This is a genomic window from Nonomuraea sp. NPDC049141 (assembly GCF_040648415.1).
Lineage (GTDB): Bacteria > Actinomycetota > Actinomycetes > Streptosporangiales > Streptosporangiaceae > Nonomuraea.
This window is the reverse complement of sequence record NZ_JBEZDR010000013.1, coordinates 225,954-341,296: the sequence shown is the minus strand read 5'-3', so window position 1 is coordinate 341,296 and position 115,343 is coordinate 225,954. Positions and strand designations below refer to the sequence as shown.

96 protein-coding genes and 1 pseudogene (1 of these 97 only partly in view) are annotated in these 115,343 nt (G+C 69.2%); 50 read left to right on the top strand and 47 right to left on the bottom strand.

Annotation, left to right across the window (positions count from 1 at the left end; genetic code table 11):
• Positions 1–79: 79 nt before the first annotated feature.
• Complete coding sequence (locus AB0B91_RS36790; RefSeq protein ID WP_358329784.1) at positions 80–925, top strand: methyltransferase domain-containing protein; 846 nt, start codon at positions 80–82, stop codon at positions 923–925.
• A gap of 37 nt (positions 926–962) precedes the next feature.
• Here the strand turns inward: AB0B91_RS36790 and AB0B91_RS36785 are convergent, their stop codons facing one another.
• Positions 963–1,700 (bottom strand): GNAT family N-acetyltransferase, encoded by a 738-nt coding sequence (locus tag AB0B91_RS36785; RefSeq protein ID WP_358329781.1) that lies wholly within the window; start codon positions 1,698–1,700, stop codon positions 963–965.
• Positions 1,701–1,761: 61 nt separating this feature from the next.
• Here AB0B91_RS36785 and AB0B91_RS36780 point away from each other — a divergent pair, with 61 nt between their 5' ends.
• Complete coding sequence (locus AB0B91_RS36780; RefSeq protein WP_358329778.1) at positions 1,762–2,289, top strand: carboxymuconolactone decarboxylase family protein; 528 nt, start codon at positions 1,762–1,764, stop codon at positions 2,287–2,289.
• Between the two features lie 81 nt (positions 2,290–2,370).
• Here AB0B91_RS36780 and AB0B91_RS36775 read toward each other — a convergent pair whose 3' ends face one another.
• Positions 2,371–2,604 (bottom strand): heavy metal-associated domain-containing protein, encoded by a 234-nt coding sequence (locus AB0B91_RS36775; RefSeq protein WP_358329775.1) that lies wholly within the window; start codon positions 2,602–2,604, stop codon positions 2,371–2,373.
• Positions 2,605–2,786: 182 nt separating this feature from the next.
• Here AB0B91_RS36775 and AB0B91_RS36770 point away from each other — a divergent pair, with 182 nt between their 5' ends.
• From AB0B91_RS36770 to AB0B91_RS36750, 5 genes are all read left to right on the top strand, one after another.
• A complete protein-coding gene (locus AB0B91_RS36770) occupies positions 2,787–3,764 on the top strand; it encodes a helix-turn-helix transcriptional regulator (protein WP_358329772.1) in 978 nt (325 codons plus the stop codon).
• Positions 3,765–3,981: 217 nt separating this feature from the next.
• Complete coding sequence (locus AB0B91_RS36765; RefSeq protein ID WP_358329770.1) at positions 3,982–4,806, top strand: transporter substrate-binding domain-containing protein; 825 nt, start codon at positions 3,982–3,984, stop codon at positions 4,804–4,806.
• 15 nt (positions 4,807–4,821) lie between these two features.
• Positions 4,822–5,472 (top strand): amino acid ABC transporter permease, encoded by a 651-nt coding sequence (locus AB0B91_RS36760; RefSeq protein ID WP_358329767.1) that lies wholly within the window; start codon positions 4,822–4,824, stop codon positions 5,470–5,472.
• Positions 5,469–6,272 carry an amino acid ABC transporter ATP-binding protein gene (locus tag AB0B91_RS36755; protein ID WP_358329764.1) on the top strand — a complete coding sequence of 268 codons (804 nt, stop codon included), beginning with the start codon at positions 5,469–5,471 and terminating at the stop codon, positions 6,270–6,272. Before AB0B91_RS36760 ends, AB0B91_RS36755 begins: the two co-directional genes overlap by 4 nt.
• Complete coding sequence (locus AB0B91_RS36750) at positions 6,269–7,444, top strand: aminotransferase class V-fold PLP-dependent enzyme (RefSeq protein WP_358329761.1); 1,176 nt, start codon at positions 6,269–6,271, stop codon at positions 7,442–7,444. The genes AB0B91_RS36755 and AB0B91_RS36750 overlap by 4 nt, the downstream gene beginning before the upstream one ends.
• Before the next feature lie 38 nt (positions 7,445–7,482).
• Here AB0B91_RS36750 and AB0B91_RS36745 read toward each other — a convergent pair whose 3' ends face one another.
• Positions 7,483–8,826, bottom strand: a complete 1,344-nt coding sequence (locus AB0B91_RS36745) for an MFS transporter (protein ID WP_358329758.1) — start codon at positions 8,824–8,826, stop codon at positions 7,483–7,485.
• Between the two features lie 196 nt (positions 8,827–9,022).
• Here AB0B91_RS36745 and AB0B91_RS36740 point away from each other — a divergent pair, with 196 nt between their 5' ends.
• Positions 9,023–10,123, top strand: a complete 1,101-nt coding sequence (locus tag AB0B91_RS36740; protein WP_358329755.1) for a HoxN/HupN/NixA family nickel/cobalt transporter — start codon at positions 9,023–9,025, stop codon at positions 10,121–10,123.
• Positions 10,124–10,604: 481 nt separating this feature from the next.
• Here the strand turns inward: AB0B91_RS36740 and AB0B91_RS36735 are convergent, their stop codons facing one another.
• Both AB0B91_RS36735 and AB0B91_RS36730 read right to left on the bottom strand, forming a co-directional pair.
• Positions 10,605–11,222 (bottom strand): DUF305 domain-containing protein, encoded by a 618-nt coding sequence (locus AB0B91_RS36735; RefSeq protein ID WP_358329753.1) that lies wholly within the window; start codon positions 11,220–11,222, stop codon positions 10,605–10,607.
• A 79-nt stretch (positions 11,223–11,301) separates the two neighbouring features.
• Complete coding sequence (locus tag AB0B91_RS36730; protein WP_358329750.1) at positions 11,302–11,697, bottom strand: DUF6153 family protein; 396 nt, start codon at positions 11,695–11,697, stop codon at positions 11,302–11,304.
• Positions 11,698–12,232: 535 nt separating this feature from the next.
• Between AB0B91_RS36730 and AB0B91_RS36725 the strand changes: the two genes are divergently transcribed.
• The 4 genes from AB0B91_RS36725 to AB0B91_RS36710 all read left to right on the top strand — a co-directional run bounded on the left by AB0B91_RS36725 (position 12,233) and on the right by AB0B91_RS36710 (position 14,647).
• Positions 12,233–12,358 carry a hypothetical protein gene (locus AB0B91_RS36725; protein ID WP_358329747.1) on the top strand — a complete coding sequence of 42 codons (126 nt, stop codon included), beginning with the start codon at positions 12,233–12,235 and terminating at the stop codon, positions 12,356–12,358.
• 64 nt (positions 12,359–12,422) lie between these two features.
• Positions 12,423–12,797, top strand: a complete 375-nt coding sequence (locus tag AB0B91_RS36720) for a BlaI/MecI/CopY family transcriptional regulator (protein WP_358329744.1) — start codon at positions 12,423–12,425, stop codon at positions 12,795–12,797.
• A complete protein-coding gene (locus tag AB0B91_RS36715) occupies positions 12,794–13,744 on the top strand; it encodes a M56 family metallopeptidase (RefSeq protein ID WP_358329742.1) in 951 nt (316 codons plus the stop codon). The genes AB0B91_RS36720 and AB0B91_RS36715 overlap by 4 nt, the downstream gene beginning before the upstream one ends.
• Before the next feature lie 33 nt (positions 13,745–13,777).
• The gene (locus tag AB0B91_RS36710; RefSeq protein ID WP_358329739.1) at positions 13,778–14,647 is read left to right on the top strand and encodes a F510_1955 family glycosylhydrolase; all 870 of its coding nucleotides are present in this window, start codon (positions 13,778–13,780) and stop codon (positions 14,645–14,647) included.
• 227 nt (positions 14,648–14,874) lie between these two features.
• On the opposite strand, the gene AB0B91_RS36705 is transcribed toward AB0B91_RS36710, so the two are convergent.
• Genes AB0B91_RS36705 through AB0B91_RS36690 form a run of 4 tightly spaced genes read right to left on the bottom strand, consistent with a single transcriptional unit; the run spans position 14,875 to position 18,551 of the window.
• Positions 14,875–17,118, bottom strand: a complete 2,244-nt coding sequence (locus AB0B91_RS36705) for a heavy metal translocating P-type ATPase (RefSeq protein ID WP_358329736.1) — start codon at positions 17,116–17,118, stop codon at positions 14,875–14,877.
• 23 nt (positions 17,119–17,141) lie between these two features.
• Positions 17,142–18,038 (bottom strand): hypothetical protein, encoded by an 897-nt coding sequence (locus AB0B91_RS36700; RefSeq protein WP_358329733.1) that lies wholly within the window; start codon positions 18,036–18,038, stop codon positions 17,142–17,144.
• Positions 18,035–18,247 carry a copper ion binding protein gene (locus tag AB0B91_RS36695; RefSeq protein WP_358329730.1) on the bottom strand — a complete coding sequence of 71 codons (213 nt, stop codon included), beginning with the start codon at positions 18,245–18,247 and terminating at the stop codon, positions 18,035–18,037. Before AB0B91_RS36695 ends, AB0B91_RS36700 begins: the two co-directional genes overlap by 4 nt.
• Positions 18,248–18,269: 22 nt before the next feature.
• Positions 18,270–18,551 (bottom strand): metal-sensitive transcriptional regulator, encoded by a 282-nt coding sequence (locus AB0B91_RS36690; protein ID WP_358329727.1) that lies wholly within the window; start codon positions 18,549–18,551, stop codon positions 18,270–18,272.
• A 279-nt stretch (positions 18,552–18,830) separates the two neighbouring features.
• On the opposite strand from AB0B91_RS36690, the gene AB0B91_RS36685 reads away from it, so the two are divergent.
• Together AB0B91_RS36685 and AB0B91_RS36680 are read left to right on the top strand one after the other, a co-directional pair.
• Positions 18,831–19,190 carry a hypothetical protein gene (locus AB0B91_RS36685; RefSeq protein WP_358329724.1) on the top strand — a complete coding sequence of 120 codons (360 nt, stop codon included), beginning with the start codon at positions 18,831–18,833 and terminating at the stop codon, positions 19,188–19,190.
• Positions 19,191–19,250: 60 nt separating this feature from the next.
• Positions 19,251–20,786 carry a multicopper oxidase family protein gene (locus AB0B91_RS36680; RefSeq protein ID WP_358329721.1) on the top strand — a complete coding sequence of 512 codons (1,536 nt, stop codon included), beginning with the start codon at positions 19,251–19,253 and terminating at the stop codon, positions 20,784–20,786.
• A gap of 270 nt (positions 20,787–21,056) precedes the next feature.
• Here AB0B91_RS36680 and AB0B91_RS36675 read toward each other — a convergent pair whose 3' ends face one another.
• Entirely contained in the window at positions 21,057–21,602 is a 546-nt protein-coding gene (locus AB0B91_RS36675) for a CGNR zinc finger domain-containing protein (protein WP_358329718.1), read from the bottom strand.
• Between the two features lie 81 nt (positions 21,603–21,683).
• Here AB0B91_RS36675 and AB0B91_RS36670 point away from each other — a divergent pair, with 81 nt between their 5' ends.
• Positions 21,684–22,916, top strand: coding sequence for an MFS transporter (locus AB0B91_RS36670; RefSeq protein WP_358329715.1), 1,233 nt, complete (start codon positions 21,684–21,686; stop codon positions 22,914–22,916).
• 68 nt (positions 22,917–22,984) lie between these two features.
• On the opposite strand, the gene AB0B91_RS36665 is transcribed toward AB0B91_RS36670, so the two are convergent.
• Positions 22,985–23,305 (bottom strand): hypothetical protein, encoded by a 321-nt coding sequence (locus AB0B91_RS36665; protein WP_358329713.1) that lies wholly within the window; start codon positions 23,303–23,305, stop codon positions 22,985–22,987.
• A 265-nt stretch (positions 23,306–23,570) separates the two neighbouring features.
• Between AB0B91_RS36665 and AB0B91_RS36660 the strand changes: the two genes are divergently transcribed.
• Entirely contained in the window at positions 23,571–23,756 is a 186-nt protein-coding gene (locus tag AB0B91_RS36660) for an alpha/beta fold hydrolase (RefSeq protein ID WP_358329710.1), read from the top strand.
• Between the two features lie 245 nt (positions 23,757–24,001).
• On the opposite strand, the gene AB0B91_RS36655 is transcribed toward AB0B91_RS36660, so the two are convergent.
• The 6 genes from AB0B91_RS36655 to AB0B91_RS36630 form a co-directional block, all read right to left on the bottom strand.
• A complete protein-coding gene (locus AB0B91_RS36655) occupies positions 24,002–27,478 on the bottom strand; it encodes a ThuA domain-containing protein (protein ID WP_358329707.1) in 3,477 nt (1,158 codons plus the stop codon).
• Between the two features lie 397 nt (positions 27,479–27,875).
• Entirely contained in the window at positions 27,876–28,709 is an 834-nt protein-coding gene (locus AB0B91_RS36650) for a sugar phosphate isomerase/epimerase family protein (RefSeq protein ID WP_358329704.1), read from the bottom strand.
• A 38-nt stretch (positions 28,710–28,747) separates the two neighbouring features.
• Positions 28,748–29,944 carry an ABC transporter substrate-binding protein gene (locus AB0B91_RS36645; RefSeq protein WP_358329701.1) on the bottom strand — a complete coding sequence of 399 codons (1,197 nt, stop codon included), beginning with the start codon at positions 29,942–29,944 and terminating at the stop codon, positions 28,748–28,750.
• Complete coding sequence (locus AB0B91_RS36640; protein ID WP_358329698.1) at positions 29,931–30,881, bottom strand: ABC transporter permease; 951 nt, start codon at positions 30,879–30,881, stop codon at positions 29,931–29,933. The genes AB0B91_RS36645 and AB0B91_RS36640 overlap by 14 nt, the downstream gene beginning before the upstream one ends.
• A complete protein-coding gene (locus tag AB0B91_RS36635; protein WP_358329695.1) occupies positions 30,878–31,891 on the bottom strand; it encodes an ABC transporter permease in 1,014 nt (337 codons plus the stop codon). The genes AB0B91_RS36640 and AB0B91_RS36635 overlap by 4 nt, the downstream gene beginning before the upstream one ends.
• Positions 31,892–33,322: a sugar ABC transporter ATP-binding protein gene (locus AB0B91_RS36630; protein ID WP_358329830.1), complete on the bottom strand. Its 1,431-nt coding sequence runs from the start codon at positions 33,320–33,322 to the stop codon at positions 31,892–31,894.
• A gap of 260 nt (positions 33,323–33,582) precedes the next feature.
• Between AB0B91_RS36630 and AB0B91_RS36625 the strand changes: the two genes are divergently transcribed.
• Genes AB0B91_RS36625 through AB0B91_RS36595 form a run of 7 tightly spaced genes read left to right on the top strand, consistent with a single transcriptional unit; the run spans position 33,583 to position 40,164 of the window.
• Positions 33,583–34,716, top strand: a complete 1,134-nt coding sequence (locus tag AB0B91_RS36625; RefSeq protein ID WP_358329692.1) for an inositol-3-phosphate synthase — start codon at positions 33,583–33,585, stop codon at positions 34,714–34,716.
• Positions 34,713–35,558, top strand: coding sequence for an SCO3242 family prenyltransferase (locus AB0B91_RS36620; RefSeq protein ID WP_358329689.1), 846 nt, complete (start codon positions 34,713–34,715; stop codon positions 35,556–35,558). Before AB0B91_RS36625 ends, AB0B91_RS36620 begins: the two co-directional genes overlap by 4 nt.
• Positions 35,555–36,421, top strand: a complete 867-nt coding sequence (locus tag AB0B91_RS36615; RefSeq protein WP_358329686.1) for a sugar phosphate isomerase/epimerase family protein — start codon at positions 35,555–35,557, stop codon at positions 36,419–36,421. The genes AB0B91_RS36620 and AB0B91_RS36615 overlap by 4 nt, the downstream gene beginning before the upstream one ends.
• Entirely contained in the window at positions 36,366–36,872 is a 507-nt protein-coding gene (locus tag AB0B91_RS36610; RefSeq protein WP_358329683.1) for an EboA domain-containing protein, read from the top strand. The genes AB0B91_RS36615 and AB0B91_RS36610 overlap by 56 nt, the downstream gene beginning before the upstream one ends.
• Entirely contained in the window at positions 36,873–37,718 is an 846-nt protein-coding gene (locus tag AB0B91_RS36605; RefSeq protein WP_358329680.1) for a TatD family hydrolase, read from the top strand.
• A 2-nt stretch (positions 37,719–37,720) separates the two neighbouring features.
• Positions 37,721–38,833 carry a metabolite traffic protein EboE gene (gene eboE, locus AB0B91_RS36600; RefSeq protein ID WP_358329677.1) on the top strand — a complete coding sequence of 371 codons (1,113 nt, stop codon included), beginning with the start codon at positions 37,721–37,723 and terminating at the stop codon, positions 38,831–38,833.
• A complete protein-coding gene (locus AB0B91_RS36595; protein WP_358329674.1) occupies positions 38,833–40,164 on the top strand; it encodes a nucleotide pyrophosphatase/phosphodiesterase family protein in 1,332 nt (443 codons plus the stop codon). The genes eboE and AB0B91_RS36595 overlap by 1 nt, the downstream gene beginning before the upstream one ends.
• A 30-nt stretch (positions 40,165–40,194) precedes the next feature.
• Here AB0B91_RS36595 and AB0B91_RS36590 read toward each other — a convergent pair whose 3' ends face one another.
• The 3 genes from AB0B91_RS36590 to AB0B91_RS36580 form a co-directional block, all read right to left on the bottom strand.
• On the bottom strand, positions 40,195–41,940 hold the full coding sequence (locus AB0B91_RS36590; RefSeq protein ID WP_358329670.1) for a ThuA domain-containing protein: 1,746 nt from the start codon (positions 41,938–41,940) through the stop codon (positions 40,195–40,197).
• Positions 41,941–41,950: 10 nt separating this feature from the next.
• Positions 41,951–44,770 (bottom strand): PQQ-dependent sugar dehydrogenase, encoded by a 2,820-nt coding sequence (locus AB0B91_RS36585; RefSeq protein ID WP_358329667.1) that lies wholly within the window; start codon positions 44,768–44,770, stop codon positions 41,951–41,953.
• A 69-nt stretch (positions 44,771–44,839) separates the two neighbouring features.
• Positions 44,840–47,200: an RICIN domain-containing protein gene (locus AB0B91_RS36580; protein ID WP_358329664.1), complete on the bottom strand. Its 2,361-nt coding sequence runs from the start codon at positions 47,198–47,200 to the stop codon at positions 44,840–44,842.
• A 328-nt stretch (positions 47,201–47,528) separates the two neighbouring features.
• Here AB0B91_RS36580 and AB0B91_RS36575 point away from each other — a divergent pair, with 328 nt between their 5' ends.
• Together AB0B91_RS36575 and AB0B91_RS36570 are read left to right on the top strand one after the other, a co-directional pair.
• Positions 47,529–48,266 (top strand): FadR/GntR family transcriptional regulator, encoded by a 738-nt coding sequence (locus AB0B91_RS36575; protein ID WP_358329661.1) that lies wholly within the window; start codon positions 47,529–47,531, stop codon positions 48,264–48,266.
• Positions 48,267–48,588: 322 nt separating this feature from the next.
• Positions 48,589–50,037: an arabinofuranosidase catalytic domain-containing protein gene (locus AB0B91_RS36570; protein WP_358329659.1), complete on the top strand. Its 1,449-nt coding sequence runs from the start codon at positions 48,589–48,591 to the stop codon at positions 50,035–50,037.
• A 54-nt stretch (positions 50,038–50,091) separates the two neighbouring features.
• Here AB0B91_RS36570 and AB0B91_RS36565 read toward each other — a convergent pair whose 3' ends face one another.
• The 4 genes from AB0B91_RS36565 to AB0B91_RS36550 form a co-directional block, all read right to left on the bottom strand.
• Positions 50,092–51,255 carry a mandelate racemase/muconate lactonizing enzyme family protein gene (locus AB0B91_RS36565; protein WP_358329656.1) on the bottom strand — a complete coding sequence of 388 codons (1,164 nt, stop codon included), beginning with the start codon at positions 51,253–51,255 and terminating at the stop codon, positions 50,092–50,094.
• Position 51,256: 1 nt separating this feature from the next.
• Positions 51,257–52,084 (bottom strand): carbohydrate ABC transporter permease, encoded by an 828-nt coding sequence (locus AB0B91_RS36560; protein WP_358329653.1) that lies wholly within the window; start codon positions 52,082–52,084, stop codon positions 51,257–51,259.
• Complete coding sequence (locus AB0B91_RS36555) at positions 52,084–52,887, bottom strand: sugar ABC transporter permease (protein WP_358329650.1); 804 nt, start codon at positions 52,885–52,887, stop codon at positions 52,084–52,086. Before AB0B91_RS36555 ends, AB0B91_RS36560 begins: the two co-directional genes overlap by 1 nt.
• Positions 52,888–53,062: 175 nt before the next feature.
• Positions 53,063–54,343 carry an extracellular solute-binding protein gene (locus AB0B91_RS36550; protein WP_358329648.1) on the bottom strand — a complete coding sequence of 427 codons (1,281 nt, stop codon included), beginning with the start codon at positions 54,341–54,343 and terminating at the stop codon, positions 53,063–53,065.
• 139 nt (positions 54,344–54,482) lie between these two features.
• Here AB0B91_RS36550 and AB0B91_RS36545 point away from each other — a divergent pair, with 139 nt between their 5' ends.
• The 3 genes from AB0B91_RS36545 (at position 54,483) to AB0B91_RS36535 (ending at position 59,971) form a co-directional block, all read left to right on the top strand.
• Complete coding sequence (locus AB0B91_RS36545; RefSeq protein WP_358329645.1) at positions 54,483–55,253, top strand: FadR/GntR family transcriptional regulator; 771 nt, start codon at positions 54,483–54,485, stop codon at positions 55,251–55,253.
• A 355-nt stretch (positions 55,254–55,608) separates the two neighbouring features.
• A complete protein-coding gene (locus AB0B91_RS36540; RefSeq protein ID WP_358329642.1) occupies positions 55,609–56,970 on the top strand; it encodes a ricin-type beta-trefoil lectin domain protein in 1,362 nt (453 codons plus the stop codon).
• A 178-nt stretch (positions 56,971–57,148) separates the two neighbouring features.
• Positions 57,149–59,971 carry a glycoside hydrolase N-terminal domain-containing protein gene (locus tag AB0B91_RS36535; RefSeq protein WP_358329639.1) on the top strand — a complete coding sequence of 941 codons (2,823 nt, stop codon included), beginning with the start codon at positions 57,149–57,151 and terminating at the stop codon, positions 59,969–59,971.
• Between the two features lie 84 nt (positions 59,972–60,055).
• On the opposite strand, the gene AB0B91_RS36530 is transcribed toward AB0B91_RS36535, so the two are convergent.
• The 3 genes from AB0B91_RS36530 to AB0B91_RS36520 form a co-directional block, all read right to left on the bottom strand.
• The gene (locus tag AB0B91_RS36530) at positions 60,056–61,486 is read right to left on the bottom strand and encodes an endo-1,4-beta-xylanase (RefSeq protein ID WP_358329636.1); all 1,431 of its coding nucleotides are present in this window, start codon (positions 61,484–61,486) and stop codon (positions 60,056–60,058) included.
• Positions 61,487–61,798: 312 nt separating this feature from the next.
• Complete coding sequence (locus tag AB0B91_RS36525) at positions 61,799–63,379, bottom strand: lectin (RefSeq protein ID WP_358329633.1); 1,581 nt, start codon at positions 63,377–63,379, stop codon at positions 61,799–61,801.
• Positions 63,380–63,438: 59 nt separating this feature from the next.
• Positions 63,439–64,641 carry a lectin gene (locus AB0B91_RS36520; protein ID WP_358329630.1) on the bottom strand — a complete coding sequence of 401 codons (1,203 nt, stop codon included), beginning with the start codon at positions 64,639–64,641 and terminating at the stop codon, positions 63,439–63,441.
• 638 nt (positions 64,642–65,279) lie between these two features.
• Here AB0B91_RS36520 and AB0B91_RS36515 point away from each other — a divergent pair.
• From AB0B91_RS36515 to AB0B91_RS36505, 3 genes are read left to right on the top strand one after another with little or no spacing between them, the layout of a single operon-like run.
• Positions 65,280–66,815: a non-reducing end alpha-L-arabinofuranosidase family hydrolase gene (locus tag AB0B91_RS36515; RefSeq protein ID WP_358329627.1), complete on the top strand. Its 1,536-nt coding sequence runs from the start codon at positions 65,280–65,282 to the stop codon at positions 66,813–66,815.
• A 58-nt stretch (positions 66,816–66,873) separates the two neighbouring features.
• Positions 66,874–68,658, top strand: coding sequence for a ricin-type beta-trefoil lectin domain protein (locus AB0B91_RS36510; RefSeq protein WP_358329624.1), 1,785 nt, complete (start codon positions 66,874–66,876; stop codon positions 68,656–68,658).
• Positions 68,659–68,683: 25 nt separating this feature from the next.
• A complete protein-coding gene (locus AB0B91_RS36505) occupies positions 68,684–69,553 on the top strand; it encodes a LacI family DNA-binding transcriptional regulator (protein WP_358329621.1) in 870 nt (289 codons plus the stop codon).
• Here AB0B91_RS36505 and AB0B91_RS36500 read toward each other — a convergent pair.
• Positions 69,488–69,688: pseudogene (locus AB0B91_RS36500) on the bottom strand (hypothetical protein); the annotation flags it as partial. The gene AB0B91_RS36505 and the pseudogene AB0B91_RS36500 sit on opposite strands and share 66 nt — an antisense overlap.
• A gap of 229 nt (positions 69,689–69,917) precedes the next feature.
• On the opposite strand from AB0B91_RS36500, the gene AB0B91_RS36495 reads away from it, so the two are divergent.
• A complete protein-coding gene (locus AB0B91_RS36495) occupies positions 69,918–70,763 on the top strand; it encodes a helix-turn-helix transcriptional regulator (RefSeq protein WP_358329618.1) in 846 nt (281 codons plus the stop codon).
• Positions 70,754–70,972, top strand: a complete 219-nt coding sequence (locus AB0B91_RS36490; RefSeq protein WP_358329615.1) for a DUF397 domain-containing protein — start codon at positions 70,754–70,756, stop codon at positions 70,970–70,972. Before AB0B91_RS36495 ends, AB0B91_RS36490 begins: the two co-directional genes overlap by 10 nt.
• A gap of 416 nt (positions 70,973–71,388) precedes the next feature.
• On the opposite strand, the gene AB0B91_RS36485 is transcribed toward AB0B91_RS36490, so the two are convergent.
• Positions 71,389–71,790, bottom strand: coding sequence for a helix-turn-helix domain-containing protein (locus tag AB0B91_RS36485; RefSeq protein ID WP_358329612.1), 402 nt, complete (start codon positions 71,788–71,790; stop codon positions 71,389–71,391).
• A gap of 67 nt (positions 71,791–71,857) precedes the next feature.
• On the opposite strand from AB0B91_RS36485, the gene AB0B91_RS36480 reads away from it, so the two are divergent.
• The 6 genes from AB0B91_RS36480 (at position 71,858) to AB0B91_RS36455 (ending at position 76,257) form a co-directional block, all read left to right on the top strand.
• Positions 71,858–72,346, top strand: a complete 489-nt coding sequence (locus AB0B91_RS36480) for a luciferase family protein (RefSeq protein WP_358329609.1) — start codon at positions 71,858–71,860, stop codon at positions 72,344–72,346.
• A gap of 5 nt (positions 72,347–72,351) precedes the next feature.
• Positions 72,352–73,275 (top strand): NADP-dependent oxidoreductase, encoded by a 924-nt coding sequence (locus tag AB0B91_RS36475; RefSeq protein ID WP_358329606.1) that lies wholly within the window; start codon positions 72,352–72,354, stop codon positions 73,273–73,275.
• A 264-nt stretch (positions 73,276–73,539) separates the two neighbouring features.
• Positions 73,540–73,707, top strand: a complete 168-nt coding sequence (locus AB0B91_RS36470) for a hypothetical protein (RefSeq protein WP_358329603.1) — start codon at positions 73,540–73,542, stop codon at positions 73,705–73,707.
• 295 nt (positions 73,708–74,002) lie between these two features.
• On the top strand, positions 74,003–74,389 hold the full coding sequence (locus AB0B91_RS36465; protein ID WP_358329600.1) for a hypothetical protein: 387 nt from the start codon (positions 74,003–74,005) through the stop codon (positions 74,387–74,389).
• On the top strand, positions 74,374–74,754 hold the full coding sequence (locus AB0B91_RS36460; RefSeq protein WP_358329598.1) for a hypothetical protein: 381 nt from the start codon (positions 74,374–74,376) through the stop codon (positions 74,752–74,754). Before AB0B91_RS36465 ends, AB0B91_RS36460 begins: the two co-directional genes overlap by 16 nt.
• Before the next feature lie 114 nt (positions 74,755–74,868).
• A complete protein-coding gene (locus tag AB0B91_RS36455) occupies positions 74,869–76,257 on the top strand; it encodes a cytochrome P450 (protein WP_358329595.1) in 1,389 nt (462 codons plus the stop codon).
• 79 nt (positions 76,258–76,336) lie between these two features.
• On the opposite strand, the gene AB0B91_RS36450 is transcribed toward AB0B91_RS36455, so the two are convergent.
• From AB0B91_RS36450 to AB0B91_RS36435, 4 genes are all read right to left on the bottom strand, one after another.
• Positions 76,337–77,146, bottom strand: a complete 810-nt coding sequence (locus AB0B91_RS36450; protein WP_358329592.1) for a methyltransferase domain-containing protein — start codon at positions 77,144–77,146, stop codon at positions 76,337–76,339.
• A 137-nt stretch (positions 77,147–77,283) separates the two neighbouring features.
• The gene (locus AB0B91_RS36445; RefSeq protein WP_358329590.1) at positions 77,284–80,157 is read right to left on the bottom strand and encodes a glycoside hydrolase family 2 TIM barrel-domain containing protein; all 2,874 of its coding nucleotides are present in this window, start codon (positions 80,155–80,157) and stop codon (positions 77,284–77,286) included.
• A gap of 33 nt (positions 80,158–80,190) precedes the next feature.
• On the bottom strand, positions 80,191–81,564 hold the full coding sequence (locus tag AB0B91_RS36440; RefSeq protein ID WP_358329588.1) for an FAD-dependent monooxygenase: 1,374 nt from the start codon (positions 81,562–81,564) through the stop codon (positions 80,191–80,193).
• Positions 81,565–81,626: 62 nt separating this feature from the next.
• A complete protein-coding gene (locus AB0B91_RS36435) occupies positions 81,627–83,321 on the bottom strand; it encodes an FAD-dependent oxidoreductase (protein WP_358329586.1) in 1,695 nt (564 codons plus the stop codon).
• Between the two features lie 110 nt (positions 83,322–83,431).
• Here AB0B91_RS36435 and AB0B91_RS36430 point away from each other — a divergent pair, with 110 nt between their 5' ends.
• Positions 83,432–84,022 (top strand): TetR/AcrR family transcriptional regulator, encoded by a 591-nt coding sequence (locus AB0B91_RS36430; RefSeq protein ID WP_358329826.1) that lies wholly within the window; start codon positions 83,432–83,434, stop codon positions 84,020–84,022.
• Here AB0B91_RS36430 and AB0B91_RS36425 read toward each other — a convergent pair.
• Genes AB0B91_RS36425 through AB0B91_RS36415 form a run of 3 tightly spaced genes read right to left on the bottom strand, consistent with a single transcriptional unit; the run spans position 83,988 to position 89,813 of the window.
• Complete coding sequence (locus AB0B91_RS36425) at positions 83,988–85,202, bottom strand: amidohydrolase (RefSeq protein ID WP_358329583.1); 1,215 nt, start codon at positions 85,200–85,202, stop codon at positions 83,988–83,990. The genes AB0B91_RS36430 and AB0B91_RS36425 overlap by 35 nt on opposite strands.
• Positions 85,203–85,256: 54 nt before the next feature.
• On the bottom strand, positions 85,257–86,378 hold the full coding sequence (locus tag AB0B91_RS36420) for an amidohydrolase family protein (protein WP_358329580.1): 1,122 nt from the start codon (positions 86,376–86,378) through the stop codon (positions 85,257–85,259).
• A gap of 48 nt (positions 86,379–86,426) precedes the next feature.
• A complete protein-coding gene (locus AB0B91_RS36415) occupies positions 86,427–89,813 on the bottom strand; it encodes a phosphodiester glycosidase family protein (RefSeq protein ID WP_358329577.1) in 3,387 nt (1,128 codons plus the stop codon).
• Between the two features lie 251 nt (positions 89,814–90,064).
• On the opposite strand from AB0B91_RS36415, the gene AB0B91_RS36410 reads away from it, so the two are divergent.
• A complete protein-coding gene (locus AB0B91_RS36410) occupies positions 90,065–90,724 on the top strand; it encodes a hypothetical protein (RefSeq protein WP_358329574.1) in 660 nt (219 codons plus the stop codon).
• Between the two features lie 346 nt (positions 90,725–91,070).
• Positions 91,071–91,793: a VIT1/CCC1 transporter family protein gene (locus tag AB0B91_RS36405; protein WP_358329571.1), complete on the top strand. Its 723-nt coding sequence runs from the start codon at positions 91,071–91,073 to the stop codon at positions 91,791–91,793.
• A gap of 77 nt (positions 91,794–91,870) precedes the next feature.
• On the opposite strand, the gene AB0B91_RS36400 is transcribed toward AB0B91_RS36405, so the two are convergent.
• The 8 genes from AB0B91_RS36400 to AB0B91_RS36365 all read right to left on the bottom strand — a co-directional run bounded on the left by AB0B91_RS36400 (position 91,871) and on the right by AB0B91_RS36365 (position 102,380).
• A complete protein-coding gene (locus tag AB0B91_RS36400; protein ID WP_358329568.1) occupies positions 91,871–92,458 on the bottom strand; it encodes a LysE family translocator in 588 nt (195 codons plus the stop codon).
• A gap of 24 nt (positions 92,459–92,482) precedes the next feature.
• Positions 92,483–92,857: a spore germination protein GerW family protein gene (locus tag AB0B91_RS36395; protein ID WP_358329565.1), complete on the bottom strand. Its 375-nt coding sequence runs from the start codon at positions 92,855–92,857 to the stop codon at positions 92,483–92,485.
• Between the two features lie 15 nt (positions 92,858–92,872).
• On the bottom strand, positions 92,873–94,969 hold the full coding sequence (locus AB0B91_RS36390; protein ID WP_358329563.1) for an alpha-galactosidase: 2,097 nt from the start codon (positions 94,967–94,969) through the stop codon (positions 92,873–92,875).
• A 66-nt stretch (positions 94,970–95,035) separates the two neighbouring features.
• A complete protein-coding gene (gene zwf, locus AB0B91_RS36385) occupies positions 95,036–96,409 on the bottom strand; it encodes a glucose-6-phosphate dehydrogenase (protein ID WP_358329560.1) in 1,374 nt (457 codons plus the stop codon).
• Position 96,410: 1 nt separating this feature from the next.
• Entirely contained in the window at positions 96,411–98,042 is a 1,632-nt protein-coding gene (gene pgi, locus AB0B91_RS36380; RefSeq protein ID WP_358329557.1) for a glucose-6-phosphate isomerase, read from the bottom strand.
• A gap of 71 nt (positions 98,043–98,113) precedes the next feature.
• Complete coding sequence (locus AB0B91_RS36375; RefSeq protein WP_358329554.1) at positions 98,114–99,820, bottom strand: IlvD/Edd family dehydratase; 1,707 nt, start codon at positions 99,818–99,820, stop codon at positions 98,114–98,116.
• A 160-nt stretch (positions 99,821–99,980) separates the two neighbouring features.
• On the bottom strand, positions 99,981–101,864 hold the full coding sequence (locus AB0B91_RS36370; protein ID WP_358329551.1) for a hypothetical protein: 1,884 nt from the start codon (positions 101,862–101,864) through the stop codon (positions 99,981–99,983).
• A 132-nt stretch (positions 101,865–101,996) separates the two neighbouring features.
• Positions 101,997–102,380, bottom strand: a complete 384-nt coding sequence (locus AB0B91_RS36365) for an ATP-binding protein (RefSeq protein ID WP_358329548.1) — start codon at positions 102,378–102,380, stop codon at positions 101,997–101,999.
• Between the two features lie 109 nt (positions 102,381–102,489).
• Here AB0B91_RS36365 and AB0B91_RS36360 point away from each other — a divergent pair, with 109 nt between their 5' ends.
• The 4 genes from AB0B91_RS36360 (at position 102,490) to AB0B91_RS36345 (ending at position 108,879) form a co-directional block, all read left to right on the top strand.
• Positions 102,490–104,793 carry a phosphoketolase family protein gene (locus AB0B91_RS36360; protein ID WP_358329545.1) on the top strand — a complete coding sequence of 768 codons (2,304 nt, stop codon included), beginning with the start codon at positions 102,490–102,492 and terminating at the stop codon, positions 104,791–104,793.
• Positions 104,769–105,956 (top strand): acetate kinase, encoded by a 1,188-nt coding sequence (locus AB0B91_RS36355; protein WP_358329541.1) that lies wholly within the window; start codon positions 104,769–104,771, stop codon positions 105,954–105,956. The genes AB0B91_RS36360 and AB0B91_RS36355 overlap by 25 nt, the downstream gene beginning before the upstream one ends.
• A 494-nt stretch (positions 105,957–106,450) precedes the next feature.
• Positions 106,451–107,395, top strand: a complete 945-nt coding sequence (locus AB0B91_RS36350; protein WP_358329823.1) for an acyl-CoA desaturase — start codon at positions 106,451–106,453, stop codon at positions 107,393–107,395.
• A gap of 467 nt (positions 107,396–107,862) precedes the next feature.
• The gene (locus AB0B91_RS36345; protein WP_358329538.1) at positions 107,863–108,879 is read left to right on the top strand and encodes a hypothetical protein; all 1,017 of its coding nucleotides are present in this window, start codon (positions 107,863–107,865) and stop codon (positions 108,877–108,879) included.
• Between the two features lie 28 nt (positions 108,880–108,907).
• Here AB0B91_RS36345 and AB0B91_RS36340 read toward each other — a convergent pair whose 3' ends face one another.
• The 3 genes from AB0B91_RS36340 to AB0B91_RS36330 form a co-directional block, all read right to left on the bottom strand.
• The gene (locus AB0B91_RS36340; protein WP_358329535.1) at positions 108,908–110,323 is read right to left on the bottom strand and encodes an NAD(P)/FAD-dependent oxidoreductase; all 1,416 of its coding nucleotides are present in this window, start codon (positions 110,321–110,323) and stop codon (positions 108,908–108,910) included.
• Between the two features lie 97 nt (positions 110,324–110,420).
• Positions 110,421–110,813 carry a hypothetical protein gene (locus AB0B91_RS36335; RefSeq protein WP_358329532.1) on the bottom strand — a complete coding sequence of 131 codons (393 nt, stop codon included), beginning with the start codon at positions 110,811–110,813 and terminating at the stop codon, positions 110,421–110,423.
• A gap of 15 nt (positions 110,814–110,828) precedes the next feature.
• Positions 110,829–111,878, bottom strand: coding sequence for a LacI family DNA-binding transcriptional regulator (locus AB0B91_RS36330; RefSeq protein WP_358329529.1), 1,050 nt, complete (start codon positions 111,876–111,878; stop codon positions 110,829–110,831).
• Positions 111,879–112,005: 127 nt separating this feature from the next.
• Here AB0B91_RS36330 and AB0B91_RS36325 point away from each other — a divergent pair, with 127 nt between their 5' ends.
• The 4 genes in view from AB0B91_RS36325 to AB0B91_RS36310 are tightly spaced (at most 3 nt apart) and all read left to right on the top strand, a layout consistent with a single transcriptional unit that may run on beyond the window.
• Positions 112,006–113,337 (top strand): ABC transporter substrate-binding protein, encoded by a 1,332-nt coding sequence (locus AB0B91_RS36325; RefSeq protein WP_358329526.1) that lies wholly within the window; start codon positions 112,006–112,008, stop codon positions 113,335–113,337.
• A complete protein-coding gene (locus tag AB0B91_RS36320) occupies positions 113,337–114,248 on the top strand; it encodes a sugar ABC transporter permease (protein ID WP_358329524.1) in 912 nt (303 codons plus the stop codon). The genes AB0B91_RS36325 and AB0B91_RS36320 overlap by 1 nt, the downstream gene beginning before the upstream one ends.
• Positions 114,245–115,054 (top strand): carbohydrate ABC transporter permease, encoded by an 810-nt coding sequence (locus AB0B91_RS36315; protein WP_358329521.1) that lies wholly within the window; start codon positions 114,245–114,247, stop codon positions 115,052–115,054. Before AB0B91_RS36320 ends, AB0B91_RS36315 begins: the two co-directional genes overlap by 4 nt.
• A gap of 3 nt (positions 115,055–115,057) precedes the next feature.
• Positions 115,058–115,343, top strand: the 5' portion of a protein-coding gene (locus AB0B91_RS36310) for a family 43 glycosylhydrolase (RefSeq protein ID WP_358329518.1). The gene runs 1,838 nt beyond the window's last position; only the first 286 of its 2,124 coding nucleotides appear in the window; the start codon lies at positions 115,058–115,060; the stop codon falls past the right edge of the window.

Genomic DNA, 115,343 nt, shown 5'->3' with positions numbered 1-115,343 from the left:
TCCAACATGAGTACTATCTATAGGTAGTAGATCGTCCAGGAGATTCTCGTACATCAATGTACGAGTTAAAGGAGCTTCTATGTCGCACTCTGTCGCCAACCCCGAACAGGCCAAGGCGTGGAACGAGGGCGACGGCCGACACTGGGTCGCTCACCGGGATCGCTACGACCAGATGATGCAAAGGATCAGTCCCCACCTGTTCGAGGCGGCCGCCATCACTCCCGGGGACCACGTGCTCGACATCGGGTGCGGAAGCGGCCAGACCACCTGCATGGCCGCTCGGAGCGCACAAGACGGCCAGGCACTCGGCATCGACCTGTCCGCTCCCTTGCTGGAGCAGGCCCGCCACCGAGCCGAGAGCGAGAACCTCGGCAACACGCGCTTCGAACAGGCCGACGCCCAGGTTCACCCCTTCGCCGCGGCGAGCGTCGATGCGGTGATCAGCCGTTTCGGGGTGATGTTCTTCAACGATCCCGTGGCGGCCTTCACCAACATTGGGCGGGCGACTCGCCCCGGTGGGCGTCTGGCGTTCCTGTGCTGGCGGAAACCGCTCGAAAACGAATGGATCGCCGAGCTGGGCGCGGTCCTGGCCTCGTTCGTCCCGTTGCCCGGTTCCCTTGCCGGCGACGGCCCGGGGCCCTTCTCCCTGGCGGCATCCAGTCGGATCACCGATCTCCTGCATACAGCCGGCTACACCCAGATCAGCGTGGACCCCGTAGACGAGCCCATGAGGCTCGGGGACAACGTGAACGACGTGCTCGGCTTCGTCGCCCAGATGGGCCCGGTGAGCAGCCTGCTCGACAAGGTCGACGAGACGACGAGAGCCAAGATGCTCGACGCGCTCCGCGAGCGCCTCGCCTCGCACGAGACGGCGCCCGGAGTCTTCCTCAGGAGCGCGGCCTGGCTGGTCACCGCTCGATGGTGAACGTGCTCGCCGCGGACGACCCCTCCCGGCCAGGGCGTCACGGAGGTTCTCGATCCAGACTGCCGGCGATGACGTCGAATCCGGGCGGCCTGGCCACTGTCGTTTCTTCCGTCAGGCCGTAGGAGGTCCATCCGCGGTCGGCAAAGCCCGCCCCCGTCGCCACGGCGGCCGAGGCATGGTTGTCGAGGGCATGCATGTACGTGGGTATCGCCCCTTCGTCGAGAACCCGCCGCGCGGCCTGCGCGATGAGCCCGCGCGCCAAGCCTCGCCCCCGCGCCTCGGGGACGGTCACGACGGCCAGCTCATGCCCGTACACGTCATGGCGCTTGACCCCCACACCCGCCAGGTGGGCACCCGTCTCCACATCCCGGGCGACCAGCACGTCCCCGCCGAAGACGCGCAACCACTCCGGAACCTCCGGATCGGCAGCCGAAACCCACGCTCCCGGCTCAGGAAGGACTGCGGGGTCGGCCGTCCACCGGTACACGGCGGTGAACCAGCCCCGCTTCGGATAACCGACCATCTCGGGAAGCCGCGGCCCCAACGCCGTGAGCGTCCCCACTCCGGCGTATCTCCGCGCGACCGGATCGGCATGCTCCGGTGGGACAGAGAGCACGCCGCGCTCCGGCGTCGCAACCCCGAGCACGGGATGAAACCTGCCATCCCAACCGGGCAGCGCCCGTCCCGGCTCGCCGACGATGTCAAGCTCGCGACGCGGCGGCCATGAGCCGAGCCAACGGGCGAGGTGTTCGGCGAGCCGGCATTCTGGCGACATGATCCACTCCTATACGGTGCAGGGGTATAGTATCCACACCATAAGTCTGAGGAGGGAACATATGCGACGCCTGACCGCACTCGACCCCGCTGATGCGCCCGGCAAGTCACGCGAACTGCTGAACGACATCATCAGCCGCAGGGGGAATGTCGGTGAGATGGTGTCCACCATGGCCCACTCGCCGGCGATGCTCCAGGGCTACCTCGACCTCTCAGGCGCCATGAAACGGAGCAAACTTCCCCGTAGCCTGAGCGAGAAGATCTCGCTCGCCTTGCAGGAATGGATCGGCTGCGGCCTCTGCATGGACGCGCACACGCAGGCAGCCCGGGCGGCGGGGCTGAGCGACGCCGACATCGCCCTTGCCCGGCAGGGCACCTCCGCCGACGCCCGTGAGGCCGCCCTCATCGCGGTCGCCGTCCGCGTCCTGGCCGAACCGTCCTCACTCACCGACCAGGACATCGCCGACCTACGCGGACACGGATGGAACGACCGGATCATCGCCGAGATCCCCGGTCTGGTCGCCCTGAACCTGCTGACCGGCTCCTTCAACCTCCTCGCCGGACTCGAACCCGCCGAGCAGACGGTATAGACGGACAGGCGCCGCCGGGCTCGTCACCCTGAATGAGCCCTTCCGGACGCGGGGCATGCCGGCGTCCGGAAGGGCACCTGGTCAGGAGCTCAGGATGTCGCAGCCGGCGGCATCGATGGCGTCCCTGATCCGGGCGTCGTCGACCGGGCCGTCGGTCAGGACGCTGATCTTCGACTCCTCGGCGTTCAGGTCGACGCCGACGATGCCGGGCACCAGGATGAGCTCGGAGCGAATGCTCGCCAGGCAGTGTTCGCAGCTCGCCTCGGAAAGGCCGTTAACGCGGTAGGTGGTCAGGCTGTAGGCGACAGTGATCATCCATCCTCCAAGTATCGAAACGGTGGAAATCGGCGCGCGCCTAGGTGGAAATCTTGCCGCACCGGGAGCCGAGTGGCGGGCCTTGGAGGGTTCGAGATCACGCCATGGCGCGAACAAGACACGCCGGTTTGGTGAATCACTTGGCGATATGTCATGTTTTTCGCGATGACGGGGACTGTGACGTGAGCGATGATCCCCCTGCCGAGGCCGACCGCCTCGCGCAGGCCCTGTACGAACGCGTCCACACCAGAGGCGAGAGCGTCGCCGACGCGTCGGCCGCTCTGGGCCTCACCGCACGGCAGCGGGCCGCCGCGCGCGACCGCCTGGTCCGTCTCGGCCTGCTCATCCCCGGGTCCGAGCTGAGCGTCGAGACGTCCACAGCGCTGGCGCTCAGCCTCGAACACGGTCATCGAGCCCTGGACAAGCTCGTGGAACAGCACGTTCTGACCGCCTCTCTGGCTCGGGACTACCTGGGGCTGGCACAGCGGCCGCACGACGACACCCAGGTGGAGTTCTATCCGCGGCAGGAGCGTGCCACCCGGCTCAACCAGCGCCTCAACGAACTGGCGGAGATGGCCCGGCACGAGATCGTGGGCATGCACCCGGCCGCCACCTGGTCCGCGCGGGGGCTGGACGGCGGCACCGAACGCACCAAGATCTCGCTGGGCAGAGGCGTCCGCATCCGCAGCATTCACGCGCAGATCACGCTGTCCGACCCGCTGATGCGCGATCATCTGCGCGACCGCGTGGCGGAGGGCGTCGAGGTCCGGGTCGCGCCGGTCGTACCGACGCGCATGCTGGTGTACGACCGGCGGGTCGCGGTCGTCCAGGCCGACCCCGAGGACGTCGGGGCGGGGGCCGTGCTGATCCGCGGCGCCAACGTGGTGAGGTCCCTGGCCGCGATCTACGACTACCTCTGGCTGACGGCGTCGGAGCCGCAGGACGTACCTCGCTCCGCTGACGGCACGGCGCTGACTGAGCAGCAACGCGCGGTTCTCCTCCTGCTCGCGGCCGGCACCAAGGACGACGTGATCGCCCGCAGGCTGGGTGTCTCCACGCGCACCGTGACCCGGCTGGTCGGCGAGCTGACAACGATGCTGGGCGCGAGCAGCCGCTTCCAGGCCGGCGTACGCGCGGCCCGCTTGGGCTGGCTGGACTAACCTCCCCAAGTCCGTAAATGTGACCCCCGTACCCGACAACCTTGGCTACTCACCCGTGATGAGCAGCACATACGACAAATTACCCCGTGGGGGTACTTGACGCTCCGGACATTTTGGCCCACCGTATGTGCCATGGACAGATAAGCCCTATCCAGGGGATGTCCACGGTTCACGGGGGTTCAGAGCCGGGCTACTACCGCGTCACAAGGAGCCCACGGTGGCAAACAACATACGTATCCGATCAAGCCTCGTGTCCGCCGCTCTACTGATCGCCCTGTCCGCGTGCGGCCATGGCTCCGCGGACGCCGCCGATCTCCTGCAGCGGGTCAAGGCGTCCGGCATCCTCCGGGTGGCCCAGACACAGGCGAACCCGCCGTGGAACTTCCTGGACGGCGGCAAGCCGGCGGGCTACGACGTCGACGTCGCCAACGAGCTCGCCAAGCGGCTCGGCATCGCCAAGGTCGAGTTCGTCGCCTCCAACTACCAGAGTTTCATCGCGGGCGTTCAGGCCGGCCGGTTCGACGCCGTCATCTCCGGCCAGACCATCACTCCGGAACGTGCCAAGCAGGTGGACTTCTCCCGCCCGTACCAGGTCAACGGGATCTCGATCTTCGTGGCCGACACCAATTCCGCCATCGGCGGGCTGACCGACCTCCAGGGCAAGAAGATCGCCGTGACGGCCGGGACCACGCAAGCGGCCTTCGCCAAGAAGAGCGTCGCCGACGCCGACATCAAGACCTACGACAACGCCACACTCGGGCTGACCGAGGTAGCGCGAGGGCGGGCCGACGCCGTGCTGGTGTCGCGGTTCCAAGGGGCGTTCCTGGCGGCGAAGAACAATCTGAAGGTCAAGACCGCAGGACCACTGCTCGAATCGGAGGTCAACGGGATCTCCTTCGCGAAAGGCTCGGCGAGCTTCAAGCAGGCCGTCGACAAGGCGCTGGGCGACATGATCGCCGACGGCACCCTGGCCGCCATCTCCCGCAAATGGCTGGGCGGCCTCGACCTGACCCAGGAACTGGCCAAGGTTCCGGCGAACTGAACAGGGAAGGCACTGATGGATCTGCTGGTCGACTCCTTTCCCGACCTCCTCACCGGCATGATGATCACGCTTCTCCTCGGTGTGATCTCCTTCATCCTCGGCAGCATCCTCGGGGCCGCGATCATGCTGGCGAAGATCTCCGGCAACCGCGTCCTCTCGGCCGTGGCGACCGCGTACGTGTCGGTCTTCCGCGGCACACCGCTGCTGATCCAGATCATGATCATCTACTTCGGGCTGCCACAGATCGGCCTGGAGATTCCCCCCATCCCGTCGGCGATCATCGCGTTCACCCTGTTCACCGCCGCCTACCTCAGCGAGAACTTCCGCGCCGGCGTCCTGAGCGTCGACAAGGGACAGTGGGAGGCGGCGGCCTCGATGGCGATGCCGTACTGGAAGACGCTGCGCCGCGTCATCTTCCCCCAGGCCATCAGGATCGCTCTGCCGCCCGTTGGGAGCCGGTTCATCGCGCTGATGAAAGACACCTCACTTGCGTCCGCGGTGACCGTGGTGGAGCTGACCAGGGTGGCTGAGGGCATCGGCACCTCGACGTTCCGCTACATGGACGCGTTGCTGATCGTCGGGCTCATGTACTGGCTGATCAACACTCTCCTACAGGTCGGCCAGCAGGCCCTCGAACGCCGGATGAGAAAGGCCTACGCCACATGACCACCCCAGAACCCATCGTCAGCGTGCGCGGGCTGCGTAAGCGCTTCGGCGACAACGAGGTGCTCAAGGGCATCGACCTGGACGTACGGCCCGGAGAGGTAGTCGTGGTCATGGGCCCGTCGGGCTCCGGCAAGACCACCCTGATCCGCTGCCTCAACTTTCTCGAAGAGCCCGACACCGGCACGGTGAGCATGTGCGGCAACCAGGTGGACTGCGGCGGGCGCGGGCGTTCCAGGGCCGCGCGGGTGCGCGAGATCCGGCGGCGTTCGGCGATGGTCTTCCAGCAGTTCAACCTGTTTCCGCACCTGACGGCACTGCAGAACGTCATGGAGGGTCCGATCTCCGTACGGGGCCTGCGCCGGACCGAGGCGGACGGCCTCGGACGGCGACTGCTCGCGCTCGTGGGCCTCGACGAGAAATGCGACTGCTATCCGGCCACCCTGTCCGGTGGGCAGAAGCAGCGCGTCGCCATCGCCCGGGCACTGGCGATGGAGCCTCAGGTCATCCTGTTCGACGAGCCCACCTCCGCGCTCGACCCCGAATTGCACGCCGAGGTCCTGCAGGTCATCCGAGACCTGGCCGGAAACGGCATGACCATGGTGATCGTGACGCACGAGACCGCCTTCGCCCGTGACGTGGCCGACCGGGTGGTGTTCATGGACGGTGGGAACGTCATCGAAGAGGCTCCCCCGCAGCGCTTCTTCACCGCGCCCGCCCACCCCCGCGTACAGGCTTTCCTGCGCCTCATCGGCCCTTCACACAACGGCCACCCCTCACCCCAGAACGTGGAGCGAACGTGATCGACCTCGCACGGGCCCGGGAGCTGACCCCGGGCACCGCGAACACCGTCCATCTCAACAACGCCGGAGCCTCGCTGCCCTCCACGCCCGTGTTGGAGGCGACCGTCGGGCATCTCCGGCTGGAAGCCGAAATCGGCGGATACGAGGCAGCTGCCCGCGCCGCCGAAAACGTCGAGGCGACGTACGGCTCCGCCGCCAGGCTGCTGAACTGCTCCCCCGACGAGATCGCCATCGTCGACAGCGCGACCCGCGCCTGGGACCTGGCCTTCTACGCCATCCCCTTCCGCCCCGGGGACCGGATCCTGACCAGCAAGGCCGAGTACGCCAGCAACTTCATCGCCTACCTGCAGGTCGCCCGCCGCCATGGCGTGCGGGTCGAGGTGGTGCCCAACGACGGGCTCGGCCAGCTCTCCGTGGACGCGCTGCGGGCGATGATGGACGAGCGCGTACGCCTCATCTCGGTCACTCACATCCCCACCAACGGCGGCCTGGTCAACCCGGCCGCGGAGATCGGCAAGATCGCGGCTGAGGCGGGCGTGCTGTACCTGCTCGACGCGTGCCAGTCGGTGGGCCAGATCCCCGTCGACGTCGAGCACATCCGCTGCGACATTCTCTCCACGACCGGCCGCAAATACCTGCGCGCGCCCCGCGGGACCGGGCTGCTGTACGTCCGGCGGTCCGTGCTCGACCAGCTCGATCCGCCCTTCCTCGACCTGCGTTCCGCCAGGTGGACGGCGCCCGACCGCTTCGAGATCCAGCCGGGCGCCCGCAGGTTCGAGAACTGGGAGTACGGCGTCGCAGGGCGGGTCGGCTTGGCGACCGCGATCGACGAGGCCCTGGCCTGGGGGCTTGAGGACATCCGGGACCGGGTCTACCTGCTCGGCGACACCCTCCGGGAACGACTGGCGGCCATCCCCGGCTGCACCGTGCGCGACGTCGGCGCCGAACGCTGCGGCATCGTCACCTTCACCCTCGACGGCGTCGCCGCCGAGACGATCAAGGAGTACTTGGCGGAGCGCCGGATCAACGTCAGCGTGTCGCGGGCCCCGTCAACGCTCCTGGACATGACCGATCGCGACATCTCCGAACTCGTGCGTGCATCGGTCCACTACTACAACTCCGAGGAAGAGTTGGCCCGCTTCTGCGAGGAACTGACCCGACTCCGTGCATGACGAAATCTCCCCGGGCACGGTGCCCGGGGAGATCGCGTTCAGTGGTGGTGTGCCACCGGTTCGTGGTGGTGGATGTCGGCGGGTTGGCGGCGGTCAAGGGCCGCCCAGGTGATCAGGGCTGTGAGCAGGCCCGCGGTGGTCAGCAGGCCGCCGACCCAGTTGACCGAGGCCAGTCCGAGGCCGCCGTCGATGGCCACGCCGCCGAGATAGATGCCGACGGCGCTGCCGAGGGTGAAGGCGGAGATGTTGGCCGCCGAGGCCACGTCAGGCGCGTGCCCCGCCGCGGTCATCACCCGCAACTGCAGCGGCGCCACCACGGCGAAGGCGGCGGTGCCGAACACCAGCATCATCACCACGGCCGTCGCCTGCGCCTCGATCGCGTACGTCATCACGAACAGCGCGATCGCCAAGGCGGCGAGCGTGCCGATCACGGCGGGCATGGTCCTCTTGTCGGCCAGCCGCCCACCGAGCGTGTTGCCCGCGAACAGGCCCACCCCGAACAGCAGGAGCAACGGCGTCACCCAGCCGGACCCGAACCCGGTCACCTCGGTGAGCTGCGGAGCGATGTAGACGTAACTGGTGAAGACACCGCCGTAGCCGAGCATCGTGGTCAACAGCGCGCCCCACACCGCCGGGCGGCGCAGCGCGGCCAGTTGCTCGCGCATCGACGGCCCCTGGCCACCGCCTCCCAGATGGGCCAGCGCGTGCGCGTCCAGCCCCTCGAACTCACTCCCGGCAACGTGCTGCTCATGACTGGCTGCGGGCCCGTGGTGCTCGTGCTGGTGCTCGGGCTGGTGTTCGTGCTGGTGGACGTGCTGGTGGACGGCGGTCTGCTGGGGCAAGGCGGCCAGCAGGCCGAGCAGCGCCAGCCCGCCGAAGGCCACCAGCGTCCAGAACGTGAACCGCCAGCCCAGCGCCTGCCCAACCGCCGCCCCGATGGGCGCGCCGAGGATCGTGGAGGCGGTCAGCCCGGAGAACACCACCGCCACCGCCCGCCCCTTACGGGCCGGATCCACGAGCTCTGCCGCGAAGACCGCCGCGATGCCCAGGAACGCCCCATGTGCCATCGCGGAGACGACCCGGCCGGACATGATGAACGCGTACGTGGGCCCAAGGGCCGAGATCAGGTTCCCGAGCAGGAAGACGCCGGTGGTCAGCAGCAGCATCGACCGCCGGCCGAACCGGGTGCCCAGCGCGGTGAACACAGGGGCGCCGACGGCCACGCCGAGCGCGTACACGCTCTCCAGATGACCGACCGCGCCGATCGAGACGTTGAGTGCCTGTGCTATCTCTCGTACGACTCCGGCGACGATGAACTCGTCGGCCCCCATGGCAAAGGCGCCGAGCACCATCGCCCAGATCGCGAGCGGCAACTTCCTCATCGCAAGCTCCTCTGAGGTTGGAAGACCGGCCTCCCGGAAGATCCGGCAGACCCTCACACCCGCCCGGAACCATATACCCCCTATGGGTATTCCAGATTACGATGTGGATTTCTCAGGCGACGCTTCATCTGCTATGCCATTTAGTAGCGAATAGTCCGCAGTTGCTAGCCTTGTGCAGAAGCTACGGAGGGCTCCCATGCAGACCAGCAGCCGACGATTCAGCCGGACCGACGTCCTACGTCTGATCCCCCTGTTCGGCGTCGTCGCCGCCCTGCACGTGGCAGGCTTCGGACTGTTCGCCTATTACAACGCCCAGCCCGCCTATCACAACCTGACCGACGGCCGCGGCCAGCTCGTCTTCGCCTCCGCCGCCGGGATCGTCTACCTGCTCGGCATGCGCCACGCCTTCGACGCCGACCACATCGCCGCCATCGACGACACCACCCGGCTCCTGCTGCAGAAGGGCCGGCCCTCGCAGGGCGTGGGGCTGTTCTTCTCGCTCGGCCACTCCACCGTCGTGCTGGCGTTGTCCGTGGCGGTCGCGTTCGCCACGCAGGCGGCCGTGCGGTTCCAGAGCTCGTTCGCCGACATCGGCGGCATCATCGGCACCACCGTCTCAGGCGCCTTCCTCTACCTGGTGGCCGGGCTGAACCTGGTCATCTTCGCCGGTATCTGGAAGATGTGGCGACAGGTACGCCACGGCGCCTACGAACCGGAGCGGCTCGAACGCCTGCTGGCCGAACGCGGCCTACTGAACCGCCTGCTCAAAGGCCGCTACACCCGGCTGATCAACGCCAGCTGGCACATCTACCCGGTCGGCCTGCTGTTCGGGCTCGGCTTCGACACCGCCACCCAGGTCGGCCTGATCGGCGTCTCCGCCGGAGCAGCCGCGGGCGGCCAGCTCCCTCCGCTGGCCATCATCTCGCTACCGTTGATCTTCGCCGCAGGCATGTCGCTGTGGGACACCCTCGACGGCGCGTTCATGTCCCACGCCTACAACTGGGCCTTCAGCAACCCGCTCCGCAAGATCTACTACAACCTCTCCACCACCGGCCTGTCCATCTTCGTCGCCTTCGCCGTCGGCACCGTCGAACTGCTCGGCATCCTCGCCGACCAACTCGGCCTGGCCGACCGCCAGCCCTGGGCCGCTCTCGCCGCCATCGACCTCAACACCATCGGCTACGTGATCGTCGGCGCCTTCCTGCTGACCTGGCTGGGCAGCGTCGCGTACTGGAAACTCGCCAAGCTCGAACAGCGCTACGCCCAAGCGGTGACCGCCGAAGCCGACTCCCGATGAACAGATCTACTATTCACGTGTAGTACTAATGTGGACACGGGGAACATCGCGCATACGGAAACCGGGACGGGGGAAGACGTCGTCCTCATCGGCGGGTCAGGCATGACCGCCGGTGTCTGAAACCTGCCGTTCAAGCCCTCGCGGAGCCGCTACGGACTGGCATCCGGCGAGCGCGAACACCGTATCGGACTTCAGCATCTGCGAACCGAACCTGTCCTTCTCTCTCGATGACCGGAACCGAGTCCACACCCAGTACAACGAGCCGACCGCCTACAACAGCTCGATGGGCATCATGGTGGCGTTCGGAGGTGGTTGAACGGGGTCGCGGGAGGCTCGGATCAGGGGGGTACACCCCGGCGACAAGAACTACCCCCACCGCCACGAGCGCGATGCGAAGGCGTCGTTCCCCGGACATTGTCGAACCCTCCATCGAGATGAGACCGCCCGGGCGCGGGAGCGCGCCCGGGCAGGTCTTCGGCTGTCAGAGCCTGTCGGCGATCTTCTGGAGTTGTTCCACCTCGGCCTGCTGCGCGGTCTCGATGGTCTTGGCCAGTTCCTTGGCCTCCGGGTCGGAACCGTTGGCCTGCTCGGTCTTGGCCATGTCGATCGCACCCTTGTGGTGTTCGATCATCTGCTGGACGAACAGCTTGTCGAACGCCTTACCCTTGGCGGCCTCCAGCTTCTTCATGTCCTCCTCCGACATGACGCCCGGCATCGCGTGGCCCATTCCGCCCTCGGGTAGAGGCTTGCCCCAGTCGGTCAGCCAGCCCTTCATGGTCTGGATCTCCGGGTCCTGAGCCGCCTTGATCTTGGTAGCCAGCTCCTTGACCTCCGAATCGCCGGCACCCGTGGCAGCCATGTCGGCCATCTCGACGGCCTGCTCGTGGTGCGGAATCATCATCTGCGCGAACATCACGTCCGCGTCGTTGAACGTCGCTGACACCGACGGCTGCGCGCTGGCCGAGGTGGCGGCCGGGGCGCTGCTGCTGGCCATTCCCCCATGTGTCGCCATGGAGTCGGCGTTGGAGTCGCCGCTGCTCCCGCAGGCGGTCAGCAGAGCGAGCGCGCCCCCGGCGACGATGTACGAAATCTTGTTCATGGTGGTGTGTTCTCTCGATGTGTTGGGACTGCCGGCCTGGTCGCGGACAGCCTCGGAGCCCGTCCGCGTGGGCGGCGGCCTATATGCGCAACATCGAAAGACGTGCCAGGCGCAAGGAGGTGGTCTTCGGCGGGGGTCTGGCGACCCGCTGGACAGATGAGGAGGACAGGGTGTTCGCGCTGGTACGGCGCCGGTCCTTGATCCAGGCGGCCAGCACCAGCACGATCACCAACGAGGTCAGGACGGCCAGGCACACGCTCGTCGGATCGAGCCCGGGCATACCCCCACCGGGCACGACCCCCTGGCTTCCCGAGGAAACAGACTCCCGCAGCATGACGGACGCATCGCCCGGCGAACCACCGTGCCTGCACTCGGCATGCCCCAGCGTGTGCATCCCGTATACGCCCAAGGCGAGGATGACGAGCAGGAAGCCGCGCACGACCCGCAACGCGAGACGCCGCTCCAGCACTCCCACCAGCCCTCTCCTCGGTGAACGGATACCTTCCGTGGCGCACCACTCTACTAACACACTTCGTAGTACGCCGATATGGAGAGGTACGGCGCGCAGCAGGCATCCGTTCACCGGAAGGAAGGTCAGACTGCGGTCAGTTCGTAGCCCGCCCCTTCGACGGCGTCGCGAACCAGGGCCTCCTCAGCGGTTCCAGCCCCGTGCCGCTGGTGAGTCAACTTCGACGCGGGTGACCACGTCCACCTTGGAAATCTCCGTCCGCCGCAGGTCATTCGCTCACCTTGTACGTGCCGCTCATGACGTCTGTCTCCTCTTGGTGCAGATAACTAACCCCCGAGGGGCGCCTCCCTGGCCGGCCTGCGTGCCGTGCAGACGCTCAGGCGAGAAGGCTTCACCGGCGACATCACCCTGATCGGCGCCGAGCGCCAAGCCGGATGCCGGCCTCCCCTCCTTCGCCACCCATATGCACGGCGCCCGCAGCCAGACCGCCGGACTGCCGCACCTGGCTGACGAGAGCTGCCTGGTAACCGGGGAACCGGACGTGAACCGATTCGCGATCGCCTTCGCCAGGAGCGGCGTGCTCGTCGGCGCCGTGAATACCCCCAAGGACCTGATCCGCCTCCAGCGCGCCACAGTCGCGGCCGACCGCCTGGACGCTGTCGCGTGACCCAAGGCCGCTATCTACGATCCCCGGTAGCATGGGACTGACCGAAGGTGGAGAGGACTGTCCGATGGTGCGTGGCCTGGGAGAGCTGGAGTCCACGATCATGGATCGGATGTGGGCCATCAAGGCGCCCGCGTCGGTCAGGGACGTCCTCGAGCACCTGTTGAATGACCGCACCATCGCCTACACGACCGTTATGACCGTGATGGACAAGCTCCACACCAAGGGCCTGCTCAAGCGAAAGCCGATTGGCCGGGCCTACATCTACGAGGCGGTGTCCTCGAAGGAGGCGTACACCGCCGACGTGATGCGCGAATCCCTGGGCAGGAGCGGCAACCAGGCGGCCACGCTGGTGCACTTCCTCGAAGGACTCAGCCCCGAGGAGGCGAGCGCGCTGGAGACGGCACTTCAGGTCTACCCGCGAGCAGGACGCCGCTCATGACGGTGGCGGTCATCCTCGCGCTGTACGCCGTCTTCGCGGCCGTGTTGCTGCCGAGGGTGCTGGGGCGGGTTGGCTGGACCGATCGCGCGCCGAGGCTGGCGATCGCGATGTGGCAGGCGGCGAGCGCATCAGTGGTCGCCTCGGCGTTGCTGGCCGCGTTCGCGGTGGCGGTGCCCGCCTCCGTGGTGGGGCACGGGCTGGCCGGGCTGTTCGAGGCGTGCGCCATGCTGCTCAACGACGGGGCCACGCTGAGCACCACCAGCACCCGGGTCGGCCTCACGGTGGGCGGGCTGCTGCTGGCGCGACTCGCGTACATGGGCGGCGCGGTCTTGTTCGGCGCCCGCCGGGAACGACGGCGACACGCCGACGCGCTGGCTCTGCTGGGACGGCACGACGTCGATCTCGGAGCGATGGTGGTCGACTACGAGCAGCGGCTGGCGTACTGCCTGCCCGGCCGGAACGGGCACGCGGTCATCACCACCGGGGCGCTGCGCTCGCTGGCACCCGAGCAGGTCGCGGCGGTGCTCGCACACGAGCAGGCGCACCTGAACGGACGCCACCATCTGGTGCTGGCCGCCGCCGACACCTTGACGCGAGCCTTCCCGAGGGTGCCGCTGTTCGCGCGGGCCCGAACCGAGATCATCCGGCTGGTCGAGCTGTTGGCCGACGACGTCGCGGCACGCCGCCACCCGCGCATCCACATCGCCGCCGCCCTCGTCCAGTTGGCGACGGGCAAGGTGCCCGCGTTCGCCCTCGGGGCCGGCGGTGCGACCGCCCTGGCTCGGGTACGTCGGATGCTCGGACCGCAAGCGCCGCTGGACCGGCGGGAACGCCTGGCCGGCCTGCTCGCGGTGACGCTGCTGCTCGCGGGTCCCGTGACCCTGGCCATGGTGCCGGGGGTGAGCGCGTTCCTCGCCCACCACTGCCATTCGCTCCTCGGTCTCTGACTTCACTACGATAGACCGTAGTAGTATCTGGCCATGCAACATGTGGGTCGGCGGCTGCTTTCGGCAGCCGCGCTGAGCTTCACCTTGGTCGCGTGCGGACAGGCACCTCCAGAGCACGGCGGAACGAGCAGGTCCGATCTTGGGGTGGGCCACGTCCACGGAGTGGGCGTCGATCCGGCCGATGGCGCCCTGTACGTCGCCGGGCACTATGGGCTGTTCAAGGTCACCTCCCCGACCACCATCGCCCGCGTCGCCGACCGGAACCAGGACCACATGGGCTTCACGATCACCGGCCCCAAGACCTTCCTGGCCAGCGGCCATCCCGCCGCCGAGGACGTCTCACCGGATCGTCCGCCGCACCTTGGACTGATCCGCTCCACCGACGCGGGGCTCACCTGGAAGACGATCTCGCAGGACGGCTCCGCCGACTTCCACTCCCTCCAGCTCGCGGGCGAGAACCTGTACGCCTTCGACAGCCAGACCTCGAAGGTCTGGCGCAGCGCGGACGGCGGCGCCACCTGGACCCAAGGCACCGAAGAGAAGGTCCTCGACCTGGGCGTGAGCGCCGAGAAGCCCACCCGCCTGTACGCCACCACCCCGCAAGGACTGAAGGTGAGCGAGGACGGCGGCGTGAACTTCGTCGAGGTGCCGAACGCCCCGCTGCTCAGCCATGTGGACGTCCTGGCGACCGGCCTGATGGTGGGCGCAGGGGCCGACGGCCGCATCCACACCAGCCAGGACGACGGCAAGACCTGGACGACCGTCGGCAAGCTACCCGGCCAGGCCACCGCGTTCACCGCCGTGGACCGCCGGCGACTCCTGGCCGCACTGGAAGACGGCACCGTCCTTGAGTCCAAGGACGGCGGCAAGACGTTCACCACAGCCTTCGCCCCCGCGAACTAACCTGCCAGCGCATACGCCACAAGCCGGCCTGCCGCCCGCTCATGCGGCCATGCCCGGATGCCTGCCGGGTTGCTGCGCCGCCGACGGTCGCGGATCGCCGTCCACGCAGCCTGCGGGAGCTCCCCCGTAGCGGCAGAACCTCGGATGGGCGATCGGCTGCGACTGCCCATCCGACGTGACATGCCGATGGCTCCGAGCGGTGCTGCTCGGAGCCATCGGATCAGGGGTTACTTGAAGCGGCGCAGCCGCAGGCTGTTGCTGACCACGAAGACGCTGGAGAACGCCATCGCGGCTCCGGCGATCATCGGGTTGAGCAGCCCGAGCGCGGCCAGCGGCAGGGCGGCCACGTTGTAGGCGAACGCCCAGAACAGGTTGCCCTTGATGGTGGCCAGCGTGCGGCGGGACAGGCGCAGAGCGTCAGCGGCCACCCGCAGGTCGCCGCGGACCAGGGTCAGGTCGGAGGCCTCGATGGCGGCGTCGGTGCCGGTGCCCATCGCCAGCCCCAGGTCGGCCTGGGCCAGCGCGGCGGCGTCGTTGACGCCGTCGCCGACCATGGCCACGACCTTGCCCTCGGTCTGCAGCCGCTTGACCACGTCCACCTTGTCGGCGGGTAGCACCTCGGCGATCACCTCGTCGATGCCCACCTCGGCGGCCACCGTCCGGGCCACGGCCTCGTTGTCACCGGTCAAGAGGACCGGTGTGAGGCCGAGGCCGCGAAGCTGCGCGATGGCTTCCTTGCTGGTCGGCTTGACCACATCTGCGACCACGAGCACGGCGCGGGCCTCGCCGTCCCAGCCCACCGCCACCGCGGTGCGCCCGGCGGCCTGCTCGTCGGCCAGCTTGCGTTCCAGCTCGACGGGCAGGTGCTGCGACCATTCGGCCAGCAGCCTGGGGCGGCCGACCAGCACCGCGTGCCCGTCCACGATGCCCTGGACGCCGAGGCCTTCGACGTTGGCGAAGTCCTCGGGGGTGGGCAGGTCACCGATGCGGGCGGCGGCGCCCTTGGCGATGGCCTGGGCGATCGGGTGCTCGGAGGCGTGCTCCAGCGCTCCCGCCAGCCGCAGCACCTCGCTCTCGTCCTGACCGTCGGCCAGGTGGACGCTCGTGAGGGTCATCTTGCCCTCGGTCACCGTGCCGGTCTTGTCCAGCACGATCGTGTCGATCCGGCGCGTGGACTCCAGCACCTCCGGTCCCTTGATCAGGATGCCCAGCTGGGCGCCGCGCCCGGTGCCGACCAGCAGCGCCGTCGGCGTGGCCAGGCCCAGCGCGCACGGGCAGGCGATGATCAGCACCGCCACCGCGGCGGTGAACGCCGCGCCCACGCCGTCACCGGTGCCCAGCCAGAACCCGAGGGTGCCGATGGCCAGGGCGATCACGATCGGCACGAAGATGCCGGAGATCCGATCGGCCAGCCGCTGGACCTGCGCCTTGCCCGTCTGCGCGTCCTCCACCAGCTTGGCCATCTGGGCCAGTTGGGTGTCGGCGCCGACCCTGGTCGCGCGGATGATCAGGCGGCCGCCCGCATTCACCGTGGCGCCGGTGACCGCGTCGCCGACCCCGACCTCGACCGGCACGGATTCGCCGGTCAGCATCGAGGCGTCAACCGCTGAGGTGCCCTCTTCGATCACCCCGTCGGTGGCGATCTTCTCGCCGGGCCGCACCACGAACCGGTCCCCGACCTGAAGCTGGTCGCTGGGGACGCGGGTCTCGACGCCGTCGCGCAGTACCGCGACGTCCTTGGCTCCCAGTTCCAGCAGGGCCCGCAACGCGGCGCCGGCGCGGCGCTTGGAACGGGCCTCGAAGTAGCGCCCGGCCAGGATGAACGCGGTGACCCCCGCTGCGGCTTCGAGGTAGATGTTGCCGGAGCCGTCGGTGCGCTCGATGGTGAAGGCGAACGGGTGCGTCATGCCGGGCGTGCCCGCGGTGCCGAAGAACAGCGCCCACAGCGACCAGCCCAGCGCAGCGATGGTGCCGATCGAGATCAGCGTGTCCATCGTGGCGGCGCCGTGCCGCAGGTTGGTCCAGGCGGCCTTGTGGAACGGCCAGCCCGCGTAGACCACCACCGGCGCGGCCAGCGTCAGCGACAGCCACTGCCAGTTGGTGAACTGCAGCGGCGGGATCATCGCCATCGCGATCACCGGCACCGCCAGCACCACCGAGGTGATGAGACGGCTGCGTAGCGGACGCAGTTCGTCCTGCGCCTCTTCCTCGGCCGTCGCCGTCTCGCTCCTGGGCGGCGCGGGCAGGGCGGCGCTGTAGCCGGCCTTCTCGACTTCGCTGATCAGCGTCTGAGGGTCGAGGTCGTCGGAAAAGGTGACCTTCGCCTTCTCCGTCGCGTAGTTGACCGTGGCCGTGACGCCGTCCAGCTTGTTCAGCTTGCGCTCGATCCGGTTGGCGCACGACGCGCAGGTCATGCCGCCGATCGAGAGTTCGACCGCGTTGAGCGGACGGTCATCAGTGATAGAAGACATCACCGTTCTCCTTCCTGTCTCGATCAGTGGCCGTGCGTGTCTTCGGCGGCCGGAGTGCCCGCCGTCGCGGGTGCCGCCTCGGCGGTGAAGTCGGCGGTACGGACCTTGTCCTGGTGCTGGAAGTCCAGGAACAGCCGGTAGTCACCACCGGAGGGCACCTCGGCGTAGAAGGTGATCTCCGGCCCCGCCTTCTCGCCGGCCTCGGGGTGTACGTGCAGGTAGGCCAGGTCCTTGGCGCGCAGTGCGACCAGATGGCCGTACGCGCCCAGGTACGGCTGCAGGTCGGTGACCGGCTTGCCGTCCTTGCCGACCTTGAGGGTGAGCTTGCTGGCCTTGCCCGGAAGCAGGTCCCCTTCGAGGGTGACCGTGTAGCCGTCGACCGTCGCCGTACGGCTGACCGGAGGCAACGCCTTCGGCTGGTAGGCGCCCGCGACGGACAGATCGGTGCCGAGGGTCAGCCCGCTGCCGCCGGTGGGGGCGAAATCGGCGAACGCACGGTAGGCGCCCGCCTCGGGCAGCGTCAGCTTGACCGACCAGACACCGCCCCCTGCCTCGACCGGGTGCAGGTGCTGGAAACTCGTCAGATCCCGGGACGCGACGATGAAGTGCAGCTTCTTGTCGTGCTCCACCTGGTAATCAGTCACCGGCCTGCCATCGGGACCGATCACGGTGAATTGGAAATCGGTGGGCTCGCCCGGCTTGATCGCCGTGGTGAGCGCGTTGAGGGTGTAGCCGTTTTCGGACACTTGGAGCCCCCCAGGGGTATCACTCTTCGCCTGCTCGGCAGGCATCGCCATTGCGGCGTGGTCCTCGGCCGGTGGGGCGCCGATCGGGCCCACCACCTTGCCCGCGCCCAGGGCGCCGCCGAAGACGACGGCGAGCCCGAGGACGTAGGAGCCGAGTTTGGCGGCGGTATTCATGACCCGCTCACCACCTCGTAGCCGGCCTCCTCGACAGCGGCGGCGATCTTCGCCGCGCCAACCGGGCCGTCACTGTCAACGGTCAGCAGGCCACTGGCCAGGTCCACCTCGACGTTCGTCACGCCGGGCACCTCGCCGACCTCTTCCTTGACCGAGCTGACGCAGTGTCCGCAGGTCATGCCCTTAACGGTGTAAGTAGCGGTGCTCATATCAATGTCTCCTTCAACGCGGTCAAGAACGGACGAGCCTGGCGATGGCATCGGAGGCTTCCTTGACCTTGGCGTCCGCCTCGGGGCCGCCCTTCAGAGTGGCCTCGGCAACACAGTGGGCCAGGTGCTCCTCCAGCAGCGACAGGGAGAACGACTTCAGCGCGCTGGTCGCCGCCGACACCTGGGTCAGGATGTCGATGCAGTACTTGTCCTCGTCGACCATCCGTTGCAGGCCGCGGATCTGCCCTTCGACGCGACGCAGCCGCGTCGCGTGATCCTGCTTGCTGTTGCTGTATCCGGCCATGTCCAGCCTCCCGTCGGGTGCGTCGCCGAGAACAACACCATACCCCCCTACCGTATTCCACCGAACCTCGGAATGTTGAAATGCCACACGTGATCCGCAAACCAGGCGTGCTCGAAGGGCCCGCCGAAGCCTCCCGGCGACACTCGAGGCGGCGCTGGGCAGCACGGGCAGCCCGCCCTCGACCGCGACCCGACGGCGCCGAGATGCGGTGCTCGACACGACGACAAGTCCTGGACCGGAAATACTATGCACAATAGGCGATGGCACTATTCTGGAGGCATGAGCCGAGCACATCGCATGGTCTTGCGACTAGTGTTGCTCGTAGCTTTGATGCTCGGCGTTGTGGCGATGCACTCGCTGGGCCATCTCAGCGAACCCGGCATGTCCATCGACACCCACCATTCCTCCATGCAGGCCACCAGCCTCTCCCACACCGGACAGCCTCCTGCCGGCGACCACGCCACCATGGCGGGCTGGGTGTGCTTGGCGATCATCGGCATGGGTGTGCTCCTGCTCTGCCTGGAGTCGCGCGGTCGCCGCACCTCCAGCGCACCCTCCCGTACCGGCCGCTGGTTGCGGCTCTGGTCACAGGTTCTGCGCGGCCCACCGCCGACTCGCACGGTCGTGTTGCGGATCTAGAGCGTCCCCGGACCAGCTCTCGATCCCTTCCCTGTACGACCTTCCAAGCGAGGCATCACCATGACCATCGATCGACGCACCCTGCTCAAAACCGGCCTCGGCCTGCTCGGCGGGGCCGCCCTCACAGCCTGCAGCGGCAATGAGAGCCGTATCTCCTCCCCCTCCTTCGTCACCCCGACCGGGACTCAGGTGCGCGCCGCCGAGCAGGCCCGCCGCCCGGGCGCTGTCAGGGATTTCCGCCTGGTCGCCGCCGAGACCCAGGCCGACCTCGGCGGCCTGACCGTACGGACCTGGGCGTACAACGGCCGCATCCCCGGCACCCCGATCCGGGTGAACACGGGCGAGACAGTACGCGCCAGCCTGGTCAACCGACTTCCCGCTGACACCAGCATCCACTGGCACGGCCTGGCGCTGCGCAACGACGCCGACGGCGTGCCCGGCGTCACCCAGCAGCCGGTCAAGACCGGTGCCGGGTACGTCTACGAGTTCACCGCACCCGACCCGGGCACGTACTGGTTCCACCCGCACTCCGGCACCCAGCTCGACCGTGGCCTGTACGCGCCGATGATCGTCGAGGACCCCCGCGAGCCGCTCGGCTACGACGAGGAGTGGGTCGTCGTCCTCGACGACTGGCTCGACGGCGTCACCGGAACTCCAGAGGACGTCCTGGCCGAGCTCTCCCGAGGCATGGGCGGCATGAACCACGGCGGCATGATGGGCGACGGCGCGTCCCCCAGCCCATCGCCCAGCTCATCGCCAGGCAAGGGCGGCCACATGCTGATGGGCGCGAGGAGCCCGCTGCTCGGCGGCGACGCGGGCGACGTCCGCTACCCGCACTTCCTGCTCAACGGCCGTCTCCCCACCCAACCGGAGACCTTCACCACCAAACCCGGCACCCGGCTGCGCATCCGCCTGATCAACGCCGGCGGCGACACCGCCTTCCGCGTCGCCCTGGCCGAACACCGCCTGACCGTCACCCACACCGACGGCTTCCCCGTACGGCACACCGACACGCAGGCACTGCTCATCGGCATGGGCGAGCGCTACGACGTGCTCGTCACCCTCAAGGACGGCGTCTTCCCCCTGGTCGCGCTGGCCGAAGGCAAGAACGCCACCGCCCGCGCCCTCATCCGTACCAGCGCACAGTCCCGGGCCCCACGCGCGGACCAGCGCCCTCGCGAACTCGACGGCACGGTGATCCGCTATGCCGACCTCCGGGCAGACGATTCCGCGCGGCTGCCGTCCAAGCAGCCGGACCGCACCGTCAAGCTGGAGCTCACCGGCGGCATGATGGCCTACGACTGGGCGATCAACGGCCGCAAGTACGACCCAAAGATCATCACACCGATTCGCTCCGGGGAACGGGTGCGCCTGTCCTTCGTCAATCGCACCACGATGTGGCACCCCATGCACCTGCACGGTCACACCTTCGCCCTGCAGAGCGGTGCCCGCAAGGACACCGCGATCGTCCTGCCGAACAGCACCCTCGACGTCGACTTCCAGGCCGGCAACCCGGGCATCTGGATGATCCATTGCCACAACGTCTACCACGCCGAGTCCGGCATGATGACGTTGCTCGGCTACGAGCAAACCTGACCGAGCTACCGTGCTGTCCCCTGGGCAGGCTTCAAGCGACAGACCGTCTCGTGGACCTGCCCCAGGCGGCGGCCGCCGGCCAATGGGACCGCGAAGGAGTGATCGGCGTACGGGAGTCGTCGCCGAGACCGATGGTCAAGATCCGCGCTAGAAGAGGACCACGCCGGACGGCTCCCTCTAGTGGACGTCAAGCCGCACCTGATCGAGTCCGCGCACACCGAACAGGTCTGGGAAGCGACCCGTCTCCTGCAGGAGCACCACAAAGCTTGATCAGGATTGGCGGCGGCTGCGGTAGGCGGCGGTCTTGGCGCGGGCCGTACACGCCGTGCTGCAGTAGCGGCGGGAGCCGTTGCGGGTCAGGTCGATATAGACCGCCTCGCACTGGTGCGCCTCGCATATCCCGAAGCGGTCGGGACCGTAGCCGTCCACGATGAGGGCCAGCGCCGTGGCGAACTCGCCGCCGAGGGCCTCCACCTGAGTACCGAACGAACCGTGGAAGTGCAGGTGGAACGGCTGGCCGACGTCCTCCACCAGGTACGGTTGCGCCCCGTACTTGCGGATCATCGCGTTGATGCGGGCGGCCTGGTCCGCCGGACGCTCGGCCAGCAGCGCATGCCGCAGCTCGATGGCCAGCTCGGCCAGACGCTCCCCCGCGTCCGGGACAGCGCACAGGGCCGCGCTCGTACGGTCGCCGAACTGGGCGGCGAACGCCGTCGCCAGGTCCTCTCCTGACAGCGGCTTCACCGAGCCGCCACCCCGCGAGCGCGTCGTGGCCAGATTGACCAGCTCAGCGATCAGCGGAGCCTGCCGAGTCACGTTACAGGCTATCTCCACTTGACCAGTAACACCTTTCCTTGTGTTATAGGCGTAATCGAGTTAGATAGTAACGGAGCCTCAATGTTCGCGCCCTATCGCCGTCTGCTAGCCCATCCGGGCGTCCTCAACTTGCTCATCGCCGGGCTCATCGTCAAGCTGGGCACGCCTGTACTCAGCCTCGCCCTGCTGCTGGCCGCTGTCGACCGGCTTGGCTCCTACTCCACCGCCGGACTCGTGCTCACCGGCCACGCGTTAGCCCTGGCCACGTGCGCGCCGCTCGGCGGACGTCTCGCCGACCGGTACGGCCCGCGACCGGTGCTGACTGGCTACCTGACCGCCCACGCCCTCGCCTACGCCCTGCTTCTGCTCGCCCCACCTGCCCTGATGATCAGCGCGGCGGTACTGCTCGGCGCCACCACCCCGCCCGCCGGATCCGTCATCAGAAGCGCTTGGCCACGCCTCGTCCCCGCCGCCTCCCTGTCCGTGGCCTACGCGGTCGACAACGCCGTCAACGAGTTGATGTTCATAGCCGGCCCCCTGTTCGTGCCGGTCCTGACCTGGGTCATCCCAGCCCACAGCGTGGTGACCACCGCCGGTGCCGCCGTACTGCTCGGCACCGCGCTACTTCTGACCTCCCCCGCGATACGGCAGGCCGCGCCCACCCCGCCAGGCAAGTTTCACCTGGCCGGGCCGCTCACCCACCGGCGCACCCTCCTGCTGCTGACCGTCGCCGCCTTCGGCACCTTCACCTTCGGCTGCCTGCGTATTGCCACGGTCGCCTCGGCCACCGCCTTCGGCTCGGCCGCCTCCGCCGGCGTGCTGATGGGCCTGCTGTCAGCCGGCGCCCTCCTCGGCACCCTCGGCTACGGCGCGCGAGCATGGCCCATCACCGGCAGTCGCCTGCTCGTCCTGCTCTCACTCGCCGAGGCAGCCGTCCTGCTCGGCGGGGCCTGGGCACCCGGCTTCGCGGCACTCGCCGTACTGATCACTCTCATCGGACTGGTGACCGGACCGCGTGACGCCGTTGTGCCAGCCCTGCTCGCCGACCATGCCCCCGCCCGCTACCGCACTGAGGTCTTCGCCTGGCTCAACACCTTCATGTGGACCGGCTACGGCCTGGGCACCGCCGTCGCCGGCCGGCTCACTGGTCCCCACGCCACCGGCGGCGCCGCGTTCGGCGCCGCCACGGCCGCGGCCCTGACGGGTGCGATTCTGGCAACCGTCGCCTGCCGGTTCGTCTCGCCCGTACCGACGCCCATGGCAGTGCCGACCGAGGGCCCTCACCGCGAATCTGATCACAAGGCTGACAACTGAGGCTCAACCGAGGGCCAGGTAGAGATTGCTCGTAGGCGCATTTGGACAGTAGGAAAGCGAGGCCCGGGTCAGTCCTCGCCTACGACGGTCAGGGCGTCGTCCAGCGCTACGGCGATCGCCGCGGCGCGGGAATGATCGTCCAGTCGTCGCGTCAGGTAGGCACAGCCGTGCCGGTGCTTGAGCGACCACCAGGCGGCCGAACCGCCGATCCCACCCTTGGCGATCTTGCCGCGGTCTCGTACGAACCCCAGCGTCCAGGTGATCCTGGTGCCGAAGACCTCATCGAAGTCGGTGACTTGGGAAGCCAGGAGGTCGGCGTGCAACTGCGGCCCGAGCAGCGCGCATACGGGGCCGTCCGCGCTGGTCAGCTCACTTCGCACACCCCGCACGGACGATCTTTTTCTCGAAAATACCCATGCTGGGTATATGGGACAACGGCCGGAGACCCGCGAGCTTGCCCTGGCCGGCCGCGATGACGGCGCTACACGGCTCCCATTTTTCGAGACACAATGACATTGACATATACATGATGTATCGCAAAACTGACCGCCATGGCTCACAACAGCTGGGCCGAGTTGGAGCCCCCTGAGTGAGCCGGTCACCGATGACAGCCGCCGGCCACGCTGACGCGGGCCCTCGCGCGAGGAGGAGCACATGAGCATCTGCGAAGTTCCTGGGGCAGGCCTTTATTACGAGACCTACGGCAACGGCCCTCTCCTGATCATGATCCCCGGGGCCAGTGGCACCGCCGACAGCTTCCGCATGGTGGCCGAGCATCTGGCGGCGCACCACACCACACTCATCTACAATCGACGCGGCTTCTCACGCAGCAGCCGTTGACGAGGCGAACCTACAGCGGCTTCAAGAGCTCATCGCCAGAGACCTCGAAAGGTTCGGCAAACGCGACCACCTGAAGGTGGACTGGCAACCCCGGGAACAGACCGCACCAGCCGATCCGCCGCCTCGCTCTTCGCCTGCCGACTCGGAACTGCTCTCTGACCTGTAAAAAATACCCCCGCCGCCCAGACCGCTGGAGCCGCCGCAGGAGGGCGGGCCGGCTCCAGGGTGCGGACGTCACATGGCGTTCAGACGCGGGTCCACTTCTGGTTGTTCTGGCTGTTGCACGCCCAGATCTGCACCTTGGTGCCGTTGGCGGTGCCGGCACCGGCGACGTCCAGGCACTTGTTCGCCCCCACTGCCGTGATCGTGCCGTCGGCGTTGAGGCGCCACTTCTGGTTGTTCTGCCCGTTGCAGTCCCAGATGATCGCGGCAGTGCCGTCCGCCGTCCCGGCCCCGTTCACGTCCAGGCACTTGTTGCCGTACACTCGCAGCTCACCCGCGGCAGTCGACGTCCACTGCTGGCTGGACTGCCCGTTGCAGTCCACGATCTGCATCTGTGTGCCGTTCGTCGGCGAGGCTCCGTTGAGGCACCGGTTCGACCCCACACCCCGCAGCGCGCTCGTGCTGCCGGGGGGCGGGCCGTCACCCTGCCCGACGCCCTTGCCGTTGAAGGTGAACGAGTCCACGTCGAACGAGTTCGCCGACGACGCCTTGAACACGACGTAGACATTGCGGGTGCCACCGGGGTCGGTGACCCGCACCGCGGGCAGGGACGCGTAGGTGTTCCATCCGCCGGTGGCCGTCACGGGACTGGAGGCGATGAGCGCCCCGGTCGGCGAGTCGGCGTGCAGTTCGATGGACGCCCCGGTGTTGGACGGCGCCGAGACCCGGAAGGACACCGTGTCGATCCCGGACAGGTTGATCGGGCTGAAGGAAGTCCAGTCGTTGTTGGAGATGTCGCCGATGCGCCTGCCGCCTTCGGCTCCGGGCTCGTCGACGATCCGGATTCCGGACGAGCCGGCGAAGTGCTCGGCCTGCTTGTGCTTGGGCTGCAGGGTGATGCCGGTGCTGCCCTTCAGGCCGCCCTTGTCGGTGTAGTCGGCGGACAGGGCGTAGTAGACGTTGGACGCCTCGTCATGGCCGGAGGCGGTGGTCGTGACCGTTCCGGAGCAACCGGTGTACTGGCCGGTGTCGTGGGCGTGCTGGTCGTGGCCGAGCGCCGTGATCACGTTGACCTTGGTGCAGTCGACGGCGCCGTCCTCGAGGTCGGTGACGTTGACCGTGTAGGCCACTCGGTCGCCGAAGTCGATGAACCCGCCGTCGGGCGGAGCCGAGAAGACGACCTTGGGACGGGTGTTGCCGACGACGATGGGCAACGTGACGCTGCCCGTCTTCCCGCCGGAGTCCCGTACGGTCAGTTTGACGGTGTAGGTCCCGTTGGCGCTGTAGGTGTGGGACGGGTTGGCGCTGGTGGAGGTCCCGCCGTCGCCGAAGTCCCACGCGTAGGTGATCGCGTCGCCGTCGGGGTCGGACGAGCCGGCCGAGGAGAACGCCACCGTAAGCGGCGCCGCGCCCGAGTCAGGGTTGGCGTTTGCCTTGGCCAGGGGTGCGCGGTTTCCGACCACGTAGTCGACCCGATAGACGCTGTCATCGGTGTTCTCGTGGCCGAAGCCGTTGCCCCAGTCGGCCATGTACAGGGCGCCGTCCGGACCGAACTTCATGTCGATCGGCGCATGCGGGGCGAGCTGTGCCACAAAGGGGTTGATCTTCAGGAGGTTGCCCGAGGAGTCCAGCCGGAACTCCTTGACGAAGTTGCGGCTCCATTCATACAGGAACGGCGTGCCGTCGAAATACTCGGGGAACTTGCGGTCAGAGCCACTGGCCGGGTCGTAGCGGTAGAAGGGGCCGCCCATCGGGGCGGCACCGCCGCAGCAGTTGATCTCGGGAAACTCGGCCGAGGCATGGTAGTTGTACCAGACGGTCGCGGGCTTGGCTGCGGGCAAACTGGTCACGCCGGTGTTGTTGGGCGAGTCGTTGACCGGTGCCGAGCAGTTGAACTTCGCGCCGGAGGTGTTGGTGGCGAAGTTGTAGTCGTTGAACGGGATGTTGTTACCGACGCAGTACGGCCAGCCGTAGAAGCCCGGCTGCTTGATCAGGTTCCACTCGACGGTGCCCTCGGGACCGCGACTGGGGTTCGCGGCGCCGGCGTCCGGGCCGTAGTCACCCAGCGAGATCCAGCCCGTCACCTTGTCGACCGAGAAGCGGAACGGGTTACGGAAGCCCATCGCGTAGATCTCCGGCCGCGTCTTGGCGGTGCCGGACGTGAACAGGTTGCCGGACGGAATCGTGTAGGTGCCGTCGGGCTCGGGGTGGATGCGCAGGATCTTGCCGCGCAGGTCGTTGGTGTTGGCCGCGGACCGCTGGGCGTCGTAATGCTCCCGGCCCGGCCGCTCGTCGATCGGGGCGTAGCCGCTGGACCCGTTGGGATTGGTGTCGTCACCCGGGCCGATGTACAGGTTCCCGCCCGGCCCGAAGGCGAGGTAGCCGCCGGTGTGGCCGGGTTCGTCGACGTTCCGGTACGCCGGAACCTCGATGATCTTCTTCTCACTCGCCAGGTCGAGGCTGGTGCCGTTGAAGGTGAACCTCGATACCCGGTTCACCTCACCGCCATTGGACGGCGAATAGTTGACGTAGATCCAGCCGTTGGTGGCGAAGTTCGGATCCAGCGCCAGCCCGATGCCACCGTCCTCACCGCCGTCGTACACCGGCAGGGTGGCGATGACGCGCGTGCCCCCGCCATTGGCGGGGATCAGATTCACCTTGCCCGAGCGCGAAACGTAGAAGACCCTGCCGTCGCCGGCCACGTCGAGTTCCATCGGCTGGTCCGGTGCGCCGTCGAGGGTCACCTTCTGGAACCGGGCCGCGACGGTGCCGCCGCAGTCACCCGGCGCCGCACCCGCCGCCCACTTCACCCCACCCAGCAGGTGCTGCTTGAACGGCGACTCCGAATAGGAGGACGCCTGGTGGCCCATCGCGGTGGCCCACACCCGGCCGCCCTCCGGATTGTGACACCAGGAGATCGGGTGATCGGCACCCATCTTGCTGGGCCCCGCGTCATAGGTGGTCTCGTCCGCGCTCACCAGCACGTGCACCGAGCCCCGCAGGTTCTTGTCGAAGTTGTACCACTCCTCCGAGCGCACCCACCGATCCGGCAGCCCCTTCGTGGAAGGGTGAACCTTGTCGGCCACCTTGGCGGTGCCCTGCAGGATCGCCGAATGCGCGGTCATGTGCGCGCCGGCCAGGGCGATCTGGTCCCACCAGGGGAACTGCGTCTCGATGTTCATGTCGGTGGCGTTGTGGATCGCGACGACGCCGTGGCCGCTGCGCACGTACGCCTGGAAAGCCTGACGCTGGGCGTCGTTGTCCCACACCATGCCACTGGTCTGCAGCATGATCACAGCGTCGTAGGTGTTCAGGGTCGCGGTCGTGAAGACGGCGGAGTCCTCGCTCTGGTCGAGCTGGAAGTTGTTGTCGGCCGCCAGCTGCTGGAACATCGCGACACCGGCGGGGATGGAGTCATGCCGGTAGGCGCCGCTCGCGGTCTTGCTGAACAGCAGCACCTTGAACTGCGGAGCGGCCGCGTGCGCCGCCAGCGGCACCGCGGACAGCCACAGCCCTAATAAGGCCGCGGCGAGGGCGGAAAGCAGGCGTGATCTTCGCATGAAGGATCTCCTGGGGGTTACCGGCAACGGTCGGAGCTGAAGGGCGGGAAGGCGTGGGTCGTCTCGGCCGATGCCGGTCGTCTTCAGCAGCGGCCCACCCATCGATCCGGGCGGCGGGGCCTGACCATGCGACAAGGTGTCGAATCGATTCGCAATGAAAATAGGTCGGGCCAAGGAACGTGTCAAGCATGCTTATCCGGCCAGCGGATCCACGACCATCTTTCCGCTTCTCCTGGCCAGGGCCTCGCTGCCTTTATCGGAAATCTGCAGGTGCAGGCGGTATCGCCAGTGCCGCGCTGTCCCACCGACATTCAATGGGGCAAGGAAAAGTCATTCAATAAGTATGAAACTTTCACGGCCGGCTGCCGCCGGCTCGCCCAATGAGTCACCGCCTTGATCAGAGGGTGCGCAGGTAGGCGAGGCCGTCCACGGCCAGCGCGTCCTGGCTTTTCGCGAGGGGCCGCCAGATGGAGGCCGCGGTGGCGATGGTCTGGTTGTAGGCGGTGAACGACTCGATGACGAGCGGCCCTCGATAGCCGACGTCGTGCAGGGCTCGGGTGAAGCCGGGCCAGTCGAAGCGGTCGGCCCCCGGCGTGCCGCGATCGGTGCCGCACACCTGCACGTGCGCGATCCGATCCGCCGCGACCCGCACCGCCTGGGCGGGGTCTTTCTCCTCGATGTTCATGTGGTAGGTGTCGAGCGCCAGGTGGCAGTCCTCAGGCAGCGCGTCGAGGGCCTGCTCGACGGTGTTGACGAGGCTGGTCTCATACCGGTTGAGCGGCTCGACCGCGAGCCTCACCCCATGCTCGGCCGCGTAGTCGAGGACAGGCCGCAGCCGCTCACGCAACTCGGCGTAGACCTCCCGGCGCTCGTCCGGTGACAGCCGCCACGTACGGCCGACCGAGGCGTACGCCGGCCCCCCGATCACCGGGGAGCCGACGGTCACCGCCACGTCGACGCAGTGCCGCAGATAGTCCTGGGTGTCGCGGACGGTCTCCGGGGAGGCGGCCACGAGCTCGCGCCCCGGCGGCATGACCAGCACCACGGACGCGGCCAGCCCGTGCTCGGCCAGCACCGCCGCGGCCTTGTCCGGATTCCAGTCGGCGGGTTGCTCGACGGGCAGCTCGACGACGTCGAAGCCCCACCCGGCGATGCGGGGCGCAAGCCGCGCCAGGTCGTCGTCGGTCAGCGAGGAGACCCAGACCCAGGTGTTCACACCGATGGAGAACATGGCGTCCCTCTTCGTCGTCGGTTCGCGGAAGGAGCCGATCAGCTCTTCTTCCCACCCCAGGCCTCCGGGAACCCGGGAAGGTCCTCACAACCGCACAGGGCGTAGTGCAGCGGCGGCATGTTGGGCTTGAGATAGGTCGACAGGTTCTCGCTGGTGACCTTCGGCTGCGGCAGGTTCCACATCTTGGGCACCTCCGCGCCCTTGAGGATCTTCAGCGCGGCGATGATCGGCGTGCGCCACTGGTAGGTGGGGTAGGTGGGTGCGACGGCGGTGAGGCCCGCGTCCTTCCACTTCTGCAGGAAGTCCTGCTGGTCCTCGCCGTTGATCGGCGGCACCGGCACGCCCGCGTCCTCGAACGCCTCGATCGCCGCCACCGCCGTGGCGCCCGAGTCCATCCAGACGCCGTCGATCTTGCCGTGCCGCTGGATGTAGTCACTGACGATGCTCTTGGTCTTGGCGGCGTCGCCGTCGGTGAACTCCACCCCCACCACCTGGAGCCGGCTCTTGTCGAAGGCCACCTTCGCCGCCGACCAGCGGGTCTCCAGCACGTCCACGCCCGGCAGGATGCGCAGCGCCAGCACCTTCCCGCCCGCCGGCACCTTCTCGACCAGGAACTCGGCGGCGTCGGCGCCGAAGGCGTAGCCGCCGATGGGCTTGATGAACGTCACCGGGCAGTCCGTCTCCACACCCCGGTCGAACACGATGACGGGCACCTTCCCGCAGGCGGCCGTCACGGCGGGGGTGAGCGTGGCCGTGGTGTTCGGCGAGACGATCAGCGCGTCGCAGCCCTTGGCCTGCAACTCGGCGATGTCGGAGATCTGCTTGTCGTCCTTGCCCTCGGCGTCGAGGGCCGTGAACTTCTCGATCTCCTTGTGCAGGCCGGCCTCTGCCTGCATCGTCTTCCAGCCGACCTGGCGCCAGGGGTTGTTGACCGCGGCGTTGGAGAAGCACAGGTGGTACGGCCCGTCCTTCTTGTACTTCGCCGTGTCGATTATCTTCGGGGCGATGGCCTGCTCCCAGGGCTTGTCCGTGGGCCCCTGCGGCGTCTGGGAGCGCATCGCCAGCTGGGCGTCGAATTCCGCCCGCACGAAGAACTTCGACTGCGCGCCCGTGCCCGAACCCCGAGCGCTCGCGGCGGGCGCCGCGGGTTGTGTGGTGGCCGCCGGCTTGTCGGTGGTGCAGCCGGCGAGGACGAGCGTGGCGACCACGGCGACCGCGGCCTTATGACGCGGCATGTGCGTCTCCTCTTCGGGGGGTGAACTTCCGGGGAAGCCGGATGGCTCCCGCCGCGACCGCGGCGATGATGATGACGCCCTGCACGGTGAACTCCAGCGCCCCCGAGATTCCGTACAGGTTGAGCAGGGTGAACAACGCCTCCAGCGTGAAGGCACCGGCCATGGCGGCGAGCACGGAGCCGCGGCCGCCGCCGAGCACCACGCCGCCGAGCACGACCGCGGTGATGGCCGAGAACTCCAGTCCCTGGCCCGCCTGGGCCGAGACGCCGGCGAAGCCGCCGAGCAGGATCGCCGCGACGGCCGCGGCCAGACCGGAGAGCAGGAAGGCGAAGATCTTGGCCCGGTCGACCCGGACCCCGGACAGTGCCGCGGCACGCTCGTTGTCACCGGTGGCGATGAGCGTCTTGCCGAAATCGGCGCGCGTGAGCCAGATCGCCGCCGCGCCCACGGCCAGCAGGATCAGCACCGACCACGGCACCGGCCCGAGCCCGCCGCGGCCGAACGTCCGGAAGCCCGCCGACAGCGCGCCACGCGGCGCGCCGCCGGTCCAGAGGAAGACCGCCCCGCTGAGGACGAGCAGCATGCCGAGCGTCACGATGAACGACGGCACCCGCAACTTGGTGGTGACCACGCCGTTGAGCAGTCCGACGAAGAGCCCGAGGACGATCAGCAGGGCGAGGACCGGCCAGGTGGCGGACTCGTCGCCGTCGATGAGCCGCGCGGCGATCACCACTTCGGCCGTCACCAGTGAGCCGACCGACAGGTCGAACTCGCCGGAGACGATGACGAAATACTGGCCCGCGGCGAGGATCACCAGCGGCGCGGCCCGTTTGAGGAACGCCAGGAACCCGGCGGGCTCCAGGAAGTAGGGGTTCACGACCGCGATCGCGGCCAGCAGCACCACGAGGACCGCGAGGATGGGAAGTGCCCGCTTCATGCCGACCGCCTTGTTCCGCGCCGGGCGTAGACGGCCACCGCGATGACGATGACCACGCCGCGGACCACGTCCTTGACGAAGGAGTTGACCTCGAGCTGGTTGAAGATGGTGTCCAGGACGGCCAGCAGCAGGACCCCGCCCACGGTTCCGGCGACACCGCCCTTGCCGCCGGCCAGTGCGGTCCCGCCGAGCACGACCGCGGCGATGGACTCCAGGTCGTAGCCCCCGTCGGTGCCGACTGTGGGCGCCCCCGCCCCGAGCCTGCCGGCCAGCAGCAGGCCCGCGACGCCGGCGCAGACGGAGCAGAGCATGTGGGTGATCACGATGACGCGGCCCGTACGGATCCCCGACAGGCGGGCGACCTCCTCGTTCCCGCCCACCGCGTAGATCCGGTATCCCAGCCGGGTCCTGCTCAGCAGGAACCAGGCCAAGACGGCCACGCCCGCCCAGAGCATGGCGGAGACGGGGATCGGCCCGAGGCGGGAGTAGCCGAGGAGCTGGAACGACTCGGGCACCTTGCCCGCCGGGCCGTCGTACAGGTGGTCCACGATGCCCTTGATGATCAGGGCGACGCCGAGCGTGGCGATGAAGGCGTGAACCTGGAGCCCGGTGATGACCAGCCCGTTCACCAGCCCCACCAGCGCGCTGATGGCCAGCACCGCGGCGACCGCGGGCACGATGTTCCCGTCCTGGCCCGCCATGATCTCCGCCGCGACGAGCGAGGCCAGGCTGATCAGGTAGGCCACGGACAGGTCGAGCGACCCGGCGAGGATCGCCAGCGTCTGCCCGATCGCCACGATGCCGAGCGCCGCCGAACGCTGCTGGATCCCGACGACGCTCTCCATGGTGAGGAACTGGTCGCCATGGAGCGCGACGAGGGCCCAGCCGACCGCGACCAGAGCGAGCAGCGCGAGGAACACCACCTGCGTGGGTTCGCGCAACCGCGCCGCCAGGCCGCCGCGCGCCTCACCGCGGCGGGCGGGACAGCGGACGCGCACGAGCAGGTTCATTCAGGCCACCTCTCCGGCGGCCAGGCGCATGATGGCCTCCTCGGAGGCCCCGGCCGGCAAGGTGCCCGCGACGCGGCCGTCGCGCAGGACGACGACGCGATCGCTCATGCCGATGAGCTCGGGCAGCTCGGAAGAGATCATCATGATGGCCATGCCGTCATTCGCCAGTTCGCGCATCAGATCGTGGATCGCGGCCTTGGCTCCGACGTCGACGCCCCGGGTCGGTTCGTCGAAGAGCAGCACCCGCGGCGCCATCGTCATCCATTTGGCGAGCACGACCTTCTGCTGGTTGCCTCCGGACAGGTAGCGGACCTCCTGTTCCTGGCGCGGAGGCGAGAGGCGTACCCGTTGGAGCAGGTCGCGGAGGCCGTTGCGGTGCCTGGCGCCAACCGCGCGGGCGACGAGCAGGACGTTGTCGCGCACGGACTGGCGCGATGCGAGCCCTTCGGCCTTGCGGTCCTCGGTCACCAGCCCGATGCCCATGGCAACGCCTTCCCGGACCGAGCGCGGGCGCGACGGGCTCATCTCGCCCGTGGTGAACGGCTCCGCGCCGAAGATCGCTCTGGCGAGTTCCGATCTGCCGGATCCCTGCAGGCCCGCGATGCCGACGATCTCCCCGGCACGCAGCTCCAGGTCGATGTCGCGGAGCTTGTGGTTGCCCGCTCCGCGGAGGCTGACCCGAACCTCGCCGGCGCCCGCCGAGCGGGGCGGGAAGTAGGTGGCGAGGTCGCGGCCCACCATCAGGCGGATCAGCTCGTCAGGGGTCACCTCGCCGATCGGGCACGTGGTGACGCGCGAGCCGTCCTTGAGCACGGTGACCCGGTCGGCGAGGTCGAACACCTCGCGTAATCGGTGGGAGATGTACACGACGGCGACGCCGCGTTCCCTCAGCCGCCCGATCAGCCGGTGAAGCAGCTCGACCTCGTGCTCGGCGAGCGCCGCGCTGGGCTCGTCCATGACGACGAGCCGGGCCTTCACCGACAACGCCTTGACGATCTCGACGAGCTGCTGCTGTGCCACCGACAGGCGTTTGACGGCGTCGCGGGGGCCGAAGGGGTCCTCACCCAGCTCGTCGAGGAGCCGTGCGGTCGCCGTCTCCATGGCGGTCCGGTCGACCAGGCCGCGCCTGACGGGCTCACGTCCGAGGAAGACGTTCTCGGCGACGGTGCGCTCGGGCAGCAGGTTGAACTCCTGGTGGATGATCGCGATGCCGGAGCGCTGCGCCTCGAGCGGGTGGCCGAAGGAGATGGGGCGACCGTCGATCTCGATCGTGCCCTCGTCCGGCGCGTGAATCCCGCAGATGATCTTCATCAGGGTGGACTTGCCGGCGCCGTTCTCGCCGACGACGGCGTGGACCTCACCGGCCGTCACGTCCAGGTCCACTCCGGACAGCACCCGCACGCCCAGGAAGCTCTTGCCGATGCCGCGCATGCTCAGCACGCGGCCCACCGGCTATCGGCAAGTTCCCGGCTTATATCTCTCATCCTGCGGGATGCTAAGCGGGCTTATATCGACGGTCAAGCAGAGCTCGCACCTGATACGAGCGGTGATGTCGGTAAGCGGCGGATGATTGGACAAACAATAAGCCTGCTTATGCTTGACCATTAACAAAATTAACTCATACCATCGCAGATACTTACATATCGGATGCCTTCCGCATCCAGGGCTAGTCCCGACACGATGGAGCTTTCATGGACAAGCTCGGTGTGTGGCTTATCGGGGCACGGGGATCCGTGGCGACCACTGCCATCGTCGGCGCCGCGGCCATCAGGGCGGGAGCAGCGACCCCGCAAGGATGCGTGAGCGAGTCCCCCGGCTTTCCCGGGCACCTGGTTCCGCTGACCGACCTGGCTTTCGGCGGCCATGACATCACCGAGACGTCCTTACGCAAGCGCGCCGAGCAACTGGGCAGAGCAGGGGTCATGTCACCGGACCTGCCGGGGCTGCTCGCGTCCGATCTGGACGCCGCCGACGCCGAGATCCGGCCCGGCTACGTCACCGGCGACGGCGGCCGGACCGCGACCCGGCTGATCGGCGACATCGCCGGCTTCCGCGCCCGGCACGGGCTGGCCCGGGTGGTCGTCGTCAACCTGTCGTCGACCGAGCCCCCGGTGGGTCCGCACCCCGGGTTCGAGAGGCTGGCCGACCTCGAGGAGCGGCTCGCCGCGGGGGACGACGTCCTGCCGCCGAGTTCGCTGTACGCCTATGCGGCCTTCCACGCCGGATGCGGCTATGTGGAGTTCACCCCCTCCACCGGGCCGACCCTGCCCGCCCTGGCGGAACTCGCCGCCCGGCGGGGCGTGCCTTACGCGGGACGCGACGGCAAGACCGGCGAGACCCTGGTCAAGAGCGCCCTGGCGCCCATGTTCGCCGACCGGGCGCTGCCGGTCCGCTCCTGGTCCGGGCTCAACCTCCTCGGCGGCGGCGACGGGGCGACACTCGCCGATCCGGCCGCCAGATCCAGCAAGCAGCTCTCCAAGGACCAGGTCGTCGCGAAGGTCCTGGGAGGACCCGTCGAGGGTGAGACGCACATCGACTATGTCCCGGATCTCGGAGAGTGGAAGACCGCCTGGGACCACGTGACCTTCGACGGCTTTCTCGGCGTGCGGATGACGCTGCAGTTCACCTGGCAGGGCTGCGATTCGGCGCTGGCCGCTCCGCTCGTCCTGGACCTGGCCCGGCTGGTCGCCCGTGCGCACGAGAAAGGGCGGCACGGCGTCCTGCCCGAGCTCGGCTACTTCTTCAAGAGCCCGCTGGGGACGGACGAGCACGCGCTGGCCGCCCAGTACGCCCGGCTGCGCGCCTTCGCCGAGGAGCTGTCATGAGGGCGATGCTCGAGCTGGTCCGTGCACCGGCCGCACTGTCGGTGCCGGGGGACAGCATGGCGGGGGCCGCCGCCGCGGGGCGGCGTCCGGCACCCGGCCTGGCCCTGGCGTCGGTGCTCATGTACTGGTCGGGAATGGCGCTCAACGACTGGGCAGACCGTGAGGCGGACGCCGTCGAGCGTCCTGAGCGCCCGATCCCGTCAGGCCGGGTCCGCCCGGGCGCCGCGCTCGGGCTCGCGGCCGCCCTGACCGGCGCGGGCCTCGCCACCGCCACCCTCGCCGGCGGCCGACGCGCTCTCACCGTCGCCGGCCTGCTGGCCGGTGCGGTGTGGGCCTACGACCTGGGCCTCAAACGGACGGCGGCCGGACCGGCGTCGATGGCGGCCTGTCGTGTGCTGGACGTGCTCCTGGGCGCGGGCGAGCAGGCCGGGGCCGCCGTGCCGGCGGCGCTGGCGATAGGCGCGCACACCTACGGGATCAGCGTCCTGGGCCGGGCCGAGGTGACGGGGGCGGCACGCGGGACCGCCGAGTGCGCGTTCGTGGCCAGCACCGCGGCGGCCGGGCTCGCGGCCATCTCCTGCGTGCGCAACGGAGCCGCCGCCCGGGCCGGAGCGGGCGTCCTCATCGCCGGCTATCTCGCCTCCACCCTCCAGGTCCAGGCCGGATTACGGGCCCGTCCCGACCCCGAGAGCGTGCGGCAGGCCGTCCGCCTGAGCATCCTCGGCCTGATCCCGCTCCAGGCGGCGGCGGTCGCCGGTGGCGGGCGGTTCGCGACGGCGGGCGCGTTGCTGTGTTCGCTGCCCCTCGGAAGGTGGCTCTCGTCCCGGCTGGCGACATCGTGAAGTGGGCCTACTGCACCAACGGCTTCGCCGGCCACCGGCTTCCCGAGGCGCTCGGGGTCTTGGCCGATCTGGGGTACACCGGTGCGGCGATCACGCTCGACCACGGTCATCTCGACCCCCACTCCCCCGGCCTGGCCGCGGAGGTGTCGCGAATCGCCGGGCTTCTCGAACGCCTCGGCCTCGATGCCGTCGTCGAGACGGGCGGGCGTTACACCCTCGATCCCCTGCGCAAACACCATCCGACCCTCATCAGCGACGACGCCGAGCGCAGAGTGGAGTTCCTGACCACCGCGATACGGGTCGCCGCCGATCTGGGCGCTCCCGTGGTGCATCTGTGGAGCGGGGTACGGCCCGGCGGCATGCCGGAGACGGAGGCGTACACGCGGCTGGCCCGCCAGTGCGCGCGGCTGCTCGACGCGGCCGACCAGGTGGGCGTCACGCTGGGATTCGAACCCGAACCCGGGATGCTCGTCGCCGATTTGGATGGGTTCGAGCGGCTGCGTGCGATGCTCGGCGCCCATCGTCGGTTCGGTCTCACCCTCGACATCGGGCACTGCCACTGCGTGGAGCGGGAGGACCTGGACACCTGTCTCCGCCGGGCGCTGCCGTACACCGTGCACGTGCAGATCGAGGACATGCGCCGGGGAGTCCACGAGCACCTGGAATTCGGCGAGGGGGAGATCGACTTCGTGCCGGTGCTCGCCGCTCTGCACGGTTACTCGGGTCTGGTGGCCGTGGAGCTGGCCCGGCACAGCCATGCGGCCCCGCAGGTCGCCCGCCGCTCGATCGACTTCTTGAGGAGAGCGCATGAACGAGCCGGCACAGGAGTGGCTGGCACGGGCCGTCCGGCAGGTCGAGGCTGACCCGTGCGCGATCCACCGGCTCTTCCCGCAGGCCGAACGGCGGGGCGGCCCCGGTGCCCGCCGCGCGCTGCTCGGCGCGCTGCACGGCGACCACGCGGTGATCCGCGGCCTGTACGAGGCCGGCGACAGCGGCGAGCGGCTGGCGATCCTGACCGTCCTGCATGAGCTCGACCTGGGAGGGACGGCGGTCGGGCTGGTGGAGGACGCGCTGCGCACCAATGACGCGCGACTGGTCGCCGCGGCCCTCGGCCCGTACGGCTCGACGTGGCTGGACGACCACTCCTTCCGGCAAGGGGTGCTCAAGTGCGTCTTCATGTCGATCCCGCTGGCGGCGGTGGCCGGGCTGGACCGCCGCTTCGACGCCGAACTGGCCCGGATGCTGTCGGACTACGCGGCGGAACTGCGGGCGGCCGACCGGCCCGTCCCGCGCGACGTCCTGGAGAGGAGCTGAATGCGCATCTTCGATCCCCACATCCACATGACCTCCCGGACCACCGACGACTACCAGCGCATGCACGCAGCGGGGGTCCGGGCCGTCGTCGAGCCCGCCTTCTGGCTGGGGCAGCCCCGTACCAACGTGGGCAGCTTCCTCGACTACTTCGACGCGCTGCTCGGCTGGGAGCCGTACCGCGCCGCGCAGCACGGCATCCACCACCGCTGCGCGCTCGCGCTCAACCCGAAGGAGGCGAACGATCCGCGGTGCGCGGGGGTGCTGGCCGAGTTGCCGCGATACCTGCTGAAGGGCTCCGTCGTCGCGGTCGGCGAGATCGGCTACGACTCGATGACCGCGGAGGAGGAACGGGCCTTCGAGGCCCAGCTCGCCTTGGCGCAGGAGAATGACCTTCCGGTGCTCGTGCACACTCCGCATCGGGACAAGGCCGCGGGCACCCGCCGGACGCTCGACGTGGTCCGGGCCGCTGGGATACCCCCCGTGCGGGTGCTCGTCGACCACCTCAACGAGCTGACCGTCGGCATGGTCGCGGACTCGGGTTGCTGGATGGGATTCTCGATCTACCCCGACACCAAGATGGACCCGGACCGGATGGTGGCCCTGCTCAAGGAATACGGCACGGACAGGATGCTGGTGAACTCGGCCGCCGACTGGGGTCGCAGCGACCCGCTCAAGACGCGCGAGGTAGCCGATGCCATGATCGCGGCCGGCTTCGGCGCGGACGATGTGGATCGGGTGCTGTGGCGCAATCCGGTCGCGTTCTACGGGCAGAGCTGCCGCCTCGACCTCGAGACCGGCTCGGAAGCCGGCCCGGACTATGCCGGCAACACGATCAAGCGGGGCTGACCATGCGGCTGCGCCATCCGGACGGCTCGACGGTGCACCTGTCCTACTGCACCAACGTCCATGCCGCCGAGGATCTCCCCGGCATCCACGCTCAGCTGTCCGGCGTCGCGGCGCGGGTCAGGCGTCTGCTCGGCGTCGAACGGCTCGGGCTCGGGCTGTGGCTGTCGCAGCACGCCGCCGCGGACCTCCTCGCCCGGCCCGAGGAGCTCGCCGGGCTGCGCCGGCGGCTGACCGTGCTCGGGCTGGAGGTGGTGACCCTCAACGGATTCCCCTACCGGGGCTTCCACGACGAGATCGTGAAGCACCGCGTCTACACCCCCGACTGGGCCGACGCGGAGCGGCTGCGCTACACGCTCGGGCTCGCCGAGATCCTCGCCGCGCTGCTGCCGGACGACGTCACCGAGGGCACGATCTCGACCCTCCCCCTCGCCTGGCGGACGGGGTGGACGAGAGAGAAGGCGGCGGCGGTCATGGCCAATCTCGACGCGGTCGCCCAGGGGCTGCGCGCGCTGGCCGGCCGTACCGGCAAGGTGATCCGGCTGGGCTTCGAGCCGGAGCCCGGCTGCATCGTCGAGACGACGCCTCAGGCGACCGCCCTGCTGGGCGACGTGGATCACCACCATCTCGGCCTCTGCCTGGACGCCTGTCATATGGCCGTGGGTTTCGAGGAGCCCGGTGCGGGCGCCCGCACCGGGCTGCCGATCGTGAAGCTCCAGGCGTCGTGCGCCTTGGTGGCCCCGCCGGGGGCGCAGCGGGCGCTGGCCGCGTTCGACGAGGCCCGTTTCCTCCACCAGACGCGCTCCGCCACCGGATACGCCGACGACCTGGGCGAGGCCCTGGCCGGCGGCCTGCCCGCGGACGAGAGCTGGCGCGTGCACTTCCACGTCCCACTGCACGACGCGCCGCCCCCTCCGCTCGCCACCAGCGCCCCCTACCTGCGTGACCTGCTGAACGTGCTCCTCGGCGGAAAACTGCCGCTGACCAGGCACGTCGAGGTGGAGACCTACACGTGGAACGTGCTTCCCGGCGCGCCGCCCGACCTCGCGGAAGGCATCGCCGCCGAGCTCGACTGGATGCGGGGGCAGCTCGCCGCCCTCGGGCTGAAGGAGACGTGATGGCACCGCTGATCGTGATCAATGTCGTCGGGCTCACTCCACGCCTGCTCGCGCACATGCCGAACGTGGCGAAGGCGGGCGCGGCCGCCGCGCTGCGGCCCGTGCTCCCGGCCGTCACCTGCTCGATGCAGGCCACCCTGCTGACCGGTTCGATGCCGCGCGACCACGGCATCGTCGGCAACGGCTGGTACTTCCGGGATCTCGGCGAGGTGCTGCTGTGGCGCCAGCACAACGCGCTCATCCAGGGCGACCAGCTGTGGACCGCCGCGCCCGGTCTGCGCACCGCCAATGTCTGCTGGTGGTATGCGATGGGCGCGCCGGCCGACCTGCTCGTCACCCCGCGCCCCGTCTACCACGCCGACGGCCGCAAGTCGCCCGACTGCTACACGCGCCCGCCCTCACTCCACGACGACCTCGAGGCCGCGCTGGGGCCGTTCCCCCTGTTCACCTACTGGGGCCCCAACGCGGGGATCGCCTCCTCCGAATGGATCATCGCCGCGGCCCGCCGCATCCTGGCCCGTGAACGGCCGGATCTGCTGCTGGTCTACGTGCCTCACCTCGACTACGACCTCCAGCGGTACGGCCCCACCGGTCCCGAGGCGATCGCGGCGGCGCGCGCCGTCGACGCCGCGCTGGCTCCGCTGCTGGCCGAGGACGCCGAGGTGGTCGTGCTCTCGGAATACGGCATCACCCCGGTGTCCCGCCCGGTGGGCATCAACCGGGCGCTGCGTACCGCGGGCCTCCTGGAGGTCTACACCCAGGCCGGGATGGAGTACCTCGACCCGTGGACGTCCCGGGCCTTCGCCGTCGCCGACCACCAGGTGGCCCACGTGTACGTCCGCGACCCCGCCGACCTCGACCGCACCCGCGCCGTCATCGCCGAGCTGCCCGGCGTGGACGAGGTGCTCGACCACGCGGGGAAGGCGAAGTACGGGCTCGACCACGAACGTGCCGGCGAGCTCGTCGCGGTGGCGGAACCCGACGCCTGGTTCGCCTACTATTACTGGCTCTCCGACGACCGCGCCCCGGATTTCGCCAGGCTCGTGGACATCCACCGCAAACCTGGCTACGACCCCGCCGAGCTGTTCATGGACCCGAGTGATCCGTTCGTCAAGCTCCGCGCGGCGGCGGCGCTGGCCAGGAAGAAACTGGGCTTCCGGTACACGATGCGGGTGGTGCCGCTCGACCCGGCGCCGGTGCGGGGCAGTCACGGCCGGCTGCCCGACCGCCCCGACGACGGCCCGCTGATCATCGGCCCGTTCGACCGTGACTCCTACGAGGCGACCGAGGTCAAGGACCTCCTGGCCGGCCTGGCCCGGGGAAGCCGCTGACCGCGGACACCCCGGGCCGCCATATCGGCCTCAGACGCGGGTCCAGCGCTGGTTGGTTCCTCCGTTACAGGTCCAGATGCGCGCCTTGGTGCCGTTGGCGGTGCCGCTGACGTCCAGGCACTTGTTCGCCCCCACCGCCGTGATCGTGCCGTCGGCGTTGAGGCGCCACTTCTGGTTGTTCTGCCCGTTACAGTCCCAGATGATCACCGCGGTGCCGTCCGCCGTCCCGGCCCCGTTCACGTCCAGGCACTTGCCGCCGTTCACCCGCAGCTCACCCACGGCGGTCGACGTCCACTGCTGGTTGGCCTGCCCGTTGCAGTCCAAGATCTGCGCCTGCGCGCCGTTGGCTTGCGAGCCGCTGACGTCCAGGCACCGCCCAGACCCCGCGCCCTTGAGCGCGCCCGGACCGCCCGGTGCGCTGGTCAGTTCCTTGACGCGGATGTTGCGGAACGACACCACGTCGCCGGACCCGTGGTTCTGGATGCCGATGTAGCCCTGCTGGAGCGAGCGGACCGGATCGGTGTTGGTGAAATCATTGATCTTGGTGCCGTTCAGGAACACCTGCAGCCGCTCACCTTCCACCAGCAGCTCATAGGTGTTCCACTGACCCGGCGGGTTCAGCGCCGCGTCGCGGGCGGCGATGTCGGCGGTCTTGAACCCGTAGATCGCCCCGGTCGTCTTGTCCGGGGTGTCGGTCGCGTCGATCTGCACCTCATATCCGGTGTTGAGCGCCGCGTCGGGGTTACTGGTGGCCGGGAAACCGACGATCACGCCGGAGTTGGAGTCGCCGGTCATCTTCCAGTCGAGCTTGACGGAGTAGGAGCGGAACTCCTTGGCGTTGTACCACAGCATGCCCATGCCGCCCTGGGAGGTCAGCGTGGCGTCGCTGTTGGCGAACGACCCCGGCCCGGCCTGCGACCAGCCCGTCGTCGAGCCGTTGTACAGCGTCGTGTACCCGGTCTCCGGGCGGCAGTCGGCGTTGGTGGCCTTGGCCGCGTACCGGATTCCGCCCAGCAGCAGCGTGCGGAAGTTCGGATCGGCGTACGACTCCTTGGTGTGGCCCAGGCCGGTGTAGAAGGCGCGGCCGGAGGACTGGGGGTGGCACCAGGTGATCGGGTGATCGCCCATGCCGCCGCCGCTGTAGCTGCCCTCGTCCAGGCTCTGCAGCACCCGGACGTTCGGGCGGGGGTTGGTGCGGTAGTTGTACCACTCGTCGGTACGTGACCAGGTCGCTCCGAGGTGGGCGGTCGCGGCGTGCGCCCGGTCCTCGGTCCGCACGGTGGCCTGCTGGATGGCCGGGTGGTTGTTGAACCAGGCCCCCATCAACTGCCCGTAGTACGCCCAGTTGTACTCGGTGTCGGCGGCCGAATGCACCCCCAGGTAACCTCCGCCGCCGTCCACGTACGTCTGGAAGGCGGCCTGCTGGTTGTCGTTCAGCACATCACCGGTGGTGCTGAGGAACACCACCGCCTTGTACTGGGCCAGGTTGGCCGTGCTGAAGGCGTTCGAGTCCTCGGTGGCGTCGACGGCGAAGTCGCCGGCGGCCCCTAAGTCGCGGATGGCCTGGATCCCGTTGGGGATCGAGTCGTGCCGGAACCCGGCCGTCTTGGAGAACACCAGTACCTTGAAGGCGGCGGCCTGGGCGGGGATGGCGGGGATCACCGTCGCGGCGGCGGTGATCGCCACCACCGTCATCGACAGGCGTCGCAGCACAGATGTCTTTCGGTCGCTCCCCGCGATGCGCCCGAGCGCGGCGGGGATGAGGTGTCGCAGCATGGGTGTCCTTTCAGACGCGGGTCCAGCGCTGGTTGGTTCCTCCGGTGCAGGTCCAGATGCGCATCTTGGTGCCGTTGGTGGTGCCGCTGACGTCCAGGCACTTGTTCGCCCCCACCGCCGTGATCGTGCCGTCGGCGTTGAGGCGCCACTTCTGGTTGTTCTGCCCGTTGCAGTCCCAGATGATCACGCTGGTGCCGTCCGCCGTCCCGGCCCCGTTCACGTCCAGGCACTTGTTGCCGTACACCCGCAGCTCACCCACGGCGGTCGACGTCCACTGCTGGCTGGACTGCCCGTTGCAGTCCAAGATCTGCGCCTGCGCGCCGTTGGCCTGCGAGGCTCCGCTGACGTCCAGACACCGCCCCGACCCCACGCCCTTGAACGCACTCGTGCTCCCCGAGGGCGGGGCGCCGGTGTCGAGAGTGAAGGCATCCACGTCGAACAGGTAGCCCTGTCCGGTCGGGCCGCGGAAGACCAGATAGAGCGTCGTGGCGCCGGTCGGCGCGCCGCTGAGGTTCGCCGAGACGTCGGTGAAGGTGTCCCAACTGCCGGTGCTCGCCACGTTCACCGTTCCCAGCAGTGTGCCCGTCGCCGAGCCCGCGCGCACCTCGATCCGGCCGCCCGCGCCGGCCGAGGACACCCGGGCGGTGATCCTCGTCGCGTTGCCCAGGTTGTACGGCTGGAAGGAGATCCAGTCGCCGTCATCGGTGAAGCCGACCGTCTTGCCGCCTTCCGCGGTGGCGTGGTCAGCCGTCTGGACGCCCTGCTGGACGCCGAAGTGCTCGGCCTGCCGGTGCCGCGGCTGGAGCGTACGGTCGCTTGTGGAGGTCAGACCGCCCTTGTCGGTGTAGGAGGCCACGAAGACGCCGTAGATGTTGGCCCCGGCGTCATGCTCACCGTCCACCGGCACTGAGATGGAGCCCGAGCACCCGGTCTTGGAGGTGATCTGGTGACGGTGGCTGTCGTGGCCGAGGAAGTAGGCGACGGTGACCGCGGCGCAGTCGATCGTGCCGTCCTCCGGGTCGGTGACGGCGACCTGGAAGGGCACGGTGTCACCGAAGGAGAACAGCTGCCCGGCGGCAGGGGTGGTGAGGACGACCGTCGGCGCGGTGTTGCCGACGTTCACGATCACACTCGCCGTGCCGGTGAGACCCTGCGGGTCCCGGACCGTGAGCGTCGCCGTGTAGGCGCCGTTCGTGGTGTAGGTCTTGCTCGGATTCGCCGCCGTGGAGGTGGTGCCGTCGCCGAAGTTCCACGAGTACGTCAGCGCGCCACCCTCCGGGTCGGAGCTGCCCGCCGAGGAGAAGTTCACCGTCAGCGGAGCCGGTCCCGACGTCTTGTCGGCGGACGCCTTCGCGATCGGATTGCGGTTGGCACTGCCGATGTACTCGACTCGATACAGCGCCTGGTTGTTGTTCCCGTCGCCGTAGTCGAGGACGTACAGGGCCCCGTCAGGACCGAAGGCCATGTCCATCACCTGCGTCCCCGACCAGGGGAACGCCGAGATCTCGCCATAGGCGCCGTCCGGCTTGACCTCGATCGCCTTGATCCAGCGCCGGCCGTACTCACCGGCGAAATACCGCCCGTCGAGCGCCTGGGGGAACTTGACGGCGGAGTTCAGGTTGGGGTCGTAACGGTAGACCGGACCACCCATCGGCGACTCCGACCCGGAGCCGAACTCCGGCGGACTTCCGGCGTCCCCCGCGTACCTGATCCACGCCGGCTTCGCCGGAGGCAGCGTGGTCAGGCCGGTGTTACGGAAGGAGTTGTTGGTCGGGCCGCCCGCGCAGTTGTACTTCGGACCGGTGCTGTTGGTGGCGAAGTTCCATTCGTTATAGGTCTCGCTGGTGGTGTTCGTGCCCGTGCAGTACGGCCATCCGTAGTTGCCCGCACCGGTGATGCGGTCGAACTCCACCTGCCCGCTCGGCCCCCGGTTGGAGTTGGTCACGCCCGCGTCCGGCCCGTAGTCGCCGAGGTAGACGATGCCGGTCGCCTTGTCCACGCTCATCCGGAACGGGTTGCGGAAGCCCATCGCGTAGATCTCCGGCCGGGTCTTCGCCGTCCCCGGCGGGAACAGGTTGCCGCTGGGAATCGTGTAGGTGCCGTCGGGCTGCGGCTTGATGCGCAGGAGCTTGCCGCGCAGGTCATTGGTGTTGCCGGCCGAGCGCTGGGCGTCGAACTGCGGGTTGCGGTCGCTCCGCTCGTCCAGCGGGGAGTAGCCGCTCGACTCAAAGGGGTTGCTGTCGTCGCCGGTGGTCAGATAGAGGTTTCCGGCGGCGTCGAAGTCGAGGTCCCCGCCCACGTGACAGCACAGGCCGCGGTCGTTCTGGACCCGCAGGACCACCTTCTCGCCGGCCAGGTCGAGAGTGTCGTCCGGCTTGAGGACGAACCGGGACACGTACAGCTCGCCCTTCCACTGGTCGAACTGCGCCTGCGAGCCGTTGCTCGGCGCATCACCGTTCGGCGTGCTCAGCCGCGGCGAGTAGTAGAGCCAGATGTACCGGTTGGACGCGAAGTCGGGGTCCACCGCCACACCCTGCAGGCCCTCCTCGTCGTGACTGTAGACGTTGAGCCTGCCGGCCACCTTCGTGTTGCCGTTGACATCGGTGACCCGCACCGTGCCGTCGCGCGCCGTGTGCACCACCGACCGGTTCGGCATGACGGCCAGCGACATCGCCTCACCCAGCTCGGCACTTCCCGACGCGAGAGACACCTGCTGGTAGTCGGCCGCCGGAATGGCGAGGGCGTTCGCCGGGGAGGCGTCGAGCGCGAGCGCTCCGGGAATGATCAGCGCCATCGTGGTCAGCAAGGTGAGCCACGGACGTCGGGACATGAGCGTTCCTCTGCTATCGAATCGATTCGAACGAAAGGAGGGCCTGCTTCTCGTCCACGCCAGACGGTGTCAGGCGCGGGCCCACTTCTGGTTGGTGCCGCCGGTGCAGGTCCAGATGCGCGCCTTGGTGCCGTTGGCGGTGCCGCTCACGTCCAGGCACTTGTTCGCGCCGACCGCGGTAATGGTGCCGTCGGCGTTGAGGCGCCACTTCTGGTTGTTCTGCCCGTTGCAGTCCCAGATGATCACGCTGGTGCCGTCCGCTGTCCCGGCCCCGTTCACGTCCAGGCACTTGCCGGCGTAGACCCGCAGCTCACCGGAGTCGGTGGCGGTCCACTGCTGGTTGGACTGCCCGTTGCAGTCCCAGATCTGCGCCTGCGCGCCGTTGGCCTGCGAGGCTCCGCTGACGTCCAGGCACCGCCCAGACCCCACACCCTTGAACGCACTCGCACTCCCCGAAGGCTGGCCCTGGGGACCGGCGGACGCCATCACCGCCTGAGCGCCCGCCGGCCAGGCGCCGTTGGTGACGGTGACGTTGTTGTTCACCACATTGCCGCGGTCGCCGTTGGTCACGTTGGTGCTGCCGTTGGTCGACCAGTTGCCGGTGACGGTGAAGTTCCCCATGTTCTCGCCGCCCCAGTAGTTGGCGGTGGCCCAGGTGCCGGTGTTCGAGAGCACGTTGCCGTTGACGGTGTAGTACTTGGAGCCCTCGTCGAAGTAGATCCCGAACCAGCCGTTGGTCCGGAGGCAGTGGTTGCCACTGATCACCGCGTTCGGGTTCCACGACAGCGTGTAGATACAGCCCCCATCGGTCATCTGCCGCATGACGTCATGCACGTAGTTCCCGATGAGCTTGTTGCCGGACGCGGTGGTGGGAGTGGTGTAGCGCGGCTGGTAGTTGTACAGGCCGCGGTTGGCGTACTGGTTGCTGCCGCCCGGCTCGTTGGCGCCCCAGCCGTACCCGATCGACATGCCGGTGTACGGCAGGTTGTAGACCTCGTTGTGTGACACGTCGGTGTTGGTGACGTAGGTGGTCAGGACCGAGACGATGCCCCGGTAGTCCAGGCCGAGGTCGTGGATGCGGTTGTTGCTGACGGTGATGTTCCGGTTGACCATCCGCTGGTCACCGGGGTGGTGCGCGTCGGCGCGCACGCCGCCGACCACGATGCCGCCGGCCGAGCTCTGGGCGATCTCGGACCGGGTGACCGTGATGTCGGCGGCGCCCAGGCCGACACCGCCGGCATGCGCGTTGGCGTCGTTGCCGATGCCCACGGCCGTCTGACCGAGGTTGACGAACCGGGAGTCGGTGAAGGTGATGTTGTTGGCCGCGGACACCTGTACGGCTGCCGGCATCTGGTACCAGTTCGGCCGCGCGGCCTCGAACTGCTGGCAGCCCTCCTGACAGGAGGTCAGCCTGTCGGCGGGCCAGTTCCAGTTGCCCGCGATGTAGGCGCCGGTCTGCTGGTCCGCGTAGCCCTGGTTGCCGCTGGGCCCGAGCCAGGTCGTGCCGGAGAACGTGATCCCGCTGAACGTGATGTGGTGCGCGGGCGCGTCGTAGGTGCCTCCGACGTTCACCAGGGACTGAAGAATCGGCAGCTCGACGCTGATGTTGCTCATGTTCTGCCCGGCAGCCGGGATGTAGTACAGGACGCCGGTGCCGGGGTTGATGTACCACTCCCCCGGCGCGTCCAGGAACTCGTAGGCGTTCTCCAGATACAGCGGACCCGCCCGGTGCGGCTGCGTGAAGGTGTCGTACCCAAAGGTGTTGTTGTTCCAGCCGGGCTGCTGCATCGTGATGACGTTCCCGCTGATGCCCTGCACCGTCACGTAGCGGTCCGTGAACGAGCCCACGCTCTCCATCTCGACCCGGCTCTGGTTGGCCAGGTTGTTCAGATAGTTCAGCGCGCTGTTGCCGAACCTCAGGCCGGTGCTGCTCGCGGTGAAGTCCGACCGGTTCACGACCGTACGCGCCCGCGTGGCGAGGGCGCCGTTGACGTACAGCTGCCGGGTGTCGATCCCGGTGCCGACGTCGGCGCGCCAGATGTTCTTCCCCGAGTCGGCCACGGTCCATCCGGTGACCGCCCTGGCTCCGCTGATGACGGGATGGGCGCCCGCCGCGGCCTGCCATTTGACGGAGTAGCCGTTGTTCCCGGAATCGGCGGCGGACAGCCGGAGCGGCGCGGAGAGCCGGTACACCCCGTCGGCCAGTTCCACGACGATGTCACCGGACATCGCGCCGTTCGCCGAACGTACCGCCGTCTGCGCCGCGGCCGGGGAGCACGGCTGGGCGGACGTGCAGGCGGTGCCGGTGCCGGCAGGTGACGCGTACAGGGTGGTGGTGGCCGCTAAGGCCGGGGTGGCGGGGGCGACGAGGGCGAACGCCGCGGCCAGCGCCGCGGCGACGATGCCGATCAGAGTCGGTCTCGACTGCACAGTTGTTCCTTTGGGGGGTACGGGTGTGGCCAGGTCACGCCCTGCTGCTCAGGCAGGTGACACGAGGGTCCTCGCTTCTCATTACGTTGTGAGTATTGATACGCGTCAAGCCCTTAAGCCCGCTTATTTCATCATTCGCACACCCAACGCATGGCCATAGTTAGCCGAATTCCTTCTCCACCAGCGGTAATACCGGCGATCGCGGATACCCGCGCCAATCGTCCTCGTATGAACCGTTCATATGTGTCGTACTAATCGGCACTACGTCTGAGCTGGGGAGGCACTCACATCAGTCATACTTTGCAGAGAACGGCGAGGAGGAAGCACGGTGACCGACACCCCGCGCGAAAGCGGATACCGGCCGGGCTACGAGGTGGCTGCCGAGCAGGTACTCGAATACATCGTCCGGCTCGGCCTGCGGCCGGGCGACCGCATGCCGACCGAGATCGAGCTGGCCCGGCAACTGGGCACCAGTCGCACCGTGGTACGCGAGGCCGTGAAGATACTCTCCGCGCTCGGCCGGGTACGCGCCCAGAAGGGCCGCGGCCTGTACGTGGCCGACGACGAGGGGATGTTCGGCACCGGGCGCTGGGCCTCCTTCTTCCTCCCGACCGACCTCGACCACGTCTACATGCTGTTCGAGTTCCGGCGGGCACAGGAGATGGAGACCAGCAGGCTCGCCGCCCGCCGCGCCACCCCCGCGGAGCTCAGGGCCATCGAGGAGGCGGCCGGCGTGTGCCGCCACGGCTTCGAGACCGGACAAGAAGACCTGTTCAACAAGGGCGACGACACCTTTCACACCGCCATCGCCACGGCCGCGCACAACATGTTCCTCCAGGTGGCGGTGCGGGAGTCCCGCAGGCTGCAGGCGCAGTCCAACCTCATCGGGCTGCGCGGCTCGGTAGGCGGCCACGCCGCCAAGGCCGTCGAGGAGCACGAGGCCATCTACCAGGCCATCCGCGCCGGCGACCCGGAAACGGCCGCCCAGGCCGCGGCCACGCACATCGACAACACCCTCGACGACTACCGGAGAGAGATCCAGCAGCGCCTCTTCTCCTCCCAGTGATCCGCCCCTCCGAACCGGTTCGCCCAGCGGGAATTGACGGGACCTGATCAGCCGGGCCCACGGCGGATGAACGTTTCATCGAGCCCGGCCACGAGCGTCGCCGATGAGCGCCGCCAGGCAGGGAGCCGGACAGGACGGAGCCTTGACAGGCCGTCCGCGCGTCGTATGTGCTTCGTTGGCGAATCGATTCGCACCTCTCCCAGCGCGGCTGTCTCCGTCTCGTCCTACCTCAAGGAGTACGACAATGCAGCCTTCATCCGTTCCCTTATCGAGCCGTGTGCGGCGTGGGTGGCGTTCTCGGGCGGCCGTCGTCGCAGCCGTGGTGGCGGCGCTGGCAACGCTCCTGGCCACCGCCCTGACCTGGTCGGCACCGGCCTCGGCAGCGACCACGCCGCTGGTGGGCGTAGGCTCCGGGCGTTGCCTGGACGTCAGCGCCTCGCAGGCGAATGGCGCGCAGGCGCAGATCTGGGACTGCAACGGCCAGTCCAACCAGCAGTGGACCGCCACCAGCTCCGATGAGCTGCGGATTTACGGCACCAAGTGCCTGGACGTTTACGGCGCCGGCACCACCGACGGCACCAGCGTGATCATCTGGGACTGCAATGGCCAGAACAACCAGAAGTGGCGCCTCAACGCCGACGGCAGCATGACCGCCGTCGGCGCGAACAAGTGCCTGGATGTCAGCGGTGCCGGCACCGCCAACGGCACCAAGGTGCAGATCTGGACATGCCACGGCGGCACCAACCAGAAATGGACCACCGGAGCCGGGCCCACCCCGACGCCGACCCCGACCCCGCAGCCGCCCGGCGCGCGCCCGTGCGACATCTACGCCTCCGGCGGCACGCCGTGCGTGGCCGCGCACAGCACGACACGGGCGCTCTACGGCTCCTACAACGGCAACCTGTACCAGGTCAGGCGCTCATCCGACAACACGACCAGGAACATCGGCGTGCCGACCGCGGGCGGTGTCGCCGACGCCGCGGCCCAGGACTCGTTCTGCACCGGCACCACGTGCGTCATGACCGTCGTGTACGACCAGTCCGGGCGGGGCAACGACCTGTGGTACCAGGGATCCAGCGTGGTCCCCGGCTCCCCCCAGAGCAGGCCCGCGATCGCGACCACCGAGTCGCTCACCGTCGGCGGCGGCAAGGCGTACTCGCTCTACATCAACCCCGGCAACAGCTACTGGCGGGACGGCCACCTGACCGGCGTGCCCACGGGGACCGCGCCCGAGGGCATGTACATGGTGACCAGCGGCACCCACGTCAACGGCGGCTGCTGCTTCGACTACGGCAACAGTGAGACGACCAGGAAGGCCGACGCCGCCGGCGCCATGGACGCCATCAACTTCAGCACCCAGTGCTGGTTCGGCGGCTGCTCCGGGACCGGCCCCTGGGTCCAGGCCGACCTCGAATGGGGGCTCTATCCCGGCGGCAGCCAGTCCTGGAACCCCAACCAGCGGGCGCTTCCCCACAAGTTCGTCACCGCCACGCTGAAGAACAACGGCACCAGCCGGTTCGCCATCAAGGGCAGCAACGCGCAGTCCGGCAGCCTGTACACCCTTTACGACGGTCCGCTGCCCAACGGCTACAGCCCGATGAAGAAGCAGGGGGCCATCATCTTGGGCAGCGGCGGCGACTGCTGCAAGCCCGACGGCGGCGCCAACCTCAGCGCCGGAACCTTCTACGAAGGAGCCATGACCGCCGGCTATCCCACCGACGCCACCGAGAACGCCGTCCAGACCAACATCATCGCCGCCGGCTACCGCTGACCCAGTCTCACGAACCTTCGGACGAGGCCGGGCACTCGGCGAGGGGGCATGACGCTAGGTCTGATGGACACCGCCGGTGACCTCCAGCAGCCGTCGTCCGGCGTGCTCCGGCCGGATGTTGGGGCCCGCTGCGGCCCTTGCGTCCGGCCGGCGGGTGAACGCGTTGATCGCGTTCTCGTCGATCGTGATGCCGAGACCCGGCGCGTCTCCGAGGATGAAGGCGCCGTCCTCGACGTGCAGGTCGAGCGACATCCCGACCGGCGGGTGCAGATCCTGCAGCTCGCTGGCCAGGTGGTTCGGCACCGACGTCGCGGCGTGCAGCAGCGCGACCGGCGTGTTGCCGATCGGGCTGACCGGCAGGTCATGGGCGTGCGCCAGGGCGGACACCCGGAGGAAGTGGGACACTCCCCAGACCACGGCCGTCTGGACGATGTCGACGGCCCCCGCGGCCAGCAGCGGACGGAACTGCTCGAGCCCGGTGAGGTTCTCCCCCGTGGCGACGGAGGCGCGGATCCCGCGACCGACCACGGCCAGGCCTTCGGAGTCCCACCGCCGGACCGGCTCTTCGATCCACGTGAGATCCAGGGTGCGTTCGAGTTCGCAGACGTGCCGGACCGCCTGCTTGCGGGTCCAGGCCTCGTTCACATCGAGCATCAGGCCCGGCCGCGATCCGTGCCCGGCCTTGGTCAGGACGTCCCGTACCAGCGTCAGGCGGTGCCGGTCGCGTTCGATGTCGAGGCCACCCTTGAGCTTGGCCGCGCGCAGACCGTGCTCGGCGTAGACCTGGTAGACCGAGACGAGTTCGTCGTCGGTCAGGCCGATGTCGAGGCCCGAGGCGTAGGCGGGCACCCGCCGGTCGCGTCCCCCGAGCAGCCGCCAGAGCGGTTCGCCGGCCGCCTGTGCCTTGATGTCCCACAGGGCGGTGTCGAACGCGCCGATCGTACCGAACACGGCGCCGGCGTGGCCCGCCTTGAACGTCTGCCGCAGCATGCGGTCGTAGAGTGCCGTCACCCCGCGCGGATCCTCGCCCTCGATCGCGGCGAAGACAGCCGCGATCTCGACGTGCGGCCCGAGGCCGATGCCGGTGATCCCCTCGTCGGTGTCCACCATGACGAGCGGCACCGAGACGACTCCGTCGGCGAAGACGCCGTTGGCGTCACCGACGGGACGGCCCCATTCCTGGACCGTCGTCGTGGTCCGATACCCCGTGATCCGCATGTCAGCCTTTCGTGGAACCGGCGGTGACGCCGTCGGCGATCTGCCGCTGGAGGAACAGATAGATCATCAGCACGGGTACCGCGGCGATCAGGACCCCCGAGGCGAAGGTGGGGATGTCGTCGGAATACTGTCCGCGCAGCGCGTTGACCCCGATCATGAGGGTGCGATGCTCGGGCGACGGCATCATGAGCAGGGAGATGAGCACGTCGTTCCAGCAGAACAAGGCGTCGAGAATGCCGACCGACAGCAGCGCCGGAACGCCCAGCGGCAGCATGATCCGCCGGTACACGCCGTACACCGTGTTCCCGTCGATCCTGGCCGCGTCGACGATCTCCACCGGAATGGTCCTGTAGTGGCTCGTCATCAGGAAGACGGTGAAGGGCAGGAACTGCGCGACGTAGGCCAGGATCAGCCCCGGGTAGGTGTCGATGAGCCCGCTGTCGGCCATGACCCTGGTGAGCGGCACCATGATCACCTGGAAGGGGATGAACAGCCCCGCGAGACAGCCAAGGAAGATCACCGAGGATCCGCGGAAGCGCAGTTGGCTCAGCGCGAAGCCCGCCATCGACCCCAACAGCAGCAGCAGGGCCACGGCGAATGCCACCACGATGAACGAGTTGACGAAGTACCGTGCCATTCCGGCGCTGGCCCACGCCTCGGCGATGTTGTCCCAGCGCAGGGAACCCGCCGGGGAGAATCGGTCGAGGATGTAGTCGCGCCGGGTCTTCATCGCGACGTTGACGGTGAACACGAGAGGATAGATCGTCGCCAGCGCGAGAACGGCCATCGGAACGGCGGCCATCCACCTGGCCAGACGCATGCCGCGCATCAGTCCTGCCTTCCCGCGCGGCGGAGCAGAGTGATCTGCAGGAGTCCCACTACAAGCATGACGACGAAGAGGACTGTCGAGGCGGCCGAGGCGAGCGCCGGGCGGTTCATCTGTCCCTGTTGGTGCCAGATGTAGTACTCCGGCAGATAGGTCGACCCCTCCGGGCCCCCGCTGGTCATGATGAAGAGCAGGCCGAACATGGACGTCAGCATCCCGATCATCGTGGTCACAAAGACGAACTGAATGGTGCGCGTCAGGCTCGGGATGATCACGTGCCAGATGATCTGGCGGAGCGACGCGCCGTCCACGCGTGCGGCGTCCAGCAGCGAGGCGTCCAGGGTGCTGAATCCGGCGAGGAACACCACCAAGGCCATTCCGAACGTCGCCCATATGTGCACGCCGACAACGGTGAACATAGCGACGCGCGGATCGCCGAGCCAGTCGACCGGGCCAACGCCGATCGCCCCGAGGGTGGCGTTCAAGGGGCCATCGAATCCGAGCAGGAGGTTGAAGATCGCGCCGACGATCACCGGTGAGAGCACAGCCGGGAAGAAATAGACGCTGCGGTAGACCCGGTGCCCTGGAACGCGCAGGTAGATGAAGGTCGCGAGCAGACCCGGAATCGCCACCGCCACGGGAAGCAGCAGCACCAGCAGCCCGACGTTGCCCAGCGCGGTGTGGAACAACGGGTCTCCGAGCAGTTCCAGGTAGTTACTCACGCCGACCGTGGTCCCATTGAGCTCGCCGTCACCCGTGAAGGAGAAGTTGACGCCGAGAACCAGCGGCCACAGCCGCAGCACCACGATGATCAGTACGGCCGGGGCCACCAGAACATAGGGCGCGAGGCGCTCCGCGCGCGCCCCACGGGCGGTCGCGTGGACGCCCCCGCGGTGTCCACGCTGCTTCACCATGTCCCCACCGGCGCGCCCGGATCCGGCCGGGCGGACCGACGGCGACAAATCTCCGATCGGCACGCGGTCAGCTCGCCCGGTCGGAGGCGGCCAGCTGCTTCACAGCCTTGTCCACGGTGGTCGACCCGCTCAGGAGTTGCTGGGACAGTCTTCCCATCAGGTCCAAGGTCTTGGAGGACAGCGCGACGTGCAAGGCAGGCTTGCCGGTCTTGATCTCGGACACGATCGAGGCGACGGCCGGGCCGGCTTGCGAGACGTCGATCGTTGTGTCGGACGCGATCGCGCCGGCCTTGGAGTAGAACGCGGTCAAGGCGTCGGTCGAGGTCAGGGATCGCACCAGATCGGCGGCCAGCTTCGGATCCTTCGTCCACTTCGCGACCGCGTAGCCGATGCCGCCGTCGTACGGAAGGCTCGGGGTGGCTCCGTCGGTGACGACGGGGGCCGGCATGACGCCGATCTTGTCGGGCGGCAGGAACTCGCCGAAATCCTTCCAGTGCCCGATGTCCGACATCAGCCCGATGATGTGAGCGGCCTTACCGGTCTCGAAGACTCTGAAGATGTCGGTGAACATCGCGGTGGAGTTGGCACCGTCGTTGTTCAGCCCTTTGTCGCCGGCGTCCTTCCACAGCTCGAAGATCCGCCTCACATGAGGAGAGGTCCAGTCGCGCTTCCCGGCGATCCAGTTGTCGTACTCATGAGGCGTCAGGACGCCGGATCCGAGGCCCGACATGAAGAACTGGATTCCGAAGCCTTCCTTGTTGCCCAGCGCGAAGCACGCGGCCCCGGTCGCCTTCTTGATGGCGGCGCAGCCGCTGACCAACTCGTCCCAGGTCTTGGGCGGGTTCGCCGCGTCGAGACCGGCCTTCTCATAGAGCGTCTTGTTGTAGTAGATCGGGTGGCCCTGCAGGGTCACCGGCGCGGCGTAGGTCTTGCCGTCCTTGCTGAAGGCCTCCCAGCCCGCCAACCGGCTCTTGTCCTCGCTCACGTACGGGTCCAGCGGTAGGAGCGCGTTCACCCGGTCGCGGATCTGGCCGCCCCCGTTGAAGAGCATGACGTCGGGCCCCTTGCTGGACTGAATGGCCGTGCCGAGCAAGGTGTAGTACTGGTCGAAGGGCTGGGCGACGAACTCGACGGTGACGCCGGGATGCCGCTTGGCGAAGTCGGCCTTGGCCTTCTCGATGTAGGCGGCGGCCGTCGGTTCGCCGGACTTCCAGTCCCACACCACCAGCTTGCGCAGCTTGGGCTGCGACTCTCCGCCGGACGGAGAATCCGTCCGCGCCGCGCTCCCGCAGCCGGCCACGGCCAGCCCCGCGGCCAGCAGGACCGACCATAACGCTCGCTGCTTCATAGCTGTTCGCCCTCCGAGAGCGGCCGACGAACCCGGCCGTCTTGGGCCGAAACATAATTCGTATGACGTATTACGGTCAAGAGGGGACATGTACACTGATGCGGTCGCGCTGTCCTTGCCAGGTCACCGGAGGGGAGACATGACGGCACCGCAGGAAACGGGCAGCGCTGTCCCGGCACCACCGGCCTGGGCCCAGCGTCCGGCCAGTCTCGCCAGAGCGGTGACCGCCGAGCTGGTGGAGCGCATCGTTCGCGGCGTGCACCCGCCGGGGACGCCGCTGCCCACCGAGCCCGCGCTGTGCGAAGCCTTCTCCGTGAGCCGCACCGTCGTCCGGGAAGCGGTGAAAGTCCTGCAGGAGAAGGGACTGGTACGAGTCCGTCAGGGCTCCGGCACCATGGTGACCCCTCCGGTGATGTGGGACATGCTCGACGAGCTCGTCCTCGCCGCGGCCATCGCCGCGGACGACAGCCTGGCGATCCTCGACGACCTCGTCGTCACGCGGCGCGTGCTGGAGTCCGACATGGCCAACGTCGCCGCCCGCCTGGCCGGGCCGGACACCATCGAGCAGCTGCGCGCACTGGTGGATCGGATGGACGAGCTCGTGGCCGACCCGGTCACGTACGCCGAAAGCGACCGCGCCTTCCACGACACGATCATGCGGGCGTCGGGAAACCGCATCGCCCGTGGCGTCGTACGGGCGATGGAAGGCCAGGTCATCAACACCGCCCGGTACATGGGCCGGACCGAGCGGGCCCTGTGCGTGGCGTCGAACCTCGGCCACCGCCGCGTCTACGAACGCATCGCCGCCCACGATCCCGCGGGCGCCGCCGAGGCGATGTTCCAGCACATCACCGAGGCCTGGATCGTCCGCCGCAGCGGAACGGCCGATCCCGTACGGCTACAGCGTTAGCACGAGTACATCCCGCGAGACCGGGCGCGCGGAACGATTCGATTGACCGCCGTGAAAGTTTCATCGCGACGCGTCAGTGGCGGCCACGGCCGCTTCTCCTGGTCAGGCGCCGAAGCGACGGGGCCATCTCAGGCGCGGGCGCTCAACGTCGAGAAGGCCGATCCTTGACAGGTCTTGTCACGGTCATATTTGCTCCGCTGCACCATCGCCTCCAGCCGCCAGGAAGAAAGGAGATCCCATTACGGCGGCGTTGAGTGAGCGCTAACACTCCACCGCCCTCACTCCCGGAAAAGGTGGTAGAAGTGGCTTCCCTTTTACGTTGTCCCCCCAAAAAAAAGGGAAAGGAATTTGCGTGATGTCGAGGCTTAGATACCTCTTCACCGCTATTGCTTCCGCAGTACTGCTCGTCGTCCTGGCCACGGTGCATACGGCGCTGGGCGACAGCACTCCCCCGCCCCTCGCACAACAGAGCGCTCTCGCGGGCAGCGCTGGATGCGGCAAGAGCCCGACGCTGAGAAGCGGTCCGCAGTCGATTACCACCAGCGGAAAAAATCGTAGCTATATCCTGAGAATTCCTGACAACTACAACAACGCCACCCCCTACCGGTTAATCTTCGGATTCCACTGGAATGGCGGCACCGCCAACGATGTCGACGGGGGCGGAACCAGCGGGTACCCCTGGTCCTACTACGGGCTCCGGGCATTGTCGAACAACACCGCGATCTTCGTCTCGCCTCAGGGCTTCAACAACGGCTGGGCCAACTCCGGCGGTGAGGACATCACCTTCGTCGACGACATGATCCGCCGGATCGAAGCCGACCTCTGTGTCGACACCTCCCAGCGCTTCGCCATGGGCTTCAGCTACGGCGGCGGCATGAGCTACTCGCTCGCGTGCACCAGGGCGACGGTCTTCCGCGCCGTGGCGGTCTACTCCGGCGGGCAGCTCAGCGGGTGCAGCGGCGGCAACCAGCCCATCGCGTACATCGGGCTGCACGGCCTCAGGGATCCGGTGCTCAACATCTCCACGGGCCGGTCGCTACGTGACAGGTTCGTCAGGAACAACGGCTGCACCCCCCAGAACCCGCCGGAGCCGGCGCAAGGGAGCCTTACGCACATCGTCACCAACTACTCGGGGTGCCGGGCCGGGTATCCGGTCGCATGGGCGGCGTTCGACGCCGGCCATACCCCCGGTCCCGTGGACGGGAAGCCCGGCGACTTGGAGCCCGGCGAGAAGTCCTGGACCAGGCCAGTGGTGTGGAACTTCTTCGCGCAGTTCGGAGGCAGCGACCCGAATCCGACGCCGACGCCGACGCCCACGGTTGATCCGCCGACGACAGGCGCGTTCAAGGGTGTGGGGTCGGGGCGGTGCCTGGACGTCAGCGGAGCCTCGCAGGCCAACGGCGCGCAGGCGCAGATCTGGGACTGCAACGGGCAGTCCAACCAGCAGTGGGCCTCCACCGGTTCCGGTGAGCTGCGGGTCTACGGCGGCAAGTGCCTGGACGTGAACGGGGCCGGGACGACGGACGGCACCGCGGTGATCATCTGGGACTGCAACGGGCAGAACAACCAGAAGTGGCGCCTCAACGCCGACGGGAGCATCACGGCGATGGGGGCGAACAAGTGCCTGGACGTGTCCGGGTACGGCACCGCCAACGGCACCAGGGTGCAGATCTGGACCTGCACCGGCGCCACCAACCAGCAATGGACCCGCGTCTGACAGCCCGTGACAGCTGACCACGCGCCATCGCCGGGACGAGTCATCGCCCCGGCGATGGCCACGAGCACGCAGGCACGTACACGGTGCAGGGCTCGTGCTCGTACCCAACGGAGGCCGACCGCCCGCGAAACCCCCATGGGCATGGAGAACCGAGATGACTGATTTATCGCGAAGGCAAGTGCTGAGATTCGGCGCGGCTGGAGCCGGAGCCGCGCTGTTGCCGTTGCCATGGACGGCCACGGCCCGAGCCGCGTCGGTGGCGCCTGCGGAGGTGCGCGCCGCGAACGATCTGGCGCTCTGGTACGACAAGAGCGCCGGCTCGGAGTGGCTGCGTGCGCTTCCGATCGGAAACGGTCGCCTGGGCGCCATGGTGTTCGGCAACGTCGACACCGAGCGGCTGCAGCTGAACGAGGACACCATCTGGGCCGGTGGGCCGTATGACCAGAGCAACACGAAGGGCGCGGCGGCGCTGGGGCAGATCCGGCAGCTGGTCTTCCAGAACCAGTGGAGCCAGGCCCAGAGCCTCGTCGACCAGAACATGCTGGGCAACCCTTCGGCTCAGCTGGCCTACCAGCCCGTGGGCGATCTACGGCTCACTTTCGGCAGCGCCGCCGGGGTTTCGGAGTACAACCGTTTCCTGGACCTCATCACGGCCACCACGACGGTGACGTACCTGCAGAACGGCGTGCGGTACCGGCGCGAGGTGCTCGCGAGCGCGCCGGACCAGGTGATCGCGATCCGGCTGACCGCCGACAGGCCCGGCTCGATCACGTTCTCCGCGACGTTCGGTAGCCCGCAGCGGACGACACGCTCCAGCCCGGACGGCACGACGGCGGCGCTCGACGGCGTCTCCGGCGACCAGAGGGGCCTGGTCGGCAAGGTCAGGTTCCTGGCACTGGCCCGGGCCGTCGCCGAAGGCGGCAGTGTCAGCAGCTCCGGCGGCACACTGCAGGTAAGGTCCGCCAACAGCGTGACGGTGCTGATCTCCATCGGCTCCAGTTACGTGAACTACAAGGACGTCAGCGGCGACTATCAGGGCATCGCCCGGCGCCATCTCGACGCCGCCGCCGGCCGGACCTACGACGACCTGCGTGGCCGGCACGTCGCCGACTACCAGCGGCTGTTCGGGCGCACGACGCTCGACCTCGGCCGCACCGCGGCGGCCGACCAGCCGACCGACGTCCGGATCGCGCAGCACGCCAACAGCAACGACCCGCAGTTCTCGGCGCTGCTGTTCCAGTACGGCCGTTACCTGCTGATCTCTTCCTCGCGTCCCGGCACCCAGCCCGCCAACCTGCAGGGCATCTGGAACGACTCCCTGACCCCGTCCTGGGATTCGAAGTACACCCTCAACGCCAACCTGCCCATGAACTACTGGCCGACCGACACGACCAACCTGTCGGAGTGCTACGAGCCGGTGTTCAGGATGATCAACGACCTCACGGTCAGCGGCGCCCGGACGGCCCGGGTGCAGTACAACGCCGGCGGCTGGGTGACCCATCACAACACCGACGGCTGGCGGGCATCGTCGGTCGTCGACTTCGCCGCGGCGGGCATGTGGCAGACCGGCGGCGCGTGGCTGGCCACCATGATCTGGGATCACTACCTGTTCACCGGCGACCTCGATTTCCTGCGGCAGTACTACCCGGCCATGAAGGGGGCCGCGCAGTTCTTCCTGGAGACCCTCGTGCAGGAGCCGAGCCTGGGTTACCTGGTCACGAACCCGTCGAACTCCCCCGAACTCAACCACCACTCGGGCGTCAGCATCTGCGCCGGACCCACGATGGACAACCAGATCCTGCGGGACCTGTTCAACGGCTGCGCCAAGGCGAGCGAACTCCTGGGCACGGACGCGAGCTTCCGGGCACAGGTCCTGGCCGCCCGGGACCGGCTCGCGCCGATGAAGGTGGGCTCGCGCGGCAACATCCAGGAGTGGCTGTACGACTGGGTCGAGACCGAGCAGAACCACCGGCACATCTCCCACCTCTACGGCCTGCACCCCAGCAACCAGATCACCAAGCGCGGCACCCCCGCGCTGTACACCGCCACGCGGCGGACCCTCGAACTGCGCGGTGACGACGGTACGGGCTGGTCGCTCGCGTGGAAGATCAACTACTGGGCGCGGATGGAGGAGGGCACGCGGGCGCACGACCTGATCCGCTCCCTCGTGACGACGGCCCGGCTCGCGCCGAACATGTTCGACCTGCACCCGCCGTTCCAGATCGACGGCAACTTCGGCGCGACGTCCGGCGTCGCCGAGATGCTGCTGCAGAGCCACAACGGCGAGCTGCACGTGCTGCCGGCGCTGCCGGCGGCCTGGCCGAGCGGGAAGGTCCAGGGTCTTCGGGGGCGCGGCGGCTACACCGTGGACGCGACGTGGAGCTCCGGCGGGGCCACCGAGATCCTCATCAGGTTCGACCGCGACGGGACGGTCAACGTGCGCGGCCGGATGTTCGCCGGGACCTACCAGGTGGTCGACACCACGACCGGCGACACCGTCAGCGTCACCAAACCCGAGAACGACGTCATCAGATTGACCGGCCAGGCCGCTCGTACGTACCGCATGACCGGGTCCGGCCCCGCGCCGGCGAGCTACGTGCGGATCACCAACGCGACCACCGGCCTGGCGCTGGACAGTGGCGGGAATGTCGCCTCCGGGGCGAACCTCAAGCAGTGGAACTGGGACGGCAGCACCAACCTGCAGTGGCAGCTCGTGGACCTGGGCGGCGGGTGGTACCGCATCGTCAACCGTGCCAACGGCATGGTCGCCGACAGCTGGGGCAACACCGCCAACGGAGCCAACGCCAGGCAGGCGGCGTGGGACAGCGGCAACAACCAGCAGTGGCGCCTCAACAGCACGGGCAACAGCCGCTACCAGATCATCAACCGCGCCACCGGCACGGCCCTCGACGGCATGGGCAACAACACAGCCGGCTCCACCGTGGCCATGTGGACGCCGAACAACAGCACCAACAACCAATGGACCATCACGGGCGCGTGAACCCGACGACGCTCGCAGACCTTCGCGCGCTTCGCCGCAACCGGCCACCGGTTGCGGCGAAGCCATGGGCCTACCGACCCGGCGTCAGGACCGGTTCCACGTCCATTTCTGGTTGTTGCCGCCCGAGCAGTCGTACAGCTGGATCTGGGTGCCGTTGCCGCTGCCCGCGCCGATGGCGTCCAAGCAGCGTCCGGATTGCACACCGACGATGCTCCCGTCGGAGTTGACGCGCCACTTCTGGTTGTCGCCACCCCAGCAGCTGTAGATCTGCACCTTCGCGCCGTTCCCGGTGCCGGCGGCATCCAGGCACTTGTTGCCGTACACCTTGACCTCACCCGCGGAGGTCGAGCTCCACTGCTGGTTGGACTGGCCGTTGCAGTCCCACAACTGCACCTGAGTGCCATCCGTGCTCGAGGCGTTGGGCACGTCCAGGCACCGACCGGAGGCCACCCCCTTGATCTGACCATTGTCGCCGGGCGGCGTCGGGGTCGGCGTGGGCGTGGGCGTGGGGCCGGGGTTGGCGGCGTTGAGGGCGTTGAGGACCGCGTCGTAGGCGGGCTTCTTGTTGGCGCCATTGAACAGCAGCGGGCTGGCGTTGGCGCCGAGCCAGGAGTCCTGGTCGCGCACCCCCCACACCGTGATGCCGGCGCAACGGGCCACCGCCAGGCAGTCGTTCACCACGGCGGCGTAGGTCTGCGGAGAGGCGCCCTGGATGTCCAGCTCGGTGATCTGCACGTCCACCCCGAGGGCGGCGAAGCTGGAGATGGTGGTGCGGTAGTTGCTGTTGTACGGGCTGCCGCTGTTGAAGTGGGACTGCAGGCCCACGCAGTCGATCGGCACGCCACGCTGCTTGAAGTCGCGGACCATGTTGTAGACGCCCTGCGTCTTGGCCCAGGACCAGTTGTCGATGTTGTAGTCGTTGTAGCAGAGCTTGGCGGCCGGGTCGGCGGCGCGCGCGGTGCGGAACGCCACCTCGATCCAGTCGTTGCCGGTGCGCTGCAGGTTGGAGTCGCGCCGCCCGCCTCCGCTGTCGGCGTAGGCTTCGTTGACCACGTCCCAGGCGTAGATCTTGCCCTTGTAGTGGGCCATGACACCGTTGATGTGGTCGATCATCGCCTGGCGCAGGCTGCCGCCCGACAGCGACTGCATCCAGCCGGGCTGCTGGGAGTGCCAGGCCAGCGTGTGCCCGCGCACCCGCTTGCCGTTCTGCACGGCCCAGTTGTAGATGCGGTCGCCGTTGCCGAAGTTGAACTGGCCCCGGTTCGGCTCGGTGGCGTCGATCTTCATCTCGTTCTCGGCCGTCACCATGGTGAACTCGCGGTTGGCGATCGTGGTGTACTGCGAGTCGCCGAGCCTGCCCGCGCTGATGGCGGCGCCGAAGTAACGCCCGCTCTGCGCGGCGGCCGCGCCGAGCGTACTCGCCGCGGCATCCGCTGGTAGCGGCGCCGTCAGCGCCGTGATCAGGCCGAGTGCGCCGAGAGCACCGACGATCAGGGACCAGCGTAAGCCGTTCAAGGGCCGCCTGGTTCCAGGCGAGGGTATGGCGTTTGCGCCCATGCCTGAGCCTCCATGTCTGAGATACGGAAACGGGATCGACGCCGCGCCCACCACCAAGGCGCCGCTTGGTGACTCAGTGTGGAAATACTCCCGAAACATTGTCAAGACGGATATAAAAGTTTCGGACACATTTGACCGCCTACTCCGGTGCTACAGGGCCTCAGCCACCCATGATGCACACCGAAACTTTCGCCCGTTCCTGCCGCAGAGGACGGTAAGCCCTGAAAGTTTCATACCTTTGCCCCGATCACGCGTCGATGGTGCGCCAGGTCAGCTGCGGGTCCAGCGCTGGTTGGCGCCACCGCCGCAGGACCAGATCTGGAGTTTGGTGCCGTTGGCGGTGGCGTTGTTCGGCACGTCAAGGCACTTGTTCGCGCCGACGGCGGTGATGGTGCCGTCGGAGTTCATGCGCCACCGCTGGTTGTCCTGGCCGTTGCAGTCCCAGATGATGACACTGGTGCCGTCGGCGGTGCCCCGGTTGTACACATCCAGACACTTGCCGCCGTAGACCCGCAGCTCACCGCTCGCGGTCGCCGTCCACTGCTGGTTGGCCTGACCGTTGCAGTCCCAGATCTGCGCCTGCGCGCCGTTGGCCTGCGAGGCGCCGGAGACATCAAGACACCTGCCCGACCCCACACCCCTGATCGAGCCCGTGGGCGGAGGCGTGACGATGCCCCCTCCGGTCACGACGTACATGGCCGCCCCGTGTCCGGGGACCGACGCGCTGATCGTCCCGGACGAGGAGGACGTCGTGTGCGCCCACAGGTCGCGCACCGAGTAAGAGGACGCGGACCCCAGCCCCAGGGCGGAGGCGGTGGTGGAGACCGTCGAAGTGGAGGTGCCCCGGTTGAGCAGCACGACCGCGACCGAGCCGTTCGACATCGGCTTGCGCCAGACCTCCAGGTTGCCGTTGTCGCTGATCTTGTTGCCCTGCCTGCCACCCCAGTCCTGGTTGACCGCGATGACCTCGGTGTTGGTGAGGATCGTGCGCGTATCGGCGCTCATCGTACGGATGTCGTTTCCGGTGATGAGCGGCGCGTTCAGCAGCGACCACAGGCTGAAGTGCGCGCGACCCTCGGTCCCCGTCACCCCGCCGACGCCCACCTCCAGCATGTCCGGATCGTTCCACCCGCCGGGGCCCGAGTACGCGTCGAGCCCAACCTGCTGGTCCAGGATGCCCATGATCGAGTTCCAGTTCGCCGCGATGTCGCCGGTGTTGCGCCAGGAGTTGCCCACCGGCATCCCCCACGTCCACACGCTCTCCTGCCCCCAGTTGCACAGGCTGTACACGATCGGACGCCCGGTGGCGGCCAGCGCGTCCCGCATGGCCGTGTACCGCTGCTGCCCGTTCAGGCCCCGGTGGTCACCGCAGTTGTCGTACTTCAGGTAGTCGATTCCCCAGGACGCCCACAGGGCCGCGTCCCGCCGCTCGTTGCCCAGGCTGGCCGGGTACCCCGCGCACGTCGTGGTTCCGGCCGAGGAGTAGATGCCGAGCTTGAGCCCCTTGGAGTGGACGTAGTCGGCCAGGGCCTTGATGCCGTTGGGGAACTTCTGCGGATCCGGCACCAGGTCACCGTTGGAGTTGCGGTTCTTGGTGGACCAGCAGTCGTCGATGTTGACGTAGGTGTAGCCCGCCGACGCCATGCCGCTGGAGACCATGGCGTCAGCCGTCTGACGGATCAGCGAGTCGTTGACGTTGCAGCCGAAGCTGTTCCAGTCGTTCCAGCCCATCTGGGGCGTGCGGGCCAGGCCGTTGTCCAGCGCGGCGGCCGGCGACGTCTCACTGCCGATCGCGACAACGGAGCCGGCTGCGAGTACCGCCGCCATTGCTAAGCCAAGGATTCTGCGCATCTGATTCCTCTACCTACCGGGGTTTCGGGGAGATCTCCGGGCGATCCACCGGGGGGACGTCATGCGTTGAGGCGAGTCCAGCGCTGGTTGGCGCCACCGCCGCAGGACCAGATCTGGAGTTTGACGCCGTTGGCGGTGGAGTAGTTCGGCACGTCAAGGCACTTGTTCGCGCCGACGGCGGTGATGGTGCCGTCTGCGTTGAGGCGCCACTTCTGGTTGTTCTGGCCGTTGCAGTCCCAGATGATCACGGCGGTGCCGTCCGCCGTCCCGGCCCCGTTCACATCCAGACACTTGCCGCCATAGACCCGCAGCTCACCGCTCGCGGTCGCCGTCCACTGCTGGTTGGCCTGACCGTTGCAGTCCCAGATCTGCGCCTGCGCGCCGTTCGCCTGCGAGGCGCCGGAGACATCAAGACACCTGCCCGACCCCACACCCCTGATCGCACCCGCACCAGGGGTTCCGCTCCCCGGCTGGCCGATGCTGCCCGGTACCGACTGAAGCGCCTCGTGCCAGGCGGCGGCCATCTTGTCGTAGCCGCCCGCCGTGGGGTGGATGCCGTCGATCAGGTCGGAGGTGGTCAACTTGCTGTGCATGTCGACCAGGTGGACACGTTTGCCGGTGTTCACCTTGCTCTGGACGATGCCGGGGATCGCCGCGTTGAAGGTGCGGGCGGCCGACTCCTGGCCGGAGTTGGACAGCGGGATGATGGTGGCGACGAAGACGTCCGCGTTGGGCATGGCTGTGGTGATGTGGTCGATCAGCGTGGACACCCGTTGCGGGGCACCGGCCACGTTGTAGTTCTGCAGGACATCGTTGGTGCCGATGTGCAGCAGCACCGCGCGCGGTGTGTACGTACGCAGCCAGCCGGTGATGTTCGCGTCGATCTGGTCGATCCGCCACCCGGGATGGCCCTCATGATCGTGGTCGCCCAGGCTGCCCGGCCCGTTGAACTGCGACCCGACAAGGTCGACCGTGTAGCGGCCGGCGGCCAGGCGCTGCCACAGCCCGATCCGGTATCCGCCGGGCACCTGCGTACCCTCGGTGATCGAGTCGCCCAGCGGCATGACCCGGACCCCGCCGTTGGATTCGGCGCCGACGACACCGGCCCCCGCCACCACCAAGGCCACGGCCATCAGCGCGACGGCGCACCATCGTCCCCACGTACGCGTGCTCAACCCCTCACGGCGGTCAGGGGGCAGGTCGAATCGTGTAGCAATGTATGCGCTGACGTACTTGCGCTCCGGCCCGCCTGTTGTGGACACGGGGACCTCCTTCGGTAAGAATCGGCGACTTGGGATCGTGCTCGGTGGTTGCCGTAACGGACCCACGGTGGGGACGCTCGGGTGCTGCCTGATTCGGCATGCCGGCGGAGGCTCCCGATCTAGTTGTTAGCGCTAACATCGCTTTGGCTCAAACCGGTGCTCCTTCCAGACAGGCCAGCTGAGGTGGTGGTGTGGCGGAGCAAACATGACGCGGGAAGATCCGTCAAGGGCCCGCTCTCGTCCATCGCGGTTCCGCCGCGCGCCGAAGTGGCCTGATCAGAGCTGACCGGGCGCGGTCGCACAGTCGCGGCCGGCGAGGTGATGAAACGTTCATCCGGCGGCCGTGTGGCATGACCAGGACGCACCAGCGCACCGGCCTCCTGAGTGCGACCATCCCATCGAACCGATTCGTCAATGGTCTTGACATGTTTCGTAGCCGTTTCCACACTGAGTCCGCAAGGCGGTGGTGAACGGCAGGAGTCCTCGGCTGTGACGCGTCCGGCGATGGACCGGTCGTGGATCGCGGCTGCCTCCCCTGATGCCTCATGGGAATCGCGCGGCCGGCCAACCGGATTCCCACGGCAGTACATCGCTCTCACATGTCGGGCCCTCTTTCCCGGCGATCGAAGGAGGACACAATGGTTGCCATCGGCGGGGCCCGGCAGGCCTTACCGCGGCGGCGTGGCTGGCGGTCACTGGTCGCCGTCCTCGTGACCGCCGTCCTGGCCGGCTCCATGCTCGCGCTCGGCACCGCACCGGCCTCGGCGGCGAGTGTCGACACCAGCGCCTGGTACGTGCTGGTGAACCGCAACAGCGGCAAGGCCCTGGACGTGTACAACCTGGCCACCAACGACGGGGCGCGCATCGTCCAGTGGGCTCGCAACGACGGCAACCAGCAACAGTGGCAGTTCGTCGACTCCGGCGGCGGTTACTATCGGCTACGCTCCCGCCACTCAGGCAAGGTGCTGGACGTCTACAACTTCTCCACCACCGACGGCGCGGCCATCGTGCAATGGAGCGACCAGAACGGAACCAACCAGCAGTTCCGGCTGGCCGACTCGACCGGAGGCTACGTCCGTCTGCTCAACCGCAACAGCGGAAAGGCGCTGGAGGTCCAGGGCGCTTCCACCGCAGACGGCGGGAACATCGTGCAGTACTCCGACTGGGGCGGGAGCAACCAGCAATGGCAGCTGGTCCGGGTCGGCGGCTCAGGATCGGGTTCCCTGCCCTCCACCTTCCGATGGAGCTCCAGCGGCGTGCTGGCCGGTCCCAAGCCGGACGCAACGCACCCCAGCGCGGCGATCAAGGACTTCTCCGTCATCCGGTACAACAACCAGTGGCACGTCTACGCCACCAACGCCACCGGCAACGGCTGGGGCCTGCTGCAGTTCTCCTTCAGCGACTGGCCGCAGGCCGCCTCGGCGCCCTACGCCTACCTCGACCAGTCGCCGATGGGACCGGGCTACCGGGCCGCGCCGCAGGTGTTCTACTTCGCGCCGCAGAACCTGTGGTACATGGTCTACCAGACCGGCCCGCCCACCTACTCCACCAGCAGCGACCCCACCAACCCTCGCTCATGGTCGGCCCCGCGGACCTTCATCGCCAGCGAGCCGCCCATTGTGACCCAGAACAAGGGCAACGGCACCTGGATCGACTTCTGGACCATCTGCGACACCGCCAACTGCTACCTGTTCTTCAGCGACGACAACGGCCACCTCTACCGGGCGCAGACCAGCCTGGCCAACTTCCCCAACGGCTTCGGCAACACCCAGATCGTCCTGTCCGACAGCCAGTTTGCTCTGTTCGAAGCGTCCAACGTCTACAAGATCGTCGGCGAGAACCGGTACCTGCTCATCGTCGAGGCCATCGGCTCGACCGGCCGACGCTACTTCCGGTCGTGGACCTCCCCCAGTCTCACCGGCTCCTGGACCCCGCTCGCGGCCACCGAGTCCGAGCCGTTCGCCGGCCGTAACAACGTCACCTTCCCGGGCGGCGGCTGGACGCAGGACATCAGCCACGGCGAGCTGGTCCGGGCGAGCAACGACCAGACCCTCACCATCAACCCCTGCAAACTCCAGTACGTCTACCAGGGCATGGACCCGGGCGCCGGCGGCGACTACGGCCGCCTTCCCTGGCGGATGGGCCTGCTCACCCAGACGAACTCACCCTGCTGACCTGCGCGCCCGCGGCCCGCTCAACCTGCACCGCCCCTCCGTGACCAAGGAGTCACATATGGACGCCACACTCCGCAGGCGGCACAGAGGCCTCCGCCGGATCGCCGCCCTCCTTGCCGCAGGCGCACTCGTCGCCGCCCCCGTCGTGACGGCCGCCACGCCGGCCCTGGCCGCGGACCAGGCCATCACCGTCGACTTCTCCGCCGGTGGTGGCTCTCCCACCTACCGCGCCGCCGGATGGATCTACGGCATGACCGAGAACGCGTCGGCGCCGCCGGACCGCTTCTACACCGATGTGAAGTTCCGGTACATGCGCGCCGGCGGGGCGCAGCTCGACAGCCCGGGCGGGTGGGTGTCGGGCAAGTACGACCGCCGATGGAACTCCACCCGCGCCCAGCTGCTGCGCACCCGATCTCTGGGCGGGGAGTTCATCCTGCTCGTCCACGACCTCTGGGGTGCCGACGGCTATCCGATCTCGCGATTCCCCGGCGACAACGGCGACTGGACCGACTACGACAACTTCCTCACCCGCCTGATCAACGACGTGCGGGCGACGGGCGCCACCGTACAGTGGGATCTCTGGAACGAGCCCAACATCACCTTGTTCTGGAACCGCCCTCAGTCCCAGTACTTCGAGCTGTGGCGGCGCGCCTACCAGCGCATCCGGGCCGCGTTCCCGACGCATCTCATCGTCGGGCCGAGCTGCGCGTGCGTGCCCTCGACCACGAACCCGTTCTGGAACCAGTACCTGGACTACGTCAAGGCCAACAACGTGGTCCCCGACATCATCAGCTGGCACTCCCTGCCCGGCGACCCGGTCGCCAACGTGGCGGCGGCCGACACCACGCTGAACGCTCGCGGCATCCCGCATCCGCGCCCGTACCAGATCAACGAATACGGGGCGTCCAACGAGCAGAACCCCGGTGACGGATCCTGGTACATCGCGCGCCTGGAAAGGGCCGGCGCCGACGGCCTGCGCGCCAACTGGGCGGGCGGTGGAAACCTGCACAACGACCTCGGCAACCTGCTCGTCCGCAACTCGGCAGGCGAGTACCAGCCGAAGGGCGAATGGTGGGTCTACCGCTTCTATGGCTCGCAGACCGGCCAGATCGTGTCCGTCACGCCCAGCTCCTCGTACGACGCGTTCGCCACCAAGGCGGCCGGGACGGTCAAGATCCTGGTCGGCGGCGGCAGCACGACCGGCAACATCGCCGTCAACCTGCGGCGCCTGGACACCACAAGCGGCATCGTGCAGAACAACCAGGTAAGAGTCGTCGCCGAGCGCATCCCCTACAACGGCGGCGGCGCCGTCCAGGGCCCGGTCCTCGTCCAGAACTCCGTGGTGACGCTGTCCGGCGACGGCGCGACGGTCAACCTGCCGCACACCGCCATCGACGACACCTACACCCTCACGCTCCTGCCCCCCACGGACCCCGGCCCCGGCCCTGGCGGCGGGTCGACGACGGTGTTGCGGAACGTCAACGCCGGCCGGTGCCTGGAGGTCCCGAACGCGAGCACCGTCAACGGCACCCAGCTCCAGCTCTGGGACTGCGGCGGCGGCACCAACCAGCAGTGGACCCTCACCTCGTCCAGGCAATTGCAGGTGTACGGCAACAAGTGCCTGGACGCCAAGGGGCAGGGCACCGGCAACGGCACCCAGGTGATCATCTGGGACTGCAACGGGCAGGCGAACCAGCAATGGAACGTCAACAGCGACGGCACCATCACCGGCGTGCAGTCCGGCCTTTGCATGGAGGCGAGCAACTTCGGGACCGCGAACGGAACGAAGGTGCAGCTGTGGTCCTGCACCGGCACGACCAGCCAGAAATGGACGAAGAGCTGACGTTCGACCTTGTGAGGAGCGCCGGGTGAACATCGGCGAGATCGCCAGGCGATCGGGCGTGTCCCGCAGCACCGTCTCGTACGCCCTGAGCGGCAAGCGCCCGGTGTCGAAGGAGACCCGGCGGCGCATCCAGGCCGTCATCGACGAGCTCGGCTACCGCCCCAACGCGACCGCCAAGGCGCTCAAGGAGGGCAGGACCCGCACCATCGCCCTGGTCATTCCGCCGGCCAGCCGACGCCTGACCGACGTGCAGCTCGGCTTCGTGGCCAGCGTCGTCGACGCAGCCGGCCGCGCCGACCTGGACGTCCTGCTGTCACCCTCGGGCGGCGAGCACGAGCGTTCCTTCGAGCGCGTCATCGGCGGCAGGCGCGTGGACGGCGACATCCTCATGGAGATCCGGCTGGAGGACGACCGCGTCACCCGCCTGCGGCAGACCGGACTGCCGTTCGTCGTCGGCGTCGCCGCACGGCACCTGGCCGAGAACCTGCACCCTCCGCTCACCGCGGCCGACATGCCCGCCGACGAGCTCGGCTCCCACGCCGTCGAGCTGCTCATCGAGCGCATCGCCGATCCCGCGGCTGCGCACCGCAATCTCCTCCTTGCTCCGCCCATCTCCCTCCGCGGGACCACCGCACCCGCGCGCCCCCCGCGACTTCCTGCTCTCCTGACTAGGGGCGGTGATGATATGCGGCCGGCTGCCCGAATTCGGCTCAGGCGGGTTCGGGGCGGTCGCGAAAGTGCGGCCCTGCCTCGACGGGCAGCCGGGAAAGGATGGGGAGTTCGAACCCTGATCCATCACCTCGACGCGGACCCGTCGGGGGTCGAGCCACATGCGGACACGGAACGATCCGTGTCGCCATCGGCCGGAGATCGTGTGCTTTATGGCGTTGGCTGACAGTTCGGTGGCCAGGAGGCGTAGATTATCGAGGAGATCTTCGTCTTCGGCGGTCTCGGGACATTCGACAACGAGCCACCGAGACGCATAAATCCGCACATCACTAATAATGTCCGGACGACCGGGAAACTTCATCTCGCCTACCATCCGCATGCCAAGCGCTGCCATTTTCACCATCTTTGTCCTATACATCTGCTTTCCTGTATATGCCAGCAAAGACCGCCGCCAGCCTCTGCCATATGAACAGCGGCCTACTATCTGCCGCTAGCCACTTCACAACACTGCTCGCGGCCAGCTACCTTGTGTGCGATAAAAGTCCCAGAGCGGTCCCAGACTTTCGCTGGCACTGAACCAGAAAGCTGGAATGGACCTGGCACAGGGAGCAGTGATGCCACCACTTAAAGAGCTAGACCCAAATGCCAGCCCAACAGCGCGTTTCGGCGCGGAGCTGCGCAAATACCGACTCGCTGCAAATTTGACTCAGGCCCAGCTCGCCGATCGCATCGGCTACAGCAAAAGCCGCATCGGAAACGTGGAGCGCGGTGACGAGAATCCCACGTACGAATTGATCGAGCTCTGCGAAAAGGCGCTCGGCCTGGAGGGAGCGTTGCTCACCCACTGGCCGGCCATCAGCGGCAAGGGGATGCCCAACTGGTTCCAGCAATGGCCACCGATCGAGCGGAAGGCCGACCAACTCATCACCACGGCTCCGTTGATCGTCCCTGGGTTGGTGCAGACGGAGGAGTATGCGCGCGCAATCTTCGAAGGCGAGCCTCACTCCACGCCGCAGCAGGTGGAAGAAGCGGTTCAGGCTCGCATGGAGAGGCAAGCCATTTTCGACAGACCGACTCCTCCGCAGTTCCTTGCTGTGGTGGACGAGGGAATCCTGTACCGTCCGGTTGGAGACAGGTCCGTGACCCTACGACAACTGGAACACCTGATCACCCTGGCCGAGACCGAGTGGTTCACCGTTCAGCTACTCCCGTACGAAGGCCTCTGCACAGCAGTGCTGGTGGGTTCGGCTCTCTTGGCGCAGGAGAACGGAGTGCCGACTGCGGCATACGTCGAATCAGCCCTCCTCGGTCGCGTTGTAGACAAGCCCCACGAGATCAAACGCATCGTGGATCGGCTCGAACGCGTACGCAGCGCGGCGCTTCCCGAGTACTTGTCAGTGCAGCGGATCAAGGAAAGAGTGGCGACGTGGAGCTGAATGAGGTAATCACGAGAGAGATCGCAGACCCGGCCGGATGGATCACCGCGTCCAGTGGCCAGGGCGGTGACTGCCTGGAGGCCAAGCACCTGTCCGACGGCCGCGTCGCCCTGCGCGACACAGAGCAGCCCGACACCCAGCCCTGGGTTCTCCGCCGGGCCGTCTGGGACAAGTTCATCACCGGCGCGAAGAACGGCCTGTTCGACTGACCACGCGGCCCCTGGCGATCTGCACGGGGCCGTCGCGTGTCTTGCCCAGAAACACACACGTGGATCCACTCTGAGGCGCACGCGCGCGCCTCGCGTGGCGGGGCCGACGCCAACCGAGCGAACTCTATGACCGCATCACCCGCGAACACCCGTTCTACGCCGACGCCAGCGAAGACCTCGCCTCACGCGGCGACCTCGCTGACGAACACCCCGTTATCGACCTGTGCGGTGGGACGGGCGTCACCGCAGCCAGCCTCCTGAAGCGCCCTCCCATCACACGGCCGCACTATCCGCCGTGACAACCCTCTCGCATACATCCGGATCCTCAGCTGATCCTCCGGGAAGACCCCCTCCCAATCGTGCTCCAGGGGAACCCATGCCGCAGGCTTGCCGGAGGCCGATACCGGCCTGGCCGGTCACGACGCGTCGTAGCGCAGGCGGGCGGCGGCCACATATGCGCGGTGCTGCTCGGCCCATGCGATGAGCCCGGCGGCCTGAGCCGCGAGCGTCTGCCCGACCGGGGTCAGGGCGTAGTCGACCCGCGGCGGCGAGGTAGGGGTGACGGTGCGTTCCACCAGGCCGTCGCGCTCCAGGCTGCGCAGGGTGAGGGTGAGCATCCGCTGGGAGATGCCCTCGATGGCGCGCTGCAGTTCGGAGTAGCGCTTGGGCCCGCCGCCGAGCAGGTTCATCACCAGCACGCTCCACTTGTCCCCGACGCGGTCGAGAATGTCGCGCAGCTGACAGGTCGGGTGGTCCTCGCTGACCGTCTCACGCACATCGGTGTGCCTTGCGCGGGTCAAAGTGCCTTCTTCCGTCATGGCGGCATTGTGGACGAAGCTCGGTGCACGCACAAGGAGTAACCAGCGCACAGAAAGTGGTGTTGCGATGAGCATCGACTTGACCGATCCTCCGCCCCGATCCGGACCACGCCCGCGGACCACGGGCCTGGAGATCCCGCATGACCAGCTCGACCAGTTCTCCCCACCTCACATCAGGGCCGCCTTGGTTGCGCGGGCGCAGGCGCTGGCCGGCGTGTTCACCGGCCCCAGCCAGGTGTCCGAGCCCGCCTCGCTGGCGCTGAGGCTGCACGAGGCCGCCGGGCCGTGGGCGGCGTTCCTGCACCCCAGCCGTGACGAATTCGGGCACATCCACCGCTCGGGTTTCCTCCATCTCACCGTGCCCGAGCCGCTGATGGCGCCGCTGGAGCGGGCAGGGTGGACCGAGCCGCATCCGATCAGCCGGCGCCCCGAGTGGCCCGACACGATCGTGATGCTTTATGCCCCCCGCGACGAGGCTGAACTGGCCGTCGCCCTTGCCGTCCTGCGCGCCTCCTGGCGGCAGGCCGCCGCATCGTCTGCTACGGAAATGGAGTGATCATCATGCGTGCCATGGCTTTCACCGACTTCGGCGCCGACTTGGTGGCCGCCGACCTGCCCGTGCCCGAGCCCGGTCCGGGCGAGGTGCTGGTCCGGGTGCTGGCCTCCTCGGTCAACGGCTTCGACCTCGGCGTGCTGGGCGGCTATCTCAAGGGCATGTACGAGTACGAGTTCCCGGTCGTGCTCGGCAAGGACTTCGCCGGCACCGTGGCGGACGTCGGTGAGGGGGTGACCCGGTGGACGCCGGGTGAGGACGTGTTCGGCGTGGTCATGCGCCCGACCCTGGGCCAGGGCGGCTTCGCCGAGTACGTGGTGGTGAGCGAGCAGTACGGCCTGGCCAAGATCCCCGACGGGCTCGGCCACACCCGCGTGGGCGTGCTGGGCCTGGCCGGGACCGCAGCGCTCAACGCCGTTGACGCCGTCGCCCCGGCATCGGGGGAGACCGTCCTGATCTCGGGGGCGACCGGTGGGGTGGGCGCGTTCGCCATCCAATTGGCCGCCGCGCGCGGTGCCCGAGTGATCGCCACCGCCCGGCCCGGAGCCGAGGCCGCCTTCGTCACCGGCCTGGGGGCCGCGTGGGCCGTCGACCACACCGACCTGCGCGCGCAGGTACGCGCCATCACGCCCGGCGGGGTGGACTCCGCGCTGCACCTGGCGGGCGACGGCTCGGCCGTGGCCGCCCTGCTGGCCGACGGCGGGCGGCTGGCCTCCACCCTGCACTACACCCCTGACGAGCCCGGCCGGGACATCAAGGCCACAGCGGTGATGGCCGACCCGAACCCGGCCACCCTGGCCCGGCTCGCCGCCGATACGGCCGAAGGACGCCTGCGGGTGCCGGTGGCCCGCTCGTACTCGCTGGCCGAGGCAGCGCGCGCGATCGGCGACTTCGCCGCGGGAACGGTCGGCAAGCTCGCCGTCACGATCTAGAAGACGTCGGCAGTGACAGGAGCACCCTCCGGCCCGGCCACACCGTTTCGTGCAGAGCCGCCCTCGGCTGTGCACGTCTATTCGTACCTAGCTCTGCACGACCAGGGGTACGCCGACAGGTGTCCGCACTCCTTCATGAAAGCGATGAGGGCAGCGAGGACAGCGGGGTCGCGGCTGCGGAGAAACTCGTCCAGTTGGCAGAGGAGCTCGGCGAGTGCATCACATGATGGTGTGGCCTGAGCCGTCTGGTCCGAGGTCACTGCGTTGGGCACTGATCTCGCCGAAGGCGTGCTTGAGGGCGTCCTCGCCGTTGAGGGCGCGGTCCTTCCACGACGCCTCGACCTGGGCCTTCCGCTGGGCCTGGTCATGTTGGCGGGTTCTGTCCGTGTCGGCGGCGGCCTCGGCGACCAGCTGGCGGGCTGCTCGTTTTGATAGAGGAAGGTCCGCGAGACCCCGGCCCGGCGGGCGACGGCCGCGTGCTCGCGCTGCATCTCACGCAGCGCCCGACGCGTCGCTGCCGGGCCTGTACCAGATCAACCGCAACGGCCACCCCGACCACGACATGGCGTCGCCGCTCGGCAGCATGCCGGCCCAGCTCCAGCAGCGCTACCAAGTGGCTGACCCGGATCTTGACACCATTGCGCGGCTGACGTCCACGCGGAGGTCGTGATGGGCGAGGTGCTGAACGACGACGCCGGAGAGAGGCGTAACCGGCGGCGCTCTGGGCTTGGCCGTCTGGTTGTCGCCCAAGCAGGAACGCGGCATCGCCGAGGCCAAGGCCCGGCTGAACATCTGGCACGGCGCGATCGGGTCGGAGAAGACGATCGCGTCGCTGTTCCGGTGGCCCCAGCCACTGGCTGAAGCGCGACTTCCTCGACCGGGCCGGCGAGCTCGACCTGCGGTACTGGGACTTCCGCCTCGACAACAACCACGCCTTAGACCCGGCGTACAGCCGTTCGCGCTCATCGTGGACCAGGCCAGCTCGCCTGACGAGGACGGCGGCTGGTCGATGCCCGCGCCGGCGGTGTGGGCCGAGCAGATCGGGGCCCGCGGCGTGTGGGTGACAGGGCAGACTGTGGAGATCGTGGAGCCGCACCTGTGTCCCCGACGCTGATCGCGCAGCGGCTCGACCACAACAGTGCTCAGGCGGTCAGCGCGGACATCGCCGCCGCGCTCAAGCGGGCCGCCAAAGCGGAGGGCCTGGCCGCCGAGCACCTGCTGCATCAGGAGATCGGCTGCCTGGACCGGATGATGGCGGCTCTGTGGACCAGTTCGGGTCGACGGCCGGCCAACATGGCCACCGACGCGCTACGCGGGGTCAACTTCGGCCTCGCCAGCACCACTCCCGAAGACCATCGGGAGCTCAGTGACGTGCTCACCCGGCTCCGCCTCGCCGGGGGCAACTCCGACGCCCCCGTTGAAAGCGCCACATTCGCGATTCACATTCTGAGTACTTGCCGTAACCGCCGGTATACGTGATGCTTACTGACCTCTTGAGCTAATCGGCGGAAAACTCCCAGAACGCGTCACTCGTGCGGTCGAATCACGCTGACGTGGCGAAGGGAGCGGCAACCAGAGAGGTAGTACGTCCCCGTGAGTCATGGCACGTGGTCCCAGCAGCCCACCGAAACACTAGCGTCGACCCCCATAGAACCGCTGCTGACCAGGGACTACGACGCCGATCCCGCACTCGTGCACGAACGCCTGCGCGGCAGGTACGGACCGGTCGCCCCGGTCGATCTCCTCGGGGTGCCGGTCTGGTTCGTCCTCGGCTATGAGGACGTGCTGCACGTCCTGCAGAACGCGGGCGGCATCTGGAGCAAGGACGTGGAGCGGTGGCACGCCTACATGGAGGGCCGGATACCGGCGGACTGGCCACTGCTCCCCGTCTTCCAGCTCAAGAGCTCGACATTCCAGGAAGGCGCCGCGCAGCACGAGTTGCGGGCCGCGTGGACCAGCGCGCTCATGCCGTTCCAGGACCTGTCCCAAGCGCAGGCGAAGAAGTTGGAACAGGCCATCGTGCGCTACGCCGACGAACTCCTCGACGTGCTGACGGAAGGCGGCTCCACGGGATGGGCGGACCTGGCCGCGCAATACGCGCGGCCGCTCCCGCTGATGGTCGCCAATCGCCTGCTCGGCTTCCCCGCGGCGCGCGGCGAGGACGTGATGATGGACATCTGGCGGATGGTCGACGCCGGGCCCGACGCGCCCGCGGCGTTCGAGCGTCTGTACGCCGCCATGAGGGAGCTTGCGGCCACCAAGCGGGAGCATCCCGGAGACGACCTGCCCTCCTACATGATCCAGGCCAAGCCGGACTTCACCCTGGACGAGCTGGCCCGCGAGCTCCTCATGCTGCCCGGCTTTCTGGACTTCATCACCAGCCTCGTCTGCAACGTGGTCGTCGAGGTCATCTCCAACCCGGATGTGCGGGAGAGCCTGTCGGTGGGATCCATCGACGAGACGGTGAATCGGGTCGCCCTGCTCAATCCGCCGATGGCCAACCTGAGCTTCCGGTTCCCGCTCACGGACGTGAAGCTGGGCAACTACACGATCGCCGCCGGCGATCCGGTGATGCTCTCCGTCGCGGGCGCCCACTCCGACCCGCGGTTCGCCGGGGCGATCGATCGGCAGGCCATCCGCAGCACCCGCGCGCACGTGGCTTGGGGAGCGGGTCCGCACAGCTGCCTGGGCCAGCGGCTGGCGACCCAGATCACCATCATCGCCGTGCGCCGGCTCTTCAACCGGCTCTCCAAGATCAAGCTCGCGCTTCCGGCTGATCAGCTGCCCTGGCGCCCGTCCCCGTTCGCGCGAGCGCTGCGGTCCCTGCCCGTCCAGTACCAACTCGCCGGCGACCACGTCCCCGCGCCTACCGCCGGTCCTGCCGACGCGCAGCCGTCCCGAACGGATGAGGCCGCCGGACGACCGGCCCCCCGTTCCTCCCCACTGTGGAATTTCCTGCGCGGGCTGCGTCGCCCACGATGAGGAACGGCGCCCGCCTGGTGACCCTCGCGAGGACGGTCTGAGGCGGACACCGGTCGTCGGCTCTCGCGGCCGGGTCCCGTCAGGCGCGGGTCCCGGTCGCGAATCGCACCGTACGGGGGAGCACGAACGTCTCGTACGCCAGGGCATCTTCCAGGGCCGCCCTGGCCTCCGGGTGCAGGTATTCGGGGATGGTCTCCAGGGAGGCGCGGCGGGCGGCCGACCACAGCCAGTCCCATACCTGTCCGGCCTCCACGATCACCTCGAACACCACGTCCTCACAGCGGACCCCGTCCAGGCCGCCCTCCGTGAGCAGCTCGGTCAGTTCCTCGGCCGTGCTGAGGGTGCGGTGGAAGGGGGCGGTGCCCGCGGCTGTGGTGTACGGGGCCAGGGCCCGTGCCACCACGCCCAGCAGCTCGATCTCGGCCGGGCTCGCCTGGGCCAGCAGGCTGGCGGCCAGCCGTCCGCCGGGCCGCAGCAGGCCGGTCATGGAACGTACGGCGGCCAGCGGGTCGGGCAGGAAGTACAGCATCATCCCGGCCAGCACGACGTCGAACCGCTCGCCGGGCAGGAGTTCCTCGGCCCGTTCCGCGTCGCCCTGGAGGACCGTGGCGTGCGTCAGGGCGTGCCGTTCGATCTCGGCGGCGGTGGCGGCGACCATCCCCGGCGCGAGGTCCAGCCCGACCACCCGGCCCGTGGGCCCGACCGCCCCGGCCGCCGGGACGAGTGAGGCGCCGGTGCCGCATCCGGCATCCAGCACCCGGTCACCCGGCTCCGGGGCGGCCTGCCGTACCAGCTCGGCGGCCACCGGGCCGAAGAACGGCACACCGACCTGTTCGTAGGTGCCGGACGCGCGGTCGAACACACCGGCCATGTACTGCTTGGCATCCAAGGCGTCTCCTTGCGACAGAGGGGGGTTTGTGCGGAAAGGTGACTCGTGGGGGCTGGCTGTGATGGGGAACGGCAGGCGCGTGACACCAGCCGGGTGGCCCGGCACACGACGATGCCAAGCCACCCAGCCTCGGAGCGTCAGACGCTGGATGGTCCCGTCGGGTCGAAGCGGATCCGGAAGGTGGCGGCACGGGCGTGGAGCTCGTACTGCGGCAGGGTGGCCGGTCCGCACGACGCGGTGCCCACGCCGTGCTGGGCGAGGTCCAGGTTGACGTGCACCCGGTCGCCCGGCTTCAGGTCGGGCCGGTGGCGGGCCGCCTCCAGTTCCGCGGTGGTCCAGCGGCGGGCGGTGAGGCCGAAGACGGGGTCGCCGGTCACCCTGAGACCCCCCGACGAGCTGGTCAGCTCGGCCCAGCGGACATCCGCCCGGTGCCCGTTCTCCTGCGGGTAGACGTACGGTGTCTGCAGGTCCTCCACGGTGGCGGACCAGCGGCCGACCCTGGCGGCCATACCGGTGTCGGGGTACGCCTCGCCGGGGCCCCTGCCGAACCACGTGACGTCGCCGAACGCCGCGGGCAGCGCCATGACCACGCCGAGTCTCGGGAGCGGTTCGGTCCAGTCGCCGTCCGGCTCGACGTCCACCGTCAGCTCCAGCCCACCGCCTGTCGCGACCCATCGGTAGACGACGTGCAGACCGAGGTCGGTGGCCGCCGGTGCGACCCTGGCGCGTACGGTCAGCCCCTCGCCGGTCTCTATGGCGTCCACCCGGTGGGTGAGCCGGTGCAGGCCGAGGTGCCGCCACCGGTCCGCCAGCCCGCCGTAGGTGTCGTTGTCGATCGGCGCCCGCCAGAGATCCAGCCGCGGCCCCTCGACCTCGATCCCGAACAGGCGGGTGAGCCGCCCAGTAGCGGGGTCGAAGTCCAAGCCCGCCGAAGCTCCGGAGCCCGAGTCCGCCACAGCACTGAGGACCCGGTCCGCCGTAGCCCCCGCGCCTCCGGCCTCGGTTGCCGGGCGAGCCTGCTCCTGGGCGTCTGACCCCAGATTGTCCCCGGCATCAGGCGGGGTGCCGGGTGACAGGCGGGTCTGGCCCCAGGCCACCTCGTGGCCCGCGTCGGCCCACGGCTGGTCGGCGGCGAGCACCGCCCGTACCGTCAGCCACCGCTCCCCCTCCCCAGCAGGCAGGTCGGGCAGCTTGACCTCACCCCCCGCCGCGGGCACCTCGAGAGGGAACTCGGTGACCGGCACCCCTTCCTCCTCGACCACCGCGACGAACCCCAGATGCGACAGATCGCGGTACCCGTGGTGGTTCGCCACCCGCACGACCTGGTCCGCGAACTCGAACCGGACCGGCTCGAACACCTTCTTCAGGTCCAGCAGCCCCGGCGAGGGCGTCCGGTCGGGGAACACCAGCCCGTCGATCACGAAGTTCCCGTCGTGCACCGGCTCGCCGTAGTCGCCGCCGTACGCGTACTCGAACGTCGGGTGCGCCAGCCCGTGATCGATCCACTCCCAGATGAACCCGCCGGCCAGCCGCGGATACCGCTCGAACAGCTCCTGGTAGTCGGCCAGTCCGCCGGGCCCGTTGCCCATCGCGTGGGCGTACTCGCACTGCAGGAACGGCATGGCGCGCCGTCGCGCGTCCAGTTCGGGGTCGGGCAGCGGCTCCTCGACCCCCTGCCCGATGGCCTCCACCTCCGTGTGTGAGGCGTACATCCGCGAGTACACGTCGGTGACGGCGCACGAGCGGTCGCCCTCGTAGTGGATCGGCCGCGACGGGTCGCGCTGACGGGTCCAGTCGGCCATGACGGCCAGGTTGCGACCGACTCCGGCCTCGTTGCCTAGGGACCACATGATGACGCTCGGGTGGTTCTTGTCCCGTTCGACCATGCGGCGCATCCGGTCCAGCAACGCCTCGGCCCAGCGCGGGTCGTCCGTGGGGTTGCCGCGCCAGCCGACCTCGCCGAAGCCGTGCGTCTCCAGGTCGCACTCGTCGATCACCCACAGACCCAGCTCGTCGCAGAGGTCGAGGAAGTCGGGGTGCGGCGGGTAGTGGCTGGTCCTGACCGCGTTGACGTTGTGGCGCTTCATCAGCAGGATGTCGGCGCGCATGGTCTCGTACGGTACGGCGCGGCCGTGCTCGGGGTGGAACTCATGCCGGTTCACGCCCTTGAGCAGCAGGGGACGGCCGTTGGCCAGCAGCACCCCGTCCTCGATGGAGATCGTCCGGAACCCGACGCGCACCCGTACGGACTCGCCGGGCAGCGTGACCACGGCCTCGTACAGGCGGGGCGTTTCGGCCGTCCACGGCTCGGCGTCGACGGTGATCTCGGTGCCGGGCGCCAGGTCGGCGATGCCGAGCTCCGCGATGGCGAGCCGTCCGGGGCCGTCGAAGCTCAGCGTGCCGCGACCGTCGGCATAGGAGGCGTGGACGAAGACGTCGGCGGCCGAACGGGTCAGCGACACGTCCCGGAAGATGCCGGGCAGCCACCACATGTCCTGGTCTTCCAGGTAGGAGGCGGCCGACCACTGGTGCACGCGGACGGCGAGCACGTTGCGGCCCGGCACCAGCCACGGTCCGGCGTCGAACTCGACCGGCAGGCGGCTGCCGGTCGAGAAGCCCAGCTCGTGGCCGTTCAGCCAGACCCTGGCGAAGGACTCGACGCCCTCGAACCGCAGGCGCCCGCCGGTCCAGCCCTCGGGCAGGTCGAAGGCGCGGCGGTGGTCGCCGGTCGGGTTCTCGTTCGGCACGTGCGGCGGGTCGACGGGGAAGGGGTAGACGACGTTGGTGTAGGCGGGCGAGCCGTGCCCGTGCAGCTGCCAGTGCGACGGCACCGGCAGGGAGTCCCAGGCCGAGTCGTCGTAGCCGGGGTCGGCGAAGTCGTCGGGCAGGTTCGCGCCCGGCGAGAGGCGGAAGCGCCAGTCGCCGTTCAGGTCGAGGGTAGGGGCGTCAGAACGGAGTGCGGCCCTGGGGTCGAGGTGACCCGAACCAGGGGCGAAATTTTCGAGATCCATCGTCGTTGAGCCTAGAGGTTCTGGGCGGTTTCGTCAGCGATGAGTTTCGTGTCCGTACCGGCGCATTCGGTGTGCCTCCCTGCGCTCCTGCCGAAGCTCGCGGACGGTCCTGGCCACGAACCGCAGCAGGGCCGGGCGATCGGTGCCGGGACGCAGCAGCGCTCGGGCCGTCCAACCGGCCAGGCGCGGCGTGGTGAGCGCTTCGGACGGGCGGATGATCCTGGAGTAGACGTCGAGGAAGCGGGTCATCAGGGCGGGGCCGGCGCGGAGGGCGCGGTGCATCTCGACGTCGAGCGGGCCGACCGGGTCCGCGCGGCCGGTGCGGTCGGTCCAGTAGAACGCCTCCAGGCACTCCCGGTCCCGCCGCCGCTCCCCCTCCGCGAGCACCGCGTCCACCTCGCCTGCGGAAAGATCTGTGTCGGCGAGCGACTCCCCCATGAGGCGGCCGAAGCGGAGGGCGTCGCGGATGCCCTGGGCGGTGACCGGGTCCTTGAAGTGCCCGGCGTCGCCCACCAGTGCCCATCCCGGCCCCGCCGACACCCGGAAGTACGACTCCAGCCCCGCCGCGCCGAACACCCGGGAGCGCCGCGCGCACCCCCGCAATCGCTCCGCCAGACCCGGCAACAGCTCATCGATCGTCCTGTCGTACTCCTTCTCGGGATATTTCCGGAAATCGGGCGCGCGGGCGTCCGGCGGCATGAGCAGCACCAGTGTCAGCTCGCCGTCGCACGGAAAGGCCGTCCCCAGCTCCGCCCCCTGCCGCCACTGCGAGGCGACCGCCCGCAGCGACTCGTGCGGATCAGCGAAGTAGGCGTAGTAGCAGGCCCGACCGTCCCTCCGCCTCAGGTACGGATCGGCCGCCCCGGCGAGGCGGGCCACCGTGGACCGCCGTCCGTCGGCCCCTACGACGACCGGCGCGCGCAGCGCGTAGGAGCGCCCGCCACGCTCGTTCACCTCGACCCCGGCGACCCGCCCCTCGGACCAGAGCAGCCCGGTCACCCGGCATCCCTCACGCACCTCCGCCCCCTCCGCCCGGGCGGTCTCCACGAGCGCCAGGTCCAGCCCGGCGCGCCGGACGCACATCGCGTACGAGATCCCGTCGACGGCGCTGTACCCGCCGACGGCCCGCACGCCGGGGATCTCGACGGAGGCCAGCGGCAGCCGGGGCGCGCCCAGCGCCGCCACCCGGTCGAGCGCGCCGAGCCGGGCGAGCTCGGCCAGGCCGCCCGGCCACATGAGGTGGGTGGAGATCGTCGGCGAGGGGAAGCGCGCGGAGTCGACCGCGATGACCCTGCGACCCGCCCGGGCCAGGGCGATGGCGGCGGCCGACCCCGCACAGCGGGCGCCGACGATCACCACATCGGCGTCCGCCCCGCCCGCCGGGTGCCGCGGATGTCCGTCCGTCATGGCCGCCGGGTGCCGCGGATGCCCCTCCGTCATGGCCATCGGGCGTCGCGGATGGCCCTCCGTCATGGCCATCGGGTGTCGCGGATGTCCCACTTGTTGGGCAGGCCGAGCCGGTACCGCAGCTTGTCCTCGGCCTTGTCCAGCTCGAACAGCGGCGAGCGGTAGAGCTGGTGCACCGAGCACCGCGCCGCGCTGGACCCGGCGGCGTCCAGCAGGGCGTTGACCGCCTGGCGAGCCCCCTGGTTCGCGCCTTCCATGGTGGTGACGTTGATCGGCGTGCGGACCCAGTCCCCGGCCAGGAACAGGTTCGGGATGGCGGTCTTGGAGTCGGGCCGGTCGCTCCAGGAGCCGGGGTGCTGGATGAACAGCGGCTCGTCGTTCGTGCCGCTCTGGATCGCCGGGTCGAGGAACCAGGAGTGGAGCAGGTCGTCGGTGACCTCGGGAATGTGGGCCTTGATCTCGCTCCAGGTCTCGGTGGCGATCTCCTGCGGCGTGCAGTCCTTGGCCTGCCTGCCGTTGAACGTGCCCGGCGTGAACCAGTCGGAGATGATCGTGGACAGGCAGTCCTTGACGGTGCCGTCGCCGTAGGTCGAGAAGTCGCGGTTCCAGAACTGGGCCTGGCTGATCGAGGTGACGGCCCAGGCGGAGTCGACGTAGTTGACGTGACCGGGGGTCAGCGGTAACTCCTTCTTGAGGTAGAACATCAGGCCGTTCATCCAGTCCTGCCGCAGCCGGGCGATCCCGGCCAGCCGGGGGTCGGCGGCGACCAGCGCGGGCGTGATGAGCCGGGTGGCGCGCTCCGACGGCATGGCGACGATGAACCAGTCGGCGCTGATCGTCCCCGAGGCCCCGGCCGTCGCCCCGGTGATCCGCCCGCCGGACAGGGTGAGGCCGTCCACGGTCCAGCCGACGTTGAACTGGACGCCCTTCGAGCGGAGGTAGGCCACCCACGGGTCGATCCACATCTCGCTGGTGGCGCCGTCGAGCACCCGGTCGATCGAGCCGCCGGGCTCGTTGCCGAGGCCGAGGGCGCTCCACAGCGTCGCCTCGCCGACCAGGCCGATCGAGTGGGTGCTGGCGTCCTTGGACTTGGTGGCCGCGAGGTTGCGTACGGTGCCGTCGGCGACGATCTTGTTGTACTCGTCGGAGAACCAGTCGGCCCGGATGAAGTCGGCCCAGGTGATGCGGTCCCACTGGCCGAGACGCCGTTCGTCGCTGCTGGTGGCGTACACGGCGATCTTCTGCGCGAAGAACGACGCCTCGGTCAGCGAGATCTTGTAGAGGCTCTGCAGACCGGAGATCAGGGTCGCGATGAGGCTGCTGAGCGAGTAGATGCTGGGGTTGGTCGGCAGGGGGAAGGGGAAGGGCGCGGTCAGGTCGGGGCGGTCCTGGCGGGACATCAGGTAGGAGGTGGCGCGGGTCAGGTTGCCCCAGCAGCCCTGCGCGTTACCGGGGAACGGCGTGCGCCGCATCGTGTCGGTGAGGTCGAAGTAGAAGCCGGGGAAGAAGCGGAAGCCGTGCTCGCCGGGTAACCCGCCGGGCGCCTCGATGCTGCGGGCCTTGCCGCCCAGGGCCTTGCGCTCGTACACGGTGACCTCGAAGCCGCGTTCGATCAGCTCGTGGGCGGCCGACAGCCCGGCCACACCGCCGCCCAGGACGGCCACCCGCTTTCCCGGCGCCTGCGCGGCGCCCAGGACGCCGACGGTCGCGGCCGCTGCGGTGATCTTGAAGAAGTCTCTGCGCGTCCCCTCACTCATGTCGCCTCCAAGGCGTGAGGTGGCTTTGCAGAGATTCGTAACACGTTGTTGGCGCTCCGCCAATAGAGATTGGCGACGCGCCAACCGGGAAAAAATCCGGCGTGGAACGGATGGACCCCGACGACCGCCGGCAGCAGATCCTGGACCGCGCGCGGACGATGTTCCGCGAGCGTCCCTACGGGGAGGTGTCCAACACCGAGATCGCGGCCGCGGCCGGGGTCAGCCGGGGGCTGCTCAACCACTACTTCGGCACCAAGCGCGAGCTCTATCTGGCGGCGGTGGCCGAGCTGCTGAGCGTGCCGCCGGTGCCGGTGCCCGAGTACGTCGAGGGCGCGAGTGTGCGCGATCGGGTCTGCGAGAGCGTCCACGGCTGGCTGGAGCTGCTCGAACGCAACCAGGAGACCTGGCTGGCCGCTCTCGGCACGGGCGGCGACCCCGAGCTGGAGCAGATCGTCGACGAGGCCAGGGAGCGGGTCGTGGACCACATCATCGAGGTGGTCGGCCTCGGACCGGTGGCCCGGTCACGGCCGGAGGTGCGCGGGATGCTGCGCGGGTTCAGCGGCATGGCGGAGGCCACCTCGTCGGAGTGGCTCAGGCGCGGGCGGCTGACCCGGCATCAGGTGCACGTGTTCCTGGAGGAGGCGCTGGTCGGGCTGCTCGTCGACATCATTCCGCGAGTGCTGGACGACCCCCCGCCGTGAGATATCCGGCCAGCAGCGCCTCGGCCGTGGCCCCCACGGCGTCCTCGCGGGGCAGGAAGTCCGGGCTGTGCAGTCCGGCGCCGGTGTCGACCCCGACGAACATCATCAGCGACGGCATCACCGACGCGTAGGCCGCGAAGTCGTCCGCGCCGCACGAGCGCAGCTCCTCGGTGACCGTCCATCCCCGGTGCCGCAACAGGTCTCCGCTCTGTACGGCCAGCGCCTCGTCATTGGCGAGCACCGGCTCGCCCAGCAGCACGCGTACCTCGCCGTGGCAACCGTGCGCCCTGGCCACGTCCTCGGCCACCTGGGTGAACCGGTCGTGCAGGCCGCGGCGCCACGGCTCGGACATGGTCCGCAGCGTCCCCCTGGCCACGGCCTCGCCGGGGATGGCGTTCGGCGCCGTGCCGGCGTTGACCATGCCGAACGTGACCACGGTGGGCACCATGGGGTCGGCCGACCGGCTGACCAGCTGCTGGGCGGCCACGATGATCTGGGACATGGCGACGACCGGGTCACGGGCCAGGTGGGGGTAGGCGGCGTGACCCTCGGCACCTCTGACGGTCAGCTCGAACTCGTCGGCCGAGGCGTTGACGGCACCCGGTGTGCAGGACACCACGCCGGAGGCGAGCACGGGCTGGACGTGCGCGCCGATCATGGCGCGTACCTGGTGACGGTCGAGCACGCCGGACTCGACCACGTCGAAGGCGCCGGAGGGGTAGGTCTCCTCGCGCGGCTGCAGCACCACGACCAGCGGCGCGACCGCGTCCCAGCTCCAGGAGTCCGTCCGCTCGGGGGAATCCACGCCCTCCTCCACCGTGGCGCGGACCTTCGACACCGCGCGGGCCAGGGCGACGACGGCGGCCAGGTGCACGTCGTGGCCGCAGGCGTGCATGGCGCCGTTGGTGGCGGCCCATCGGACGCGGGTGCGCTCGGCGATCGGCAGCGCGTCGAGCTCCCCGCGTACGCCGACCGCGGGACCGGGGCCGCCGATCCTGATCACGGCGCCAGTGCCGGCCACGTACTCCACGAGGCCGCCCGGCAGCGCGTCAAGCACTCGTCTGAGCGCCGGCCCCTCCTTTCCCGACAGGCACGGCTGCGCGTGCAGCTCCCGCCTGAGCTTCGCGGCCGCGGGCAGCTCGGCCCGCAGCGCCTCGCGCAACAGTTCCCCCGGACTCACTCACGTACTCCCCTCGTCACTCCTGTTCCCCCGCTGCCCATTCCGGCGCCGTCCTCACGTTCCCCGGCCCAGGTCGTACACGCGGCGGGCGTTCTCGGCCCCCACCATGGTCGCCACCCGCACCGCCTGCGCGGCCGACCACTCGCCGTCGGCCACGAGGCCGCCGAGCACCCGTCCCATCGCCCGCCGCCACAGCTCGGCCCCGAGATGGTGCAGCTCGGCGGGCCCCCAGGCGTCGGAGGAGAACAGGATCTTGGCGAACGGCGCCAGCTCCAGGCTCTCCGCCACCAGCTCGGCGCTGCGCGCGCCGGTGTAGGTGACGCCCAGGCCCACGTCGAAGTACACGTTCGGATAGGCCTGGGCGAGGAACCCGGCCTGCCGCTGGTACGGGTAGCAGTGCAGCAACAGCAGCGGCACCCCCGTCGGCTCCGCCAGCTCGATCAGCCCGCGCAGCAGCAGCGGGTCGGACCGGCGCAGGTCCACGTCGGGATCGCCGAAGCCGGTGTGGAACTGCAGGGGCAGCCCGAGCTCCAGACCGGTCCAGATGATGTGGCGCAGCAGCACCGGGTCCCGGAGCCGGCCGCCCTCCGCCAGCCATCGGCCCGCCGCCTCGGTCACCTCGTCCGGGCCGGGCGGCGCGGGGTCGAAGTCGAGGCCGTGCCGGTAGGCGGCGATGCTCTTGAGGCCGCGGGCGGTGCGGGTGCGTTCGTGGAGCGCCTCGGCGAACCGTCCGGCGAACCCGGTCGCGTCACCGCCCGCGACCTGCTCGGCGACCGACTCCAGGCGGACGATCTCGTCGGCGGGCCGGCCGCTGGCCTCGGCCATGCCCGCCGGGCTGAGGATCTCCTCGCCCCGGTAGCCGGTCTCGACGAGGAAGTGACCCACCCCGCCGGCCGCCAGCAGCCGCCTGTTGACCTCGGCCGCGCCCAGCCTGACCCGCCTGGCCAGGTATTCCTCGGGCGTGGCGTACGGGTCGAGGCCGAGCACGGGCGCGCAGTGGCGCAGGATCGCGTGGCCGACCTGGGAGTCGAACTGGGTCATCCAGGACGGCACCGGCCGGTCCGACTCGGTGATCAGCTCTTCGAACGCGGTGCGCGTCAGGTCGCGGGCGGTGGCTCCATGCACATGGTGGTCGACCAGGGCGAGCCGTTCGATGGTCTCCACGAGGTCGGTCATGACCCCATTGTGGGGGTCACCCTTCTGAGGTGACCCCCACCCCTGAGGTCAGGCGGCGGCGTTGGCCGTCAGCGCGACCGTCGCCTGGCGGGTGACACCGCTGACCGTCAGCGCGACCGTCACCTGCCCCTTCCGCAGCGCCGTGAGCGTCCCCGTCGCGGGGTCGAGCACGGCGACGTCCCAGGGCTTGGCGCTCTGCCGCGACCCGATGTGCAGGTTCGGCGAGCCCGACCACGCCACGGACACCGGGTAGGCGGCGGGCACCACCCGGGTGCCCTGCGTGAGCGTGGCCGTCACGGCCGCCGCCTTGCCGACCTGCACGCTCTCGGGGGCCGTGAGCGCGAGGTCGTCCACGTGCGGCCGTACCTGGGCGCCGAGCCAGTCGGGCGCGTCGGCGAACCAGTTGCGCCTGACGTGCTCGGCCTCCTTGGCGGTCACCGGGTCGACGCCCCACAGCGACCAGCCGGTGAAGCCGCCGTCGTCGGCCGCGGTGGCCGGGTTCTTGCCGGAGTTGCCGTTGATGAAGTACGGCACCGCGTCGACGTGCGAGGCGTTGAACGTGCCGACGTGGGCCCCGATGTAGGCGGCGCCCTTGCCGGTGCTCCGCTGGAAGTCGGCCAGCCAGCCCTCGACCAGCGCGGCCTCCTTGCGGTCGCCGAGCTGGCTGCCCTTGCCGGGCGTGGGGTCGCGCGGCGGCACGTGGAACAGCACCGCCACCGAGCCGACGGACGCGTCACGGGCCGCCGCGTCGAGCTGGGCACGGAGCAGGGCGACCTGGTCGAAGCCGCCGCCCCGGAGGTTCAGCCGCGAGGTGTCGAGCGTGACGAACCGCGTGCCCTTGTGGTCGAACGTCTGGTACGTGTCGCCGAAGACGGCCTTGAAGTTGTCGATCTTGCCGCCCATCACCTCGTGATTGCCCGGGATGTAGTGGTAGGGCAGCGTCCCGCCGAGCTCCTCGTCGAGGATCTTCTTGGCCAGCGCGAAGTCCTCGGGTGACGCCTCGTCCACCAGGTCACCGTTGATCAGCAGGAAGTCCGGCTTGGCGGCCTTGATCTCCCGCAGCGTACGGCGGGCGTTCTTGACGATGTCGCTGTCCGGGTCGCGGGCGACGAACTGGGCGTCCGACATGACGGCGAACCGCCACGGCATCTTCGCCACGTCGGGCTTGACGACGGGGTCGGCGACCTTCTGCGCGGGCGGAGCCGTCACCGACGGCGGCACCTTGGCCACCAGCCCGTCGATGAGGATGTCGTTGGTGTACTTCTGGTCGGCCTTGGTCTCGGCCACGTAGAAGCGCCGCAGCTTGAGCGGGTAGCTGATGCCGGGCGGCACGGCGAACTCGACGTACTTCCAGCCGGTCCAGGTCATGTACGGGCCGCGCAGGATCTGCGACTGCCCCTGGCCGTCGTAGAACTCCAGGCTGGGCCACTCGCCCTTGCCGGTGGAGTTGATCCACAAGCCGAACGCCTGCGGCTGCCCCGCCACCACGATCTGCTGCGGCGGGCTGGCGTAGGCGGCGCGGGTCGCGGTGGACTGGGTGAAGTCGTACGACAGCTTGAGCCCGCCCCCGCTCTGGCCGGGCGCGGCCGACAGCGAGCCGGTGGCCCGGGCGGCGGCGAAGCTCCACTGGGCGGCGTTCTCGAAGTCGGCGACCGGCTTGTCCTCGAAGCCCACGGTGACGGGCACGGCGGTGCTGATCTTGCCGACCTTGGCGGTGATCAGCCCCGCCGTGGTCGCCTTCTTGGACTTGACGGTGAAGTAGCCCTGGTCGGCGGGCGTCACCTCGAAGGCGTCGTGGTCGTAGTCGAGGGTGAGGTCGGCCGGTTCGATGGGCGCGGTGTTGCCGTTGTGGTCGTAGCCGACGACGCCGAAGGTGGCCGTGCCGTCCGTGCCGGCCAGGCCGACCCGGTCCACGGTGGTGCCGAGCCGCTGCAGCGGCTGCAGCACGGTGAGCTCCAGCGTGCCCTTGGCGCCGCCGCGCGAGGCGGTGACCGTCGTCTGGCCGGGGACCAGGGCGTGGAATCTGCCGTCGCGGATGACTCCGTGGACCGCCGGCTCGGCGCGCCAGGACGGGGTCCCGGCCGCCGGGCCGTACGTCTCGTCGTAGCCGGCGGCGGTCAGCCGCCGCGTGAGGCCGGGGAAGACGCGGTCGGGACGGCCGCCGGCGATGGGGGCGGCGCCGGGCGCCTTGGCGGGGTCGCCGGCCGTCTCCAGCCAGAAGCCCTTGAGCTTGCCGCTGCCCTCGGGGGCGAACAGGGCCAGCCCGTTCGGCACGTGGCGCTCACCGCCGTCGGACGGGCTGTTCTCGACCTGGACGTCGGCGGAGCCGGGCTCGCGGGCGAGCATGGTGGAGGAGCCGCCGCCGTCGAGGTTGAGCGCGTTCGCGGCGCCGAGCTCGACCATCATGGCGGCCAGCTCGTTGAGCGTGACGCCGCGGCTGTCGGCCTGGCGGCCGTCCACGGTGAGCAGGTACATCTTCCTGCCGTCGGCGGAGAAGCCGACCGCGGTGCGCGGGTGCGCGGCCGGGTCGGTGGAGCTCTGCACGGCGCCGTCCTTGACCAGGACGTAGTTGCCGCCGACCGCGGCCTTGACCGCCTTGCCGTCCGACGACTTCGGCTGGTACTTCACATCGACCTTGTCGCCGGCCTTCAGCCCGGCCAGGGCCGCGGCTCCGGCGTCGCGGCCGAGCAGGATCGTGGTGCCCGCCGGGATCGGGCCGGTGCCCGGCGCCTGCCGTACCGCGGAGACCACCCCGTCGACCAGCTCGACCTCGGTCACGGCGGTGGCGCCCTCGACGGCGCGGGCCCGGTTGTAGGAGCCCCACAGCGGCGTGAACAGGCCGACGCCGCCCGCCTGGACGATCTGGTTGAACTGGGTCAGCGTGACCGGCGCGCCGCCCGCGGGGGTGGCGGTGCCCTCGAAGTACATGTTCAGCACCCGCCCGAGACCGTCGCCGGTGACCGCGACGGCCTTGTCATGGCCGGAGGCGGGCGACTGGACGAGCGTGCCGTTCTGGATGCCGATGCCCAGGGCGGCGCCGGAGCTGTTGATGTCGAAGAAGTCGCCGTTGACGGCGGCGACGGCGTGGGCCCGTTTGGCCGGCCCGGACAGCGGCTCGGTCTTGGACACCTCGCCGGAGTAGACGTAGTCGGCCTTCGCGGCGCCCAGGTCGGCGGTGACGGCGTCGGCCCGCAGCCAGCCGAGCTCGTCGTAGCGGTCGAACGAGGTCAGCGAGATGCCGGGGGCCACCGGCCGGGTCTTCTTGGCCGTCTCCAGTTGCTTGCCGGTGACGGCCTGGGTCAGCAGCGTGGAGGGGGGCGGATAGGACGACGCCTTGAGCGCGTCCTCTATGGGGGGTTGGGGATCTGCCTGCGCGGGCGCGGCGATCCCTAAGACGAGCGCGGCCGCGGCGGCCGCGTAGCGGAGGGTGTGCACGACCGAACTCAATCGTTCGTGGTTATAACTTTCAAGACTTGACGGTGAACTAAAGAAAAATTTCAGCCCCTGCGCGCCGTGGGATCTCTGTTACCCGAGGTGCGTCTGCGGCGGCAGGGCAGTCACAGAGAGATCCAAAACCACCCATCACTGGCGTTGTGCCTCTCATCGGCGCAGACTGGAAAGACGGCGATCCCGTAGAGCAGCACCCGTGAAGCAGTGGAGCACCCGTGGACAATCAGCTTGATCACATGCCGGTTCTGTCACGCGGCAGGCATCGCAACCCGAAGCGCGGCGCCTGTTTCATGGAGCTGGCGTCCTACCTAGCCGGAGAGCGGTGGAGTGACCACCCGGCCTGCACGCACCCGCTGCTGGCCGCACTCGCCCGCTTGGTCAACGACAACACCAGCGACGCGAACCGGGGCCGGCTCGTGCGCCTCGTCCCCTCGATCATCGACCTGGCCACCGACGACCTCCGGGTGGACGCCCGGATCGCGCTGCGATGCGCGACGACCGCGCTGCCGGTCTCGGCGGCCGAGCGTCAGCTGGCGCTCGCGGTGTCGGTCCTGGCCGCCGAGGAGATGCTGGCCCGGCTCGACGGCAGCCCGTCGGATCGGTTCAGCTCGATCACGTTGAGCGAGGAGAGCCAGCTCGCGATGGCGCAGGTCCCGCACGCGGCTGAGCAGGCCAGGCGCTTCAGCCGCGCCGCCCGGATCACGGAGAAGGGCTTCCGCCGGTACGCCGCGCCGAACGCGGTGCAGCTCTCGGTGGTGGGCATCGTCCAGGCCTGCATCACCGACCCGGACACCCTGCTGCGCAACCTGCTGACAGGCACCATCGCCGACTGCACGGCCCTGATCCGCGGCACAACCACCGAGACCCCGCGACCCGCCCTGCCCACCCGCGTCTGACCGCCCTCTGGGGAGGCACCACGCCTCCCCACCGGCTCAGGCGTCGAGCAGGTCCGCCGGGTCGAAGGAAACCGCGAACGGGTCCGAAATCGTCAACCTGATTGCCCAGTCCTGGGCTCACGACCTCGATGTGCTCCCCGGAGTCGGGCAGCTTGAGCCAGTCGGCGAGGTCCATATGACCGAGTCTCGCACGCCGGCGATTTCGGCTTCATTCCTTTCGAGGATCCGTACGCACGTTCGCCCCCCGCTGCTCCGCCGCAGGTCAGGGAAGCCTCCCCTTCGTTGCGGATCATCGTGACTTCTGCCTAAATTTCGTACTAAGGCGTTACTGAAGCGGAGGATGTTCATGACCATCGAGCTCGACCGGCCGTACTCTCCCGAGAGACACCACAGCCACCGAGACGTGACCGGCGGCTGGCTACGGCCGGCGGTGTTCGGGGCGATGGATGGGCTCGTGTCCAATTTCGCCTTGATCGCCGGAGTCGTCGGAGCGGCGGGCGCGGGGCGGGGCGCGGTGCTCGCCGGGTGCGCCGGGTTGATCGCCGGGGCGTGTTCGATGGCCGCGGGCGAGTACACGTCCGTGAAGTCGCAGACCGAGCTGATGCGGGCCGAGATCGCCGTGGAGCGTCGTGAGCTGGCCCGCGACCCCGAGGGGGAGCTGGCGGAGCTGGCCGCGATCTACCGGGCCCGCGGGCTGGACGCCGAGCTGGCGGGGCGGGTGGCGGCCGGGCTGTCAGCCGACCCCGAGCAGGCGTTGCGGGTGCATGTGCGTGAAGAGCTGGGTGTGGATCCCGATGACCTGCCGTCGCCGTTCGTCGCGGCCGGGTCGTCGTTCGGCGCGTTCGCGGCCGGCGCGCTGGTGCCGCTGGTGCCGTTCCTGTTCGGGGCGTCGGGACTGACGGTGGCGCTGGTGCTGAGCCTGGTGGCGCTGTTCGGGTTCGGTGCGGCGGTGGCGCGGATGACGGCCCGCCCGTGGTGGCTGGGCGGCCTGCGCCAGCTCGCGCTGGGCGCCGGGGCCGCCGCCGTGACGTTCGGCCTGGGCCACCTGCTCGGCGTCACCGTCTCATAGGTCGCTCTTCTCAAAGAGCGGCTACGGCCGGGTGGCGATGGCCAGGTTGACGCCGAGGGCGATGAGGGCCGCGCCCGTCAGCCCGTCAGCCCGTCGACCGCCTTCCGCACCGCCGGCCTGGCGAAGACCTTGCGCAGCGCTCCCACGATGTTGGCCACCAGCAGGAACCACAGCACGGTCCCCGCCAAGGCGATCACCGACAGCGTCAGCGTGTCGGCCATGGACGCCCCCTCGCTGACGAACTGCGGCACGAGCGCCACGAAGAACAGCGCCGCCTTGGGGTTGAGCGCGTTCGTCAGCAGCCCCTCGACGAACGCCGCCCAGGAGCTCCGCTTCCCCGGATCCAGCGGCTCCAGCCGCGGCTCGCCGCCCTTGCGCAGGGCCGCGCGCCACGCCTTGACCCCGAGGTACAGCAGGTAGGCGGCCCCGACGATCTTGACGATGGTGAACGCCAGCGCCGAGGCCGCCAGCAGCGCCGCGACGCCGGTCGCCGCGGCCACCACCCAGGCGAACACGCCGACCGAGATGCCCAGGGCCGCCGCCATGCCGTACAGGCGCCCGGAGATCGCCGAGCGCCGCACCACCACGGCGAAGTCGGGCCCCGGGGACATGGCCCCGAGCATCACCACACCGCCGAAGGCCACCACTTGCGGCACAGAAGTCATGACGCTCACCTTATGCAAGGAAGATCAGCGCTTGCGGCTTTTCTTGAGGCCCTTCTTGAGGACCGCCCGGATGGTCAGCAGCAGCACGACGGCCACGATCTGGCCGCCGATGACGATGCGGTTGACGTCGACCGCCGGCTGCCAGCGGACGTCGCCGTCCTTGATCACGTACACCCCGGCGGGGATGGCGCCGTAGCCGAATCCGCCGCCGCTGCCTTCGCCGCCGGGCGCGGCGTCCGGCCCCGAGGAGGCCTCCTGCCTGCCCATTCCCCCGCCACCGCCCTGGACGATCCGGGCGACGGGGATGACCGTGACGTCTCCCTGCTGTATCGGGTCGCCGAAGACCCGCTTGACGGTCACGGCGTCCTTCGAGCGCTCCACCAATTCCATGAAGTTCATTCCCACATGCTGACCCTAGACCCGGCGCAGCACCACCATCTCGCTGCGATAGTCGGGGCCGGAGTGGAACCACGTGGGCAGGGTGAGCCCGTGGTGCATCAGCGTGGCCCCGTGCCAGGAGCCGTCGGACCCGGCGTAGACGGCCGACGGGTCGAGCCCGGCCAGCCGGAGCCGCCGGGGCGGCTGCTTGTCCAGCGCGAACGGGTTGTAGGCGAGCACGACCACCTGGTCGCCGAGCGTGTACTGGACGGCGGAGGCGCTCTCGCCCGGCGTCCCGGCCAGCCGGTGCAGCGTCCCGTGCTGGATCACCGGCCGGACCGCCTTGTAGTCGGCGATGAGCCGCCTGGCCTCGTCGAGCTCCGCGGCGCTCCATCGGGTGAGGTCGCCGCCGACGCCGAGCGTGCCCGCCATGGCCACGTGGAAGCGGTAGCGCAGCGGCACCTCCCGGTGGGTGATCGGGTTGGGGCTGTCGGTCACCCAGCACGACATGGTGCTCGCCGGGTAGAGGTAGGAGAAGCCCCGCTGGATCACCTGCCGGTCGCGGGCGTCGGTGTTGTCGGAGGTCCACACCTGGTCCGTACGCCGCAGCATGCCGAAGTCGGCCCGGCCGCCACCGCCCGAGCAGGATTCGATCCGGAGCCCCGGATGGCGCCCGCGCAGCTCGTCCATGATCGCGTAGACGCCTCGGGTGTGCTCGATCCAGACCAGGTCGCCGCCCTCGGCCCAGCCCGCCTGGCTGAAGCTGCGGTTCATGTCCCACTTGAGGTAGTCCAGGCCGTACTCGCGGACGAGCTGGTCGAGCCAGCCGAGCGCCCACTCGCGCACGTCGTCGCGGGCGTAGTTGAGCACGAGCTGGTTGCGCATGGTGTCGCGGCGGCGTTCCGGGTAGTGCAGCACCCAGTCGGGGTTCTTCCTGTACAGGTCGCTGTCGGGGTTGACCATCTCGGGCTCGACCCAGAGCCCGGCGCGCAGGCCGAGATCGTGTACGCCCTGGAAGAGGGGGCCCAGGCCGTCCGGGAAGCGCTCGGGGTTGGGCCACCAGTCGCCGAGCCCGCGCGTGTCGTCGGTGCGGGCGCCGAACCAGCCGTCGTCCACCACGAACAACTCCACGCCGAGGTCGGCGGCGCGGCGGGCCAGGTCGAGCTGGCCCTGCTCGGTGACGTCGAAGCCGGTGGCCTCCCACGAGTTGTACAGGACGGGCCGTTCCTCGCCGGGCGTGGGCAGGACGTGCTTGCGGGCGTAGTCGTGCCAGGCCCGGCTGGCGGCGCCGTACCCGCCGGCGGTGTGCAGGCCGAGCGCGGACGGGGTGCGCAGCGACTCGCCGGGGCCGAGCGGCCAGGTGAGGCCCTCGTGGCCGAATCCGGCGCTCACCGCGACGTCGCCTTCGGGGCGGCGCTGCGTGGTGAGCCGCCACGAGCCGCTCCAGGCGAGCGCGACGGTCCAGAGGTCGCCGGAGTCCTCGGTGGCGTCGCCGAGCATGATCCACGGGTTGGCCTTGTGCGAGGTGGTGCCGGTTCGGCTGCCGAACGTGGTCTCCCCCGCCGGCAGCTCGCCGCTCTGGAGGTGCGTCTCGCGGCCCCATCCTCCGGCGGCGCCGGTGTAGCGGAAGCCCGCCTGTTCGGGGATGACCCAGCTGCCCGAGTCGAGGCGGCGCAGCCGTACGGGCGCCGCCGACTCGTTGGTGACGCTCACCCAGCGCTCGACGACGTCGCAGTCATCCTGGACGCGCACGTGCAGGCCCACCCGGAGGCCGTAGGCGTGGTCGCGCAGGACCACCTCGATCTCGTTCTCACCGAGGACGGCGTCGTCGAAGCCGAGCTCGACGGAGCGGATCTCACCCTCGTAGACGACCTGGAGCGAGGGCACGCCCCAGCGCCGGCCGCCGTCGACGGGCAGCAGCTCCGAGGCGTCGTCGGGGTCGAGGAAGCCGGTGACGATCCAGCCCGGGGCGTGCTCGGTGACCTGGCCGAGGGCCGCGGCGGGTAGCCGCGGCCCCCAGTACCACTGCACGACCCGGGTGTCCTCGCCGGATTCGACGCCGAAGACATAGGAGGTATTGCGGGTGAGTGCCGCCCAAGTGTGCTCGTGGGCCGGAACAGGGATGAGGGGCATGCCTGTGATCGTCGGACCTTTCGGCGCCGCCGTCAAATGCCGCCCACCGGTCCCGCCCGCGCGGGATCAGTCGAAGGAGTTCGAGATCTCGTGCCACCCGCCGGGCGCGATCCTCTCGGCCTCCTTGGGTCCCCAGCTCCCCTTCGGGTACGGCAACGGCCGGTCCGGCAGGTCGAGGATCGGCTGGACGATCCGCCACGACTCCTCCACCAGGTCGAACCGGGCGAACCGCCGGGGATCGCCGCTCCCCGCGTCGGTCAGGATCCGCTGGTAGGCGGCCTCCATCGGCCCGAACACCTTGGTGAAGTCGACGCTCACCGGCACCACGCGGGTCCGTTGCAGGCCGGGCTCCTTGGCCAGCACGTCGAACGTCACCCCGGCGTCGGGCTGCAGCCGGAACCTGACCAGGTTGGGGCTCAGGTGCGGGTCGTGCTCGAACAGCGTGACCGGCGGCTTGCGCAGCTCGGCGACGATCTCCAGGTCGGTCACCGGCAGCGCCTTGCCGGAGCGGATGCAGAACGGCACCCCCGCCCACCGCCAGTTGTCGACGTAGGCGCGCAGCGCGACGAACGTCTCGGTGGTCGAGTCCTTCTTGACGCCCTCGGTGTCGAGGTAGCCCTCGTACTGGCCGCGGACCACGTCGTCGGGCTTGATGGCCTGCACGGCGCGCAGCACCCGCCACTTCTCGTCCAGCATGGCGCGGGCGTCCTTGGACGGCGGCGGGTCCATGGCAAGGATGGCGAGGAGTTGCAGCAGGTGGTTCTGGACGACGTCGCGGATCGCGCCGTTGGCGTCGTAGAAGGCGCCCCGGTCGGCCACGTCGAAGTCCTCGGCCATGGTGATCTGGATGCTGCGGATGTAGTTGCGGTTCCAGATGGGTTCGAGCAACATGTTGGCGAACCTGAACACCATGAGGTCCTCGACCGGCTCCTTGCCCAGGAAGTGGTCGACCCGGCGCAGGTGGTCCTCGTCGAAATACTTCAGCAGCTCGGCGTTGAGCGCCCGGGCCGACTCCAGGTCGCTGCCGAACGGCTTCTCCACCACGAGCCTGGCGTCCCTGTTGAGGCCCTCCGCGGCCAGCCCCTCGGCCACGGGCTCGAACAGCACGGGCGGCACGGCCAGGTAGTGGACCAGGAACCCCTTGCCCTCCACCTCGTCGCGGAGCCGGGCGAACGTCGCGGAGTCGCGATAGTCGCCGGCCACCAGCCGCAGGTTGCCCGCCAGCTTCTCGAACGCCGCGTCGCGCACGCCGCCGCACGCCGCGCGGGCGTGCTCGCGCAGCCCGTCGAGGTCCAGGTCGGTCTTGGCCACGCCGATGATCGGCAGATCGAGCTCGCCTTTGGCCGTGAGCTGGTAGAGGGCGGGCAGGAGCATCTTGCGCGCGAGGTCACCGGTGATGCCGAACAGGACGAGCGCGTCCGCGCGCTGGGTCACCTCCACCTCAGACGCGCCTTCCGCGCAGCTCGCGGTAGCGCCGGACGAGCCGTTCGGTGGAGGCGTCCGGGAAGTCGCCCGGCGGTTCTTCCGAGGTGAGCGCGGGCGCCAGGTCGAGCGCCATCTTCTTGCCCAGCTCGACGCCCCACTGGTCGAAGGAGTCGATGCCCCAGATGGTGCCCTCGACGAACGTCATGTGCTCGTACAGCGCCACGAGCTGGCCGAGCGTGGACGGGGTGAGCTTGGTGGCCAGGATCGTGGAGCTGGGCCGGTTGCCGGGCATCACCTTGTGCGGCACGATCGCGGCGGCCGTGCCCTCGCCGGCGATCTCCTCGGCCGTCTTGCCGAACGCCAGCGCCGACGTCTGCGCGAACAGGTTCGCGGTGAGCAGGTCGTGCATGCCCTCCCGGTCCTCGTACGGCTCGGCGAACCCGATGAAGTCGGCGGGCACCAGCCGGGTGCCCTGGTGCAGCAGCTGGTAGAAGGCGTGCTGGCCGTTGGTGCCCGGCTCGCCCCAGAAGATCTCGCCCGTGTCGGTCGTGACGGACGTGCCGTCGGCGCGTACGGACTTGCCGTTGGACTCCATGGTGAGCTGCTGCAGGTAGGCGGGGAAGCGGTGCAGCCGCTGGCTGTAGGGCAGGACGGCCCGGGTCTGGGCGCCGAAGAAGTCGTTGTACCAGACGCCCAGCAGCCCGAGCAGCACCGGCATGTTGACCTTGAACGGCGCGGTGCGGAAGTGCTGGTCCATGGCGTGGAACCCGGCCAGCATCTCGCGGAACCGCGCGGGCCCGATCGCGATCATCAGCGACAGGCCGATGGCGCCGTCGTAGGAGTAACGCCCCCCGACCCAGTCCCAGAAGCCGAACATGTTCGCGGTGTCGATGCCGAAGCCGGCGACCTTCTCGGCGTTGGTCGAGACGGCCACGAAGTGCCGGGACACGGCGTCCTCGCCGAGCGCGCCGACCAGCCACTGGCGGGCGACCTTGGCGTTGGTGAGCGTCTCCAGCGTGGTGAACGTCTTGGAGCTGACCACGAACAGCGTGCTGGCCGGGTCCAGCCCGGCCAGGTTGCCGGTGATGTCGGCCGGGTCGATGTTGGAGACGAACCTGGCCGTGATGCCGGCGTCGGCGTAGTCGCGCAGCGCCTCGTAAGCCATGGCCGGGCCGAGGTCGGAGCCGCCGATGCCGATGTTGACCACGGTGGTGATCGGCTTGCCGGTGGCGCCCGTCCAGTCCCGCGAGCGGACCCGGTCGGCGAAGGCGCTCATCTTGTCGAGCACGGCGTGCACGTCGGCGACCACGTCCTGGCCGTCGACCTCCAGCTTGGCCTCCCGGTTCATGCGCAGCGCGGCGTGCAGGACGGCCCGGTCCTCGCTGACGTTGATGTGCTCGCCCCGGAACATCGCGCCGATCCGGTCGCGCAGCCCGGCCCGCTCCGCGAGCTGGACGAGGAGGTCGATCGTCTCGTCCGTGGCGCGGTGCTTGGCGTAGTCGAGGTAGAGATCACCGGCGGTCAGCGTCATCCGCTCGGCGCGGCCGGGATCCTCCGCGAACAGCTCGCGCAAGTGCTTGCCCGCCAGCTCCCCGTGGTGCTTGTCCAGTGCCGCCCACTCCTGGCTCTGGGTGATGTCGCCGCCCACTCTTCCTCCTGATGCCGTCAAGCCGATCACATTAGTCCCGTATCCGGGAAGATATCGCGCGGGACTCCAGGTCAGTGGGATTCCCTGCCCACGGCGTCCCCACTCGAACCTGTGAGGAAGTCCAGGTCGACGCCCTTGTCCGCCTGCATGACGTGGTCGACGTACAGGCGCTCCCAGCCGCGCAGCGGGGCGGCGTGCCCGTTCACGACCGCCTGCCTGGCAGCCAGCTCGGCGGCGGGGAGGTCGACATCGAGGCGCCTGGCCGCGACGTCGAGCACGATCGGGTCTCCGGTCCGGACCTTGGCGAGCGGGCCGCCCGCCGCCGCCTCGGGCGCGGCGTGCAGCACGACCGTGCCGTACGCGGTGCCGCTCATCCGGGCGTCGCTGATGCGGACCATGTCGCGCACGCCCTTGGCCAGCAGTTTCGCGGGCAGCGGGAGGTTGCCGACCTCGGGCATGCCCGGGTAGCCCTTGGGACCGCAGCCGCGCAGCACCAGCACCGACGTCTCGTCGACGTCCAGGTCCGGCGAGTCGAGCCGGGCGTTGAGGTCCTCGACGCTGTCGAACACGACGGCCCGGCCGCGGTGGCGCAGCAGTTCGGGCGAGGCGGCGGCGGGCTTGATCACCGCGCCGTCCGGCGCGAGGTTGCCGCGCAGCACCGCGATCCCGGCGTCGGGCAGCAGCGGGTCGGCGCGCCGGCGGATGACGGTCTCGTCCCAGATCTCCGCGCCGGCGAGGTGCGCCACGAGCGGCCGGCCGCTGACGGTCAGCGCCGCCGGGTCGAGCAGGTCCTCGACCTCCTTCAGTACGGCCGCCAGCCCGCCCGCCCTGAACAGGTCGTCCATCAGGTGCCGCCCCGCGGGCTGGAGGTCGGCCAGCAGCGGCACCCCGCGGCCGGTCCGGTCGAAGTCGTCCAGCTCCAGTTCGACGCCGAGGCGCCCGGCGATGGCCAGCAGGTGCACGACGGCGTTCGTGGAGCCGCCGATCGCGGCCAGCGTCACGATCGCGTTGAGGAACGAGCCCCTGGTCATCACCTGGCTCGGCCGGCGTCCCTCCTTGGCCAGCTCGACGGCCAGGCGGCCGGTCTCGTGGGAGCGTTCGAGCAGCCGGCTGTCGGGGGCGGGGGTGCCCGCCGTGCCGGGGAGCGTCATGCCGAGGGCCTCGGCCATGCAGGCCATGGTGGAGGCGGTGCCCATCGTGTTGCAGTGGCCGCGGCTGCGGATCATCGACGACTCCGAGCGCAGGAACGCCTCGCCGGACAGCGTTCCCGCGCGTACCTCCTCGCTGAGCCGCCACACGTCGGTGCCGCAGCCGAGCGGGACGCCGCGGAAGTGGCCGGTCAGCATCGGGCCGCCGGGCACCACCACGGCGGGCAGGTCGACCGAGGAGGCGGCCATCAGCAGCGCCGGGATGGTCTTGTCGCAGCCGCCGAGCAGCACCACGCCGTCGATCGGGTTGGCGCGCAGCATCTCCTCGGTGGCCATGGCGGCCAGGTTGCGCCAGAGCATCGCGGTGGGCCGGACGTTCGTCTCGCCGAGGGAGACGACGGGCAGGTTGAGCGGGACGCCACCGGCCGCCCACACGCCCTGTTTGACGCTGTCGGCCACCTCGTCGAGGTGGGAGTTGCACGGGGTGAGGTCGGAGGCGGTGTTCGCGATCGCGATGTGCGGACGGTCCCCGTCGAACGCGGCGTCCGGCAGGCCGCGGCGCATCCAGGCGCGATGGATATAGGAGTTGCGGTCATTGCCCGAGTACCAGCGTGAGCTGCGGAGCGGCATGCCCTCATCCTGACATCCCCCTATATGGGGATGAAACCGGCGGCCCGTGCAGGGGCACGGGCCGCCGGGGGCGTGATCTCACCGGCCGCCGGAGCGTGAGATCACGATCCTGGGTGGATACATCTCTAAAGGCGTTCCATCCAGTTCCATGCCGTTCCATTCACGCCGGGTGATAACTACATCGCACCCCCGTCTGTACGGCCGAGCGCAGCCGCTCCCCGATGACCGCGTCGGCCTCGCTGATCCGCACCAGGGCCCGCCTGATGGCCTTGCCCACGGCGATCCTGGCCCGCTCCTCGCTCCCCGCGAACTGGCGCGTCCGCCCGGCCAGCCCGGTGGCGGCGGCCAGCTCGTCGATCAGCCAGTCGCGCTCGGCCCGCAGCGTGGCGGCCCGCTGGAGATCGTTCATCCCCTCCAGTTCGTCGATCTCGGCCTGCAGCCCGGACAGCCGCCGCTTGTAGGTCTGCCTGGCCTGCTCGTCCAGCACCGGCTGGGCGGACTCGGCGGCCTCGCTCGCCGCCGCGCCCGCGGCCAGGTCCACGGCCGGGATCTCCCGGCCGGGGTTGGCCAGCAGGGTCGCCAGGTGGGCCATCCCGACGATGTGATCGACGAGCACGGACCGGCCGTCCAGCTCGATCCGCCACTTGCGGCCACGGCGCACGCAGACGACCTCCGCCGGTGGCATCGGACAGTCGGCGGGCAGCGTCATGCCCATCGACGCGGCCTCCTGCCGGGCCAGTGCCAAGATCCTGCGCGACTCCTCGGTCCCGCGCAGGGCCTGGCCGAGCCGCAGGCGCGAGAGCGCGACGGCGGGCCAGTGCCCCAGCGCCAGGTTCTCGTGCACGGCGGCCCGCAGGTGGACGATCGCCTTGTCGGTCTCGCCGCAGGCCAGCATGGCCACGCCGAGAGGATGGTGGACCGAGCCCAAGCAGGTGACACCCAGGCTGACGATGACGGGCAGCCGCTCGAAGGGGCGGAGCACGGCGTAGATCTCGGCCGCCGTGGCGGCGTCGCCGAGCAGGTACGCCGCCTCGATCCCGCCGTACATCGAGATGAGCCAGGTACTGGAGCGAGGCAGCACCGTCAGATCCTGACCGCGCAGCCGGGCCAGCGCTCCCGCCGCCAGCCGCCGCTCCCCCGCGGTGGCCGCGGACACCGCGAGCACCGCCAGCAACGACCTGTCCACCTCGCTGAGGTCCGGCGAGTTGACCATGTCCGTCACCATCGGGATGAGTTCGGCGACTCGTCCCTGATACCAGCGGATGGCCGCGATCTGACCCGCGTACCAGCCCGCGCTGTCGATGTCACCGGCGGCCGCTCCCCGATCGGCGCAGGCGCCGGCCATCGCCTCGGCCTCGGACAGCCGGCCGCCCCTGATGCTGAGCATGACCTCCATCGCGTCCACGACGAACCCGACCGCCAGGTGGTCCTCCTTGGACAGCAGCCCGCGCAGCTCCACCAGCGCCCGCTCGGCGTGCGGGTCGGCGGCCAGCACCAGGTCCACGGTCCGCCAGAGCAGCCCCATCAGCAGATCGCCTCGGCGCCCGGTCCGCTGCGCCTCCTCGATCAGCTCCTGGGCCAGCGCCAGGCGTAAGGCGCCGTGCTCGGGCCCCAGAACGCAGTGGTGGGCCAGGCTCAGCGCCTCGGCCAGCGCCACGGCGTCGCCGGCCCGCCTGGCCTCCTCGACCATGGCCAGGATCCTGTCGTACCCGCCCGTACGGTAGTCGTCCTCGCCGGCCAGCCGTACCCGCAGCCGTAACGCCAGCGAGGACTGTGGTCCGACCAGCGCCAGAGCCTGGCGCTGACGGGTGCGCACCACGGCCGCCTCGGCCGCGGTCCGATGCTCGTGCACCCACAGGCCGCCCAACCCGAGCGCGGCCCGCGCCATGCCGTCCGTGTCACCCTGCTGTTCGGCCTCCTGGTAGGCGACGTCGAACCACCGGCGGGCCGCCCGCAGGCTGCCCTCCACATATAGTGCGTGCTCTCCCGACAGCAACGACATCTCGATGCCGTCGCGTACAGCCAATCCCCGCGATCCGCCCATAGGCGTCCTCCGCACCCCGTGGTGGTAGCACGCGTTCAACGCGTACTTCCAGCGACTGCGGCCCCCCATCGCTATGACGGATGCTAACCGAATGAGGTTCAACTAGATGACATCATGTTCAACTAATTCGGCTCAAGAGATTTTTATCGCCATCCGTACGGCGGTGCCGTGCGGTCCGGTGGTGATGGCCACGCGGTCGGCCAGGCGGCGCATCATCCATATCCCCCAGTGGCCGCGCGTCGCGGGCGCGGGCGGGTCGGTCTTCGCGAGGTAGCGGGAGGGCAGGCCGGGGCCGGAGTCGCGGACCTCGCAGAGCAGGCTCACGCCCTCGCGCCAGAGGCGGAGCCGCCCACGGCCGCCGCCGTGGATGAGCACGTTGGCCACCGCCTCGTTCACCACGATCACCAGGTCGGCGGCGCGTTCACCGCGCAGGCCGTGCTCGTCCGCGAGCCTGAGCGCGGCGCCACGCGCCCGCCCCAGGTCGCCCTCGGTGAAGTCCATCGCGAACGCGTCCATCGTGCGGAGCCCCCCTTGACCTCTCGGCCCGCCGGCACACCTTCACCTCTGCCACAGGAAGCGGCTTCTAATCTGGTTGAGCGGCGTTTCTGGAGGAATCAGCAAAGGCATGGAGCGAATAGATGCCTACTGGCGCGCGGCGAACTATCTGTCGGTGGGCCAGATATATCTGCTGGACAATCCACTACTAACAACGCCATTGACCCCAGAGCACATCAAACCCCGCCTGCTGGGCCATTGGGGCACCACACCCGGACTGAACTTCTGTTTCGCCCACCTCAACCGGATCATCCGCGAACGCGACCAAGACCTGATCTACATCGCCGGCCCCGGCCACGGCGGCCCCGCCGCGGTCGCGCACGCCTGGCTGGAAGGCACCTACTCCGAGCGCTACCCCGACATCTCCCAGGACGCCGCCGGGATGCGCCGGCTGTTCCGCCAGTTCTCCTTCCCCGGCGGCATCCCCAGCCACGTCGCCCCCGAGACACCCGGATCCATCCACGAAGGCGGCGAACTCGGCTACTCCCTCGCCCACGCCTACGGCGCCGCCTTCGACAACCCGGGCCTGGTCGTCGCCTGCATCATCGGCGACGGCGAAGCCGAGACCGGACCCCTGGCCGCCAGCTGGCACTCCAACAAACTCCTCGACCCTGCCCGCGACGGCGCCGTCCTGCCGATCCTGCACCTGAACGGCTACAAGATCGCCAACCCCACCATCCTGGCCAGAATCCCCGAAAAAGACCTGCTCGCCCTGATGGAAGGCTACGGCTACCGCCCCCACCTGGTCGGCCCCGACCACCAGCAGATGGCCGACACCCTCGACACCGTCTTCGACCAGATCACCGACCACCGGCAGGGCCGCTCCGACCGGCTCCCCATGATCATCCTGCGCACCCCGAAAGGCTGGACCGGACCCAGCGTCGTCGACGGACTGCCGGTGGAAGGCACCTGGCGAGCCCACCAAGTGCCGCTGGCCAACGTACGGGAGAACCCCGAACACCTGGCGATGCTGCAAGAGTGGATGCGCTCCTACCGCCCCCAGGAACTCTTCGACGACGACGGCCGCCCAACGGCGTCGATCCTGGAGACCGTGCCCCCGGGCGACCGCAGGATGAGCGCCAACCCGCACACCAACGGCGGCGAACACCTCGAACCACTACGGCTGCCCGACTTCCGCGACCACGCCATCGACGTCAAAACCCCCGCCACCCAGTCCACCGAACCCACCCGGGTGCTCGGCAGGCTGCTGCGCGACGTGATCGCCGCCAACCCGCGCACCTTCCGCCTCATGGGCCCGGACGAGACCGCCTCCAACCGCCTGTCAGCCGTGTTCGAGGTCACCGACCGGGCCTGGAACGCCCAGCTCGAACCGACCGACGAGGACCTGGCCCCCGGCGGCCGGGTCATGGAGGTGCTGAGCGAGCACCTGTGCCAAGGCTGGCTCGAGGGCTACCTGCTCACTGGGCGGCACGGGCTGTTCACCTGCTACGAGGCGTTCATCCACATCATCGACGCCATGTTCAACCAGCACGCCAAATGGCTGGAATCCTCCCAGAAGATCCCCTGGCGGCGGCCCATCGCCTCCCTCACCTACCTGCTGTCCTCGCACGTCTGGCGCCAAGACCACAACGGCTTCTCCCACCAAGACCCCGGCTTCCTCGACGTCGTGGTCAACAAGAAAGCCTCCGTGGTGCGTCTCTACCTGCCGCCGGACGCCAACACCCTGCTGTCGGTCGGCGACCACTGCCTACGCTCACGCGACTACATCAACGTCATCGTCGCCGGCAAACAACCCGTCCTCGACCTGTTCACCATGGACCAGGCCATCGCCCACTGCACCCGCGGCCTCGGCATCCTGCCCTGGGCCTCCACCGACCAAGGCAACGACCCCGACGTCATCCTCGCCTGCGCCGGCGACGTCCCCACCCTCGAAACCCTCGCCGCCGCCGCCCTGCTCCACGAACACCTGCCCAACCTCCGCCTCCGCGTCATCAACGTCGTCGACCTCATGCGCCTGCAACCCCCCTCAGAACACCCCCACGGCCTGCCCGACGCCGAATACGACACCCTGTTCACCACCGACAAACCCGTCATCTTCAACTTCCACGGCTACCCCTCCCTCATCCACCGCCTCACCTACCGCCGCCACGGCCACACCAACCTGCACGTCCGCGGCTACAAAGAAGAAGGCACCACCACCACACCCTTCGACATGGCCATGCTCAACGACATCGACCGCTACCACCTGGTCATGGACGTCATCGACCGCACCCCCGGACTCGGCGCCAAACAGGCCCACCTACGCCAGCGGATGACCGACGCCCGCCTACGCGCCCGCGCCTACACCCGTGAGCACGGCGAGGACGCCCCCGACATCCAGGAGTGGACATGGCCGGACAGATTCTCGTCCTGAACACCGGCTCCTCCTCCATCAAGTACGAGCTGGTGGACGTGGAGTCGCGGGCCCGCCCGGCCAGGGGGCTGGTAGAGCGGATCGGGGAGGAGGAGGGGCTGCTGACGCATCACGCCGGCGACGGCCCGCCGTACGAGCGGAAGGAACGCTTCGGCGATCACGCGGAGGGGCTGGCCGCCATGCTGGCGGCCTTCACCGACGCGGGGCCCGCGCTCGATCCGGTGGCGGTGGGGCATCGGGTGGTGCACGGCGGGACCCGCTTCCAGGAGGCGGTCCTGGTGGACGACGACGTGATCAGCGCCATCGGCGAGCTGTCGCCGCTCGCGCCGCTGCACAATCCGGTGAACCTCACCGGCATCCGGGTGGCCCGCGAGGCCTTTCCCGGCGTGCCGCAGGTGGCCGTGTTCGACACCGCCTTCCACCGGACGCTGCCGCCCGAGGCGTACACCTACGCCGTCCCGCTCGACTGGCGTGACCGGCTCGGCGTGCGGCGCTACGGCTTCCACGGCACCTCCTGCGCGTACGTGTCGGCGCGGGCGGCGGCGCTGCTGGAGCGGGATCCGGCGCGGACGAACCTGATCGTGCTGCACCTCGGCAACGGCGCGAGCGCCACCGCGATCGAGGGCGGCCGCAGCGTCGACACCTCCATGGGGCTGACGCCGCTGGAGGGGCTGGTCATGGGCACCCGTTCCGGTGACGTGGACCCCGCGCTGCCCGGCTACCTGGCCCGCGCGGGCGGCATGGACGTCGCGCGGACCGAAGAGGAGCTGTCGCGCCGCAGCGGCCTGCTCGCGCTCGCCGGCACCGGCGACATGCGCGAGGCCCGGCACCGCGCCGGCGAAGGCGACGAGCGGGCGCGGCTCGCGCTGGACATCTACGGCCGCCGGATCAGGAAGTACGTCGGGGCCTACTACGCGCTGCTCGGCCGGGTGGACGCGATCGTGTTCACGGGCGGCGTCGGCGAACACGACCCGGCCACCCGCGCCGCCGCGCTGACCGGGCTGAACCGCCTCGGCATCGCCCTGGACCCCGCACGCAACGAGGCCGCCGAGACGGACGAGCGGCGGGTGTCCACACCGGAGTCGGAGGTGGCCGTGCTGGTCGTACCCACGGACGAGGAATGGGAGATCGCCAGCGAGGCGCTCGCACTGATCCGTCTGTGACCTGTTTCGCCGCCGGACGCTGTTGTGCCTGCGCGGACCAGCCGAGTACGTCGCATAGGATCGGCAGCGCCCGCTGCCGCGGCGGCAGGCGCCGGCTCTTCCCCTATGAAGGCCGGCTCGATCGTCTCGCACTAGATGACCTGTTCCGCCGCATCCAGCAGCTGATCGGGTACGGCACCACCGTCGAAGTGGGCGGCCGGCACGCGGATCCACTCACCGAAGTCCTGGAGCCCCAAACCCGTCATGGCTCGCGAAGCGTATCTCCTGACCTCGGCGAGTCGCGGGGGTAGGGCCAGCCCTACCTCCAAGACGGGTGACAGCAGGACTTCGCGATCTCGGTTATCCCGAAATGCTAATAGCGAACGATCAGCAATCGAGTCTGGAGCATCGGAGAATCTGTGACTGACGTGAGCACTACTCGCGCCGCCACGGCCTCGGAAGAGAGGGGGAGCGACTTCGCCCGCCTGTCACGCCGGGTGGCCCAGGCGGGCCTCATGGAACGACGACCCGTCTACTATGCCGCGCGCATCAGTGTGGTGATGGGCCTCTTCGCGGCAGGCTGGGTGGCGTTCGCCCTGGTAGGCGACTCCTGGTGGCAGCTTCTGATCGCGGTGTTCCTCGCGGCGACGTTCGGCCAGGTGGCCCTGCTGGCGCACGACCTGGCCCATGGGCAGGTGTTCCCGTCCCGGCGCACCAGCGCGAACGCGGGCCTGCTGGTCGGCAACCTCGGCATCGGGCTCAGCTACGGATGGTGGCAGGACAAGCACACCCGCCACCACGCCAACCCCAACCACGAGGACCACGACCCGGACGTCGCGCCCGACATCCTGCTCTGGTCGATCAAGCAGGCCGAGGCGAGCCGGGGACTGCCCAGGCTCGTCGGCCGGTGGCAGGCGTTCCTCTTCTTCCCGTTGCTGACCCTGGAGGGTCTCAACCTGCACATCTCCAGCGTCCGGGGCCTGCGCCGCGAAGGGCTCAAGAACCGGACCGCCGAAGGGTTGCTGCTGCTCGCGCACTTCGTCCTCTACCTGGGTGGCGTGTTCGCGGTCCTGCCTGTCGGCAAGGCGCTGCTGTTCCTGGTCGTGCACCAGGCGTGCTTCGGCGTGTACCTGGGCTGCACGTTCGCCCCCAACCACAAGGGCATGCCGGTGCTCACCGCCGAGGACGAGCTGGACTTCCTCCGCCGTCAGGTGCTCACCTCCCGCAACGTACGCGGGGGCCGCGTGGTCAACACGGCGCTGGGTGGGCTCAACTTCCAGATCGAGCACCACCTGTTCCCCGGCATGCCGACCCCCAACCTGCGCAAGGCGCAACCGCTGGTGCGGGAGCACTGTGAGTCGCTGGGGGTGGCGTACGTCGAGTGCGGTCTGCTGGCCTCCTGGGGGCAGGCGATGCGGCACCTTCACGAGGTCGGCGCGCCCCTACGGGCTCGCCGCTAGGCCCGGGGCGCCCGGTTTCTCCGGCGCCCCTTGAAATCCCTCGCCCCTCCACCGGCTCACGGACGGGGCGAGGATGTCCTGCACGGCGCGCTCCCACATGCGCGCCGTGCACGCGTGGGCACTGCGCCCCGCTCGGCGTCATGCACGCCGCACTCCCCCAGTGCACCGCCCGGCGTCATCCACGCCGCACTAATACGCGCCCCGCATGGCGCCCTTCCAGCGCGCCATGAACGCCACACTGACATGCACCCCGCCTAACGTCACGCACGGCGCACTTCCACACGCACCGCCCGGCGTCATGCACGCCCCACTTCTTCATGCGCGCAGTCCGGCGTCATGCGTGCCACACTGACAATCGCCCCGCCTGTGCCGCACGCGCGTGCCAGGCTTAGCCGCGTGCGCAACCCCTGAGCCCTCACCCAAGCGCCGGTAGGGTGGCGCGGGCGAGCGGCAGGGGTGGTGTGGTGATGCGGGTCGGGGTGGCCAGGGAGGTCGCGCGGCGGTGGGTGGCCGAGGTCGGGGCCGGGCTGCCGGGGTTCGGTGGGGCCTTTCTGACCGGGTCGGTGTTGTGGTCGCCGGCGGACGCGGTTCTGGCCGCCAGCTCCGATGTGGACGTGATGGTGGTGCTGGACGTCGCGGAGCCGCCGGTCAAGCCCGGCAAGATGCGATACAGCGGCGTGTTGTTGGAAATTTCGTTTATGTCGGCCGAGCGGTTGGCATCGGCGGAAGGTGTCCTGGGCGACTACCACCTGGCGGGCAGCTTCCACCTGCCCGGGGTGCTGGCCGATCCGAGCGGGCGGCTGACCGAGCTGCATGAGGTGGTGTCCCGCGAGTTCGCCGACCGGCGGCGGGTGCTCCAGCGGTGTGGCGCCGCGATGGACGGCGTGCGACGCGTGATCGCCGCCATGGACGAGGCGGCGCCGCCGGCCGACCAGGTGATGTCGTGGCTGTTCGGCACGGGGATCACGACCCACGTGCTGCTCGTCGCCGGGCTGCGGAACCCCACGGTGCGCCGGCGGTACGAGGCCGTCCGGGAGTTGCTGGCCGTACACGGGATGCTTGATCACCACGAGGCGCTGCTGGAGCTGCTCGGCTGCGCGGGGATGGGGGCGGCGCGCGTGGAGCGGCATCTGGGGGAGCTGGAGAAGGTGTTCGACGCGGCCAAGGACGTCCGGGCGGCGTCATACCCGTTCTCGTCGGACATCAGCGAGGCGGCCCGGCCGCTGTCGATCGACGGCAGCCGGGAGCTCATCGCGCGCGGACTGCCTCGGGAGGCGGTCTTCTGGCTGGTGGCGACGTACGCGCGGTGCCTGAAGAAGCTGGCACTGGCGGGGGTGTCAGGCGAGGCCTACGAGGAGGGGTTCCGCGAGTTGCTCGCCGACCTCGGTGCCGAGACCTTCGCCGACCGGCGGCGGCGCGGGCAGCACGTGCTGGACGCGCTGCCCGGCCTGTGGCGCACCGCCGAGACCATCGCACCTGCCTGACCCCACCGGCCAGGTTCGAGTACGCGGGTCAGAGCCCGTACTCCTCCAGGAGGCGCAGCCAGATCTCGCTGACCGTGGGGAACGACGGGACCGCGTGCCAGAGCCGGTCGAGCGGCACCTCGGCGGTGACCGCGATCGTCGCCGCGTGCAGCAGCTCGGCCGCGCCGGGGCCGGCCAGCGTGACGCCCAGCAGCACCCGCCGCTCCTCGTCCACGACCGCCTTGGCCCGGCCGCGATAGCCGTCGCCCAGGAGGTAGGCCCCCGAGACCTTGCCCAGGTCGTATTCGACCACCCGTACCGGGAACCCGGCCTCGCGGGCGGCGGCCTCGGTGCGGCCGACCGCGCAGATCTGCGGGTCCGTGAACACCACCTGCGGCGCCCCGTACTCGTCCGCTATGTCGCGCATCGCGGGGAGAGTGTCGTCGCCGCCCTTGGCGCGCGCCGCGATGACGTCGCCGCAGGCCCGCGCCTGGTACTTGCCCATGTGCGTGAGCAGCGCGCGGCCGTTGACGTCGCCGACCGCGTACAGCCAGCCGCCCTCGACGGCCGTCGCCCGCATGCTGTCGTCGACCTCGACGGTGCGGCCGCCCGGCAGGCCGACGGTGTCGAGCCCCAGGTCAGCGGTGGCGGGCACCCTGCCGGTGGCCACCAGGAGTTCGTCGGCCTCCAGCGGCGGGCCCTCGGCCAGGTGCACGGTGACCTTGCCGCCGGGCTCCGGCCGCTCGACGCGGGCGATCCCCGTGTGGGTCCGCACCTCGATCCCGGCCTCGGCGAACGACTCGGCCAGCAGCTCGCCGGCGAACGGCTCCAGCTTGGACAGCAGCGACCCGCCGCGTACCAGGACCGTGGTCTGCCGTGCGCCGAGCCCGTGCATGGCCTGCGCCATCTCACAGGCGACGACTCCGCCACCGAGGACGACCAGCCGCTCCGGCACCTCCTTGGCGGCCGTGACCTCGTGGCTGGTCCAGGGCTTCGCCTCGGCCAGCCCCGGAATCGGGGGGACCAGGGCGGTGCTGCCGGTGGCCAGCACGACGGCGTGCCGCGCGGTGAGCACGCGTTCCGCTCCACCGTCTCGCGGGGTCACCCGCACCCGCTTGACACCGTCGAGCCGTCCCCTGCCCCGCACGAACTCGATGGGCACGCTCTCGATCCACCCGACCTGCCCCGAGTCGTCGAAGTGCGACACCGCCTCGTCGCGCCGGGCGAGCACCTTGCTCACCTCGATCGGGCCGAGCGACAGGCCCGGCACCCGGCTCACCTCGGCCGCCAGATCTATCGGGCGCAGCAGGGCCTTGCTCGGGATGCAGGCCCAGTAGGAGCATTCGCCGCCGGCCAGGCGGTCCTCCACGATGGCGGCGGTCAGGCCGCCGCGCACGGCTCGGGCCGCGGCGTTCTCGCCGGCAGGACCGGCGCCGATCACTATGACGTCGAACTCGTCGGTCATGCCTACCTCTCCCATAACGCTCGCCACGCTGTCGCGGCTCTTCCCAGCAGTCTCCCACCGGTGCCCTTCGACCATCGCCAAGGGAGGTCGGCCCGGCTCAGTTCTGCTCGGACATCGCTCCGGGCGGCCAGTCCCCCCGCTCGAACGCCGTACCGGGCGGGTTGGCGATGACCAGCATCTCGCTGCCGCCGAAGTCGCCGACCACCCGGAACCCGGCCTGTACGAGGATCGTCCGCACGGCGAGCTGTACGGCGGTGCGGATGGTCTCGTACTTCACCGTGCCGGCTCTGGCGAGATCGGGAGAGGCCTCCCACGAGACGACAACACCGCGACCGGGCTCGTGCCGGAGGCTGAGACCGCCGTCGCCCGGCGTCCCGGACGGCCCGTTGGATCCAGGCGGCTTCGGTGGCTCGACGGTGAATCCCGCGTTCGTTAACTCTTGCCGGATCAGATCTTCCAGGTTCGCTGGGTCGTACCGTGCGGGGTTCACCTCGTCCTGCTGCCCTCACACCGCCCTCTCATGCGGGCTCTCCGACGCACACAGCTCCGGCAAATCCGTACTCTCCCGAAATGCCAGTCGATGCGGCACGCACACCTCGTGTGCCTTGTCCGTCTCGCCGCTCAGCCGCTCGGCCAGCAGGTCCACCGCCGACTGCGCGATCAGCGCCTTGTCGGGCGCCACGGTCGACAGTGTGGGCGTGGCGAACCGGCCGTCCTCGATGTCGTCGAACCCCATCACCATCACGTCGCCCGGCACGTCGTACCCCCGTTTGAGCAGCGTCCGCAGGGCGCCCAGCGCGAGCGTGTCGTTGAAGCAGAAGACCGCGTCCGGCGGGCCGGAGTCGAGCAGGCGGCTCATGGCCTCGGCGCCGTCGGCGCGCCCCCAGCGCGCCACCAGCGCGACCAGTGACGGGTCTGCGGGGACGCCGGCCTCGGCGAGCGCCTGCTGGTAGCCCTTCAGCCGCAGGCGGCCCGTCACGGCGGCGGCCGTGCGCTGCACGCCGATGGCGGCGATCCTGCGCCTGCCGCGCTCGGCCAGGTGCAGGGTGGCCGCCCGCGCGGCGGCCACGTTGTCGATGCCGACATGATCGTACGGCGAGCGGCCCGTCCCGATGCGCTCCCCGAGCAGCACCATCGGCGTACGATCGTCGCGCCCGGCCAGGTCCTTGGCCGTGAGCGCGAGCGGACTGAACAGCAGCCCGTCGATGAGATGGTCCCGGATCCCGGAGATCACCACGCGTTCCTTGGCCCGGTCGCCCTGGGTCTGGTCGATGAGCACGGTCCAGCCTCGCCGGTCGGCCGCCTCGATGACGTTCGTGGCCAGTTCGGCGAAGTAGGGGTTGTCCAGGTCGGGCACGGCCAGCGCGACCACGCCGGAGCGGCCCGCGCGCAGGCTGCGCGCCGACAGGTTAGGCCGGTAGGAGAGCTCGGCTATCGCCGCCTCCACCCGGGCGCGTGTCTCGCCGCTGACATGGGGATAGTCGTTGACCACGTTGGACACGGTCTTGATCGACACCCCGGCCAGCTCGGCGACATCCTTCAGCCTCGGCCGCACCCTGCCCCTTTCGCCATCGGCACCCTACCTTCTTTACAACGATGTAACGAACTGGCGCCAACCAATTTACAACGTTGGAACCAACGATGTAGAACGTCCGTAACCTCACGGTCAGGAGTGATCTGGCATGTCCCAAAACGACCTTTCCAGGCGACGCGTACTGGGCCTGGGCCTCGGTGCGCTGGTCATCGGCGCCGCGGGCTGCGGCGGAGGCGGCGGCGGCCCCAAGCAGGCGCAGGCGCCGGCCACCACGGCGGCGGCCACCGAATACACCGGGCCCTCGGTCTCGCTGAAGTTCTGGAACGGCTTCACCGGCGGCGACGGCCCGTTCATGAAGAAGCTGGTGGACCAGTTCAACGCCGAGCACCCGAACATCCAGGTGTCGATGAACGTCTACCAGTGGGCCGACTACTACGCGAAGGTCCCCGCGGCCGTCTCCGCGGGTCAAGGCCCTGACCTCGGCATCATGCACGTCGACAGCGTCGCCACCAACGCGGCACGGCAGGTGGTCCTGCCCCTCGACGACGTGGCCAACGCGCTCAGCCTCACCGAGGCGGACTTCTCCCCGCCGGTCTGGAAGGCCGGCGTCTACAAGGGCGCGCGCTACTCGATCCCGCTCGACGTGCACCCGCTCGGCATGTTCTACAACAAGACGGTCATGAAGAAGGCCGGGCTCGACCCGGAGCAGCCGCCCAAGTCCGGCGAGGAGTACATCGCGGCGCTGGAGGCGCTGAAGAAGGCGGGCATCCAGGGGCACTGGGCCACGCCGTTCCCGTTCACCGGAAGCATGCAGTTCGGGACGCTGCTCTACCAGAACGGCGGCCAGCTCTTCGCCGACGACGCCGGCGTCTCGCGCTTCGCCGAGGACCCCGGCGTGCAGGCCCTGACCTGGCTCGTCGACCTCGTCAACAAGGGCTACAGCCCCAAGAACGTCGGCCAGGACGCCGACTTCATCGCCCTGCAGAACGGCAAGGCCGCCTTCAACTGGAACGGCATCTGGTCCATCAACACGCTCAAGGAGATCAAGAACCTGGAGTGGGGCGTCGCGCCGCTCCCGCAGATCGGATCGAAGCCGGCGGCGTGGGCGGGCTCGCACCAGTTCGTGGTGTTCAAGCAGCGGACGCCCGACCAGAACAAGCTGACCGCGGCCAAGGTGTTCATCAACTGGATCAGCGGCCACTCGCTGGAGTGGGCCAAGGGCGGCCAGGTGCCGGCCCGCAAGTCGATCCGCGACGGCGCGGAGTTCGCGGCGCTGAAGGAGCAGGCCACGATCGGCACCCAGATCGACTACCTGTACTTCCTGCCGTCGGTGGCGGGCATCGGGGACGCCTCCGCGGTCGTCGACCAGGCGATCAACGCGGCGATCCTGCTCAAGAAGAGCCCCAAGGACGCGCTCACGGAGGCCGCCGCCAAGGCCGACAAGATCCTTGAGGCCAACCGGAAGAAGTACGGCGCCTGATGGTCGCGATCTCAGCGGAAGAGACGCCGGGGCGGGAGGTGCGCGTTCCGCGATCGGGCAAGGCGACACCGTACCTGTTCCTGGCGCCGTACCTGATCCTGTTCTCCGTGTTCGTGCTGGCCCCGGCCCTGTTCGGGATCTGGGTGAGCCTGCACGACTGGGACTACATGCTCGAGGGCAAGCCGTTCGTCGGCCTGGACAACTACACGGCGCTGTTCGACGACCAGTCGCCCGTCTACGGCGACTTCTGGATGTCGATGCGGGCGACCGGGATCTTCACCGTGTTCAGCGTGCCGTTCCTGGTCGTGCTGCCGCTCGGGGTGGCGTTACTGCTCAACCGGCCCTTCCGGGGCAGGACGCTGTTCCGGGGGCTGTTCTTCGCGCCGTTCGTGCTGGGCGTGGCGGTGGTGTGCCTGATGTGGCGGCTGCTGCTCGACCCGAACCTCGGCCTGGTCGACTGGATACTCGGCACGCCGATCCCCTGGACCACCGCGACGCCGTGGGCCTGGATCGCGCTGGTCGGGGTGACGGTCTGGTGGACGCTCGGGTTCAACGCGGTGATCTACCTGGCCGGGATGCAGGACATCCCGCGCGAGCTGTACGACGCGGCGAAGATGGACGGCGCGGGACGGTGGGGCGAGTTCGTCCACGTCACGCTGCCGGGGCTGCGGCCCGTCGCGCTGTTCGTGGTGACGACGACGATCCTGGCCTCGGCGAACATGTTCGGGCAGTCGTACCTGCTGACCCAGGGCGCGCCGGGCGGAGACACGCGGACCGCGATCATGTACATGCTCCAGCAGGGGCTCAGGGAGTACAAGATGGGCAGCGCCTCGGCCATGAGCTACCTGCTCACGCTGCTGCTGATCCTGGTCAGCGTGGCCAACTTCCGGCTGTTCAGGACCCGGTCATGAAGCGCTACACGGGCCTGCTGGCCCTCGCCGTGCTGTTCGTGGGGCCGCTGGTGTGGGCCTTGGGCGTGTCGTTCAAGACGCAGACCGAGGCCACCCAGGTGCCGCCCACGCTGCTGCCCGCCGAGCCGACGACGTCCGCGTACGGGACGGTCTTCCAGGGCACCACGGACACGCCGGTGCTGCGCTGGTTCGCCAACAGTGTCATCGCCGCCACCGGGCACATGCTGCTGGTGCTCGTGGTGTCGTCGCTGGCCGCGTACGCGCTGGCCAGGCTGGAGTTCCGCGGCAAGAAGCTGATGTTCGGGGTGATCGTCGGCACGCTGCTGGTGCCGGGGTTCGTCTTCCTCATCCCGCAGTTCCTGATCGTCGACCAGCTCGGCTGGCTGGACAGCCTGACGGCGCTCATCGTGCCGGGGGCGGCGGGCGCGTTCGGGGTGTTCTTCCTGCGGCAGTTCTTCCTCGGCCTGCCGGGCGAGCTGGACGAGGCCGCGCTGATGGAGGGCGCCAACCACTGGCACATCTTCTGGCGGATCACGCTGCCGCTGTCGCGGCCCGCGCTGGCCACGCTGGCCGTGCTGAGCTTCCTGTCCAACTGGAACGACTTCATCTGGCCCATCTATGTGATCTTCAGTCCCGAGTACTTCACGCTGCCGCCGGGCCTGTCGATCCTTCAGGGCGCGTACACGATCCACTATCCGGTGATCATGGCGGGCGCGGTGCTGGCCAGCATCCCCGTCCTGATCCTCTTCAGTCTGACCCAGCGGTACGTCATCGAAGGCATCTCCCGTAGCGGCCTGAAAGGCTGACCTATGCACCTGGCTGTCATCGCCACGCTGCTCCTGTCCCTGTTCACCAATCCGGTGTCCGGCTCCTTCTCCGACACGTTCGCCGACCCGTCGGTGATCCGCGGCCAGGACGGCTACTGGTACTCCTACGGCACGTCGGACCCGCTGCGCGAGGGCGAGAAGGTCCTGCACAACCTGCCGATCGCCCGCTCCGGCGACCTGGTCAACTGGACCTACGTGGGCGACGCGTTCGGGCCGGACAACCTGCCGTCGTACGCGGCGCCGGGCAGTCTGTTCTGGGCACCGGACA

Excerpts from the sequence above, each read along its gene's own strand:
- AB0B91_RS36660 (WP_358329710.1), top strand. The coding sequence starts at position 23,571 with ATGAGCATCTGCGAAGTTCCTGGGGCAGGCCTTTATTACGAGACCTAC.
- AB0B91_RS36375 (WP_358329554.1), bottom strand. The coding sequence starts at position 99,820 with ATGCCGCTCCGCAGCTCACGCTGGTACTCGGGCAATGACCGCAACTCC.
- eboE (WP_358329677.1), top strand. The coding sequence starts at position 37,721 with ATGCGGCTGCGCCATCCGGACGGCTCGACGGTGCACCTGTCCTACTGC.
- AB0B91_RS36610 (WP_358329683.1), top strand. The coding sequence starts at position 36,366 with ATGAACGAGCCGGCACAGGAGTGGCTGGCACGGGCCGTCCGGCAGGTC.
- AB0B91_RS36370 (WP_358329551.1), bottom strand. The coding sequence starts at position 101,864 with ATGGGCGGATCGCGGGGATTGGCTGTACGCGACGGCATCGAGATGTCG.
- AB0B91_RS36685 (WP_358329724.1), top strand. The coding sequence starts at position 18,831 with ATGAGCCGAGCACATCGCATGGTCTTGCGACTAGTGTTGCTCGTAGCT.
- AB0B91_RS36320 (WP_358329524.1), top strand. The coding sequence starts at position 113,337 with ATGGTCGCGATCTCAGCGGAAGAGACGCCGGGGCGGGAGGTGCGCGTT.
- AB0B91_RS36625 (WP_358329692.1), top strand. The coding sequence starts at position 33,583 with ATGGACAAGCTCGGTGTGTGGCTTATCGGGGCACGGGGATCCGTGGCG.
- AB0B91_RS36355 (WP_358329541.1), top strand. The coding sequence starts at position 104,769 with ATGGCCGGACAGATTCTCGTCCTGAACACCGGCTCCTCCTCCATCAAG.
- AB0B91_RS36620 (WP_358329689.1), top strand. The coding sequence starts at position 34,713 with ATGAGGGCGATGCTCGAGCTGGTCCGTGCACCGGCCGCACTGTCGGTG.
- AB0B91_RS36565 (WP_358329656.1), bottom strand. The coding sequence starts at position 51,255 with ATGCGGATCACGGGGTATCGGACCACGACGACGGTCCAGGAATGGGGC.
- AB0B91_RS36515 (WP_358329627.1), top strand. The coding sequence starts at position 65,280 with ATGGTTGCCATCGGCGGGGCCCGGCAGGCCTTACCGCGGCGGCGTGGC.
- AB0B91_RS36705 (WP_358329736.1), bottom strand. The coding sequence starts at position 17,118 with ATGTCTTCTATCACTGATGACCGTCCGCTCAACGCGGTCGAACTCTCG.
- AB0B91_RS36325 (WP_358329526.1), top strand. The coding sequence starts at position 112,006 with ATGTCCCAAAACGACCTTTCCAGGCGACGCGTACTGGGCCTGGGCCTC.
- AB0B91_RS36640 (WP_358329698.1), bottom strand. The coding sequence starts at position 30,881 with ATGAAGCGGGCACTTCCCATCCTCGCGGTCCTCGTGGTGCTGCTGGCC.
- AB0B91_RS36695 (WP_358329730.1), bottom strand. The coding sequence starts at position 18,247 with ATGAGCACCGCTACTTACACCGTTAAGGGCATGACCTGCGGACACTGC.
- AB0B91_RS36440 (WP_358329588.1), bottom strand. The coding sequence starts at position 81,564 with ATGACGGACGGACATCCGCGGCACCCGGCGGGCGGGGCGGACGCCGAT.
- AB0B91_RS36545 (WP_358329645.1), top strand. The coding sequence starts at position 54,483 with ATGACGGCACCGCAGGAAACGGGCAGCGCTGTCCCGGCACCACCGGCC.
- AB0B91_RS36345 (WP_358329538.1), top strand. The coding sequence starts at position 107,863 with ATGCGGGTCGGGGTGGCCAGGGAGGTCGCGCGGCGGTGGGTGGCCGAG.
- AB0B91_RS36650 (WP_358329704.1), bottom strand. The coding sequence starts at position 28,709 with ATGTTCTCCATCGGTGTGAACACCTGGGTCTGGGTCTCCTCGCTGACC.
- AB0B91_RS36410 (WP_358329574.1), top strand. The coding sequence starts at position 90,065 with ATGCCGGTTCTGTCACGCGGCAGGCATCGCAACCCGAAGCGCGGCGCC.
- AB0B91_RS36540 (WP_358329642.1), top strand. The coding sequence starts at position 55,609 with ATGTCGAGGCTTAGATACCTCTTCACCGCTATTGCTTCCGCAGTACTG.
- AB0B91_RS36435 (WP_358329586.1), bottom strand. The coding sequence starts at position 83,321 with ATGAGTGAGGGGACGCGCAGAGACTTCTTCAAGATCACCGCAGCGGCC.
- AB0B91_RS36360 (WP_358329545.1), top strand. The coding sequence starts at position 102,490 with ATGGAGCGAATAGATGCCTACTGGCGCGCGGCGAACTATCTGTCGGTG.
- AB0B91_RS36655 (WP_358329707.1), bottom strand. The coding sequence starts at position 27,478 with ATGCGAAGATCACGCCTGCTTTCCGCCCTCGCCGCGGCCTTATTAGGG.
- AB0B91_RS36790 (WP_358329784.1), top strand. The coding sequence starts at position 80 with ATGTCGCACTCTGTCGCCAACCCCGAACAGGCCAAGGCGTGGAACGAG.
- AB0B91_RS36690 (WP_358329727.1), bottom strand. The coding sequence starts at position 18,551 with ATGGCCGGATACAGCAACAGCAAGCAGGATCACGCGACGCGGCTGCGT.
- AB0B91_RS36595 (WP_358329674.1), top strand. The coding sequence starts at position 38,833 with ATGGCACCGCTGATCGTGATCAATGTCGTCGGGCTCACTCCACGCCTG.
- AB0B91_RS36480 (WP_358329609.1), top strand. The coding sequence starts at position 71,858 with ATGAGCATCGACTTGACCGATCCTCCGCCCCGATCCGGACCACGCCCG.
- AB0B91_RS36680 (WP_358329721.1), top strand. The coding sequence starts at position 19,251 with ATGACCATCGATCGACGCACCCTGCTCAAAACCGGCCTCGGCCTGCTC.
- AB0B91_RS36670 (WP_358329715.1), top strand. The coding sequence starts at position 21,684 with ATGTTCGCGCCCTATCGCCGTCTGCTAGCCCATCCGGGCGTCCTCAAC.
- AB0B91_RS36585 (WP_358329667.1), bottom strand. The coding sequence starts at position 44,770 with ATGTCCCGACGTCCGTGGCTCACCTTGCTGACCACGATGGCGCTGATC.
- AB0B91_RS36445 (WP_358329590.1), bottom strand. The coding sequence starts at position 80,157 with ATGGATCTCGAAAATTTCGCCCCTGGTTCGGGTCACCTCGACCCCAGG.
- AB0B91_RS36590 (WP_358329670.1), bottom strand. The coding sequence starts at position 41,940 with ATGCTGCGACACCTCATCCCCGCCGCGCTCGGGCGCATCGCGGGGAGC.
- AB0B91_RS36350 (WP_358329823.1), top strand. The coding sequence starts at position 106,451 with ATGGAACGACGACCCGTCTACTATGCCGCGCGCATCAGTGTGGTGATG.
- AB0B91_RS36510 (WP_358329624.1), top strand. The coding sequence starts at position 66,874 with ATGGACGCCACACTCCGCAGGCGGCACAGAGGCCTCCGCCGGATCGCC.
- AB0B91_RS36780 (WP_358329778.1), top strand. The coding sequence starts at position 1,762 with ATGCGACGCCTGACCGCACTCGACCCCGCTGATGCGCCCGGCAAGTCA.
- AB0B91_RS36755 (WP_358329764.1), top strand. The coding sequence starts at position 5,469 with ATGACCACCCCAGAACCCATCGTCAGCGTGCGCGGGCTGCGTAAGCGC.
- AB0B91_RS36365 (WP_358329548.1), bottom strand. The coding sequence starts at position 102,380 with ATGGACGCGTTCGCGATGGACTTCACCGAGGGCGACCTGGGGCGGGCG.
- AB0B91_RS36475 (WP_358329606.1), top strand. The coding sequence starts at position 72,352 with ATGCGTGCCATGGCTTTCACCGACTTCGGCGCCGACTTGGTGGCCGCC.
- AB0B91_RS36630 (WP_358329830.1), bottom strand. The coding sequence starts at position 33,322 with ATGCGCGGCATCGGCAAGAGCTTCCTGGGCGTGCGGGTGCTGTCCGGA.
- AB0B91_RS36560 (WP_358329653.1), bottom strand. The coding sequence starts at position 52,084 with ATGCGCGGCATGCGTCTGGCCAGGTGGATGGCCGCCGTTCCGATGGCC.
- AB0B91_RS36745 (WP_358329758.1), bottom strand. The coding sequence starts at position 8,826 with ATGAGGAAGTTGCCGCTCGCGATCTGGGCGATGGTGCTCGGCGCCTTT.
- AB0B91_RS36400 (WP_358329568.1), bottom strand. The coding sequence starts at position 92,458 with ATGACTTCTGTGCCGCAAGTGGTGGCCTTCGGCGGTGTGGTGATGCTC.
- AB0B91_RS36735 (WP_358329753.1), bottom strand. The coding sequence starts at position 11,222 with ATGAACAAGATTTCGTACATCGTCGCCGGGGGCGCGCTCGCTCTGCTG.
- AB0B91_RS36430 (WP_358329826.1), top strand. The coding sequence starts at position 83,432 with ATGGACCCCGACGACCGCCGGCAGCAGATCCTGGACCGCGCGCGGACG.
- AB0B91_RS36740 (WP_358329755.1), top strand. The coding sequence starts at position 9,023 with ATGCAGACCAGCAGCCGACGATTCAGCCGGACCGACGTCCTACGTCTG.
- AB0B91_RS36710 (WP_358329739.1), top strand. The coding sequence starts at position 13,778 with ATGCAACATGTGGGTCGGCGGCTGCTTTCGGCAGCCGCGCTGAGCTTC.
- AB0B91_RS36775 (WP_358329775.1), bottom strand. The coding sequence starts at position 2,604 with ATGATCACTGTCGCCTACAGCCTGACCACCTACCGCGTTAACGGCCTT.
- AB0B91_RS36390 (WP_358329563.1), bottom strand. The coding sequence starts at position 94,969 with ATGCCCCTCATCCCTGTTCCGGCCCACGAGCACACTTGGGCGGCACTC.
- AB0B91_RS36525 (WP_358329633.1), bottom strand. The coding sequence starts at position 63,379 with ATGCGCAGAATCCTTGGCTTAGCAATGGCGGCGGTACTCGCAGCCGGC.
- AB0B91_RS36720 (WP_358329744.1), top strand. The coding sequence starts at position 12,423 with ATGGTGCGTGGCCTGGGAGAGCTGGAGTCCACGATCATGGATCGGATG.
- AB0B91_RS36340 (WP_358329535.1), bottom strand. The coding sequence starts at position 110,323 with ATGACCGACGAGTTCGACGTCATAGTGATCGGCGCCGGTCCTGCCGGC.
- AB0B91_RS36715 (WP_358329742.1), top strand. The coding sequence starts at position 12,794 with ATGACGGTGGCGGTCATCCTCGCGCTGTACGCCGTCTTCGCGGCCGTG.
- AB0B91_RS36700 (WP_358329733.1), bottom strand. The coding sequence starts at position 18,038 with ATGAATACCGCCGCCAAACTCGGCTCCTACGTCCTCGGGCTCGCCGTC.
- AB0B91_RS36395 (WP_358329565.1), bottom strand. The coding sequence starts at position 92,857 with ATGAACTTCATGGAATTGGTGGAGCGCTCGAAGGACGCCGTGACCGTC.
- AB0B91_RS36785 (WP_358329781.1), bottom strand. The coding sequence starts at position 1,700 with ATGTCGCCAGAATGCCGGCTCGCCGAACACCTCGCCCGTTGGCTCGGC.
- AB0B91_RS36550 (WP_358329648.1), bottom strand. The coding sequence starts at position 54,343 with ATGAAGCAGCGAGCGTTATGGTCGGTCCTGCTGGCCGCGGGGCTGGCC.
- AB0B91_RS36605 (WP_358329680.1), top strand. The coding sequence starts at position 36,873 with ATGCGCATCTTCGATCCCCACATCCACATGACCTCCCGGACCACCGAC.
- AB0B91_RS36405 (WP_358329571.1), top strand. The coding sequence starts at position 91,071 with ATGACCATCGAGCTCGACCGGCCGTACTCTCCCGAGAGACACCACAGC.
- AB0B91_RS36645 (WP_358329701.1), bottom strand. The coding sequence starts at position 29,944 with ATGCCGCGTCATAAGGCCGCGGTCGCCGTGGTCGCCACGCTCGTCCTC.
- AB0B91_RS36760 (WP_358329767.1), top strand. The coding sequence starts at position 4,822 with ATGGATCTGCTGGTCGACTCCTTTCCCGACCTCCTCACCGGCATGATG.
- AB0B91_RS36315 (WP_358329521.1), top strand. The coding sequence starts at position 114,245 with ATGAAGCGCTACACGGGCCTGCTGGCCCTCGCCGTGCTGTTCGTGGGG.
- AB0B91_RS36420 (WP_358329580.1), bottom strand. The coding sequence starts at position 86,378 with ATGACCGACCTCGTGGAGACCATCGAACGGCTCGCCCTGGTCGACCAC.
- AB0B91_RS36495 (WP_358329618.1), top strand. The coding sequence starts at position 69,918 with ATGGACCTGGCACAGGGAGCAGTGATGCCACCACTTAAAGAGCTAGAC.
- AB0B91_RS36485 (WP_358329612.1), bottom strand. The coding sequence starts at position 71,790 with ATGACGGAAGAAGGCACTTTGACCCGCGCAAGGCACACCGATGTGCGT.
- AB0B91_RS36635 (WP_358329695.1), bottom strand. The coding sequence starts at position 31,891 with ATGAACCTGCTCGTGCGCGTCCGCTGTCCCGCCCGCCGCGGTGAGGCG.